114 protein-coding genes (2 of these 114 only partly in view) are annotated in these 108555 nt (G+C 69.8%); 57 read left to right on the top strand and 57 right to left on the bottom strand.

Going from position 1 to position 108555, the window contains the following annotated elements; translation table 11 throughout:
• The 3 genes in view from F0Q34_RS08180 to F0Q34_RS08170 are tightly spaced (at most 56 nt apart) and all read right to left on the bottom strand, a layout consistent with a single transcriptional unit that may run on beyond the window.
• Nucleotides 1–1507 carry the 5' portion of a N,N-dimethylformamidase beta subunit family domain-containing protein gene (locus F0Q34_RS08180; protein ID WP_149811663.1) on the bottom strand. 689 nt of this gene lie to the left of the window's left edge, so 1507 of the gene's 2196 nt are visible here — the first part of the coding sequence; the start codon lies at nucleotides 1505–1507; its stop codon lies beyond the left edge, outside the window.
• Between the two features lie 12 nt (nucleotides 1508–1519).
• Nucleotides 1520–3130: an ABC transporter substrate-binding protein gene (locus tag F0Q34_RS08175; protein WP_149811662.1), complete on the bottom strand. Its 1611-nt coding sequence runs from the start codon at nucleotides 3128–3130 to the stop codon at nucleotides 1520–1522.
• Nucleotides 3131–3186: 56 nt separating this feature from the next.
• Nucleotides 3187–4578 (bottom strand): aminotransferase, encoded by a 1392-nt coding sequence (locus tag F0Q34_RS08170; RefSeq protein WP_149811661.1) that lies wholly within the window; start codon nucleotides 4576–4578, stop codon nucleotides 3187–3189.
• Nucleotides 4579–5064: 486 nt separating this feature from the next.
• Here F0Q34_RS08170 and F0Q34_RS08165 point away from each other — a divergent pair, with 486 nt between their 5' ends.
• On the top strand, nucleotides 5065–5865 hold the full coding sequence (locus F0Q34_RS08165) for a YoaK family protein (RefSeq protein ID WP_241665388.1): 801 nt from the start codon (nucleotides 5065–5067) through the stop codon (nucleotides 5863–5865).
• Between the two features lie 141 nt (nucleotides 5866–6006).
• Here F0Q34_RS08165 and F0Q34_RS08160 read toward each other — a convergent pair whose 3' ends face one another.
• The gene (locus tag F0Q34_RS08160) at nucleotides 6007–6507 is read right to left on the bottom strand and encodes a metallophosphoesterase family protein (protein WP_149811660.1); all 501 of its coding nucleotides are present in this window, start codon (nucleotides 6505–6507) and stop codon (nucleotides 6007–6009) included.
• Nucleotides 6508–6671: 164 nt separating this feature from the next.
• Here F0Q34_RS08160 and F0Q34_RS08155 point away from each other — a divergent pair, with 164 nt between their 5' ends.
• The 11 genes from F0Q34_RS08155 (at nucleotide 6672) to F0Q34_RS08105 (ending at nucleotide 15746) form a co-directional block, all read left to right on the top strand.
• Nucleotides 6672–6869: a hypothetical protein gene (locus F0Q34_RS08155; protein WP_149811659.1), complete on the top strand. Its 198-nt coding sequence runs from the start codon at nucleotides 6672–6674 to the stop codon at nucleotides 6867–6869.
• 140 nt (nucleotides 6870–7009) lie between these two features.
• The gene (locus F0Q34_RS08150) at nucleotides 7010–7732 is read left to right on the top strand and encodes a sulfite exporter TauE/SafE family protein (RefSeq protein ID WP_149811658.1); all 723 of its coding nucleotides are present in this window, start codon (nucleotides 7010–7012) and stop codon (nucleotides 7730–7732) included.
• Between the two features lie 62 nt (nucleotides 7733–7794).
• The gene (ccoN, locus tag F0Q34_RS08145; protein ID WP_149811657.1) at nucleotides 7795–9270 is read left to right on the top strand and encodes a cytochrome-c oxidase, cbb3-type subunit I; all 1476 of its coding nucleotides are present in this window, start codon (nucleotides 7795–7797) and stop codon (nucleotides 9268–9270) included.
• 15 nt (nucleotides 9271–9285) lie between these two features.
• The gene (ccoO, locus tag F0Q34_RS08140; RefSeq protein ID WP_149811656.1) at nucleotides 9286–10026 is read left to right on the top strand and encodes a cytochrome-c oxidase, cbb3-type subunit II; all 741 of its coding nucleotides are present in this window, start codon (nucleotides 9286–9288) and stop codon (nucleotides 10024–10026) included.
• 5 nt (nucleotides 10027–10031) lie between these two features.
• Nucleotides 10032–10190 (top strand): cbb3-type cytochrome oxidase subunit 3, encoded by a 159-nt coding sequence (locus tag F0Q34_RS08135; RefSeq protein WP_149811655.1) that lies wholly within the window; start codon nucleotides 10032–10034, stop codon nucleotides 10188–10190.
• 10 nt (nucleotides 10191–10200) lie between these two features.
• Nucleotides 10201–11082 carry a cytochrome-c oxidase, cbb3-type subunit III gene (gene ccoP / locus F0Q34_RS08130; RefSeq protein WP_149811654.1) on the top strand — a complete coding sequence of 294 codons (882 nt, stop codon included), beginning with the start codon at nucleotides 10201–10203 and terminating at the stop codon, nucleotides 11080–11082.
• Between the two features lie 6 nt (nucleotides 11083–11088).
• Nucleotides 11089–12579, top strand: coding sequence for a cytochrome c oxidase accessory protein CcoG (ccoG, locus tag F0Q34_RS08125; protein ID WP_149811653.1), 1491 nt, complete (start codon nucleotides 11089–11091; stop codon nucleotides 12577–12579).
• Nucleotides 12576–13067 (top strand): FixH family protein, encoded by a 492-nt coding sequence (locus F0Q34_RS08120; RefSeq protein WP_149811652.1) that lies wholly within the window; start codon nucleotides 12576–12578, stop codon nucleotides 13065–13067. Before ccoG ends, F0Q34_RS08120 begins: the two co-directional genes overlap by 4 nt.
• Nucleotides 13064–15397: a heavy metal translocating P-type ATPase gene (locus F0Q34_RS08115; RefSeq protein WP_149811651.1), complete on the top strand. Its 2334-nt coding sequence runs from the start codon at nucleotides 13064–13066 to the stop codon at nucleotides 15395–15397. The genes F0Q34_RS08120 and F0Q34_RS08115 overlap by 4 nt, the downstream gene beginning before the upstream one ends.
• Nucleotides 15394–15555, top strand: a complete 162-nt coding sequence (ccoS, locus tag F0Q34_RS08110; RefSeq protein ID WP_149811650.1) for a cbb3-type cytochrome oxidase assembly protein CcoS — start codon at nucleotides 15394–15396, stop codon at nucleotides 15553–15555. Before F0Q34_RS08115 ends, ccoS begins: the two co-directional genes overlap by 4 nt.
• On the top strand, nucleotides 15552–15746 hold the full coding sequence (locus F0Q34_RS08105; RefSeq protein ID WP_149811649.1) for a hypothetical protein: 195 nt from the start codon (nucleotides 15552–15554) through the stop codon (nucleotides 15744–15746). The genes ccoS and F0Q34_RS08105 overlap by 4 nt, the downstream gene beginning before the upstream one ends.
• A gap of 395 nt (nucleotides 15747–16141) precedes the next feature.
• Here F0Q34_RS08105 and F0Q34_RS21760 read toward each other — a convergent pair whose 3' ends face one another.
• From F0Q34_RS21760 to F0Q34_RS08085, 5 genes are all read right to left on the bottom strand, one after another.
• Nucleotides 16142–16282 (bottom strand): hypothetical protein, encoded by a 141-nt coding sequence (locus tag F0Q34_RS21760; RefSeq protein WP_161600801.1) that lies wholly within the window; start codon nucleotides 16280–16282, stop codon nucleotides 16142–16144.
• Between the two features lie 317 nt (nucleotides 16283–16599).
• On the bottom strand, nucleotides 16600–17025 hold the full coding sequence (locus tag F0Q34_RS08100) for an SRPBCC family protein (RefSeq protein WP_149811648.1): 426 nt from the start codon (nucleotides 17023–17025) through the stop codon (nucleotides 16600–16602).
• Nucleotides 17026–17073: 48 nt separating this feature from the next.
• Nucleotides 17074–17616 (bottom strand): NUDIX domain-containing protein, encoded by a 543-nt coding sequence (locus F0Q34_RS08095; protein WP_149811647.1) that lies wholly within the window; start codon nucleotides 17614–17616, stop codon nucleotides 17074–17076.
• Nucleotides 17617–17689: 73 nt separating this feature from the next.
• Complete coding sequence (locus F0Q34_RS08090; protein WP_149811646.1) at nucleotides 17690–18211, bottom strand: hypothetical protein; 522 nt, start codon at nucleotides 18209–18211, stop codon at nucleotides 17690–17692.
• Between the two features lie 62 nt (nucleotides 18212–18273).
• The gene (locus tag F0Q34_RS08085) at nucleotides 18274–19716 is read right to left on the bottom strand and encodes a helix-turn-helix domain-containing protein (RefSeq protein WP_149811645.1); all 1443 of its coding nucleotides are present in this window, start codon (nucleotides 19714–19716) and stop codon (nucleotides 18274–18276) included.
• A 183-nt stretch (nucleotides 19717–19899) separates the two neighbouring features.
• Between F0Q34_RS08085 and prpC the strand changes: the two genes are divergently transcribed.
• The 5 genes from prpC (at nucleotide 19900) to F0Q34_RS08060 (ending at nucleotide 24557) form a co-directional block, all read left to right on the top strand.
• Entirely contained in the window at nucleotides 19900–21066 is a 1167-nt protein-coding gene (gene prpC, locus F0Q34_RS08080; RefSeq protein ID WP_149811644.1) for a bifunctional 2-methylcitrate synthase/citrate synthase, read from the top strand.
• A complete protein-coding gene (prpB, locus tag F0Q34_RS08075) occupies nucleotides 21066–21986 on the top strand; it encodes a methylisocitrate lyase (protein WP_149811643.1) in 921 nt (306 codons plus the stop codon). Before prpC ends, prpB begins: the two co-directional genes overlap by 1 nt.
• Nucleotides 21987–22041: 55 nt before the next feature.
• Nucleotides 22042–22353: a hypothetical protein gene (locus tag F0Q34_RS08070; protein WP_149811642.1), complete on the top strand. Its 312-nt coding sequence runs from the start codon at nucleotides 22042–22044 to the stop codon at nucleotides 22351–22353.
• A 15-nt stretch (nucleotides 22354–22368) separates the two neighbouring features.
• Nucleotides 22369–23085 (top strand): DedA family protein, encoded by a 717-nt coding sequence (locus F0Q34_RS08065; protein ID WP_241665387.1) that lies wholly within the window; start codon nucleotides 22369–22371, stop codon nucleotides 23083–23085.
• A 65-nt stretch (nucleotides 23086–23150) separates the two neighbouring features.
• Entirely contained in the window at nucleotides 23151–24557 is a 1407-nt protein-coding gene (locus tag F0Q34_RS08060; protein ID WP_149811641.1) for a hemolysin family protein, read from the top strand.
• A gap of 7 nt (nucleotides 24558–24564) precedes the next feature.
• On the opposite strand, the gene F0Q34_RS08055 is transcribed toward F0Q34_RS08060, so the two are convergent.
• From F0Q34_RS08055 to ltnD, 8 genes are all read right to left on the bottom strand, one after another.
• Complete coding sequence (locus tag F0Q34_RS08055) at nucleotides 24565–25797, bottom strand: Calx-beta domain-containing protein (RefSeq protein ID WP_149811640.1); 1233 nt, start codon at nucleotides 25795–25797, stop codon at nucleotides 24565–24567.
• 332 nt (nucleotides 25798–26129) lie between these two features.
• A complete protein-coding gene (otnC, locus tag F0Q34_RS08050) occupies nucleotides 26130–26762 on the bottom strand; it encodes a 3-oxo-tetronate 4-phosphate decarboxylase (protein WP_149811639.1) in 633 nt (210 codons plus the stop codon).
• 80 nt (nucleotides 26763–26842) lie between these two features.
• Nucleotides 26843–28246, bottom strand: coding sequence for a GntP family permease (locus tag F0Q34_RS08045; RefSeq protein ID WP_149811638.1), 1404 nt, complete (start codon nucleotides 28244–28246; stop codon nucleotides 26843–26845).
• A 57-nt stretch (nucleotides 28247–28303) separates the two neighbouring features.
• Nucleotides 28304–29260, bottom strand: coding sequence for a D-erythronate dehydrogenase (denD, locus tag F0Q34_RS08040; protein ID WP_149811637.1), 957 nt, complete (start codon nucleotides 29258–29260; stop codon nucleotides 28304–28306).
• Nucleotides 29257–30069, bottom strand: a complete 813-nt coding sequence (locus F0Q34_RS08035; protein ID WP_149811636.1) for a DeoR/GlpR family DNA-binding transcription regulator — start codon at nucleotides 30067–30069, stop codon at nucleotides 29257–29259. Before F0Q34_RS08035 ends, denD begins: the two co-directional genes overlap by 4 nt.
• A gap of 1 nt (nucleotide 30070) precedes the next feature.
• A complete protein-coding gene (gene otnI, locus F0Q34_RS08030; protein WP_149811635.1) occupies nucleotides 30071–30850 on the bottom strand; it encodes a 2-oxo-tetronate isomerase in 780 nt (259 codons plus the stop codon).
• 14 nt (nucleotides 30851–30864) lie between these two features.
• Complete coding sequence (otnK, locus tag F0Q34_RS08025) at nucleotides 30865–32121, bottom strand: 3-oxo-tetronate kinase (protein ID WP_149811634.1); 1257 nt, start codon at nucleotides 32119–32121, stop codon at nucleotides 30865–30867.
• 2 nt (nucleotides 32122–32123) lie between these two features.
• Nucleotides 32124–33035, bottom strand: coding sequence for an L-threonate dehydrogenase (ltnD, locus tag F0Q34_RS08020; protein ID WP_149811633.1), 912 nt, complete (start codon nucleotides 33033–33035; stop codon nucleotides 32124–32126).
• Nucleotides 33036–33350: 315 nt separating this feature from the next.
• Here ltnD and F0Q34_RS08015 point away from each other — a divergent pair, with 315 nt between their 5' ends.
• Nucleotides 33351–33554, top strand: coding sequence for a hypothetical protein (locus F0Q34_RS08015; RefSeq protein ID WP_149811632.1), 204 nt, complete (start codon nucleotides 33351–33353; stop codon nucleotides 33552–33554).
• Between the two features lie 21 nt (nucleotides 33555–33575).
• Here the strand turns inward: F0Q34_RS08015 and F0Q34_RS08010 are convergent, their stop codons facing one another.
• From F0Q34_RS08010 to F0Q34_RS08000, 3 genes are all read right to left on the bottom strand, one after another.
• Nucleotides 33576–34193 carry a trypsin-like serine peptidase gene (locus tag F0Q34_RS08010; RefSeq protein ID WP_161600800.1) on the bottom strand — a complete coding sequence of 206 codons (618 nt, stop codon included), beginning with the start codon at nucleotides 34191–34193 and terminating at the stop codon, nucleotides 33576–33578.
• A 331-nt stretch (nucleotides 34194–34524) separates the two neighbouring features.
• Nucleotides 34525–35052 carry a hypothetical protein gene (locus F0Q34_RS08005; protein WP_149811630.1) on the bottom strand — a complete coding sequence of 176 codons (528 nt, stop codon included), beginning with the start codon at nucleotides 35050–35052 and terminating at the stop codon, nucleotides 34525–34527.
• Nucleotides 35049–36788, bottom strand: coding sequence for a transglycosylase domain-containing protein (locus F0Q34_RS08000; protein ID WP_241665384.1), 1740 nt, complete (start codon nucleotides 36786–36788; stop codon nucleotides 35049–35051). The genes F0Q34_RS08005 and F0Q34_RS08000 overlap by 4 nt, the downstream gene beginning before the upstream one ends.
• A 476-nt stretch (nucleotides 36789–37264) precedes the next feature.
• Here F0Q34_RS08000 and F0Q34_RS07995 point away from each other — a divergent pair, with 476 nt between their 5' ends.
• On the top strand, nucleotides 37265–38995 hold the full coding sequence (locus tag F0Q34_RS07995) for a glycosyltransferase family 2 protein (RefSeq protein ID WP_161600799.1): 1731 nt from the start codon (nucleotides 37265–37267) through the stop codon (nucleotides 38993–38995).
• The gene (locus tag F0Q34_RS21755) at nucleotides 38992–39912 is read left to right on the top strand and encodes a glycosyltransferase (protein ID WP_161600798.1); all 921 of its coding nucleotides are present in this window, start codon (nucleotides 38992–38994) and stop codon (nucleotides 39910–39912) included. The genes F0Q34_RS07995 and F0Q34_RS21755 overlap by 4 nt, the downstream gene beginning before the upstream one ends.
• 4 nt (nucleotides 39913–39916) lie before the next feature.
• On the opposite strand, the gene rfbD is transcribed toward F0Q34_RS21755, so the two are convergent.
• From rfbD to F0Q34_RS07930, 12 genes are all read right to left on the bottom strand, one after another.
• Complete coding sequence (gene rfbD, locus F0Q34_RS07985) at nucleotides 39917–40807, bottom strand: dTDP-4-dehydrorhamnose reductase (protein ID WP_149811627.1); 891 nt, start codon at nucleotides 40805–40807, stop codon at nucleotides 39917–39919.
• Between the two features lie 12 nt (nucleotides 40808–40819).
• Nucleotides 40820–41689 (bottom strand): glucose-1-phosphate thymidylyltransferase RfbA, encoded by an 870-nt coding sequence (gene rfbA / locus F0Q34_RS07980; protein ID WP_149811626.1) that lies wholly within the window; start codon nucleotides 41687–41689, stop codon nucleotides 40820–40822.
• A 5-nt stretch (nucleotides 41690–41694) separates the two neighbouring features.
• Nucleotides 41695–42750 carry a dTDP-glucose 4,6-dehydratase gene (rfbB, locus tag F0Q34_RS07975; protein ID WP_149811810.1) on the bottom strand — a complete coding sequence of 352 codons (1056 nt, stop codon included), beginning with the start codon at nucleotides 42748–42750 and terminating at the stop codon, nucleotides 41695–41697.
• Nucleotides 42751–42810: 60 nt separating this feature from the next.
• Nucleotides 42811–43395, bottom strand: a complete 585-nt coding sequence (rfbC, locus tag F0Q34_RS07970; protein ID WP_149811625.1) for a dTDP-4-dehydrorhamnose 3,5-epimerase — start codon at nucleotides 43393–43395, stop codon at nucleotides 42811–42813.
• 45 nt (nucleotides 43396–43440) lie between these two features.
• A complete protein-coding gene (locus F0Q34_RS07965; RefSeq protein ID WP_149811624.1) occupies nucleotides 43441–44205 on the bottom strand; it encodes an ABC transporter ATP-binding protein in 765 nt (254 codons plus the stop codon).
• A 2-nt stretch (nucleotides 44206–44207) separates the two neighbouring features.
• Nucleotides 44208–45059, bottom strand: coding sequence for an ABC transporter permease (locus F0Q34_RS07960; RefSeq protein ID WP_149811623.1), 852 nt, complete (start codon nucleotides 45057–45059; stop codon nucleotides 44208–44210).
• Nucleotides 45060–45152: 93 nt separating this feature from the next.
• Complete coding sequence (locus F0Q34_RS07955; RefSeq protein ID WP_149811622.1) at nucleotides 45153–46262, bottom strand: glycosyltransferase family 4 protein; 1110 nt, start codon at nucleotides 46260–46262, stop codon at nucleotides 45153–45155.
• A 17-nt stretch (nucleotides 46263–46279) separates the two neighbouring features.
• Nucleotides 46280–47962: a heparinase II/III family protein gene (locus F0Q34_RS07950; protein ID WP_174242010.1), complete on the bottom strand. Its 1683-nt coding sequence runs from the start codon at nucleotides 47960–47962 to the stop codon at nucleotides 46280–46282.
• Nucleotides 47962–48624 carry a ribulose-phosphate 3-epimerase gene (gene rpe / locus F0Q34_RS07945; RefSeq protein WP_149811621.1) on the bottom strand — a complete coding sequence of 221 codons (663 nt, stop codon included), beginning with the start codon at nucleotides 48622–48624 and terminating at the stop codon, nucleotides 47962–47964. Before rpe ends, F0Q34_RS07950 begins: the two co-directional genes overlap by 1 nt.
• Before the next feature lie 83 nt (nucleotides 48625–48707).
• Nucleotides 48708–50018: an RsmB/NOP family class I SAM-dependent RNA methyltransferase gene (locus tag F0Q34_RS07940; protein ID WP_149811620.1), complete on the bottom strand. Its 1311-nt coding sequence runs from the start codon at nucleotides 50016–50018 to the stop codon at nucleotides 48708–48710.
• 100 nt (nucleotides 50019–50118) lie between these two features.
• The gene (locus tag F0Q34_RS07935) at nucleotides 50119–50643 is read right to left on the bottom strand and encodes a chromate transporter (RefSeq protein ID WP_149811619.1); all 525 of its coding nucleotides are present in this window, start codon (nucleotides 50641–50643) and stop codon (nucleotides 50119–50121) included.
• Nucleotides 50643–51215, bottom strand: coding sequence for a chromate transporter (locus F0Q34_RS07930; RefSeq protein ID WP_149811618.1), 573 nt, complete (start codon nucleotides 51213–51215; stop codon nucleotides 50643–50645). Before F0Q34_RS07930 ends, F0Q34_RS07935 begins: the two co-directional genes overlap by 1 nt.
• A gap of 72 nt (nucleotides 51216–51287) precedes the next feature.
• On the opposite strand from F0Q34_RS07930, the gene F0Q34_RS07925 reads away from it, so the two are divergent.
• From F0Q34_RS07925 to F0Q34_RS07915, 3 genes are all read left to right on the top strand, one after another.
• A complete protein-coding gene (locus tag F0Q34_RS07925) occupies nucleotides 51288–52973 on the top strand; it encodes an ArnT family glycosyltransferase (RefSeq protein WP_149811617.1) in 1686 nt (561 codons plus the stop codon).
• On the top strand, nucleotides 52970–53575 hold the full coding sequence (locus F0Q34_RS07920; protein ID WP_149811616.1) for a DedA family protein: 606 nt from the start codon (nucleotides 52970–52972) through the stop codon (nucleotides 53573–53575). Before F0Q34_RS07925 ends, F0Q34_RS07920 begins: the two co-directional genes overlap by 4 nt.
• Before the next feature lie 110 nt (nucleotides 53576–53685).
• Nucleotides 53686–54048 (top strand): hypothetical protein, encoded by a 363-nt coding sequence (locus F0Q34_RS07915; RefSeq protein ID WP_149811615.1) that lies wholly within the window; start codon nucleotides 53686–53688, stop codon nucleotides 54046–54048.
• Nucleotides 54049–54172: 124 nt separating this feature from the next.
• On the opposite strand, the gene F0Q34_RS07910 is transcribed toward F0Q34_RS07915, so the two are convergent.
• Both F0Q34_RS07910 and F0Q34_RS07905 read right to left on the bottom strand, forming a co-directional pair.
• Entirely contained in the window at nucleotides 54173–54334 is a 162-nt protein-coding gene (locus F0Q34_RS07910) for a DUF1328 domain-containing protein (RefSeq protein WP_149811614.1), read from the bottom strand.
• A gap of 271 nt (nucleotides 54335–54605) precedes the next feature.
• Nucleotides 54606–55331 carry a response regulator gene (locus tag F0Q34_RS07905; RefSeq protein ID WP_149811613.1) on the bottom strand — a complete coding sequence of 242 codons (726 nt, stop codon included), beginning with the start codon at nucleotides 55329–55331 and terminating at the stop codon, nucleotides 54606–54608.
• Nucleotides 55332–55384: 53 nt separating this feature from the next.
• Here F0Q34_RS07905 and F0Q34_RS07900 point away from each other — a divergent pair, with 53 nt between their 5' ends.
• The 7 genes from F0Q34_RS07900 to F0Q34_RS07870 all read left to right on the top strand — a co-directional run bounded on the left by F0Q34_RS07900 (nucleotide 55385) and on the right by F0Q34_RS07870 (nucleotide 59736).
• Nucleotides 55385–55882, top strand: a complete 498-nt coding sequence (locus F0Q34_RS07900; protein ID WP_174242009.1) for a sigma-70 family RNA polymerase sigma factor — start codon at nucleotides 55385–55387, stop codon at nucleotides 55880–55882.
• Between the two features lie 214 nt (nucleotides 55883–56096).
• A complete protein-coding gene (locus F0Q34_RS07895; protein ID WP_149811805.1) occupies nucleotides 56097–56744 on the top strand; it encodes a sigma-70 family RNA polymerase sigma factor in 648 nt (215 codons plus the stop codon).
• Complete coding sequence (locus tag F0Q34_RS07890; RefSeq protein WP_149811612.1) at nucleotides 56744–56962, top strand: NepR family anti-sigma factor; 219 nt, start codon at nucleotides 56744–56746, stop codon at nucleotides 56960–56962. The genes F0Q34_RS07895 and F0Q34_RS07890 overlap by 1 nt, the downstream gene beginning before the upstream one ends.
• Before the next feature lie 62 nt (nucleotides 56963–57024).
• A complete protein-coding gene (locus tag F0Q34_RS07885) occupies nucleotides 57025–58755 on the top strand; it encodes a sensor histidine kinase (protein ID WP_149811611.1) in 1731 nt (576 codons plus the stop codon).
• A gap of 65 nt (nucleotides 58756–58820) precedes the next feature.
• Nucleotides 58821–59012, top strand: a complete 192-nt coding sequence (locus tag F0Q34_RS07880) for a hypothetical protein (RefSeq protein ID WP_149811610.1) — start codon at nucleotides 58821–58823, stop codon at nucleotides 59010–59012.
• A gap of 45 nt (nucleotides 59013–59057) precedes the next feature.
• A complete protein-coding gene (locus F0Q34_RS07875; protein ID WP_149811609.1) occupies nucleotides 59058–59324 on the top strand; it encodes a DUF883 C-terminal domain-containing protein in 267 nt (88 codons plus the stop codon).
• A 7-nt stretch (nucleotides 59325–59331) separates the two neighbouring features.
• A complete protein-coding gene (locus F0Q34_RS07870) occupies nucleotides 59332–59736 on the top strand; it encodes a hypothetical protein (protein WP_149811608.1) in 405 nt (134 codons plus the stop codon).
• Nucleotides 59737–59752: 16 nt separating this feature from the next.
• Here the strand turns inward: F0Q34_RS07870 and F0Q34_RS07865 are convergent, their stop codons facing one another.
• Both F0Q34_RS07865 and F0Q34_RS07860 read right to left on the bottom strand, forming a co-directional pair.
• A complete protein-coding gene (locus F0Q34_RS07865; protein ID WP_206667971.1) occupies nucleotides 59753–60202 on the bottom strand; it encodes a MarR family winged helix-turn-helix transcriptional regulator in 450 nt (149 codons plus the stop codon).
• A 123-nt stretch (nucleotides 60203–60325) separates the two neighbouring features.
• A complete protein-coding gene (locus F0Q34_RS07860; RefSeq protein WP_149811607.1) occupies nucleotides 60326–60718 on the bottom strand; it encodes a hypothetical protein in 393 nt (130 codons plus the stop codon).
• 528 nt (nucleotides 60719–61246) lie between these two features.
• Between F0Q34_RS07860 and F0Q34_RS07855 the strand changes: the two genes are divergently transcribed.
• Together F0Q34_RS07855 and F0Q34_RS07850 are read left to right on the top strand one after the other, a co-directional pair.
• Complete coding sequence (locus F0Q34_RS07855) at nucleotides 61247–62944, top strand: MFS transporter (protein ID WP_149811606.1); 1698 nt, start codon at nucleotides 61247–61249, stop codon at nucleotides 62942–62944.
• Between the two features lie 128 nt (nucleotides 62945–63072).
• The gene (locus F0Q34_RS07850; protein ID WP_149811605.1) at nucleotides 63073–64956 is read left to right on the top strand and encodes an AMP-binding protein; all 1884 of its coding nucleotides are present in this window, start codon (nucleotides 63073–63075) and stop codon (nucleotides 64954–64956) included.
• 70 nt (nucleotides 64957–65026) lie between these two features.
• Here F0Q34_RS07850 and acs read toward each other — a convergent pair whose 3' ends face one another.
• A complete protein-coding gene (gene acs, locus F0Q34_RS07845; RefSeq protein ID WP_149811604.1) occupies nucleotides 65027–66961 on the bottom strand; it encodes an acetate--CoA ligase in 1935 nt (644 codons plus the stop codon).
• A 143-nt stretch (nucleotides 66962–67104) separates the two neighbouring features.
• Nucleotides 67105–67455, bottom strand: a complete 351-nt coding sequence (locus tag F0Q34_RS07840; RefSeq protein WP_149811603.1) for a Rieske (2Fe-2S) protein — start codon at nucleotides 67453–67455, stop codon at nucleotides 67105–67107.
• Nucleotides 67456–67655: 200 nt separating this feature from the next.
• On the opposite strand from F0Q34_RS07840, the gene F0Q34_RS07835 reads away from it, so the two are divergent.
• The gene (locus F0Q34_RS07835; RefSeq protein WP_149811602.1) at nucleotides 67656–68108 is read left to right on the top strand and encodes a hypothetical protein; all 453 of its coding nucleotides are present in this window, start codon (nucleotides 67656–67658) and stop codon (nucleotides 68106–68108) included.
• Nucleotides 68109–68124: 16 nt separating this feature from the next.
• Here F0Q34_RS07835 and F0Q34_RS07830 read toward each other — a convergent pair whose 3' ends face one another.
• Nucleotides 68125–68553, bottom strand: coding sequence for an EVE domain-containing protein (locus F0Q34_RS07830; RefSeq protein WP_149811601.1), 429 nt, complete (start codon nucleotides 68551–68553; stop codon nucleotides 68125–68127).
• Nucleotides 68553–68849: a YciI family protein gene (locus F0Q34_RS07825; RefSeq protein ID WP_149811600.1), complete on the bottom strand. Its 297-nt coding sequence runs from the start codon at nucleotides 68847–68849 to the stop codon at nucleotides 68553–68555. The genes F0Q34_RS07830 and F0Q34_RS07825 overlap by 1 nt, the downstream gene beginning before the upstream one ends.
• Before the next feature lie 116 nt (nucleotides 68850–68965).
• Here F0Q34_RS07825 and F0Q34_RS07820 point away from each other — a divergent pair, with 116 nt between their 5' ends.
• The 7 genes from F0Q34_RS07820 (at nucleotide 68966) to ccmI (ending at nucleotide 74315) form a co-directional block, all read left to right on the top strand.
• Complete coding sequence (locus F0Q34_RS07820; protein WP_149811599.1) at nucleotides 68966–69766, top strand: heme ABC transporter permease; 801 nt, start codon at nucleotides 68966–68968, stop codon at nucleotides 69764–69766.
• Nucleotides 69763–69909 (top strand): hypothetical protein, encoded by a 147-nt coding sequence (locus tag F0Q34_RS21750; protein WP_161600797.1) that lies wholly within the window; start codon nucleotides 69763–69765, stop codon nucleotides 69907–69909. Before F0Q34_RS07820 ends, F0Q34_RS21750 begins: the two co-directional genes overlap by 4 nt.
• A 2-nt stretch (nucleotides 69910–69911) precedes the next feature.
• Nucleotides 69912–70424, top strand: coding sequence for a cytochrome c maturation protein CcmE (gene ccmE, locus F0Q34_RS07815; RefSeq protein ID WP_149811802.1), 513 nt, complete (start codon nucleotides 69912–69914; stop codon nucleotides 70422–70424).
• Nucleotides 70425–70431: 7 nt separating this feature from the next.
• The gene (locus F0Q34_RS07810) at nucleotides 70432–72414 is read left to right on the top strand and encodes a heme lyase CcmF/NrfE family subunit (RefSeq protein WP_149811598.1); all 1983 of its coding nucleotides are present in this window, start codon (nucleotides 70432–70434) and stop codon (nucleotides 72412–72414) included.
• Nucleotides 72415–72505: 91 nt separating this feature from the next.
• A complete protein-coding gene (locus F0Q34_RS07805) occupies nucleotides 72506–73069 on the top strand; it encodes a DsbE family thiol:disulfide interchange protein (RefSeq protein ID WP_149811597.1) in 564 nt (187 codons plus the stop codon).
• The gene (locus F0Q34_RS07800; RefSeq protein ID WP_149811596.1) at nucleotides 73069–73524 is read left to right on the top strand and encodes a cytochrome c-type biogenesis protein; all 456 of its coding nucleotides are present in this window, start codon (nucleotides 73069–73071) and stop codon (nucleotides 73522–73524) included. The genes F0Q34_RS07805 and F0Q34_RS07800 overlap by 1 nt, the downstream gene beginning before the upstream one ends.
• A complete protein-coding gene (gene ccmI / locus F0Q34_RS07795) occupies nucleotides 73521–74315 on the top strand; it encodes a c-type cytochrome biogenesis protein CcmI (protein ID WP_149811595.1) in 795 nt (264 codons plus the stop codon). The genes F0Q34_RS07800 and ccmI overlap by 4 nt, the downstream gene beginning before the upstream one ends.
• Before the next feature lie 43 nt (nucleotides 74316–74358).
• Here ccmI and F0Q34_RS07790 read toward each other — a convergent pair whose 3' ends face one another.
• Nucleotides 74359–75540 carry a YeeE/YedE family protein gene (locus F0Q34_RS07790; RefSeq protein ID WP_241665382.1) on the bottom strand — a complete coding sequence of 394 codons (1182 nt, stop codon included), beginning with the start codon at nucleotides 75538–75540 and terminating at the stop codon, nucleotides 74359–74361.
• Nucleotides 75541–75813: 273 nt separating this feature from the next.
• Between F0Q34_RS07790 and F0Q34_RS07785 the strand changes: the two genes are divergently transcribed.
• Nucleotides 75814–76545 carry a DUF1194 domain-containing protein gene (locus F0Q34_RS07785; RefSeq protein WP_149811593.1) on the top strand — a complete coding sequence of 244 codons (732 nt, stop codon included), beginning with the start codon at nucleotides 75814–75816 and terminating at the stop codon, nucleotides 76543–76545.
• A gap of 6 nt (nucleotides 76546–76551) precedes the next feature.
• On the opposite strand, the gene F0Q34_RS07780 is transcribed toward F0Q34_RS07785, so the two are convergent.
• Entirely contained in the window at nucleotides 76552–76977 is a 426-nt protein-coding gene (locus tag F0Q34_RS07780) for a DUF3775 domain-containing protein (RefSeq protein ID WP_149811592.1), read from the bottom strand.
• A gap of 200 nt (nucleotides 76978–77177) precedes the next feature.
• Here F0Q34_RS07780 and F0Q34_RS07775 point away from each other — a divergent pair, with 200 nt between their 5' ends.
• From F0Q34_RS07775 to F0Q34_RS07755, 5 genes are all read left to right on the top strand, one after another.
• Nucleotides 77178–77498 carry a hypothetical protein gene (locus F0Q34_RS07775; protein WP_149811591.1) on the top strand — a complete coding sequence of 107 codons (321 nt, stop codon included), beginning with the start codon at nucleotides 77178–77180 and terminating at the stop codon, nucleotides 77496–77498.
• Between the two features lie 219 nt (nucleotides 77499–77717).
• Nucleotides 77718–79547, top strand: a complete 1830-nt coding sequence (typA, locus tag F0Q34_RS07770) for a translational GTPase TypA (RefSeq protein ID WP_149811590.1) — start codon at nucleotides 77718–77720, stop codon at nucleotides 79545–79547.
• A gap of 178 nt (nucleotides 79548–79725) precedes the next feature.
• Nucleotides 79726–80763, top strand: coding sequence for an AGE family epimerase/isomerase (locus F0Q34_RS07765; protein WP_241665381.1), 1038 nt, complete (start codon nucleotides 79726–79728; stop codon nucleotides 80761–80763).
• Entirely contained in the window at nucleotides 80754–82172 is a 1419-nt protein-coding gene (trkA, locus tag F0Q34_RS07760) for a Trk system potassium transporter TrkA (RefSeq protein ID WP_149811588.1), read from the top strand. Before F0Q34_RS07765 ends, trkA begins: the two co-directional genes overlap by 10 nt.
• Entirely contained in the window at nucleotides 82162–83700 is a 1539-nt protein-coding gene (locus tag F0Q34_RS07755; RefSeq protein WP_241665380.1) for a TrkH family potassium uptake protein, read from the top strand. Before trkA ends, F0Q34_RS07755 begins: the two co-directional genes overlap by 11 nt.
• A gap of 24 nt (nucleotides 83701–83724) precedes the next feature.
• Here F0Q34_RS07755 and F0Q34_RS07750 read toward each other — a convergent pair whose 3' ends face one another.
• Together F0Q34_RS07750 and F0Q34_RS21745 are read right to left on the bottom strand one after the other, a co-directional pair.
• Nucleotides 83725–83904: a hypothetical protein gene (locus tag F0Q34_RS07750; protein WP_149811587.1), complete on the bottom strand. Its 180-nt coding sequence runs from the start codon at nucleotides 83902–83904 to the stop codon at nucleotides 83725–83727.
• Nucleotides 83901–84071 (bottom strand): hypothetical protein, encoded by a 171-nt coding sequence (locus tag F0Q34_RS21745; RefSeq protein ID WP_161600796.1) that lies wholly within the window; start codon nucleotides 84069–84071, stop codon nucleotides 83901–83903. Before F0Q34_RS21745 ends, F0Q34_RS07750 begins: the two co-directional genes overlap by 4 nt.
• Before the next feature lie 214 nt (nucleotides 84072–84285).
• Between F0Q34_RS21745 and hrcA the strand changes: the two genes are divergently transcribed.
• Nucleotides 84286–85368 (top strand): heat-inducible transcriptional repressor HrcA, encoded by a 1083-nt coding sequence (gene hrcA / locus F0Q34_RS07745; protein WP_241665379.1) that lies wholly within the window; start codon nucleotides 84286–84288, stop codon nucleotides 85366–85368.
• A gap of 91 nt (nucleotides 85369–85459) precedes the next feature.
• Here the strand turns inward: hrcA and F0Q34_RS07740 are convergent, their stop codons facing one another.
• The 3 genes from F0Q34_RS07740 to F0Q34_RS07730 form a co-directional block, all read right to left on the bottom strand.
• Nucleotides 85460–86668: a glycosyltransferase gene (locus F0Q34_RS07740; RefSeq protein WP_161600795.1), complete on the bottom strand. Its 1209-nt coding sequence runs from the start codon at nucleotides 86666–86668 to the stop codon at nucleotides 85460–85462.
• A 378-nt stretch (nucleotides 86669–87046) separates the two neighbouring features.
• Nucleotides 87047–87646, bottom strand: a complete 600-nt coding sequence (locus F0Q34_RS07735) for a Maf family protein (RefSeq protein WP_149811585.1) — start codon at nucleotides 87644–87646, stop codon at nucleotides 87047–87049.
• Nucleotides 87643–88509: a pyruvate, water dikinase regulatory protein gene (locus F0Q34_RS07730; RefSeq protein WP_149811584.1), complete on the bottom strand. Its 867-nt coding sequence runs from the start codon at nucleotides 88507–88509 to the stop codon at nucleotides 87643–87645. Before F0Q34_RS07730 ends, F0Q34_RS07735 begins: the two co-directional genes overlap by 4 nt.
• Before the next feature lie 343 nt (nucleotides 88510–88852).
• On the opposite strand from F0Q34_RS07730, the gene hemE reads away from it, so the two are divergent.
• On the top strand, nucleotides 88853–89896 hold the full coding sequence (gene hemE / locus F0Q34_RS07725; RefSeq protein ID WP_149811583.1) for a uroporphyrinogen decarboxylase: 1044 nt from the start codon (nucleotides 88853–88855) through the stop codon (nucleotides 89894–89896).
• 64 nt (nucleotides 89897–89960) lie between these two features.
• Nucleotides 89961–91019: a catalase family protein gene (locus tag F0Q34_RS07720; RefSeq protein ID WP_174242007.1), complete on the top strand. Its 1059-nt coding sequence runs from the start codon at nucleotides 89961–89963 to the stop codon at nucleotides 91017–91019.
• Nucleotides 91020–91128: 109 nt separating this feature from the next.
• Here the strand turns inward: F0Q34_RS07720 and tsaE are convergent, their stop codons facing one another.
• From tsaE to F0Q34_RS07705, 4 genes are all read right to left on the bottom strand, one after another.
• Nucleotides 91129–91599 carry a tRNA (adenosine(37)-N6)-threonylcarbamoyltransferase complex ATPase subunit type 1 TsaE gene (gene tsaE / locus F0Q34_RS07715; RefSeq protein WP_149811581.1) on the bottom strand — a complete coding sequence of 157 codons (471 nt, stop codon included), beginning with the start codon at nucleotides 91597–91599 and terminating at the stop codon, nucleotides 91129–91131.
• A gap of 180 nt (nucleotides 91600–91779) precedes the next feature.
• A complete protein-coding gene (locus tag F0Q34_RS22495) occupies nucleotides 91780–91902 on the bottom strand; it encodes a hypothetical protein (protein ID WP_277755269.1) in 123 nt (40 codons plus the stop codon).
• Nucleotides 91903–91958: 56 nt separating this feature from the next.
• Nucleotides 91959–92966 carry a zinc-dependent alcohol dehydrogenase family protein gene (locus F0Q34_RS07710; protein WP_149811580.1) on the bottom strand — a complete coding sequence of 336 codons (1008 nt, stop codon included), beginning with the start codon at nucleotides 92964–92966 and terminating at the stop codon, nucleotides 91959–91961.
• A gap of 69 nt (nucleotides 92967–93035) precedes the next feature.
• A complete protein-coding gene (locus F0Q34_RS07705) occupies nucleotides 93036–94148 on the bottom strand; it encodes a M20 family metallopeptidase (protein WP_149811579.1) in 1113 nt (370 codons plus the stop codon).
• A 128-nt stretch (nucleotides 94149–94276) separates the two neighbouring features.
• On the opposite strand from F0Q34_RS07705, the gene F0Q34_RS07700 reads away from it, so the two are divergent.
• Both F0Q34_RS07700 and F0Q34_RS07695 read left to right on the top strand, forming a co-directional pair.
• Nucleotides 94277–95401, top strand: coding sequence for a threonine synthase (locus F0Q34_RS07700; RefSeq protein ID WP_149811578.1), 1125 nt, complete (start codon nucleotides 94277–94279; stop codon nucleotides 95399–95401).
• Nucleotides 95398–96906, top strand: a complete 1509-nt coding sequence (locus F0Q34_RS07695; RefSeq protein ID WP_149811577.1) for a M81 family metallopeptidase — start codon at nucleotides 95398–95400, stop codon at nucleotides 96904–96906. Before F0Q34_RS07700 ends, F0Q34_RS07695 begins: the two co-directional genes overlap by 4 nt.
• 37 nt (nucleotides 96907–96943) lie before the next feature.
• Here F0Q34_RS07695 and F0Q34_RS07690 read toward each other — a convergent pair whose 3' ends face one another.
• Complete coding sequence (locus tag F0Q34_RS07690; protein WP_206667969.1) at nucleotides 96944–98740, bottom strand: histidine kinase famiy protein; 1797 nt, start codon at nucleotides 98738–98740, stop codon at nucleotides 96944–96946.
• A gap of 291 nt (nucleotides 98741–99031) precedes the next feature.
• Between F0Q34_RS07690 and F0Q34_RS07685 the strand changes: the two genes are divergently transcribed.
• Nucleotides 99032–100018 (top strand): CobW family GTP-binding protein, encoded by a 987-nt coding sequence (locus tag F0Q34_RS07685; RefSeq protein ID WP_149811575.1) that lies wholly within the window; start codon nucleotides 99032–99034, stop codon nucleotides 100016–100018.
• Entirely contained in the window at nucleotides 100015–101046 is a 1032-nt protein-coding gene (locus F0Q34_RS07680; RefSeq protein WP_149811574.1) for a WD40 repeat domain-containing protein, read from the top strand. The genes F0Q34_RS07685 and F0Q34_RS07680 overlap by 4 nt, the downstream gene beginning before the upstream one ends.
• A gap of 44 nt (nucleotides 101047–101090) precedes the next feature.
• On the opposite strand, the gene F0Q34_RS07675 is transcribed toward F0Q34_RS07680, so the two are convergent.
• The 3 genes from F0Q34_RS07675 to rph form a co-directional block, all read right to left on the bottom strand.
• Nucleotides 101091–102419: an aspartate aminotransferase family protein gene (locus F0Q34_RS07675; RefSeq protein WP_149811573.1), complete on the bottom strand. Its 1329-nt coding sequence runs from the start codon at nucleotides 102417–102419 to the stop codon at nucleotides 101091–101093.
• A 151-nt stretch (nucleotides 102420–102570) separates the two neighbouring features.
• Entirely contained in the window at nucleotides 102571–103179 is a 609-nt protein-coding gene (locus F0Q34_RS07670; RefSeq protein ID WP_149811572.1) for a non-canonical purine NTP pyrophosphatase, read from the bottom strand.
• A gap of 14 nt (nucleotides 103180–103193) precedes the next feature.
• Entirely contained in the window at nucleotides 103194–103910 is a 717-nt protein-coding gene (gene rph, locus F0Q34_RS07665) for a ribonuclease PH (protein WP_149811571.1), read from the bottom strand.
• A 127-nt stretch (nucleotides 103911–104037) separates the two neighbouring features.
• On the opposite strand from rph, the gene F0Q34_RS07660 reads away from it, so the two are divergent.
• Nucleotides 104038–104298 carry a hypothetical protein gene (locus F0Q34_RS07660; RefSeq protein WP_206667968.1) on the top strand — a complete coding sequence of 87 codons (261 nt, stop codon included), beginning with the start codon at nucleotides 104038–104040 and terminating at the stop codon, nucleotides 104296–104298.
• A gap of 40 nt (nucleotides 104299–104338) precedes the next feature.
• Here the strand turns inward: F0Q34_RS07660 and F0Q34_RS07655 are convergent, their stop codons facing one another.
• A complete protein-coding gene (locus tag F0Q34_RS07655; protein ID WP_149811570.1) occupies nucleotides 104339–104809 on the bottom strand; it encodes a hypothetical protein in 471 nt (156 codons plus the stop codon).
• Nucleotides 104810–104882: 73 nt separating this feature from the next.
• A complete protein-coding gene (locus tag F0Q34_RS07650) occupies nucleotides 104883–105566 on the bottom strand; it encodes a bactofilin family protein (protein ID WP_174242006.1) in 684 nt (227 codons plus the stop codon).
• Nucleotides 105567–105825: 259 nt separating this feature from the next.
• Here F0Q34_RS07650 and F0Q34_RS07645 point away from each other — a divergent pair, with 259 nt between their 5' ends.
• The 3 genes from F0Q34_RS07645 to F0Q34_RS07635 all read left to right on the top strand — a co-directional run.
• Nucleotides 105826–106806: an adenosine kinase gene (locus tag F0Q34_RS07645; RefSeq protein WP_174242005.1), complete on the top strand. Its 981-nt coding sequence runs from the start codon at nucleotides 105826–105828 to the stop codon at nucleotides 106804–106806.
• Between the two features lie 31 nt (nucleotides 106807–106837).
• Nucleotides 106838–107749 carry an AEC family transporter gene (locus F0Q34_RS07640; RefSeq protein WP_149811568.1) on the top strand — a complete coding sequence of 304 codons (912 nt, stop codon included), beginning with the start codon at nucleotides 106838–106840 and terminating at the stop codon, nucleotides 107747–107749.
• An 85-nt stretch (nucleotides 107750–107834) separates the two neighbouring features.
• Nucleotides 107835–108555, top strand: partial view of a Bug family tripartite tricarboxylate transporter substrate binding protein gene (locus tag F0Q34_RS07635; RefSeq protein WP_149811567.1) — the 5' portion only. It continues 260 nt past the right edge of the window; only the first 721 of its 981 coding nucleotides appear in the window; its start codon is at nucleotides 107835–107837; its stop codon lies off the right edge, out of view.

Genomic DNA, 108555 nt, shown 5'->3' with positions numbered 1-108555 from the left:
CCTCGAGATAGGCTGCCAGCGCGTCCAGCGTTTCGACAGAATGATATTCGGGATGCTGGCCGGTCAGCACGGCATTGTAGCTGCGCAGCAGGTCCACGCCTTCCGCATGGACGTCGTGATCGGTGATGACCTCGAAATCGATGTTGTTGCGGGTCAGCAGGTCGGTGACGTAGCTGTCGGCGGCGATCCAGTAGAGGCCGGAGCCTCCCTCGCTGGGGTCCACGAGGTGGATCTGGTTCACCCGCTTGTCGATCAGCGGCCGGCGCATCGTCGACATGACGACGCCGCTGCCATCGGAATGCAGGTTGTAGGGGGAGACGCCATATTCGGGATGGCCATCCGGCGCCTGCGGCAGCGCGCCCCATTCCAGTGAGCGGGGCGTGATGAGGGCCTGGCGGCCGGCCTTCTGGAACTGGCCATAAACGGTGTAGCTGAAGGTCGGCGCCAGGAAGGCGATCTTGGCCTGGGAGCCCGGCACCCTGGCCCGGACGTGAAAGACGATGTTGTCGCGGTGAATCCTGCCGTCGCGCTCCAGCTCCAGGTGCAACGCGTGGACGCCGCTTTTCCAGTCATCGGGCACGGCGAAGCTGAGCGAGGGCGCCCAGCCGGCATCGCCGATATCGTCGTCATGGAAGTGGATGGCGCCGTATTGCGACGGGTCCTCGGTCCAGCGATGCACGTCGCCGCGCCAGTTGGAGCCGGTCATGGCGCGGGTCGGCAGGTTGACCAGCCTGCCATGCCGCGCCGCGGGGCCGGCATCCTCGATGCTGTCGGTCCGCATGGCGCGGGACAGGTCCCAATGGAACAGCGTTGCCGCATTGGCCAGCGCGGCCGGATCGTCCACCGCCAGGATCCGCGGGTTCTCGACCTTGCCGTTGAAGTGGCGGGCCATGCCGGTTTCGCCGCGCTCGGCCGCGATGGTGACGGCGCCGGGGCCGGATGGCACCATGCCGCAGGGCATGGCGAGGGCCGCAGCCTCCGCGCGGTCGAGCCGGGCGCGGTGCGGCCGCTGCGAAAGGTGCAGCCGCCCTTCCCGGTCCAGCACGCAGGCGACGTCGTGCCATGCCCGCTCGGTGAGCGGCACGGCGCTGCGCAGCAGGGTGTCGCCGGCCGGGCCGGACACCCGGGCCCAGGCCCCGTCCGCGCCGATGCCCAGCACCACCCGCCCCGCCGCGCCATGCCAGCACAGCACTGCCTGATCGCCGGCGGCGAGCCGTGTCGGCCACACCGTCGCGGCGAAGCCGAGGCCGCCGCCAGGCAGCGCGACATCCGGCACCTCTCCCCAGGAGCCCAGCTGGATGTTCTGCTGGATGCCCTCATGCTCGCCTTCCAGGGCCCAAGGCACGGGAACCTCGCGATAGCCGGGCCCCGCCGGGTTCGGATCGCCGCAGATGACGCGGGCGACGCGGGCGCGGTAGCGCCCGCCGCCCTGCACCGAGATCATGAAGCGGAGGGTTTCGCCGGGCTTCACGCTCCAGCGGTCGACATAGCCGGTGATCGGCAGCATTCCCGCAATCCTTCAGCCGCGCCGCACATTCCAGAACAGCGGCAGGCCCTTCAGCACGCCGGCCAGTTCCTTGCGATAGGCCGTCGGCTGGTAGAACAGGCCGAGCGGCACATAGGGCACGTCGATGAACGCCTGGCGCTGGGCCCGCACGCCGATCGCCTTCTGCGCGGCCGCGTCCGGCGCGGCGAACCATTCATCGCGCAGCGCCTCCAGCTCCGGGCTCGTGGACCAGCCGAAAGTCGCCTTCTCGCCGCTGCCGCGCAGGAAGTTGTGGGCCGATGGGTTGAGCTGCGTCACCCCGGCGGAATAGGTGCAGAAGGCGTTGTAGCCGCCCTTCTCCGGTGTTTCGCGATTGGCCATGCGGCGGAGCATGCTGCCCCAGTCCATCACCTGGTAATCGACCTTTATCCCGAGCCTGCGGAACAGATCGGCGATGACCTCGCTCATCGCGTTGATGACGGGAAAATCCGAGGGCGCCATCAGCAACACCGTCTCGCCCTTGTATCCGGCATCCTTCAGGGCCTTCTGCGACGCCTCGATGCTGCGCGAGCCGTCGAGCGCCGCAATGCCCTCGTCATTCGCCATGGCGCCGCCCGGCGCGAAGAAGCCGATGCGATCACGCCACATGCTGCGGTCCTCGCCGGCGACGGCCAGCATGACGTCGCTCTGGCGCACCGCGCCGAGGATGGCGCGGCGGATCGCCGGGTTGTTGAAGGGCGGAAGGGTGTGGTTGAAGCGCAGCACACCGATATTGCCATAAGGGTCGAGATTCTCGACCACCAGGTTGCGGTCCTGCCTCAAGGCCGGCAGCAGGTCGAAGATCGGCTGGTCCCACCAATCCACCTCCCCCTGGCGCAGCGCGCCGGCCACGGTCGCGGCATCGGGGATCACGCGCCATTCGACGCGGTCGAAATGCGCCACCTTGCCACCCGCGAGCAGACTGGGCGCCTCGCCCGGCCGCGGCACGTAGCCGGCGAATCTCTCGTAAACCAGCATCGAGCCCGGCACATGCTGGTCCGCGCGGAAGCGGAACGGGCCGCTTCCCACCAGCTCCTTCACCGGAACGGCGGGATCGGTGCCGGCGGCGAGGCGCTCGGGCATGATGAAGGCCACAATGGCGCCGACCTTGCCGAGCGCCTGCGGCAGCAAGGGGAAGGGCCGCTTCAGCCGCCAGCGAAGCGTGCGGTCATCCGGTGCCGTCAGCTCGTCCACCGCCGCCATCAGCGATGTGCCGAAAGCGTCGCGCGCCGCCCACCGCCTCAGGCTGGCCACCACGTCGCGGCCGCGCACCGGCTCGCCATCATGGAAGCGCAGCCCTTCCCGCAGCCTCATGGTCACCAGCCTGCCGTCATCCTCGACGCTGTGCCCTTCCACCATCTGGGGCTGTATGCGTCCTGCCTCATCCACGCCGTAAAGCGTGTCGAAGACAAGGAAACCGTGGTTGCGGTTGACCAGCCCGGTGGTGATGACCGGATCAAGAATGGCCGCATCCGCCTGCGGGACGAAGCGCAGGGCGCGGCTCCGGGCTTCCTGCGCGATGCCCAGACCGGGCGCGGCGAGCGGCGGCAGGGCCGCGCCGGCGCCCAGCGCCAGCGAGGTCCGGAACAGGTCACGTCGGAGCATCGGGGAACCTCCTGTGATGTGGGGTGTGCCGGCTTTCCCGTCTGGACTTCTTGTGTTTATCCGGCCGTGGTCTCCAGGGCCGCTTCGGCCTCGACCTTGCGCAGCGACAGATCGAACCGTTCCAGGAGTTCATCGACGCCGCCGGCATCGATGATCAATGGCGGGCAAAGCGCGATGGCGTCGCCCATCGGGCGGATGATCAGGCCGTTGTTCAGGGCCTCGGCATCGAAGCGCGCGCCGATGCGCCCGACCGGCTCGAAGCCGGCGCGCGTCGCCGGGTCGGCCACCAGCTCAACCGCGAACATCAGCCCGGCGCCGCGCACATCGCCAACGATGCGGGAGCGGCCGGCGATCGAGCGCAATCCTGCCCGCAGCCGCTCCCCCATGGCGCGGACATGCGGCACCACATCCATTTCCTCGTAGATGCGCAGCGTTTCCAGGGCGATTGCGGCGCCAACCGGATGGCCCGAATTGGTGAAGCCATGGCCGAAAATCTCGCCGTCCTTGTTCATCTCGGCCATCGCCTCCTGGATCGGCCTTCCCAGCAACACGGCGGAGATCGGGAAGTAGGAGGAGGAGATGCCCTTGGCCATCGCCATCATGTCGGGCGTCATGCCGACAGTCTGGCTGCCCCACATGTTGCCGGTGCGGCCGAAGCCGCAGACCACCTCATCGGCCAGGACCAGGATGCCATGCCGGCGCAGCACCGCCTCGATGGCGGGGAAATAGCCTTCAGGCGGCACGATCACGCCGCCGGCGGCATTGATCGGCTCGGCGATGAAGGCGGCGATGGTGTCCGGCCCTTCCTCCAGGATCATCGCCTCCAGCGCGGCGGCGAGGCGCGCCACGAAGCGCGGCATGTCCTCGCCCGGCAGCGGCCCGCGATAAGGGTCCGGGCAGAGGGTGTGCAGGAAGCCCGGGAGGGGCAGGCCGAATTCGCGGTGCATCCGCGGCAGTCCGCACATCGAGGCGGCCACAATGGTGGAGCCGTGGAAGCCGCGGTCGCGGGCGATGATCTTGCGCCGCCGCGTCTCACCCCGTGCCGCATGGTAGATCCAGGCCATCTTCACCATCGTCTCCGTCGCCTCGGAGCCGGAGGTGGCGAAATAAGCCTGCGCCTCCGGGATCGGCGACAGGGCCACCAGCTTCTCGGCCAGGTCGATCGTGACCGCCGGGGTCTTGTGGCTGAAGGTGTGGTAGAAGCCGAGGCGGTCATAGGCCTCGGCCGCGGCGCGTTTCAGCCGCGCCTCGGAAAAGCCGAGCGAGGTGCACCAGAGCCCCGCCATGGCCTCCAGATAGCGCTTGCCCTGGCTGTCGAAGACATGAATGCCCTCGCCCCGCGTCATCACCAGCGGCCCCCGCCGGGCATGGAGCCGGGGATTGGTTTGCGAGTGCAGGTGGAACAGCACGTCGCGCCGGTCGGCGGAATTGGGCGGAATGATGGACATGGGCGTTCCCTGCCTGGATGCGCCGGCAGGCGCCGCAGCCCGCCGGATTGGTCGGTCCAGTTTGGCTTGACCACCTTCAACGAGGCCGTCGGGCCTGTCAAACTCAAAGCATCGGCGCGCGGGCGCGGCCGGCATCCCGAGCCACGGAGCGGCGGGTCTGGCAAATCGGGAAGCCGCTTCCTAAGGTGATCCGCCCGGAACGGTGCGAGCGCCGGCAGGGCCGGGACAACAAGCCGGACGATGAACCATTGGGCCCATCAGGAAAGCGGCCTCGATCACGGATGCGGATGGACATCACGTGCTGCCCGACCTGACCGCCGGGAAGACCGGCAATTCTTCCGGACCTCCTCCTGCAGGGCCGGGGTTTTCCCGCCGGACGGTCCGGAACCGGTTGCGTCAGCGGCGGCTTCCCCGCGCCGCGGCGGCGGGAGGATGCATCCCGCTGCGGCGCCGGGGCCGCAACAACAACGCCGGAGCGCCGTGGAGGTGAAGCGGCAAGCCATGGCGGCGGCGCGCAGGCGGGCCCTGCTTCGCGCGATCCGGCCGGTCCGGCGCCTGGTTGCGGCCGGGCGCAGCGAAGCGACGGATCGGCAGCTTGCCCGCGCCCTGGCCTTTGTCGCGGGGGCGGTGAATGCCGGCGGGCTGCTGACCGTGGGGCAATACACCGCACACATGTCGGGCGTGATCTCGTCCCTGGCGGAACATGCGGTGCTGGGGGCCTGGGTCCTCGTGGGGGCGGGCGTCGCCGCCCTTTTTTCCTTCACCGCCGGCGCCGCGGCCTCCGCCATGTTGATCAACTGGGCGCGGCGGCACCGGGGCAGCTCGCAATACGCCCTGCCCCTGCTGCTTGAGGCCGCCCTGCTGGCGCTGTTCGGAACAGCGGGCCTCATGCTGGAAGGCGATCCCCGCTTCATGGCCGCCGCCGTGCCGCTGCTTTGCCTCATCATGGGCCTGCAGAACGCGACCATCACCAAGGTGTCCGGCGCCCGCATGCGCACGACGCACATGACCGGCGTCGTCACCGATATCGGCATCGAGCTGGGAAAGCTGACCTACCGGAACCGCGGAAGTGCCAAGGCCGGCTACAGGGTGATGGCGGACCGCGCCAAGCTCCGGCTGCTGGCCTCGCTGCTGGGCGTGTTCCTGTTGGGCGGCGTGGTGGGAGCGCTGGGCTTCACCGCCTTCGGCTTTGCCGCCGCCCTGCCCCTTGCCGCGCTGCTGGCCCTGCTCGGCAGCACGCCGGCCGTCGAGGCCGCGCTGGTCCGGAAGTTCCGGCCGCCATTCTAGAGCATTTTCTGTTCGCACTAGCTCACTTCAAATGCTCTGGCTCCTTGTTCTGTCGAGCATCTTCACCTGATCAGGCGACCCCGCCTGATCAGGATCTGCTCTGGCGGATCTTCCCCTCATGCCAGTTCGGGGCCCCGGCCGTCACCGCCTCCGCGAGGCCAGGATCTCCGCCAGCCGGACCGGGCAGAACTCCCAGACGTCCACGCCAACATCGAATTGCCGCGGCAGGGGCTTGAGCCTGCCATGGCTATGCCCGTGCAGGTTGATGGTCCCCCGTGCCATGTCACGCCAGCTGCGGAAGGCGTAATGACACAGCACCAGCCGGTGCTCCTCCACCGCGATCTCGGCGTAATGCTGCACGCTGGCCCAGCCAGGCAGGCCGGCGGTGGGCGCGCCGTCATTGTTGCCGACGACCAGATGCTTGCGCCCATGCAGGCGCCCCAGCAGCCCCGCCATGGCGGATTGCGGCTGGTGCAGGGCGAAATCGCCCAGGTGCCAGACCTCGTCCTCCGGCCCCACCGCCGCGTTCCAGCGCTGCTCCATGGCGGCGTCCATGGCGGCGACGGAGGCGAAGGGGCGACGGTACAGCCCCCGGGCTCCGCCATGTCCGAAATGGGTGTCGGCGGTGAAGAACACGGTCATGGCCCAGCCTAGTCCGGCAACGGGCAGGTTGACAGAACAGGCCCCACCGCCCATCCAGGGCGCAGACCAGCCGCCACTCCAGCCGCAACTCACGGAATTGTCGCGCGAAGCACGGTCCCGCTCCTGCTAAGCATCCGGCTCTACCGAGGACCGCCCGCCCCTCCATGATGATGTCCCGCTCCACGCCGCGCCTGGCGCATCTTGTCAAGATTGTCGCCCTCGGCGGCCTGTTCGTGCTGGCGCTCGGCGTCGCCTATAAAATCAAGCGCGTGTTCCGGATCGATGTCTTTCCCGAAATCGACATGGTGCCGGACGAGGAGCTGAAGGCGCTGGTGATGTGGTTCTTCCACCTGGTGTTCTGAGGCTGGCTGCGGGAACAGCAAGCGGCGGCTTGCCGATATCCTGAAAAACCGGCCATTCCGGGCATCATCGCCGCAGGCCCGTTCGGCCATGCTGATCTGGCGCAGGGCCGGGAGGTGGCGCCGGGTGTAAGGCGGGCGGGATGCTGGAAACCTGCCTCAACAGCTTTGCCCTGCTTGGCCAGGCCGGAATCCGGACCGTGCTGCTGGCCATGTTCGCTGCGGGCCTCGCCGGCGGCGTGACGCATTGCGCCGGGATGTGCGGACCCTTTGTGGTGGCGCAGATGGTGGATGGCGCTGGCGGCCCGGTGCTGCGGCGCCTCGGCCAAGGCCTGCTGCTGCCCTATCATGCCGGCCGCGCGCTCGGATACGCGCTGCTGGGCGCGGTGGCCGGCGCGGGGGCGGGCACGGCCACCACCCTGCTGGGGCCGGGGCTGCTGGCGGTGCCGCTTGGCCTCGCGGCGGCGCTGATGCTGGCCCAGGGGCTGCAACGCCTCGGCTGGGCCATGCCCTTCGCGGGGCCAAGGCTGCCATCGGTGCCTTTGGCCCTACCCCTGACCCGCTGGCTGCCAAAGGGCGGCACGCCGGCGCAGCGTTTCCTGATGGGCCTCCTGCTCGCCGCCCTGCCCTGCGGCCTGCTGCACGCGGCACTCGCCGGCGCGGCCGCCACCGGCGGCGCGGTGCCGGGTGCCAGCGCCATGCTCGCCTTTGTTCTCGGCACCATGCCGGGGCTGATGGCGGCCGGAATGCTGGGCCGCTTCCTGGTCCGCCGTGGTGGGCCCTGGCTTCGGCCGGCGGCGGCCGGCGTGTTCCTGCTGAACGCCGCCGTGCTGGCGGGACTGAGCGTGAGCGCCGCCCTTCCCTGATTCAAATCAGGGCGGCCGTGGCGGCCGGCTGGCATCCAGCGGGTTGAAGGAGACTCCGCGGCATGCCTGAAGGTTCAGCCACCATCCCGGCGCCCGTGCTCGAACGCCTGCATCTGAGCACCCAGCCCGACTATGTTGACGGTCCGGTCCGCGCCTTTGCGGTCGCAACCGTGTTCTGGGGGCTGGCGGGTTTCGCCGCTGGCCTTTTCATAGCCCTGCAGCTGGCCTTCCCGGCGCTGAACCTGGGGCTGGAATGGACCACCTTCGGGCGGCTGCGGCCGCTGCACACCTCGGCGGTCATCTTCGCCTTTGGCGGCAACGCGCTGCTCTTTTCCAGCCTCTACATCGTGCAACGCACCTGCCGCGCCCGGCTGTTCGGCGGCGAGGACGCGGGCTGGTTCCTGTTTGGCGGCTACAACCTGTTCATCGTGGTCGCCGCCACCGGCTACCTGCTCGGCATCACCCAGGGCAAGGAATACGCCGAGCCGGAATGGTATGCCGATCTCTGGTTGGCGGTGGTCTGGATCGCCTACCTCGTCGTCTTCGGCGGCACCATCCTGCGCCGGACGGAGCCGCATATCTACGTCGCCAACTGGTTCTTCCTCTCCTTCATCATCACCATCGCGATGCTGCACATCGGCAACAACGTCGTGCTGCCGGTGGGGCTGTCCTCACGCTCCTACACCTTCGCCGCGGGGGTGCAGGACGCGATGATCCAGTGGTGGTACGGCCACAACGCGGTGGGCTTCTTCCTGACCTCCGGCTTCCTCGGCATGATGTACTACTTCATCCCGAAGCAGGCGGACCGGCCGATCTATTCCTACCGCCTGTCCATCGTGCATTTCTGGTCGCTGACCTTCCTCTACATCTGGGCCGGGCCGCACCACCTGCACTACACCGCGCTGCCCGACTGGGCGCAGACGCTGGGCATGGTGTTCTCGATCATGCTGTGGATGCCCTCCTGGGGCGGCATGATCAACGGGCTGATGACGCTGTCCGGCGCCTGGGACAAGCTGCGCACCGATCCCGCGCTGCGCTTTTCCGTCGCCGCCGTCGGCTTCTACGGCATGGCCACCTTCGAGGGGCCGGTGATGTCGATCCGCGCGGTGAACGCGCTGTCGCACTACACCGACTGGACCATCGGCCATGTGCATTCCGGTGCCCTGGGCTGGAACGGCTTCATCATCTTCGGCGCCCTGTACTGGATCGTGCCGAAGCTGTGGAACAAGCCGGGCCTGTATTCCACCCGGCTGGTGTCCTGGCACTTCTGGCTCGCCTCCCTCGGCATCGTCCTCTACGCCGCCGCCATGTGGGTCGCCGGCATCATGCAGGGCCTGATGTGGCGCGCCTATGACAGCCTCGGCTTCCTGCAATACAGCTTCGTCGAAAGCGTCGCCGCGATGCACCCCTATTACGTGATCCGCGCGGGTGGCGGCGTGCTGTACCTCGCCGGCGCCGTGCTGATGGCGGTCAATCTGTGGCGCACCATCGCCGCCTCGGCAGCCAGCGCCGTACCCGCCACCCTGCGCGCCGCCTGACAGGAAACCCTGGCCATGGTCCCCTTCTTCCGCCGCTTCAGCCACGCGCTGATCGAACGCAACCTCCTGCTGCTGGGCGTGCTGACGCTGATCACCATCTCCATCGGCGGCCTGGTGCAGGTGGTGCCGCTGTTCACCGTGGAAAGCACCATCGAGCGCGTCCACGGCGTGCGCCCCTACACGCCGCTCGAGCTGATGGGCCGCGAGATCTATGTGCGCGAGGGCTGCTACCTGTGCCACAGCCAGATGGTGCGGCCCTTCCGTGACGAGGCCGAGCGTTACGGCCACTACTCGCTGGCCGCCGAGAGCATGTATGACCGCCCCTTCCAGTGGGGCAGCAAGCGCACGGGGCCGGATCTGGCGCGGGTCGGCGGCCGCTATTCGGATGACTGGCACGCCATGCACCTGCGCGACCCGCGCAGCCTGGTGCCGGAAAGCATCATGCCGAGCTACCCCTTCCTCGACCGCCCGCTTTCCGGCGTCAGCGTGACGGAGCGCATGAAGACCATGCGCGCGGTCGGCGTGCCCTACACGGATGAGCAGATCGCCCGCGCGGAGGCCGATCTCGCCGCCCAGGCCAACCCGAATGTCGATGGCAGCGGCCTGACCCAGCGCTATGCCCGCGCCCGGCAGGGCGTGTTCGACGGCGATGAGCGCCGCGTCACCGAGATGGACGCGCTGGTCGCCTATCTGCAGATGCTCGGCACGCTGGTGGACTTCACCGATGTGCAGCCCGACGCCGTGAAGCAGCGGTGAGCGCCATGACGATGCTTGATTTCCTCCATGACTGGCTGCCCTCCATCTGGGTGGCCTGGTTCTTCGCCGTGTTCCTGCTGATCCTGGTCCGCACGCTGCGCCCCTCGCGCCGCGCGGCGCTGGAGCGGCAGGCCATGATCCCGCTGCAAGACGATGCCGGCTGAGGACGCCATCATGAGCACGACGCACAAGCCGGGCGCCCATGGCGCGCAGAAGGATGGGGACAACACCACCGGCCATGAATGGGACGGCATCCGGGAGCTGAACACCCCGCTGCCGACCTGGTGGCTCTACGTGTTCTACGCCACCATCGCCTTCGCCCTGGTCTGGGTGCTGCTGTATCCGGCCTTTCCGGGCACCGGCTGGAACGGCCTGCTGGGCCGCACCGCCCGCACCGACATCGCCGAGCAGCTGGCGGCCGACCGCGCGCAAAACGAACCGGTGCTGGCCCGGCTGCGCGGAATGACGCCCGCCGCCATCATCGCCGATCCCGAACTGCGCGACTTCGCCCTGGCCGGTGGCCGCGTGGCCTTCGGCAACAATTGCGCCGGCTGCCACGGCGCCGGCGGCCAGGGCGCGCCGGGCTTCCCCTCCCTCGCCGACGATGAATGGCTGTGGGGCGGCAAGCTGGCCGACATCCAGCACAGCATCGAGCACGGCATCCGCGCGCCGGATGACGAGAACACGCGCATGAACCAGATGCCGCGCTTCCTGGCGGACGGCATGCTCACCCAGGCCCAGGTGAACGACGTGGCCGAGCATGTGCTGTCCCTTTCCGGCCGCGCCGGCAACGCCGTGGCGGCAGGGCGCGGCGCGGCGGTGTTCGCCGAGAACTGCGCCGCCTGCCATGGCGAGCAGGGCCAGGGCAACCAGGAGATGGGCGCGCCGGCACTGAACGACGCCATCTGGCTGTATGGCGGCGACAAGGCCGCCGTGGTGCGCAGCGTGTCCTTCTCCCGCGCCGGCGTGATGCCCGCCTGGGCCACGCGCCTCGATCCGGCCACCATCCGCATGCTGGTCGTCTACCTGCATGCGCTGGGCGGCACGCAGGAGTAACCCGCCATGGGCCAGCAGCAGCAGCACCACGCCGCGGAGGAGCCACCGGCGACCTTCTACGCGCCACGGGTCCGCGTCTATCCCCAGGCGGTGAAGGGCAAGGTGCGGCGGCTGCGCTGGGGCGTGCTGTGGCTGCTGCTCGGCCTCTACTACCTGGCGCCCTGGCTGCGCTGGGATCGTGGCCCCGGCCGGCCCGACCAGGCCTTCCTGGCCGACATGGAGCATGGCCGGCTGTTCTTCCTGGGCCTCGAGATCTGGCCGCAGGAGGTCTACTACGTCACCGGCCTGCTGGTGCTGGCCGCCATCGGCCTGTTCGCCGTGACCTGCCTCGCCGGCCGGCTCTGGTGCGGCTTCGCCTGCCCGCAAACCGTCTGGACCGACCTGTTCATGTGGGTCGAGCGCAGGATCGAGGGCGACCGCAATGCCCGCATGCGGCGGGACCGCAAGCCGCGCTGGAGCTGGGATGACCGCCTGCGCAAGGCCACCAAGCATGTTGCCTGGGTGCTGATCGCGCTGGCCACGGGCGGCGCCTGGGTGATGTACTTCACCGACGCGCCCACCCTGCTGCGCGATCTGGCGCGGGGAGAGGCGTCCTCCACCACGCTGTTCTTCATCGGGCTGTTCACCGCCACCACCTACCTCCTGGCCGGCTGGGCGCGGGAACAGGTCTGCACCTATATGTGCCCCTGGCCCCGCTTCCAGGCGGCCATGCTCGACGAGCAAAGCCTCGTTGTCTCGTACCGCGCCTGGCGCGGGGAGCCGCGCGGCAAGCCCCGCGACGCCGCCGCCGGCGATTGCGTCGATTGCGCCGCCTGCGTGCATGTCTGCCCGACCGGCGTGGACATCCGCGACGGCCAGCAGCTTGGCTGCATTTCCTGTGGCCTGTGCATCGATGCCTGCGACGCGGTGATGCAGCGGCTGGACCGCCCGCAGGGCCTGATCGCCTTCGACACGCTGGGCAACCTGGCACGGGCCGAGGCCGCCACCGCCGGGATGCCGCGCGGCGCGGCCTGCCGGGGCGCTGGCCTGGCGGTGCGCCAGGCGCCCAACCCGTTCCGGCCGCGCCTGCTGCTCTACGCCGCCGCGCTGCTGGTGGTGGGCGGCGCCATGCTGGGCGGGCTGCTGCTGCGCGAGCCGGTGGCGCTGGATATGTTGCGCGACCGGGCGCCGCTGTTCGTGCGCCTGTCCCATGGCGGCATCCGCAATGCCTACACGCTGAAGATCCGCGACCGCCGGCACGAGGCGGCGCAGCTCGCCATCGCCGCCGATGGGCTGCCGCCCGGCACGCAGCTTTCCGTGTCGGACGCCGAAACCGACGCCGCCGGCCGCCCGCTGGTCGCCACCCGCGCCGATGATGTCGCCACGCTGCGCCTGCTGGTCACGGCGCCGGCGCCGCTGCCAGCCGCCAGCACGCCGGTGGTGATCCGCCTGCTCGACCCGCGCAGCGGCGCCGAGGTGGCGCGGGCGGAAAATGTCTTTCTGGGACCGCAGCCATGAACGCCATCAGCCATCCCGCCCCGCCCCGGCCGCGCCGCAGCCGCTGGATCCCCTGGGTCTTCGTCGGCGGCATGCTGCTGGTAACGGCAGTGAACGGCGTGCTGATCTATGCCTCGGCCACCACCTTCACCGGCCTCACCACCGGCCAGTCCTTCGACAAGGGCCGCGCCTACAACCATGTGCTGGAGGAGGCGGCGCGGCAGAAGGCGCTGGGCTGGCAGGCCGGCATCACGGTCGCGCAGGGCGGGCTGCACCTCGCCGCCACCGGTCGGGACGGCGTGCCCCTGCCGGCCGGCGTCACCCTGTCCGGTGTGTTGCGCCGCCCGTTGACCGGGGAGGAGCGGATGCTGGACTTCGCCGCCCTCGGCGGCGGGCGCTGGCGCGCTTCCCTCGCGGACATGCAGGCGGGGCTCTGGGAAGCCCGCCTCACCCTGCGGGGCGCCAATGAGGCGCGGCTGATGCTGCGTGAACGGGTGGTGCTGCCATGACCACCCTCACCCTCGATCCCCCGGCCGTCACAGGCAGTTGCGACCATTGCGGCGCGGCATCCATCCCCGGCAGCCGCTTCTGCTGCACCGGCTGCGAGGGCGCGCATGCGCTGGTGCGCGGCCTCGGCCTTGATGCCTTCTATGCGCGGCGCGACACCGCCGATGGAACGCTGCGCCCGGCCGCGGCGGCGCCCGTCGCCTATGCGCCGCTGGCCCGGGCCCTGTCCGGCGGCCGGCACCGGCTGGAGCTGATGGTGGCCGGCCTCACCTGCGGCGCCTGCGTCTGGCTGGTGGAGCAGGCGCTGGCGGCCGAGCCGGATGTGCGCAGCGCCCGCGCCGCGCTGTCCACCCGCCGCCTCACCATCACCTGGGACGGTCCGGCCACGCGTGCCGATGCGCTGGCGGCGCTGGTGGCGCGCCTCGGCTTCCGCGTCGTTCCCTTCTCGCCCGCCTGCCTGCGCGCCGCCGAGGATGCGGAGGGCCGCGAGCTGGCCCGCGCCCTCGGCATCGCGGCGTTCGGCGCCATGAACGTGATGCTGGTATCGGTCGCCGTCTGGGTCGGCGTGGACATGGGCGAGGGAACGCGCGCCGCGCTGCACTGGCTGGCCGCGCTGATCGGCCTGCCCACCGTGCTGGTGGCCGGGCGGCCGCTGTACCGCCGCGCCTGGGAAGGGCTGCGCGCCGGCCGGATCAACATGGATTTCGCCGTGTCGCTGGGCGTCCTGGCCACCACAGCGATGAGCCTGTCGGAAACGCTGCGCAACGGCGAGTACACCTGGTTCGACGGCGCCACCGCCCTGCTGGCGCTGCTGCTGGCGGGCAGGCTGCTGGACCGTGGCGCCCGCCGACGCGCCCGCCAGGCCGCCGCCGAATTGCTGGCCCTGCAACAGGGCATGGTGACGCGGCTCACGCCGGGCGGGCGCGAAATGGTGGCGGTCGAAGCCGTGCGGCCGGGGGACCGCATCCTGGTCGCCGCCGGGGAAAGGCTGCGGCTGGATGGCTGGCTGGAGGAAGCCTCCGCCTCCCTCGACGCCAGCGCCGTCACCGGCGAAAGCCTGCCGCGCGCCTTCCAGTCGGGCGATGCGCTGCCCGCCGGCGCGGTGAACATGGGCGCGCCGCTGACGCTCCGCGTCACCCATGCGGTGCCCGATGGTTCCCTGGCCGGGCTGACGCGGGCATTGGAAGGCGCCGAGCAAGCCCGTGGCCGCTTCCGCTCCATCGCCGACAAGGCCGCCGCCTTCTATGTGCCGGTGGTGCATGCCGTTGCCGCCCTGACCTTTCTCGGCTGGTGGCTGGGGGTGGGGGTGTCCTGGCAGGCGGCGCTGGTGCCGGCGGTGGCGGCGCTGATCATCACCTGCCCCTGCGGCCTCGCCATCGCCGTGCCGGCGGTGCAGGTGGTGGCGGCGGGCGCGCTGTTCCGCCGTGGCGTGCTGGTGGCGACGCCGAATGCGCTGGAGCGCCTGTCCGGCGTGGATCATGTGGTGCTGGACAAGACCGGCACCGTGACCGAGGGCCGCCCCGCCCTGTTGCCGGGCGACTGGACGGAAGCCGACCTCGATGAAGCGGCCTGCCTCGCCGCCGCCAGCCGCCATCCGCTGTGCCGCGCGCTGGCTGCCGCCCGACCAGGGGCCGCCCCGGCGCGGGATGTTGTGGAATTTCCAGGGCGGGGCCTGGCCTGCGGAGCGGCGCGGCTGGGCAGCGCCACCTTTCTGGGCCTGCCGGCGGATGGAACCGGCCTGACCCTGTGGTGGCGCGCCGCGCCGGACCAGCCGGCCGTCGCCTTCCGCTTCGCGGATCGTCTGCGGCCGGACGCGGCGGTGGCGGTGGCATCGCTGCGGCAACTCGGCCTGACGGTGGAGCTGCTGTCCGGCGATGCCCATCCGGCGGTGGCGGCGGTGGCGGCGCAGCTTGGCATCGATGAATGGCGCGCCGGGGTGACGCCGGAGGGCAAGGCGGCGCGCCTAGCCGCGCTACGCCAGGCCGGCCGGCGGCCGCTGATGGTGGGGGATGGCATCAACGACATGGCGGCCCTGGCCATGGCCGCCGCCTCAGCCGTGCCGGAAGACGCCACGGACAGCGCCGCCTGCGCCGCCGATCTGGTGCTGCGCGGCGGCCCCGGTGCCTTGCCGGAGGCCGTCCGCATCGCGCGCCGTGCGCAGCGCGCGGCGCGGCAGAACATCGCCTTCAGCCTTTCCTACAACGTCGTGGCCGTGCCCACGGCCATTCTGGGCTTCTGCACCCCGCTGATCGCGGCGCTGGTGATGGCCAGTTCCTCGCTGATCGTGATCGGCAACGCGCTGCGCGTCGGTGGAAGGGGGCCGGCATCATGACCGTTCTGCTGTGGCTGGTGCCATTGGCGCTGCTGATCGGGCTGCTGGCCTTGGCCGGCTTCGCCTGGGCCCTGTCCTCGGGCCAGTACGAGGATCTTGATGGTGCGGCAAGCCGCATCCTGTTCGACGACACGCCTGCCAGGAGAGAACCACGATGATCCCCGAATTCCCCGTCAGCCGCGTGCTGTTCATGATCGTCTATGGGCTGCTGGCCCTGATCGGCCTGTATTGCGCCGGCCGGGGGCAGGATTTCGGCCTGTCGCTGTTTGGCACGCTGCTGGGACTGTTTGGCCTGGCGATGGCTTTCCTGCTGATCAAGCGCGGCTGGGACCAGGCGCGGCCGGAGTGACATCCCGTCTCCCCGGTCCACCGCGTGCGGAGGCCGGGGATGAAGCGGCCCTGGGGCCGCACTTCCTGCAAGCCGTAAATACCCGGTTTCGATTGTCGCATAATCGCAACCGATTCTTGCTGAAGAAACGGCTTCTTGTGGGATCCCGGCGAATATTCCGCCGGCTCATCGGGGCTTTTGCGCACTCATCCTGAACAGGCGGGTGGTCCCTTGATGTATTGCCATCGGAATATTGCGCCCATCCCGTGGCTGGACCACTTTTTCAACCCATAGATTATGTCTTAGACGTAACGATACACAGGCTTCCATGAACAAAACATGGAGCACTTTTAACTATCCATGCCGTCAGCTTCATCACGCCAGTTGCCCGGTTTGCCCGCGGTTCTTTTCCCATGTCAGCGGAAGGAAGGCGGCACCAGAGGCTGGCTTTCCGCTGCCAAGGGAGAACGCTGCGCGAGCAGGGACACGTGGCGCTCGAACACATGGATGGCGGCAAACAGCGCGGAAAGGCCGATGACGAACGATCCAATGCTCATCTCTGTAACTCCACCACTTTCCGCGTTCCCGGCGGTCCATAATCTGAACCGTTGTTCTTCTTTTTACACATTCCTCCCGGCCGCAAAACTGGCTCCTGCCATTCAACCAAAACGTGATCGAAACTTCCCGGCGCGAAGTATTTCTGGACCGAGTTGTTTGCTGAATGACTATTGGCGCTGCGAAGCTCGCGCTCAGAATCAAGTCAAATCTGGTGGAGAATGGGGCGTTCACCGGATTGTTTGGGCAAGAATCATCCTGGAGCGCCCAAGGTCAGGCGCCGCTGGCCATGATGGGACCGGTGAAACCCTGGAAAAAGTCAGACAGGTTCGCGGGGGGAACCACGACCCATGACGCGGGCCGACACATCCGGCATGTGCAGGTCGGGATCGCCGCCGCCCGCCCGCTCCAGATGTGATTTCAGGCTTTGCAAGGCAGCCTCCGCCGCGTAGCGGGCGGCATCTTCCGGGGTTTCGGCTTCCGTGGGGTCCACCATGGGCGCGGTGTCGCGCTGCAGCGTCAGGGTAAGCACCGTACCGCCGCCACCCGCCGCCACATGCCATTCGCCGGCCGGGTCGAACTGCCAGCGGATGCGCCCGGCCGAGCTGTCGGCCTCCAGCCCATCGGCCGGCAGATCGGTTTCCTCGCGCCGCAGCTGCGGCAGCCAATGGCGAAGCTGTTCGGGATCCGACAGATAGGCGAACACTTCTTCGGCGGGGCGCTCGATGCTGATGCTTTGCTGCATACGGAACGAACGTCCCGGCCCTTTCCCGGTTGCGGCACCCCGCCCGGGCTAAAGCAGCCCCTTCAGGCGAAGAAGGCCAAAGGCCGCGATGGACATGGCATCCTTCAGCCGGCCGTCGCGGATCATTCCTTCCACCTCGGCCAGAGCAAAGGCGCGGCAGATCAGGTCCTGCTCGCTGGCTTCGAGGCGCCGCGTGCCCGGGGAAAGTTCCGTGGCCAGGAAAACATGGCCACGCTGGTTGCAATAGCCGGCACCCTGGAAGATCTCGCCGGCATAGAACATGCGCCCGGCCACTAGGCCGGTCTCCTCCTCCAGCTCGGCGGCGGCGAGCACCTCGGGGGCGGTGCCGGGGCGGGTTTCCCACATTCCCATGGGCATTTCCCATTGGCGCAGCCGGACCGGGTAGCGGAACTGCTCCACCAGCGTGATGCGGCCCTCCTGGAACGGCACCACCACCACGAAGTCGGACCGCTCCACCACGCCATACAGCCCTTCCGAGCCATCGGGGCGGCGGATGATGTCCTCCCGCACGCGGGTCCAGGGATTCTCGTAGGCGATGCGGCTGGAAAGCGTGGTGATCTCGTCGCTCAAGGCGCGGTTCCTTCTGCGGCAGGCCGAGGGCGGGTGATAAGGCGCCCCCCGGGCTCCTGGCCAGGAGTTCGTTTCAGCGCCCGACCGTTGGCATCCGCGCGACACCTTCAGGCTGCGGCCGGGGCGCGGGCGCGGGCGGCTGCCAATAGGCGGAGGACAAAGCCCGGGTTTCGTCGCTCAACGGGATCATGCTGGCCTGGGGCCGGCGCATGCAGCCGCGGATGATCGGGGCGCAGACGCCATCCTCGCCGATCGGGCGGTCATTGTTGCCGCTGTAGAACAGGCTGGCGACCTTGTTGTCCTCGATGCGGAAATTGGCGTTGCAGCGTGAGCCGCTGCCGCCCACCGTGTAGCCGCCGCCGATCACCGGCAGGGTCACCTCGATGCCGCCGGCGGAATCATTGTTCACGGCATAGGTCAGGATCTGCGTGCGGTCGTCGATCCGGGCCGATCTGTCCGCGACGCCGGCGCAGCTTTGCAGATCGGCCAGCGTCATGCCCACCATGTTGATCTGCGCCTGATGCGCCATGCGGGAATCAGAATAGCCGCAACCCGACAGGGTCAGCAGGCCGGCAAGAATGATTGTTGGCTTCATGCGGTCTCCTTTGGCATGGGGTGAATGCCTCAACCCCTGCGTTGTTGCCGCGGGCATCCGCATCAAGTACCCGGCGAACCCGGCCGCGCGATGCGGTAAGGCAGCAGGCCCCGCTCGGCCGTGCCGACATCAAGGCGGTGGCCCGCCGGCGGCATGGCGCGGTGCCGGCAATCGGCCCGTTCGCAGGCCCGGCAGCCGGGGCCGATCGGCACCGGCGCCTGCCGGTCATCCAGCGCCAGCCCGGTCGCGTAAACCAGCTCCCCGGCATGGGCGATGTCGCAGCCCAGGCCCACCGCCCCTTCGCGCGGCAGGCTCAGATAGCCGCCACCCCCGCCCACCATGCGCGCCATGCAAAGATAGGTGGAGCCATCCGGCGTGCGCGCCAGCTGCACCAGGATGCGGCCCGGCTGGGCAAAGGCCTGGTGCACGTTCCACAGCGGGCAGGCACCGCCGAACAAGGCGAAATGGAAGCGCGTGGCGCTGGACCGCTTGGACACGTTGCCGGCCACGTCCACCTTCAGGAAATAGAAGGGCACGCCTTCCTCCCCCGGGCGCTGCAAGGTGCTGAGACGGTGGCAGACCTGCTCGAAGGAAGCGCCGAAGCGGCGCTGCATCCGCTCCACGTCATGCCGCAATTCGCGCGCCGCGGCGCGGAAGCGCCGGTAAGGCAGCATCAGCGCGCCGGCATAATAATTCGCCAGCCCGACCCGGGCGAGGGCGCGCGCATCGGCGCCGGAAAGCGGCGCGCCGGCCACCATGCGGTCGATCGCCCCTTCCTGCTCCAGCAGGCCGACCACATGGGCCATGTAGAAAAGGCGGCTTTCGGGCGCCACCTCCTCCGCCAGCAGCAGCCGCCCCGCAGCGCGGTCCAGGCGCCACAGCACGCCGCTATCGGGCCCCTCGCGCAGCGTTTCCGCCACGGCGATGCCGTGCCGGACCTGCAGGTGCCGCTCCAGATCGGTGCGCAGGGTCTGGGCGGAAAACCCGCCGCTTTCGAACAGGCGCTCCGCCGCCTCGTCCAGCGCCGGGAAGTGGTTGAGGCAGGACTGCACCCAGTCCTGAACCTCGTCATAGGGAAGGCGGGAAGCGGGGCCTGCCGGGCCGTCATCGGCCAGGCGGGCACGCAGGGCGCGATGCTCCTCCTCCAGGGCCCGATAGGCACGGTGCAGCGCCAGGAAGCGGGCCGCCACCCCCGGGGCGGCGCGCAGGGCGGCATGCGCCTCGGCCAGCTCCACCGGCTCGGCGCCGGGCACCGGATTGGCCAGGGCCTCGCGCAGGTCGCCCAGGCGGCGCAGCTCGTCGCTTTCCGCGAAATAATCCGGCGCCACGTCCAGCAGGGCGCAAAGGCGGTTCAGCACCTCGCGTGGCAAGGGGCGCTGGTCGCGCTCGATCTGGTTCAGGTAGGAGGGCGAAAGCCGCAGCATCACCGCCAGCCGCGCCTGTGTCATGCCGCGCGCCATGCGCAGGCGGCGCAGGCGCTCTCCGGCATAGATCTTGTTCTCCATGGCCGGCACAGCCCCGCCCCCTCGCAATCTTCGCTGGAAATGCTTGGTAGGGCGGCACGAATCAGCAGGAAAGCCCCTTCACCGGCGGCGGCATTTTCGCGATCTTCGCAACCATTGCGTGGCCGCCGAGTGGCGCCGCGCCCGGCCGGACCGGCCGCAACCAAGCAAACCATGGGAAACACGATGACCGACGCGACCGCCGCCGCTCCCAAGCCGAAGAAGTCCGTGGCCCTGTCCGGCGTGCCGGCCGGCAACACCGCGCTCTGCACCGTCGGCCGCACGGGCAATGACCTGCATTACCGTGGCTACGACATCCTGGAGATCGCCGGCGCCTGCGAGTTCGAGGAGATCGCCCACCTCCTGGTGCACGGCACCCTGCCGGACGAGGCGACGCTGCGCGGCTACAAGGCCAAGCTGCGCTCGCTGCGCGGCCTGCCGCAATCGGTCCGGCTGGCGCTGGAGGCGATCCCCGCCGCCGCCCATCCGATGGATGTGATGCGCAGCGGCGTCTCGGCGCTGGGCTGCGTGCTGCCGGAAAAGGACGACCACAGCCATGCCGGCGCGCGCGACATCGCCGACCGGCTGATGGCCTCGCTCGGCTCCATGCTGCTCTACTGGTACCATTTCAGCCACAATGGCCGGCGCATCGAGGTGGAAACCGACGATGACAGCATCGGCGGGCATTTCCTGCACCTGCTGCATGGCGCCGCGCCGCGTGAATCCTGGGTGCGGGCCATGCACACCTCCCTGAACCTTTATGCCGAGCACGAGTTCAACGCCTCCACCTTCACCTGCCGGGTGATCGCCGGCACGGGGGCGGACATCCACTCGGCCATCACCGGCGGCATCGGCGCGCTGCGCGGCCCGAAGCATGGCGGCGCCAACGAGGTCGCCTTCGACATCCAGAAGCGCTACGACACGCCGGATGAAGCCGAGGCCGATATCCGCCGCCGCGTCGAGGCCAAGGAAGTGGTGATCGGCTTCGGCCATCCGGTCTACACCGTGTCCGACCCCCGCAACGTCATCATCAAGCAGGTGGCGCGCGAGCTGTCCGACGAGGTCGGCTCCCGCAAGATGTTCGACATCGCCGACCGGATCGAGGCGGTGATGGCCGACACCAAGCGGATGTTCGCCAATCTCGACTGGTTCAGCGCCGTGTCCTACCACATGATGGGCGTGCCGACGGCGATGTTCACGCCGCTCTTCGTGATCGCCCGCACGGCAGGCTGGAGCGCGCACATCATCGAGCAGCGGATCGACGGCAAGATCATCCGCCCCACCGCCAACTACACCGGGCCGGAGAACCGCCGCTTCGTCCCCATCGCGCAGCGCACCGCAAAGGATCACTGATGCCCTATGTAATCGCCGACGACCTGCCGGACGCCCCCGCCGGCCAGCGCTTCCGCGCCCTGCTGGAGCGGCCGCAGATCCTGCGCATGCCGGGCGCCCATCTCGGCATCGCGGCCCTGCTGGCGAAGAAGGCGGGGTTCGAGGCGCTGTACATGTCCGGCGCCGCCATGTCCGCCACCATGGGCCTGCCGGACCTCGGGATGATCACGGTGGATGACGTCGCCTGGCACATCCGCCAGGTGGTGCGCGCCGCCGGGCTGCCGGTGCTGGTGGATGGCGACACCGGCTATGGCGAGGCGCTGAACGTCATGCACATGGTGCGCGCCTTCGAGGAGGCGGGCGCCGGCGCCGTGCATCTCGAGGACCAGCTCCTGCCTAAGAAGTGCGGCCACCTGAACGACAAGAAGCTGGCCGATGCGCGCGACATGGCCGCCAAGGTCGCGGCCGCCCGCAAGGCGCGGCGCAACCTGGTGATCATCGCCCGCACCGACGCCGCCGCCAGCGAGGGCATCGACGGCGCGGTGGCGCGCGCCAAGCTCTACCTGGAGGCCGGCGCCGACGCGATCTTCCCCGAGGCGCTGACCAATGCCGAGATGTTCCGCGAGTTCTCCGCCCGCATGCCGGGCGTCAAGCTGCTCGCCAACATGACGGAATTCGGCCGCACGCCCTTCTTCACGGACCAGGAGTTCGAGGCGATGGGCTATTCCATGGTGATCTGGCCGGTCAGCCAGCTCCGCGTCGCCGCGAAATCCATGGAGGAGCTTTACGCCGCCATCAACCGCGACGGCGGCACGCACAAGATGGTGGACCGCATGCAGACACGGGCCGAGCTGTACCAGACCATCGACTACGCCGCCTATGAGGCGCTGGATTCGACCCTGATCCGGACCGTGGTGCCGGAAGGCATGCCGGGCCGCTGAAGCTTGCATCCCCGGCGGGGTGGCCCGATGACAGGCGGCCCCGCCGGAGATCCGCTTGCTGAAACGCCTGATCCTGCTGGCCGGCCTGTTCCTGGCCGCGCCGGTTCATGCCATTCCCGCCATCCCCTTCCCCATGGCAGCCGTGGGTGCCGTTCCCGCCGCTGCCCCACCCCTGGCCGCGCCCTTGGCCCCACCGGCCCACGAAGCATGCCGGCAGGGCCGGGACACCGCCGCCCTGGGCTGGCGCCTGATCGATTACGGGATCGCCACCCTGAAATACGGCGTCGGGCTGGTGCTGATCCTGCTCGGCGCCATGCTGGTCGGCATCGGCGCGGTGGTTTCCCTGGTGGAAGCCCTGTTCTGCTGACGCGGCAGCGCGAACGTGACCGCCCCCGCCCCCGCTTTCGCCCTGGCGCCGGGAATGGCCCCTGAACTAGTTTGCGCCATGCTGGAAGATTGGGTTCTCGCCTTCGACACCTGGGTCCGTGCGAATGCCGCCTGGGCGGCGCCGGTCACCTTCGCCATCGCCTTCCTGGAGTCCTTCCCGGTGGTCAGCATCGTGGTGCCGTCCACGGCGCTGCTGCTGGGCATCGGGGCGCTGATCGGCACCGACATGCTGGCGCCGGGGCCGGTGCTGCTGGCCTGCATCGCCGGGGGCATCCTGGGGGACGCCGCCGGATACTGGCTGGCGCGCGCCATCGGGCCTTACGCGGTGCGCCGGCGCCTGCCGAACTCCTGCCGCCGGGCCTATGCCTGGTCGGTGGTGGTGTTCCGCCGCTGGGGCTGGTGGGCGGTGTTCATCGGCCGCTTCCTGGGCCCGATGCGCGCCGTGACCCCGCTGGCGGCCGGTGTCACCGGCATGCGCAACAAAGCCTTCCAGAGCGCCAACGTGCTGTCCGCGGTGATCTGGGCGCCGCTCATGCTCATGCCGGGCAGCATCGGCGGATGGCTGGCAAAGCAGCTGGGCCAGGACCCGGACCCGGTGGCCATCGGCGCAACGCTCGGTGCGGCGGTTCTGCTGTATCTGGGATGGCAGAAGCTGCAGCCGCGCCTTGTGTCGCTGGTGAAAGCGCGCCTCGCCGCCAGCCTCCGCGGCTAGGCTGACGCCGCCGCCTTTTCCAGGGCGGCGCACAGGGTTCTTGCCGCCGGCCGGCCAGGCGGGGCATGCACGGGGCAGCGGCATCATCCCCTGCCACCGCCAATGGGAGCCCCGTCTTGGATATCGTCATCGGCCTTGGCCTGATCCTGCTTCTGGTCGCGGTCAGCATCATCATCTCGCTGTCCGAGATCGCGTTCGCCGCCGCCCGCGCGACGCGGCTGCGCGTTCTGGCACAATCCGGTGAAACCCGCGCCGCGCGTTTCCTGGCCTTGCGGGCGGAGCCGGGCCGCGTGGTCACGGCCTTGCAGATCGCCGTCAACGCGGTGGGCATCCTGGCGGGCGTGGTCGGCGAGGGCGCGCTGACACCCGGCCTGTCGCGCCTGCTGCTGGCTTCCGGCGCCGGGGCCTGGGCGGAAGGCCTGGCCTCCGTCATCTCCTTCGTGGTGATCACCTCCCTGTTCGTGTTGTTCTCGGATCTGGTGCCGAAGCGCGTGGCGATGATGCAGCCGGAGCGGGTGGCGGTGGCCGTGGGCTGGTTCCCCGCCGCCGCGCTGACGCTGCTGCGACCGCTGGTCTGGGTTTTCTCCGGCCTGGCGGACGGGCTGATGCGCCTGCTCGGCCTGCCGACCTCCGCCCAGGCGGAGGAGGTCACGCCGGAGGAGTTGCGCGCCACCCTGGCCGCCAGCGCCGAATCCGGCACGCTGGACGCCAGCGAGCACCGGCTGATCGAGAATGTGCTGGCGATGCGCGAGCGCACCGTCACCTCCGCCATGACGCCGCGCGACGAGATCGTGTATCTCGACCTCCGGGAATCGCCGGAGGAATGGCGCGACAAGGTGCGGCGCCAGCCTTATTCGCGCTACCCGGTCTGCGATGGCGGGCTGGACCATGTGGTCGGCTATACCCGCGCGGAGGACGTGCTGGTGGAAGTGCTGCAGGCCGGCCCCGGCGCGCTGAAGCCGGATGCGCTGAAGCCAGGAACGCCCGACACCGCCGCCCGCATGCGGCGCGACGCCCCTTCCGTGCCGGAAACGCTGGATCTGTGGGAGGTGCTGGCGCAGTTCGAGGCGCAGGGCGCCGGCTTCGCGCTCGTGGTCAGCGAATATGCCGTGGTGGTCGGGCTGGTCACCTACAAGGATGTGCTGGCGGCCCTGGTGGGCGGCCTTGCCGACCCCTTCGAGGAACGGGTCATCGTCCGGCGTGACGCGGATTCCTGGCTGGTGGACGGCATCGCGCCCATGCCCGACGTGGCCATGGCGCTCGGCACCGAGGCGCTGCCGACCGACGGCCCATATCACACGGCGGGCGGCTTCGTGATGCACCGCCTGCGCCGGGTGCCGCGCAAGGCGGACCGGGTGGAGGCCGCCGGCTATGTGTTCGAGGTGGTCGATGTGGAAGGCTTCCGCGTGAACCAGTTGCTGGTCACGCGGAAGCCGGCGGTGCTTCCGGTCATGCCGGAAGCCAAGGGCTGAGCCGCGCCTAACCCAGAAGGTAGTCCGCGTCGCGCGTCTCGGGCACGTAGAAGCCTGCGCCCTCGTAGCGATAGGAGGGGATGTTCGCGATCACCACATCCCGCTCCGACAGGCCGGCCGTATAGAAATGCGTGCCCGAATTGGTGTTGTAGAAGCGGTACATCTCCGTCAGCCCGGCATTGTTCTGGTTGCTGGCGTACAGTCCGATCCCCTCATAGGTGTAGCTCGGGATATTCGCGATGACGCTGTCCCGCTCGGCCGCGCTGATGGTGAAGAAATGGGTTCCCGTGGCGGTGTTGTAGAAGCGATAAACGGCATCGGCACCCTCGGCCGTGCCGGGAACGCTCTGGAACCCGACCCCCTCATAGGTGAGGCCGGGAACGTTGGCGATGACATTGTCGCGCTCCGCGACGCTGGTGGTGTAGAAATGCGTGCCCGCGCCGGCATTGTAGAAACGGAAGGTATCGACGGTCGTGCTGGGCGGAGGCGGGGAAACGTTTGGATCGTCATTCAGGATGGCGACGGTCGCGTCATAATTCGTGATGGGCGTGTATTGCGGCGTCGGCCAGGACTGGCTCTCACTGGTGCTGGTGGAGTTGCTGATGAACGCGCGCAACACCTCAGAACCCTCGATGGCGTTGTCATCGACGATCGGCAATTCGATGGTCTTGACGGTCTCGCCTGGAGCGAACCGCACCAGGGCCGGGGTAAGCGCCGCATAGGGGCCGCTGAAATCCGCGCTGGAGGCAGGTGTCGGGGCGACGCCCTCGAACCGGACCTCGACATCGGTCGTCATGCTGAGATCGACACCCTGGCGCATGATATCGAAGCGGAAAACAGCATCCGCCGCCCCTTCGACGATCGTGTTCTCGCGTGCCGTGATGCTGACGGAGGGCAGGTTGTCATTGTCCTGGATCCGCCCGTAAAGATACCAGGTATTCAGTGTGGCGTTGTTGAGCGGCGTCATCGACAGCTCGAAGTAATCATCGAGTTCGAAGATCTGGTCATCGGTCAGCTGGAATTGCACGAACTGTTCGGCGGCGCCGCCCGCCGTGAAATTCACCGTCTGTGGCACCGTTGAGACAAAAGAACCGGCATAGAAGCTGGACGGCGCGATCTGCACACTTTCGCTCAGGGCCGGGTCGCTGCTGACCACGCGGATCTGGATGATCCCGCCTTCCGGGACGACGTAGCTGCCGTTGAAGTCTTGCGGCAGGTTCAGGCTCAGTGTCAGGGCCATGTTGGTCCACCTCGGTCCGAATTGGTGCGGGCACCGGCCTGCTGCCTCACGGGCACTGCATACCGCTCCAGGAAAGGCTAAGCTTGCCTATTATTCCGAATCCGAAAAGGATACATTTCGGGAACCTGCGCGACTATTCTGTTTTCTGATACCGCACCCAACAATCATCGGTAGAGCAGAAAGGCGAGAAAGCCCTCATTTGTGGAGTTGACGCTGTTCCGGCCGCACAGCGATGCATTGGCGGGGCAGCCTGCGATTCGGCAGCAGCCGTCGTGGCGGAGCGGCCAAAAGCCCGCTTCACCGCCATCAAGATGAAGGATGGCCGAGGCCAGTTACCCGAAGGTCGAGAGCAGGTCATCCACCTGCGCCGGCGTCAGTTCGCGGGCGTTCTGGCCGCGCAGCATCAGGGCCAGCTTCGCGGATTCCTCCAACTCCTCCGCCGCATACACGGCATCGATCAGCGACTTGCCGGACACCACCGGGCCATGATTGGCCAGCAGCACGGCCCGCGCTCCCTTGGCGGCCTGATGGATGTCGTTCTCCATGGCGGCGTCGCCCGGCCGGTAATACGGAATGATCGGCAGGGTGCGTCCGACGCGCATGACGAAATAGGGCGTCAGCGGCGGGATCGGCATGGCGTCGCCCGGCGCGGCCAGGCAGCCGATCGCGGTGGCGCAGGTGGAATGCAGGTGCACCACCGCGCCGGCTTCCGGCCGCGCGGTCAGCACGGCGCGGTGCATGAACACTTCCTTGGACGGCTTGTCGCCGCCGACATGGTTCCAGCCGGCATCCAGCTTGCTGATGCGGTCCGCCTTCAGCCGCCCCAGGGAGGAGTTGGTCGGCGTCATCAGGTAGCCATCCGGCAGCCGGACGCTGATGTTGCCGGCGCTGCCAACGGAATAGCCGCGCGCGAACAGGCTGGCGCCCAGTTCGCAGAGGAGGTCGCGCAGTTCGGACTCGGTCATCGTGCGGTTCCATGCAGGGTTAGGCGTTGCGACAGCACCGGAGCAGCAGGCCGGGGCGCGGCCAGGCGCCCCGGTTCCCGTCAGCCGAAGAACATGTTCAGCACCAGCAGCGTCACCAGGGAGGTGCCCCAGCCGATGGTGCTGGGGATCGACCAGGTCAGCATCTGGTGCTTGGCGCTCTTCACCCCCAGGATGCGGTTGATCACCCAGAAGTAGCTGTCATTGAAATAGCCGAACACCATGGAGCCGATGCAGGCCGCCTGCGCCGCGAACACCAGGTTCACATCCGGGATCTGCGCCAGGATGGGCGCCGAGATCGAGGCGCCGGTGATCATTGCCACCGTGCCGCTGCCCTGGATCAGCCGCACTAGGCTGGCGATGACAAACGGGATCAACACCGCCGGCAGCGGCAGCGTCGCCACCCATTCGCCGATATAGGTGCCGACGCCGCTGTCGCGCAGCACCGCGCCCAGCGCGCCACCCGCGCCGGTCACCAGCATGATGATGCCGGCACCCTCAATGCCCTTCTCCAGCTCGCTCACCGTGTCCTGCCGCGACAGGTTGCCGGCCAGGCCCCAGACGGCCAGGATGACGCCAAGGCCGACGGCGATCACCGGATTGCCGATGAAGGCGCTGGCCTGCACCCACAACGCTTCCTTCAGGGTGGCGTCGCCGCTGGCGGTCACCACGCCGGACACCACCGTGTTGATGAAGATCAGCACGATGGGCACGACGATCGGCATCATGGAAATGCCGAGGGAGGGCAGGTCCCGCTCCCGAGCGCTGGCTTCCTCCTTGAACTGCTGGAAGGCGCCGGAGATCGACTCGCCGGTATCGACCTCGATCATCCGCTCGATCCTGGGGCCCATAGCGCGGGCATAGAGGATGATGGTGAAGGTTGCCGGCAGCGTCAGCACAACGCCCCAGAAGATCATCAGGCCGATATCGATGTTGAAGATGCCGGCGGCGCCCAGCGGCCCCGGCGTCGGCGGCACGGCATGGTGGGTCAGCATCAGGCCGCCCGCCAGGGCGATGCCCAGCGTCAGCACCGACCGGCCGGCATTGCGCGCCAGCGCCCGGACCAGCGGGTTGAGGATCACGAAGGCGCTGTCGCAGAAGATCGGGATGGAAACGATGTAGCCGGTGGCCATCATCGCCCATTCCTCCTTCTTCTCGCCCAGCCAGCGGACAAAGGTGATCGCCAGCTTCTCGGCCGCGCCCGAGACTTCCAGGATCCGCCCCATCATCACGCCGAAGCCGATCACCAGGCCGATGGTGGACAAGGTGGAGCCGAAGCCGTTGGAGATCGACCGCACCACCGCATCCGGCGCCATGCCCGCCGACAGGCCGGCGATGGAAGCGGCGATGACCAGTGCCACGACGGCATGGATCTTGGTGCGCAGGACCAGGAAGATCAGCAGGCAAATCCCGAGGACGAGGCCGATAATGGCCCCCGGCCCCACCGCGGATGCGGCAGCGTTCATTGTAGTCTCCAGCTTTGATCAGAAGGCCGCCTGGCACTGCGCCAGGCGGCAGGTGCTTCAGCGGACGAATTCGTCCTTGTACTGGCGCACCACGGAGTCGAAATCGCCGTCACGGGTGAAGCCGAGCGCCAGCGGGCGGCTGACGTCGAAATTCCCGGGCCAGGAGCAGACAATGTCGATGATGCGCTGCTCGGCCTGCTGGCTGACCAGGGCGCGGGGCGCGGCGCCGCCGACCCGCTCCAGGCTGTCCAGCATCTCTCCCACCGTGACGCAGATGCCCGGCAGGTTCAGCACGCGGTTGATGCCCAGCGCCTGCCCTTCCACCGTCAGGGCATGAACGAGGTTGGCCACCACCGCATCGGGGGAGGACAGCCACATCTTCGTCTCAAGCGGCACCGGGCAGTTCGACGCCTCCCCGTTCAGCGGCTCGCGGATGATGCCGCTGGCGAAGGAGGAGGCGGCCGAGTTGGGCTTGCCCGGCCGCACCACGATGGTGGGCAGGCGGCAGACGCGGCCGTCGATGAAGCCCTTGCGCGAGTAGTCGCACACCAGCAGCTCGCCGATCGCCTTCTGCGCGCCGTAGGAGGATTGCGGCAGCAGCGCCAGGTTCTCCGGCACCACCTCCGGCATCTCGCCGCCGAACACCGCCAGGGAGGAGGCGAAGATGAAGCGCGGCGCCTTGCCGGTGGCGCGCGCCGCTTCCAGCAGGGCGCGCGTGCCGTCGATGTTGACGCGCATGCCGATATCGAACTCGGCTTCCGACTGGCCGCTCAACACCGCCGCCATGTGGTAGATGGCGCCGGTGTCCGGACCGACGATCCCCCGCGCGAAGGCGGGATCGGCGATGTCGCCGGTGACGGAGCGGATGCGGGCATCCTCAACCGGGCAAGCCGCCAGATCCACCGACACGATGCCGTCGAATTCAGGCACGCCCTTCCGGCCGCGCTGGGCCAGCAGGGCGCGGATCAGGCGGCTGCCGAGGAAGCCGGCGCCGCCGGTGACAATGATCTTCATGCTGGGGTGCTCTCCCGGTTCGGTTCGGCCTGCGGCGTGGCTTCGGGTGGCGCCGCGATGTGCAGCGCGATGCCGCGCTGGCGGATGGCGGCGCGCACCGTGTCCGGCAGGCCGGGATCGGTGACGATGGCGGACAGCGCTTCCAGCGGCACGGCATTGAAGGTGCCAATGCGGCCATACTTGCTGCTGTCCGTGACAAGAATGCTGCGCGACGCGCTCTGCGCGATGGCGCGCTTCACCGCCACCTTGTTCTCCGACGGCGTCGAAACGCCGCGCATGCCGAAGGAGGAGGTGGAGATGAAGGCGATGTCGAAGTTGAAGCGGCGGATGGCGTCGGCCGCCGGCTCGCCGACGCAGGACTGGTTCTCGCGCTCCACCTGGCCGCCCGTGTGATACAGGCGGCAGCGGGATTCACGGGACAGCAGCGCCGCGATGACGAAGTCATTGGTGACCACCGCAATGTCCCCGCGCCCGGCGATCAGCCGCGCGATCTCCAGCGTCGTGGTGCCGGCATCGAGATAGATCACGGCGCCCGGCTCGATCATCGCCGCCGCCAGCCGGCCGATGGCCGCCTTCTCGGCATGCGCCAGCACCGCCTTGGCAAGATGCGAGGGCTCGTTGACGATCTTCTCCGGCAGCCGGATGCCGCCGGCGACCGACATCACGCGACCCTGGCGTTCCAGCAGCTGGATGTCGCGTCGCACGGTCATGTGCGACACGCCCAGCAGCTCAACCAGTTCGTTGATGCTCAGCACCCCCCGGCCGGTCAGCCGGGAGACAATCAGGTTTTGCCTTTCGGCAGGAATCATCTCAGCGCGCGCGGTAGGGCGCGAACCAGCCGAGGCCGGCGGCGGTTTCGCCACGCGGGTTGTATTCGCAGCCGATCCAGCCCTGGTAGCCGGACTTGTCCAGCACGGCGAACAGGTGCGGGTAGTTCAGCTCGCCTTCATCGGGCTCGTGCCGGTCGGGCACGGAGGCGATCTGCACATGCGCGAACTTGCCAGCCATCTTCTCGATCAGCTTGGTCAGGTCGCCATCCATGATCTGCGCGTGGTAGAGGTCGAACTGCACCGAAACATTCGGGCGATCAACCTGCTTCACCAGCTCCACCGCCTCCAGCTGGTGCGCGATGAAGTAGCCTGGCATGTTGCGGCTGTTGATCGGCTCCACCAGCAGGGTGATGCCGTCCTTGGCCAGCTCGTCCGCGGCGTAGCGGAAATTCTCCACGAAGGTCTTCTTGCAGGCTTCGCGGTCCATCCCCGTGACGATGCCGGACATGCCGTGCAGCGTCTTGCAGCCCAGCGCCTTGGCGTAGCGGAGGGCGATCGCGACATTATCGCGGAATTCCTGCTCCCGCCCCGGAATGGCGGCCATGCCGCGCTCGCCATTGACCCAGTCGCCCGGCGGCATGTTGAACAGCGCCTGGGTCAGGTTGTGCTTCTTCAGCTCGGCGGCGATCGCCTCCGGCGGATGCTCATAGGGGAACAGGAACTCGACGCCCTGGAACCCGGCCTCGGCGGCCTTGCCGAAGCGCTCCAGGAACGGCACCTCGGTGAACATCATCGACAGGTTGGCGGCAAAACGCGGCATTCCCGGTGTCTCCCTTATGCGGCTGCGGATTGCGCGTCGAAGAAGAAGCGCTCCTGGCCGAAATTGCCCGATTTGAGGGCGAGCGAAAGGTTCTTGCCCACCGCGCGCACCCAGGGCACGCCCGGCGCGATCTGCGGCCCGATGGCGAACCCCTTGATGCCGAGCGACTGTGTGACGATGCCGGAGGTTTCGCCGCCCGCCACGATGAACTGCTCGAAGCCGGCGGCTTCCAGCCGCTTCGCCAGGGCGCCGAAGATGCGTTCCACCGCCTCGCTGGATTCGGCGGCGCCGAAGCGCTGCTGCACTTCCTTCAGTTTTTCCGGCAGCATGGTGGCGAAGACCAGCGGCGCCAGCCCGTCGCGCGGCTGCGCCTCGACCCAGGCGGCCAGCTCGGCGGCGTAGCCGTCATCCTCCAGGCAGCGCGCCACGTCGATGGCGAGGGATGGCGCCGCCTCACGGTAAGCGGCCACCTGCGCGTTGGTCATCTGCGAGCAGGAGCCGGACAGCACCACGGCGCGGCCCTTCACCGGCTTGCCGCCTTCCGCCGCCTGCGCCGCATCGCCGCGCAGCTCGGTCCAGGCGCGCGCCATGCCATCCGCCAGGCCGGAGCCGCCGGTGACCAGCCTCATGTCGGCCACCGCCTCGCCCATGGTGACAAGATGCGCGTCGTTCAGCGCATCGAGCACGGCGTAGCGCACGCCACTGGCCTTCAGCGCCGCCAGCGCGTCCCGCACCGCCCGCGCGCCCTGGTCCATGACCGTGCTGGGCACGTTGCCGGCCTTGCCGCGCGACTGCGCCTCCATCACCCGCATGATGTTGCTGTCGGTCATCGGCGTCACCGGATGGTGGCGCATGCCGGATTCGTGCAACGGCACGCCGTTCACGAACAGGTAGCCGTTGTAGATGGTGCGGCCATTCACCGGCAGCACCGGGCAGATCACGGTGAAATCCTCGCCCAGCGCATCCAGCAGCGCATCGGTCACTGGGCCGATATTGCCCTTGGGCGTGCTGTCGAAGGTGGAGCAGTATTTGAAGAAGAATTGCGGGCAGCCGCGCGCCTGCAGCCAGCGCAGCGCGGCGAGGCTTTCGTCGATCGCCTGCTGCGGTGGGCAGGAGCGGGTCTTCAGGCTGATCACCACGGCATCGGCATCAACCTGCAGGGAATCATCCGGCACGCCATTGAGCTGCACAGTGCGCAGCCCATTGGCCACCAGGAACCCCGCGATGTCGGTGGAGCCGGTGAAATCGTCACCGATGACGCCCAGGCGCATGCTCACTTCTCCTTTACGCCGGGCAATTGGATGCCGGCGAACGTCTTGATCACCGCCGCGTCATCCTCCTTGCCGTAGCCGGCGTTGGAGGCGTTGGCGAACATGGTGTAGGCGGTGCTGGCCAGTGGCAGCGGAAAGCCCAGCGAAAGCGCCGTTTCCGTCACCAGCCGCAGATCCTTGACGAAGATGTCCACGGCGGATTTCGGCGTGTAGTCGCCATCCACCACATGCTTCATGCGGTTCTCGAACATCCAGCTGTTGCCGGCGGCATTGGTCACCACCTCATACATGGTGTCGAGCGGGATGCCGGCGCGGGCGGCCAGCGCCATCGCCTCGGCGCCGGCGGCGATGTGCACCCCGGCCAGGAGCTGATGGATGATCTTCACCGTGGCGCCGAGGCCGATCTCCTCGCCGATCTCGTAAACCTTGCCGGCCACGGCATCGAGCACCGGGCGCAGCTTGTCGAAGGCTTCGCGTGATCCGGCGGCCATCACCGTCATCTCGCCCGCGGCTGCCTTGGCGGCGCCGCCGGAAACCGGCGCGTCCAGCATCAACAGGCCGTGCTCGGCCAGGCCCACGGCGATTTCCTTGGCATCGGCCGCGGAGATGGTGGCGGATACCATCACCGCCGTGCCAGGGCGCAGCCTCGCGGCCAGCGCGTCCTCGCCGAACAGCACGGCCTTGCACTGGGCGGCGTTCACCACCAGCAGCAGCACCGCGTCGAGCCTGTCGGCGAAGCCGCGCGCATCGGCATCCACCGCCACCGCGCCGGCGCCGGCTAGGGCTTCGCGGGCGACGGGGTTCAGGTCGCTGCCAAAGGTCTGCAATCCGGCCGCGATGCAGGACCTGGCCGCGCCCATGCCCATGGAACCGAGGCCAACCACACACACGTGATAAGAATTGCTGCGCGCCACGGCGGAGATCCTTGTGAATTCATGTGCAAGTTTGCGCTGCGCAAGGCTTCTACGCCTGCGAGCCTGCCCTGGTAAGAGGAAAGTTTACACAAAATTTCACACTTCCCTGTCATTGGCGGCGCAGGGACGCGAATGGGCCTCCTTCCATGCCTGCCCTCATCGCGGCAGCACCGGCGAACCGGCGCGGGCCTCCGCGCCCGGCAGGGTGGATGCCCGCGTAAACCTGCATCCCGCTTTCGGCACTTGCCCGCCGACCGTCTTCATCCCAGCTTCTTCACACGGCCCGCAAGACGGCCGGAATGGAGGAGAAGAACCATGACACCGGACGACAACCTTCGCGTCCTGCGACAGCAGGCGCGGGCTGCCCGCCGCGGACATATCGCGGACACTCTGGGCCAGGTTCCGACCGCCCCGGCGAAGGACCGCCTTCCGCGCCTGCAGCGCATGCTGGCCAATCTGGATGAAGCGCTGCACCTGCCCGAGCCTTCCCGCAAGGCGGAAACACCAGCACAGGCGTGATGGCCGGCCGGCGGCCCGCTTTCAGGGAAGGCTGGCCGTCGGCACCGCCAGCCCGGCCGAGATGCCGGCATAGCTGGCAACGTTGATGCCGAGAATGGCCCAGCGGCCCGCTTCGCCTTCCACCAGAAGGGGAGCGCCGCTGGCCCCCCGCGTACCGGCGCAGCCATGCCGCAACAGCCTTGCGCCATCCTCGGCGCGAACCACGCCAAGCAGGGCGCAATCCGGATCCGCCAGCAGAACCTCGGCCCTGTCCTGCTGATAGCCGCCCAGCATCAGCCGGGCGCCGCGCGCCGGCATGTGGCGCATCATCGTCAGCCAGCCTTCAGGGCCAGTGGCCAGGGGCTGCGCCAGTTCCAGCAGCGCCCAATCCGCCGTTGGCGGTCCCTTCCGAACCGGATCGAAGCCCGGCGCAACGCGCAGGCTCCTGGCGCGGGCGGCAGCCCGCCAGTGGCCGCGCTGATAGCCCAGCAGCATATGGATGGAACCCGGCCGCACCAGCTTCCCGCTGTTCGGCGCCACCAGGCAATGCGCCGCGGTCAGCACCAGGTCGGGGCCGATCAGGGCACCGGTGCAGCGGGCGCCAAGCTCCGTTTGCACCCGGCCGAGGGCTCGCCAGGGCACCGCGGCGGGGTCCACCACGCGCCGTGGGTCCTCGCTTCCGACACCTGGCCGCAAGGGTGGCTCGGCCCGCAACGGGGCCGATGCTGCTGCGGCGCAAAACAACAGCGTGAACCAAGCCGATGTCACCTTGCGGCATCCAGTTAACGCGGCGTTAAACTTGCTGCCGAACACTCCGGTCATTCCGTTCTCGCCCGGGACCTGTCCGATGCCGTCGCGCCCCAATGATAGCCCCCTCCACCTGCTCCGCCTGCGCCTGGGAAGGGCCTTGCGGACCCTGTCGCGGTGGCTCCGCCGTGACGGCTACCGGCCGGAGCGGCGCTACATGCGCGGGCGCGTCTGAAGCAAACGGTCACGCCATCTCCACGCGTGTTTCGGCCGCGTCGCGCCGGACTTCCAGCCCGGCGGCCCGCAGCGCCGCCTCGGTGGCGTCATCGGCCGGCCAGTTCACGGTGATGGCGCGCCCATCCAGCACCAGCAGCGGCGTGCCAGGCGGCATGTCGCGCGCCGGCATCACCAGGTCCAGCAGGGCCAGATCCACTTCGGGGCGCGCGGGGCGCACCGGCGCGGTGGCGCGGATCTCGACCTTCAGCGGCTTCTTCACCGCCAGCGCCAGCACCGGCCGCACCGCCTCCAGGAAGCGGCCGGAATCGATCTCGCCCTGTTCATGCGGGCGACCGAGGCGGAAATAGCTTCGCAGCAGCGCCTCCATCTCCTTCATGCCCTGCAGGGCGCGTGCCATGCGCAGCGCCGACTTGTCCTCGGGCGGCAGCGTGCCGGCGATGCTGTCCAGGTTCACCTGCAGCACCATGAAAAAATTGTTCAGCGCATGCTGCATGGGCCGGGCAAGGCCCGCCATCCGGTCCGGAGCATCGGTCAAGGCGGCATCTCCTGCAGCACATCGTGGAACAGGCGCGCCGGCAGGCTGCCGCCGCTGACCTTGTTCATGGGGCTACCATCGTCATTGCCCAGCCAGACGCCAATGACCAGGGGGACCCCGCCGCTGGCGGCGAATCCCACGAACCAGGCATCCCGGAAATCCTGCGTCGTGCCGGTCTTGCCAGCGACGGCGCGGCCGGGCAGGGCGGCGGCACGGCCGGTGCCTTCGCGCACCACGGCCGCCAGCATGCGGCGCATCGCCGCCGCCTGGGCGGGCCGCAGCGCGCGCTGCGGCGCGGTGCGCGGCACCGCCAGCAGCCGCTCGGCCGATTTGGCGCGCTGCACGCCATAGGGTGTGATGCGGAAGCCGCCATTGGCGAAGGCGGCATAGGCGGCGGTGAGGTCCAGAAGGGTCACCTCCGCCGTGCCCAGCGCCAGGGACGGATGTTCGGGAAGGCGCCCCTGGATCCCGAGCCGCCTTGCCATCCCCGCCACTTCGCCGGCCCCGCCACCCTGTTGCAGCAGCCGCACCGCCGCGGTGTTGACGCTGTGCGCCAGCGCGTCCTCCAGGGTGATCATTCCGCGGGGACGCCAGGCGCCATTGCCGGGCGACCAGCGCCCCAGCGTCAGCGGCGCGTCCGAAACGCCGTCTTCCGGGCCGAGGCCCCGCTCCATCGCCGCAAGCCATACAAAAGGCTTGAAAACCGAGCCCGGCTGCCGCCGCGCCGCCGTGGCTCGGTTGAACGGACTGGCGCGATAGGAACGGCCGCCGGCCATGGCGCGCACCGCGCCATCGCGCGCATCCAGCGCCACCACGGCCCCCTGCCCCGCCTCGGCGGCGCGGCCAGGGCCGGCCAGCAGCGCCTCCAGCCGCCGCTCCACCACGGCCTGCAGCCGCAGGTCCAGCGTGGTGCGCAGCACGAGGTCGCCGCTGCCGGGATAATCCTCGGCCAGGTCGGCCTGCACCCAGTCGGAGAACCAGCCGGCATCGCCCGAGGGGCGCGGCGGCAGCACCATCCTTTCCGCTTCCAGCGCCTGCTGCCGGGCGGTGATCAGATCTTCCTCCCGCATCGCCGCCAGCACGTCGGCTCCGCGGCGGATGGCGGCATCCGGGTTACTGCGCGGGTTGAGGCGGGATGGCGCCTTGGGCAGGCCGGCCAGGATCGCTGCCTGCCACAAGGTCACGCGGCGCGCCGGCACGCCGAAATAAAGGCGCGCGGCGGCATCCACACCATAGGCGCCGCTGCCGAGATAAACCCGGTTCAGGTAGATCTCCAGCAACTGGTCCTTGGTGAAGCGGCGCTCCAGCCACAAGGTCAGCATGGCTTCCTGCGCCTTGCGCCGGAACGAGCGGGCGGGGGTCAGGAACAGGTTCTTTGCTAATTGCTGTGTTAGGGTGGAGCCACCCTGCACCACGCGCCCGGCGCGCAGATTGGCCAGCGCCGCCCGGCCGAGCCCCACCGGATCCAGGCCGAAATGCGAGCGGAAGCGGCGATCCTCCACCGCCATCAGCGCGGCGGGCAGATAGGCCGGCAATTCGGCCAGCCTTACCGCCTCGCCATAAAGGTCTCCGCTGGTGGCCATCAGCCGGCCATCCCGCGCTTCCAGCGTCACGGAAGGGCGGCGGGTCGTGGCCAGCGCCTGTTCCGGACGCGGCAGGTCCCAGGCGAACCACAACAGCAGCAGCGCCATGGCCAGGCTGCCCCAGATGCCGCCGAGCAGCAGGAGCCGCAGCACACGCCCCAGCCCCAGGCCCCGCGGCCGCGCCGAACCGCTCGTTTGCATCACCTGGGCGACGGGACTGGACCTTCTGCCGGCATCCGGATCGAAATGGATGGGCTGTCGGCGCCCCATCATTCGGCGCGCAGGCGACTGGCCCGGTCGTCCAGAGGTGTTCATCGCCGCCGCGCTTTGCAAGCCGCGGCGCTTCCGCTCCGCTGCCCTAAAGCTGCCATGACCGCGCGGGACAACTATCGGCACTGGCCGCGGAGTTGTAAGAGATGCCAGGCATGGCGGCGGCCCCTGGCGTGCACGGTTGACCCCCTGGCGGTGCGTGGCCGGACAGGCGCCGCTTCCTCGTCCGCAGGCCGGAGGGGCATCGGAAGCAGGGTTCCTCCGCGCATGGCATGAGGGCCGCGTGTTCCATCCCGGCCTGGCACCACACGGCCCGCTCCTGCCCCGGGGAGCGGCAAGACCCTCGCAGGGAATCCTTGTTGCAGCCTTTCCTGAACACCGCGCGGCACTGGCTGCGCCGCCATCCCGGACTTCACAGGAGCCTGCGCCAGGGAATGCTCCAGTTGCAGCGCCACGCCCCCTGGACGGAACGCCTGCTGGACACACTGCGCCCGGGGGGCGTCACCATTCCTGCGGCCGAATATCAGCGCTGGATCGATCAGGTGGAAGGCCCGGCCGATGCCATGCGGCAGCGCCTTCAGGCGGCGGTGCGGCACATGCGCAACCCGCCGCTGATCTCCGTGGTGATGCCGGCCTACAACACCCCCGAACGCTTTCTGCGCGAAGCCATCGCCTCGCTGCAGGCGCAGATCTACCCGCATTGGGAATTGTGCGTGGCCGACGATGCTTCGCCGGAGCCGCAGGTGTCGCATGTGCTGCGGGAAATGGCGGCGGCGGATCCCCGCATCCGCTTCGTCCGCCGCCCGGCCAATGGCCATATCAGCGCCGCCAGCAACACGGCGCTGGACCTGGCACGGGGCGAGTTCGTCGCGCTCATGGACCATGACGACCTGCTGCCGCCGCATGCCCTGGCCGCCGTGGCCCACCATGTCCAGGCCGCCCCGGAACTGCAGGTGCTGTTTTCCGACGAGGACAAGGTGGATGACCGGGGCCGGCGGTCCGAACCCCATTTCAAGCCGGGCTGGAATGCCGAATTGCTGCTGAGCCAGAACCTGGTCAGCCATCTCGGCGTGTACCGGCGGGCCTTGCTGCGGCGCATCGGCGGCTTCCGGGAAGGCTTCGAGGGCAGCCAGGACTGGGATATGGCGCTGCGGGCCACCGCCGGGTTGCGGCCGGAGCAGGTGCGCCACATTCCGCTGGTGCTGTATCATTGGCGGCAGGGCACCGGCGCGGCCTCCTTTTCCGAATCGGCATTGGAGCGCTGCGCCGCCGCCGGCCGCCGCGCCGTGTCGGAGCACCTGGCCCGCCGTGGCGAAACAGGCGCCCGCCCGCTGCCGCAGCCGGACCTGCCGGGATGGTCGCGCATCGTCCACCCCCTGCCGGCCCGCCCGTTCCGGCTGAGCGTGGTGCTGACGGCTCCTTCCCCCTTGCCCGAAAAACTGCGGGAAATCCTGCGCCTGCCTGGCAGCGACGGGACCGAGATCCTTTCCGCCGGCCCGGAGGGCCCGCTCGGCGCCGCGAGGCAGGCCAGCGGCGAAATGCTGTTGTTCCTTGATCCGGCACTGCGGCCCGATCACCCGGAATGGCTGGCCGAATTGCTGGCCCAGGCCTGGCGGCCAGGCGTCGGCGCCGCCGGCCCGCTGGTGATGGATGCGCGGAACAGGGCGATGGAGGCGGGCCTGGTGGTGGAAGGCGAACGGGCCTGGCCGGTGCCCTACCTGGCCGGGCTGCGCTACCCGGCCCAGGGCTATCATGGCCAGTTGCGGCTGCCACGGCAGGTTTCGGCGGTTGGCGCGGGATGCCTGGCCGTGCGGCGCGCTGCCTTCGAGGCGCTGTCCCTGCCGGCGGAGGCGGATCAATGGCACCTGGCCTTGTGCGAAGGATTGCGCCAATCGGGGCAGCGCATCGTCTGGACCCCGCTGGCGCGGCTTCGCCATTCCGGCCGGATGCCGGAGCTCTGCGCGGGGCCGGCCTCGCCGCGCGACCCTTATTTCAATCCCAACCTGTCCGCCGCCCGGCCGGGGCTGCATCTGGCCGAGGGGCCCGGCCAGCTGGCGGCGCTGATCGAGGCCATGCAGGCCGCGCGATGACCGACATCGTTGTTCTGCTTTCCACCTATCAGGGGGCTGGCTTCCTGCCCGACCAGCTGCGCAGCCTGGCGGCCCAGCAAGGCCTTGCCGCGCCATTCCTGTTCTGGCGCGACGATGGCTCCACGGATGGAACCCAGGCGCTGCTGCGTGGCTTCGACTGGCCGGGCGGGATTGTGCGGGAAGCGTCGATGCTGCCCGGGCGGCTGGGCGCCATGCGTTCCTTCCTGGCCTTGCTGGCGGCGGCGCCGGAGGCATCCTTCACCGCCTTCTGCGACCAGGACGATGTGTGGCTGCCGGGAAAGCTGGCGCGCGGCATGGCGCGGCTTTCGGAACTGCCTGCGGGACGCCCGGCGCTGTATTGCGCCCGGCAGCGCCTGGTGGACGAGGCATTGCGGCCGCAGGGCCTGTCGCCGCTGCCTGCCCGCCGCCTGGGCTTCGGCAATGCCCTTGTGCAGAACGTCGCCACGGGCTGCACCGTGGTGCTGAACGCGGCGGCCCGCCGGCTGGTGGCGGCGGCGGGGCCGGCACCGGAAGGCAGCATGCATGACTGGTGGTGCTACCTCCTGGTCACCGGCGCCGGCGGCACCGCGCTGTTCGACCCGGAGCCGCAGATCCTGTACCGCCAGCATGGCCGCAACGTCGTCGGCGCCGCCCCCAGCACGGCGCGGCGGGGGCTGGCCGCCGCGCGGCGCGGACCGAAAGCCTTTCTGCGGCTGCTGGGCGCGCATCTGGACGCGCTGGACCGGGCCGCCTCCCTGCTGGTGCCGGAAGCGGCCGCGCGGGTGGCCATCCTGCGGGCGGCGCGTTCGGGCGGGCCGCTGCGGCGCTGGCGGGCGCTGCGGGCGGCCGGCGCCTACCGTCAAACCCTCCAGGAGGATCTGGTGCTTCGCGCCTGGATGCTGCTGGACCGCTTCTGAGGCCTCAGCGCGGCGGCCCGGTCAGCGTGTCCAGGCTGTTCGACAGGGATTGCCGCCAATCCGCCGGCCGGATGCCGTGGACCTGCTGGATCTTGTGGCAATCAAGCCGGCTGTTGGCGGGGCGCCGCGCCTTGGTCGGGTAATCCGCCGTGCCGATCGCCGCCAGCTCCGGCACCTTGTGCCCGCGGTTCTCCGCCTGGCGGAAGATCTCGGCCGCGAAGCCATGCCAGGTGGTGTAGGGCGCTCCGCTCAGATGGAACAGGCCGAAGCGCGGATCGCCGGCCGGGGCCGCGGCGAGGGCCGGCAGCATGCGGGCGATGGCCTCAGCGATGTCGGCGGTGAAGGTGGGCGCGCCATGCTGGTCGGCCACCACGGACAGCTTCGGCCGCTCAGCGCCCAGGCGCAGCATGGTCTTCAGGAAGTTGTTGCCATGCACGCCGCAGACCCAGGCGGTGCGCAGCACGACAGAGCGCGGATGGGCGCGCAGCACCGCCTCCTCCCCCGCCAGCTTGGACGCGCCGTAAACGCCGGTCGGGCCAGTCGCGTCCTCCTCGGTGTAGGGCGCGTCCTTGTTGCCGTCGAACACATAGTCGGTGGAAACATGCACCAGCGGGATGCCAAGGCGCGCGGCCTCGGCCGCCAGCGCTCCGGCGCCGGCCGCGTTCACCGCGAAGGCCGCGTCACGCTCATCCTCGGCACGGTCCACGGCGGTGTAGGCGGCGGCGTTGACGATGGCCTCCGGCGCCACCTGCTCCACCGCCCGGCGCACCGTGTCCGGCGCGGCGAGGTCCAGCTCTGGCTGGCCCAGCGCCGTCACCTCATGCCCGTCGCGCGGCAGGCGGTCGGCCAGTTCGCGGGCGAGCTGGCCCGAGCGGCCGGCGATCAGGATGCGCATGGATGGCTCCCCTCAGCTTTGCGCGGCCAGGCGCAGCAGGTGCTGGCCATAGGCGGTCTTGGCGAAAAGCTGCCCGCGGGCACGCAGCTGGTCGACGTCGATGAAACCGTTGAGAAAGGCGATCTCCTCCAGCGAAGCGATCGGCAGGCCCTGGCGCTGCTGGATGGTGCGGACGAACTCGCCGGCATCGAGCAGCGAATCATGCGTCCCCGTGTCGAGCCAGGCATAGCCCCGCCCCATCCGCTCCACCTGCAGCTGGCCCAGCTCCAGGTAGTGCAGGTTGACGTCGGTGATCTCCAGCTCGCCCCGCGGCGAGGGCTTGATCCCCGCGGCGACATCCAGCACCGAATTGTCGTAGAAGTAGAGCCCCGTCACCGCCCAGTGCGAACGCGGCTGGGCCGGCTTCTCGACGATGGACAGCGCCTTGCCGCTGTCGTCGAATTCCACCACGCCATAGCGCTCGGGGTCCTCGACGTAATAGGCGAAGACGGTGGCGCCGTTCTTCCGCTCGGCGGCGGCCCGCACCATGTCGGAAAGATGGGCGCCGTAGAAGATGTTGTCGCCCAGCACCAGCGCCACGGAATCATCGCCCACGAAGTCGCGGCCGATGACGAAGGCCTGGGCCAGCCCTTCCGGCTTCGGCTGCTCGGCATAGGAGAAGGTCACGCCGAACTGACTGCCATCGCCCAGCAGCCGCTTGTACATGTCGAGGAATTCGGGCGAGGAGATCACCAGGATCTCGCGGATGCCGGCCAGCATCAGCACCGAGATCGGGTAATAGACCATCGGCTTGTCATAGACCGGCAGCAACTGCTTGTTGACCGCCAGGGTGGCCGGGTGCAGCCGCGTGCCGGAGCCGCCGGCGAGGACGATGCCCTTCATCGCGTTCAGCCCTTCAGGCCGAGGCGCTGCCCGCCATAGGCGCGCTGCTGGATCGGCCGCCACCAGCTCTCGTTCTCCAGATACCAGGTCACGGTCTTCTCCAGCCCGGATTCAAAGGTTTCGCGCGGTTCCCAGCCCAGCTCGCGCTTCAGCTTGGAGGCGTCGATGGCGTAGCGCAGGTCATGGCCGGGGCGGTCGGTGACGAAGCTGATCTGCCCGGCATAGGATTTTCCGTCCGCGCGCGGGCGCAGGCGGTCGAGGGTGGCGCAGATGCGCCGCACCACCTCGATGTTCTGCCGTTCGGCATTGCCGCCCACATTGTAGGTCTGGCCTGGCACGCCGCGCTCGAACACTGTTTGCAGGGCGCGGGCATGGTCCTCGACGAACAGCCAGTCGCGCACATTCTCGCCCTTGCCGTAGACCGGCAGCGGCGCGCCTTCCAGCGCCTTCAGCGTCACCAGCGGGATCAGCTTCTCGGGGAAGTGGAACGGCCCGTAATTGTTGGAACAGTTGGTGATCAGCGTCGGCAGGCCATAGGTGTGGTGCCAGGCGCTGACCAGATGGTCCGACCCCGCCTTGCTGGCCGAATAAGGCGAGCGCGGGTCATAGGGCGTTTCCTCAGTGAACAGCCCCTCGGCGCCGAGCGAGCCATACACCTCGTCGGTGGAAACGTGGTGGAAGCGGAAACCGGCGCGGCGCGGCTCCGGCAGGGCGCGCCAATGGGCCAGCGCCGCCTGCAACAGGGTGAAGGTGCCGACGATGTTGGTCTGGATGAACTCGCCCGGCCCGTCGATCGAGCGGTCCACATGGCTTTCCGCCGCCAGATGCACCACCACATCGGGATCGAAGCGCCCGAACACCGCGCCCACCGCCGCCGCATCGGCGATATCCGCCTGCACGAACTCGTAATTCGGCCGGTTGGCGATGGAATCGAGCGAGGACAGCGTCCCCGCATAGGTCAGCTTGTCGAGGTTCAGCACGCGGTGCTTTCCCTGCGCCACCAGCTGACGAACCAGGGCGGAACCGATGAAGCCGGCGCCGCCGGTGACCAGGACGTTCAGCGAAGGGCTTTCCAAGGAAAACGATCCTCTGGGGCAGAGAAGAAGGGGAATGGCAGAATGTCAGGGAACCAGCGGCTCGCCCAGCGGCAGCAGCGGGTGCCCATCATAGGCGAAGGGGCTGTCGAACTCGCGCAAGAGCGGCGCGACCTTGTCCTTGCCGGACAGAATGGGGCCACCTGCCGGCAGGGGCCATTCAACGCCGATATCCGGATCGTCCCAGCGGATGCCGCCATCGCATTCCGCGGAATAAGGGGCGGAGGTCTTGTAGGTGACCTCGCAATCCGGCTCCAGCGTGACAAATCCATGGGCGAAGCCGACCGGCACCAGGATCTGCGTGCCCTCGGCCGCGGTCAGGGTCGCGCCCACCCAGCGCCCATAGGTGGGCGAGCCCTTCCGCACATCCACCGCCACGTCGAAGATGCTGCCGCGCACGCAGCGCACCAGCTTGTCCTGGGCGAAGGGCGGGCGCTGGAAATGCAGGCCGCGCAGCGTGCCGGGCGTCGCCGACATGGAATGGTTGTCCTGCACGAAGTCGAGCGTGATGCCGACCGCCTCGAAGCGGGCGCGGCTCCAGCTTTCGGTGAACCAGCCGCGGTCATCGCCGAAGCGCCGGGGGCGGATCAGTTGCACAGGGTTCCGGCTCATCGCGTCCTCGCTTTCACTTCCGTGCCATTCCGCCCGGCCGATGCCTCAGGCACCGTGCGCCGCCACCTTGGCCGGGGCGGCCTCGGGGCCGAGCAATTCCTCGACCCGGCCATCCGCGACCACGCGCCCGGCCTCCAGCCGCATGGCGCGGGTGCACCAGCGGCGGACGATGCCCATCTCATGCGTGGCCAGCACCAGCACGTCGGCGCCTTCCACCAGCCGGCCCAGGCGTTGCTCGGCCTTGGCCATGAAGTCGGCATCGCCGGCCAGGAACCATTCATCCATCAGCAACACCTGCGGCTTGATCGCCGTTGCCATGGCGAAGGACAGCCGCACCGTCATGCCGGAGGAATAATTGCGCACCGGCACGTCGAGGAACTCGCCCAGATCGGAGAAGTCGGCGACCTCATCGGCGAGGATCTGGCTCTCGCGCTCGCCCAGCCCGCGGTAAAGGCCGCGCAGCACGATGTTCTCCCGGCCGGTCGCCTCCATGTCGAGGCCGGCGCCGGGATCGATCATCTGGCCGATCACCCCCGCCACTTCCAGCTCGCCCGCCACCGGCTCGTAGATGCCGGCCAGGGTGCGCAGCAGGGTGGTCTTGCCGGCACCGTTATGGCCGATCAGCGCCACACGCTCGCCCCGGCTGATGGTGAAGTTGAGGTCGCGGAGCGCAGACACGACGATGCGGTTCGCGTCATCCGCGCGCAGCCGCAGCGGCGACGAGGCGAGCAGCCGCTTCTTCAGCGAGCGTGCGCCCATGTGGTAAAGCGGGAACTCGATCGAGACGCCGCGCGCGATGATGTGGGCCATGGTTACACCCAGAACGCGACACGGCCGCGGAAGCGCACAAAGAAAACAAAGCCGACGGTGCAATGGACAATGGTGTAGCCCAGCGCCGCCAGCCAGACGGCCAGGCTGCCGCCCCCCTCGATCAGCGGCCCGCGGATTGTTTCCAGCAGCGTGTAGAGAGGGTTCAACAGCAGCAGCCAATGGTATTCGGCGCTGAGCAGATGCGGCTTCCAGATCACCGGCGTCATGAAGAAGGCGATCTGCATCACACTGCCGACGATGGGGGCGATGTCGCGGAAGCGGGCGCACACCATGCCAAGCAGCAGGGATGCCGCCAGCGCGTTCACGGCCAGGATCAGCAGGCCCGGCAGGATCAGCAGGGCCGACCAGTCCGGATACACGCCGAAGATCATCAGCACGATGACGATCAACGGAAGGTTGTGCGCCGTCACCAGTGCATTGCGGATCACGCAACGCAGCGCATGCACGGTGAAGGGCAGCGGCATCTGCCGCACAATGGTTTCGGCGCTGGTGAGGCTGACGCAGGCCTCGGTCACCATCTGCGCCAGCATGTTCCACAGGATCAGGCTGACCGCGAGCCAGGGCAGGTACTCGGACAGCGACATCTGGAACAGGGTGGAATACAGGAAGCCGAGGCTGAACAGCATCACCGCTGTTGACAGCGTCAGCCAGAACGGCCCCAGCACGGAGCCACGATACCGGTTGCGCAGGTCAAGCCAGGCCAGGGTTCGGGCCAGGCGGAACTGCGCGAAACCCTGATGAAGGTCGCGCAGCGCACGGCTCAGGCGCTCGGGCTCGGCGGCGTTGAACCGCACGGAAACCGGCGTGGTGGCTGGGGTGACATGGGCGTCCATGGGCCGTTCCTATAGACGCAAAGCCCAGATGGGCCAACGGGCCAACTATGACGGGCCATCCATGATGGCCCATCCGCAGCGGATGGGCCGTGGCTACAGCCCCATCAGGTCCAGGGTGCGGCCCACCACGTCCCGCTCGTCGAAGCGCTGCAACGCCAGCTCGCGCCCGGCGGCGCCCATGCGGGCCCGCAGGGCCGGATCGCCGGCGAGGCGGGACAGGGCGGCCGCCAGCGGCGGAATCTCGGCCGGTGGCACCAGCAGGCCGGTTTCGCCATCCCGCACCTGCTCGCGCGGGCCCCGGATGTCGGTGGCCACCACCGGCAGCCCGGTCATCATGGCCTCGATCACGGACATGGGCAGGCCCTCGAAATGGCTGGGCAGGCAGAACACGTCGGCCGCCGCCAGCACCCGCCCGACATCCTCGCGGTAGCCGAGGCGCTTCAGCCGGCGGCCCAGCGCCTCCTCCGCCCGGGCGAAATCCTCCGCCATGTCGGGGCCATGGTCGGTGGCCAGGCGCTCGCCCACCACCCAGAGCGTGGCATCGGGCACCGCTTCCATGGCCCGCAGCAATTCCACATGCCCCTTGTGCCGCACGAGGCGCGAGATGATCACGACGACGCATTCGCCATCCGCGGCGCCCAGCTCGGCCCGCAGCGCGGCGCGCGCCGCCGCATCGGGGCGGAACCGCCGGGGATCGCGGCCATTGCGGATACCGACCGCATGCGGCGCGATGCCGAGGCGGCGGGCATCTGCGGCCTCCTCCTCCGACACGGTCATGAAAACATCCGTGAGGCGGCCGCCCAGCCGCTCCAGCCAAAGCGATAGGGTGCGCCGCCACCAGGGGCCCGGCTGGTTGAACAGAAAGCCATGCCCCGTATAGGCGATGCGCTTCACCCCGGCGCGCTTCGCCGCCAGCCGCGCCAGCAGGCCGGAGATCGGCATGTGCGCATGGACCAGGTCGAAGCGTTCCTCGCGGAACAACCGCAGCAGCGCGCAATAGGCTCGCCACTGCGCCAGCGGGTTCAGCGAGCGCGCCATGGGAACCGGCACGATGCGGAAGCCTTCCTGGCGCGGCAGGTCGAGCAGCTTCCCCTCGGCGCAGATGCCCACCACCTCATGGCCCCGCGCCCGCGCTTCCCGCATCACCGGCAGCACGAAATGCCGCAAGGAGAAGTCGACGTTGCAGACTTCGGCGACCTTCAAGGCGGCGGGAGCCGGCGTTATTCCGCCGGCCCGTCGGAGGGCGCGGCCGTGGGCCCCCTGGCGCCGGAGGCGGCGGGCTGCGGCACGCTGACGCGGCTCAGCGCCCACTGCACGGAAGCGGTGCCGGCCCCGGCCGTCAGCACGATCTGCGAGGAGCGGCGCGGCTCGCCGGCCATGAACACGCTGTCTTCCAGCGCCAGCGCCACGTCGCGGCAGCGGAAGCGCCAGGAAGCGCCGGAAGGCAGGCGCAGCAGAACGGCGCTTTCGGCTTCCTGCAGGCTGGCCACCACGCCGGGATGGAGGTGGAAGCGCAGGGTGAAGCCCGGCAGGTTCTCGCCTTCCACCGCATCCTCCCCGCGCAGGTCGTCGCCGGATTCGGACAGGTAAAGGCGGCGGCGATGGAGGGCGCCGAAGCCGCGGCGATAGCCATCATGGCTGGCATCCAGCCATTGCGCGCCATTGGCTTCCTGGCGCTCGGCCTCCACCGCCTCCGGGCGGCGGCCAAGGCCGTCCTCGCGCAGCTCGCTGCTGTTGGTGTCGGCCAGGACCAGGGTGGAATGCGCGGCGCTGGCACGCAGCGCATCGCGCCACGGGCCGGCATCGGCGGTGGCGGCGCCGCAATTGGTGATCAGCCGGTCGCGGCCCACCGACATCTCGAAGGACAGGGTGCCGGCATGGTGGAAGCGGTCGGCGCCACGCGGCAGGCCGGCGGGGCCGGCGGCCACGCGCGCGCCCGGCGGCGGGCCGCAATCGGCGATCACCAGGGTGCGGCCGGCCTGCAGGCGCTGGAAGCCGGCTTCGGCCAGGATCAGCGGGGCGCGGCCGCGCGCCTGGCCCTGGGTCAGCACCAGATCCACCAGCGAGGCGCCAAAATCGCGCGTGCCGTTGAACAGGGCCAGCCCGCCATCCCCATGGCGGAACAGCCGCAGGGCGGGGGCCGCGCGATCCAGCGCCAGGCCCAGATGCGGCGGCGCCTCCAGCCCGGCGCCGTGCAGCAGGTTGCGGATCTCGATCAGATCCTGCACCGCCAGAAGCAGCTGCGCCGGGGAACGCTCCACATGCGCGCCATCGGGCAGGATCTGCCGCTCGATCTCCTGCGGCAGCACGCGCAGGCAGCGGGCGATCCAGCTTTCCTCGTTCAGCGCCACCGCCGCGGCAAGGCCGCCCTTCAGCGCCACCAGCGCGCCGCGGTGCCGCCCCTCGGCCGGCAGCGCGGCGACCAGGCCGCGCGCATCCTGCGCCAGGCGCACCATCAGGGCTCGACGAAAGCCGTCCTCCGCCGTGGCGGCCAGGAAATCCCAATGGCCGAGCCAGGCGGACAGCCGGGCGCCCGCCACATCCGGCACGGCGGCGATGCCCTCGCCGCCACCATGGGCCAGCCAGTCGGCGGCGAGGTCGCGGGCCCGCAGCCGGGCGCCATCGGTGCCAAGGGCCCGCAGGTCCCGCAGCCAGGCGAAGCCATGCACGGCGGCGCGCCAGACAACCGAGCCGCTGCCCTCGCCCCAGCCCTGGCCACCCTCGGCGGCGATCAGCAGCGGGCGGACGGTGCCGGCCACCTCGCATTCGCCGCGCAGCACCCGGTGGCCGCGCGCGGCATCGCCCGGCCAAAGGTCGCGAAAGGCGCGGCTGGGGGCGTCGGGCACCTTCACAGGCTTCAGCCCCGCCACCATGCGCCGGGCGCCGCGCAGCCAGTCCGCCATCAGGCGCGGCCCATCCGCAACGCGGCGATGGCCGCCGCGTAGTCCGGCGCGCCGAACACGGCGGTGCCGGCCACCAGCACATCCGCCCCCGCCTCCAGGCAGAGCGGCGCGGTTTCCGCCGTGACCCCGCCATCCACCTGCAAGGCGATCTCCCGGCCCGAGGCGTCGATCATGCGCCGCAGCGCCCGCATCTTCGGCAACTGGCTGTGGATGAATTTCTGGCCGCCAAAGCCGGGATTGACCGTCATCACCAGGATCAGGTCCACCAGGTCCAGCACCGGCTCCACCACCGAAGCAGGCGTGGCCGGGTTCAGCACCACGCCCGGGGAGCAGCCCAGCGCCCGGATGTTCTGCAGGGAGCGATGGAGGTGCGGCCCCGCCTCGGGGTGCAGGCTGATGCGCTGCGCGCCCGCATCGGCGAAGGCCGGAAGCAGGCCATCCACCGGCGCGATCATCAGATGCACGTCGAAGGGCATGCGCGTGTGCGGGCGCAGCGCCTTCACCACGGCCGGGCCGTAGCTGATGTTGGGCACGAAATGCCCGTCCATGATGTCGAGATGCAGCCAGTCGGCACCGGCGGCCTCGACAGCGGCGATTTCTTCTCCCAGCCGCGCGAAATCAGCGGCCAGCAGGGACGGGGCGATTTTGACGGGGCGTGACACGCGGCAAGTTATGCCTGCGCCTCCCGGTGGGGACAAGGCGCCAGGAGAGGGAAGCGCCGCATGTTTGTTCAACCCTGGAGCATTCAGCCCGGCTTGCGGAAGCGGGCGATGAAGAAGCCGTCCAGGCCGCCCTGCTCCGCCCACAGGTCGGGCCGGGTGCGCACCCAGCCTTCCGGCGTCAGGGCCGCCTCCAGCCCCGGCAGCTCGCCGGGCTGGACCGGTTCGGGCAGCAGGCCGTTGCTGAAGGCGGCGCGGGCCTGCGCCTCGCCTTCCTCCGGCTGCAGGGAGCAGGTGGCGAAGACCAGCCGGCCGCCCGGCCGCAGCAGCTTCGCCGCCGCCGCGATCAGCGGCCCCTGCAGCGCGGCCAGGCTGGGCACGTCGCCGGGACGCTTCAGATGCGGCACGTCCGGGTGCCGGCGGATGGTGCCGGTCGCGGAGCAGGGCGCGTCCAGCAGCACGGCGTCAAAGGCCACGCCCGGGTCCCAGGCGGCGGCATCGGCCTGGACGATCTCGGCCGCGAGGCGCAGCCGGGCCAGGTTCTCGCGCAGGCGGCCGATGCGGTGCGCGTCCCGCTCCACCGCGACCACCTCGGCCCCCATGGCGGCGAGCTGCGCCGTCTTGCCCCCCGGCGCCGCGCAAAGATCGGCGACGCGGCTTCCCGGCGCCGCGCCCAGCAGGCGGGCCGGAAGGGCGGCGGCGGCGTCCTGGGCCCAGGCATGGCCCTCGGCGAAAGCCGGGATCTCGGTGATGCGGGTGCCGGCGGGGAAGCGGGCCGTGCCGGTGGGCAGCATCAGCGCCCCTTCCGGCGGCGCCGTGCCCGGGCGCAACGACAGGTCGAGCGGCGCCGGCATCCGGTGCGCGCGGGCGATCGCCCGCACCGCCGGGCCATAGGCGGCGTGCCAGGCCGTCCAAAGCCAGCCGGGCGTGTCCAGCCGCTCGCCATCAAGATCCTCCAGCGCCGCGGCGCCCTCGGCGGCGACGCGGCGCAGCACGGCGTTCACCAGCCCGGCGAAGGGGCGCGGCACCAGATCGACGCAACTCGCCACCGCGGCATGGGGCGGGGTGTCCAGCAGCAGCAGCTCGGCGGCACCGATGCGCAGGGCGCTGCGCACCTCGGGCGGCGGCTCGCGGCGCAGCAGCGGCTCCAGCACGGCGTCGATGCTGCCCAGGCGGCGCAGCACGGCGGCGGCGATGCGATGGGCGGCGGCACGGTCGCGCGCCTCGGCGGCAGGCAGGGCGTCCAGCGCCTCCTCGAGCGACCGGTGGCGCTCCAGCACCGCGCTGACCAGGGCCAGCGCCGCGCTGCGCGTCGGGTTGCGCGGGCGGCCAGGGGCGGAGCGCCTGGCGGGACGGGCGGAACGGGGGCCGGGCGGACGGGAACGGGGCGGGGTCATCAGCAGGGGCTATGGGCCGGAAGGGCCGGTTCTGTCGAGTTGTTCCGCGCGGAAGGCAGGCTGTGCCGGGCGCATGGCGCGCGGCGCCGCGCCGCGCCGCTCATCCGAAGACCATCCAGAAGACCAGCGCCCCGGCCGGCAGCAGCACGAAGGGGCTGGCGCGGGTGGTCATCAGCAGCAGGGTGGAGATGGCGGCAACCGCCCAGGCGAGCCATCCGCCCTCGGCGACGCTGAGCAGGGTGGCGCCAGCGGCCAGGATCATGCCCGCCGCCACCGGCGCCAGGCCGCGTTCCACCGCCTTCTGCCAGGCCGCGCCGCGGGTGCGCCGCCACAGCCCCGCCAGCCCCCAGACCAGGATGGAGGACGGGGTGAAGATGGCGAAGGCCGCCACCAGCGCGCCCCACACGCCCATCGCGTCAAAGGCCACCATGGGGGACAGCAGCGCCCCCGGCCCCGGCGTCAGGCGGGAAATCGCGAACAATTCCAGAAAGCGCGCATCGCTCATCCAGCCCTGCACATCGACCGCCTGGCGGTGGATGTCGGACACGATGCTCTGCCCGCCCCCCACCGTCAGGAAGGACAAGGGCAGAAACACCAGCAGGATGCGCCAGAAAGGATGTTCCATCAGTCGCCCTTCCGCGACATGGCCCAGGCGGCATGGGCGATCCCGACCGGCGCCATCACCACCACCACCCAGATCAATGGCAGCCGCAGCGCGAACAAGGCCAGAAAGGTGGCGGCGAAGATCGCGGTCGGCGCCACGCCACGCTTCGCCACCCGCCAGGCGGCGCGCAGCCCCATCTGGATGGACAGGCCCAGCGCCGCCGCCGCCACGCCGGCCAGCATCCAGTGCGCCGCCTCGCCGCGCACCGCCTCCCCCGCCAGGGCGACCACGGCCACGGCCAGGATCAGCGCCGGCACCACCATGCCCAGCGCCCCGGCCAGCGCCCCGGCGCCGCCCTGCAGCCGGTAGCCGATCCAGATCGACAGGTTCACCACATTCACGCCGGGCAGCGCCTGGCAAAGCGACAGGCCATCGAGGAACTCCCCCTCGGTCAGCCAGCGGCGGTTGTGGACGAATTCCCGCATCATCCAGCCGGACAGGCCGCCGCCGAAGCTGGTCAGCCCGACCTTGCTGAAGGCCAGAAAGATCTGCGTCAGGGAAGGCGGTGGCGCTTCCGTCAACTCCGATGTCATCGCGCCCCTCCGTCGCCACATGCCGTTTGACGCTATACACCGCGCGGCGAAAGGCTCTACAGCCCGGGCACCATGGCGTTTTCCCCGCGCGACTTCCTCGACCGGCTGCCGGAGATGCGGTGGCCGCGTCTCGGCCTGTCCCTGCTCTGCCTGCTGCTGTGGCTGCCGGGCTTCTTCACCCTGCCGCCCGGCGACCGCGACGAAAGCCGCTTCGCCCAGGCCAGCCGGCAGATGCTGGACAGCGGCGACTACATCCGCATCCGCTTCGGCGAGGAGGAGCGCAACAAGAAGCCGGTTGGCATCCACTGGGCGCAGGCCGCGTCGGTGAAGGCGGCGGAAGGCCTCGGGATCGGCCATCGCGGGCAGATCTGGCCCTACCGGGTGCCATCCCTGCTGGGCGCGTGGCTGGCGGTGATGGCGACCTATCACTGGGGCCGCGCGCTGGTCGGGCGGCGCGCCGCCTTTCTGGCCGCCGCCATGCTGGCTTCCTCCCTGGTGCTGGTGGTGGAAACGCATATCGCGAAAACGGATGCCGCCCTGCTGGCCACGGTGGCGGCGGCGATGGGGCTGCTGGGACGCGCCTATGTGACGCCATCGGGCTTCATGGCGCGGCAGGCGGCGGCGCTTTGGACCATTCTTGGCGTGTCGATCCTGCTGAAGGGGCCGATCGGGCCGCTGGTGGCGCTGCTGGCGGGGGTGACGCTGGTGGCGGCGGATTGGCGGTCGGAGCGCGGCCGGGCCTGGCTGCGGGCGCTGCGCCCGGCCTGGGGCGTGCCGCTGATGCTGGCCATGGCGGCGCCCTGGCTGGTCGCCATCGGCATCGCCACCGAGGGCCGCTTCTTCGCCGAGGCGGTGGGCGGCGACATGCTGGGCAAGGTGTCCTCCGGCGAGGAAGCGCATGGCGGCCCACCCGGCTACTACGTCCTGACCTTTCTGCTGACCGCCTTTCCGGCCGCCTTTCTGGTGCTGCGCGCCCTGCCGGCCGCTTGGCGCGACCGCATGAACCCGGCGACGCGCTTCCTGCTGGCCTGGATCGCGCCCTCCTGGCTGATGTTCGAGGCGGTGGCGACCAAATTGCCGCACTACACCCTGCCGGTGTTTCCCGCCCTGCTGCTGCTGACGGCCGGCTGGGCGATGGACCCGCTGCGGCGGCCGGCGCCGCGCTGGCTGTCTTCCCTGGGCTTCGGGCTGTTCGCCCTGGTGGTGCTGGCGCTGGGCATCGCCGCCCCGCTGCTGCCCTGGATCGCCGATGGCCGCGTCGCGCCGCTCGCCCTGGCGGCCTTGCCGGCGGCCCTGCTGCTGATCTGGGGCGTGTGGCGGGCCCTCCGCTGGGGCCCGGCGCAGGCCGCGCTGGCCGGCGCGATCCTCGCCGTGCCGCTCTACGCCACCATCCTCGGCGGCACGCTGCCGCGGCTGGAAGCGCCCTGGATCGGCCCGCGCATCGCCGCCGCCCTGGCACTCGGCGCGCCGTCGGGCGAGGTGCAGGGCGCGTTCGGCATTGTCGGCTATCACGAGCCTTCGCTGGTGTTCGCCACCGGCACGGACACCCGGCTGCTGCGCGACGGGGCAGCGGCCGCCGCCTTTCTGTCCGCCGCGCCGGGCCGCAGCGTGGCGATCGGCGACCGCGACCTCGCCGCCTTCCAGGCCGCCGCCGGGCGGCAGGGGCTGGCGCTGCGCGAATTCGCCGTGGTGGAGGGCTACAACTACACGCGCGGCCGGCGGTTGAAGCTGCATCTGTTTCAGGGAGCGGCTGGATGATCGAGTGGATCACGCGGATGGTGGGGGAAGCCGGGCCGGTCGGCGTGTTCTTCCTGATGTTCCTGGAAAACCTGTTTCCGCCCATTCCTTCCGAGCTGATCATGCCGCTGGCCGGCTTCGCCGCCGCGGAAGGGCAGATGGGGCTGGTCACCGCCATCCTGGCGGGCACCGCCGGCTCCGTGGTCGGCAACGGCGTCTGGTACGAGATCGCCCGCGCCATCGGCAGCCGGCGCATCCGCCCGCTGGTGGCGCGCTATGGCCGCTGGTTCGGGGTGTCCGCCGAGGACATGGACAAGGCGGAGGCGACGCTGCGCCGGCACGGCCCCGTGGCGCTGTTCTTTGGCCGGATGCTGCCGGCCATCCGCACCCTGATCTCCATCCCGGCCGGGCTCGCGCATATCGGCCGGGCGGTGTTCTACCTGTGGACCGTGGTGGGCAGCCTGCTCTGGGTGACGCTGCTGGCCGGCGCCGGCTACCTGCTGCGGGACCAGTACCGCAAGGTCGAGGCCTTCATCGAGCCGATCAGCTACGTCGTCGTGGCTGGCGTCGTGGGCGCTTATCTGTGGCACCTTTGGCGGACCCGGCGCGCGGCCCGCGGCTGAAGCGGAAGCAAAGCAACCTGTTGGGAAAAGCCGCGTTGGACCGCTGGACGGTCGCCGCAGGCGATCCCATCCCGACCAGACACGTTCTCGGAAAAGGAGCTTTCCCCGTCATGCGTCACCGCGAGATCCTGTCGGCCATCGCCGTTTCGGCCACCCTCCTCGGCCTGGCTGCCTGCGACTCCGCCCGCTCGGTGGACTCCAACACGGCTGGCACCCGCGCCTATGACCGCGCCACCGGCACCAACACATCGGGTGCCTATCCGGCGCAGTCGGACGGCACCCGCGCCAATCCCGCCGGCACGGAGGCGACCCGGGCGCTGGACCGCGCCGCCGGCACCAACACCTCGGGCGCCTATCCGTCCCAGCGCGACGGCACCGCCGCCAACCCCCCGGGCACCGCCGCCACCCGGGCCTATGACCGCGCCACCGGCTCCAACGCTTCCGGCGCCTATCCGCAGAACCAGGCACGCTGAGGACGTGGCGCCGCCGGCATCCAGGGCATCCCTGGATGCCGCCACGGCGCCGGGAATGCGAAAGGGGCGGGAGGCCCGCGGCCTCCCGCCCCTTTTCTTATGCCCCTGCTTGCCCGATGAAAGTTCAGGCCCAGCCGCGTCCGGCGATCAGCGAGATCAGGAACAGCACCAGGAAGATGACGAAAAGGATCTTGGCGATGCCGCTGGCCGCTGAGGCGACCCCGGAAAAACCAAGCACACCGGCTACCAGCGCGACGACCAGAAAGATCAGGGTCCAGTACAGCATGACGGCGCATCCTTGCGAGCGGTCTAGGAGGGCGCCGGAACCCCTGGGGCGCCGGCGGGTGAACCGGCGGGGCTCAGGGGCGGCTGCCTTGTCCGGCCCGGCGAAGGATGCGGCGGCTGGTGGCACGGCACAGCCGCCCAACCGGCGCCAAACGGGGCGTTCCGGCCATCGGCTTCCCTTGCAAGCAGCCTTCTCCCTCGATCGGGCCGGCCGGAAAGCCCGGCGCCGGCGGTGCCCATGCAACGCAGCGCTTGAGCCTGCGGTTGCAGCCTCAGCCGATCGGCACGGTGGAGGAAACGGCCTGGTAGGTGGCGATGGCCAGCGCCAGCGGCTCGAACGGCTTCGAGATGACGAAGGCCGGCTCCACCTGCTCCGCCGTCAGCAGCCGCTCCGGATAGGCGGTGACAAAGATCACAGGCACCTTCAGCCGTTCCTGGATGCGGTTCACCGCATTGATGCCATCGCCGCCGGCGCCCAGGTTCACGTCGGCCAGGATCAGGCTCGGGTTGCGGTCCTGCGCCAGCCGCACCGCCTGCGCCTCCGTGGCGGCGACGCCCACCACGCGGTGGCCGCAATCCTCCACCAGCTGGCGCACATCCATGGCGATGATCGGCTCGTCCTCGATCACCAGGACATCGGCGGCCGTGGCGCTGCGCAGCGCATCCCGCGCCTCGTGCAGCTCGGTTTCCGCCACGTCGAGCGGCACCCCCACCACCTGGGCAGCGTCGTTGACAGACAGTTCCTCCAGCGCCGTCAGCAGAAGCAGCTGGCGGTGGCGCGGCGACAGGTTCGCGCCAGCCGGCGGCACGGCGGGCGGCGGGGCCAGGCGGGTGACGCCGGCATACAACGCCAGCCGTGGCGCCAGGGATGGCAGCCCGGCCCGCAGCGCGTCGGCCACCAGGCCATCGCCGGCCTGTTGGCTGCCGGTCAGGGCACGGGCGTAGCGGCGGGCGGGCGGCAGGCTGCGCAACAATTCGGCCTGGGTAACGGCGTTCATAGGGTGGCCCTCGTTTCGGTCCTTTTGTTCAGCAAGACCGCGATCGCATGGTGATGGCAAATCAAACAGACCCGATCCGCGCCGGGCTGGCCAGCCTCCTGCCGGACCTGCGCGCCTTTGCCCGCTTTCTGGCCCGCGACGCGGCACTGGCTGACGACCTGGTGCAGGAAGCCATTCTGCGCGCCCTGCGCGCGGAATCCCAGTGGGACCCGGAAACCAGTTTGCGGGCCTGGATGTTTAGGATTTTGCGCAACGTGTTCCTGGAACAGCTGCGCCGGCGCGGCACGGAGCGGCGGGCGCTGGAGCGGATGCCCGATCCGGACCGCCCGGCCCCTGCCGTGCAGGAAGCCAGGCATGCGGTGACAGACCTGGCGCGCGCCATGGACACGCTGCCCCTGGTGCAGCGGGAGGCCCTGATCCTGGTGGGAGCTCATGGCCTCTCACATGAGGAGGCGGCGGCGGTCTGCAATGTGCCGGTGGGCACAATGAAGGCACGGGTGGCACGGGCGCGTGGGGCTCTGGCACGGCAGATGCCGGAAGATGCGCACTGATGGGCAAGCCCCAGGCGACGCGCCGGCATATGGTCCGGGAAGAAGATGTGCGTTGTTGTTCCGTGCATGAACTCGATCCATCGCGCAGAACATGGCGACGCGCCGGAGGTTGCAGAACTTCAGCGCATGGCTGCATGTCGATTTTCGCATATCGGAAATGCAACCGCTTTTCCGGCCCATGCATTGGTCGGGCATGCAAAGCGAGCACATCACCATGAACAGCACGACAACCGCCCCGAACGCTGACGTGGCTGACGCGTCCCTCCCGAGCTTCCATGATCAGCTTGTCGCATTGCTGCCGCGCCTTCGCGTTCAGGCGGTTTCCATGACCCGCAACCGCGCCGACGCGGATGACCTTGTTCAGGCCGCGGTCAGCAACGCCCTCGCCGCGCAACACAGCTTCACGCCCGGCACCAATTTCGGCGCCTGGATGTTCCGCATCCTCCGCAACCGCTTCCTGTCTGACATCCGCCGCCGCCGCGACACCTGCGACATGGACAATGCGCCGGCCGAGGCCCTGGCCCGGCCCGCCGCGCAGGAAGACAGCCTGGCGCTCCGCGAACTCCGCCGCCGCCTGACCGACCTGCCCGCCGATCACCGCACCGCGCTTCTGCTGGTGACGGTTCAGGGCATGTCCTACGAGGAAGCCGCGGAGGTGATGGGCTGCGCCGTCGGCACCGCCAAGTGCCGCGTGTTCCGCGCCCGCCGTCAGCTCGAAGCCTGGCTGATGGGCGACGAACCCGCTTCCCGCCGCAACGCCGCCAAGGCAAAGGCCAAGGCTGGCCTTGCCACCCGCCGCAGTGGTACGCATTCCACTGGTCGCAACATAGCCGAGACGCGGGCCATGCACCCGGAAAGCTGATGGACGAGCACGAGGATAAGCGCATGTTGGCGGATCCGGCCGTGGAGGCCAGCCGACCGAGGGCGGGCCGCTCGCGCAAGCGAGTGCCCGATGCGGCTTTCGACAAGTGGCTCCAGCGCGGCTTGCATGCCATGTATGACGATGTCGCGAAAGAGCCCATTCCAGAGGAACTGCTCCGGCTGATCGAACAGAACCGAACCGAGGGCCCGAAGCAGTGACATCCCCGGCGCGGCCCGAGAGGCCGACGCTGGGGTCCATGCTTCGCGGCGTTCGGGGCCGCATGCTGCTTCTCCTGCTGGTTGCCAGCGTTCCCGTGGTGGGGATCGCCGGGGCCAATGCCGTGCTGAGCTATGAAGCCGAGCTGGCCGCAGGCCGCAGGACGGCCGCCATCCTCAGCGACGTTTCGGCGGCGCGGCATGGCACCACCATTGAAACCTTGCGCCAGACCCTGACCGGCCTCGGCCGGTCGGAAATGCTGCTGGACGGCACGCCTGCCCGCTGCGAGGCGCTGCTGCGCAGCGTGGTGGTGCTTTATCCCGAGCGTTACCGGGATTTCTGGGTGCTGGACCGTGAAGGCCGCGTGCGCTGCGGCGCCCGCCTTTCCGGCCCCCTGGACCACGATCCGGCGCCGCCCGGCTATGGCCGCGGCGAATCCCTGGCGCATGAGCCTTATTTCCAGACCGCCCTCCACGAGCGCAAATTCACCCTGACGCCGTTCCGGCGCGGCGCCAGCACGCCGCCCGTGGTGATCGGCGCCGTGCCGATCCTACAGGGCGAGGAGGTGGCCGGCGTGGTCGCTGGCAGCCTGTTGCTGGATGCCTTTGTCCGCCGGGAGGCCGCCGTGGCGCAGGAACGCGCGCAGCGCGTCTGGCTGCTGGACCGCGACGCGGTGGCCCTGCCCCTCACCCCGGCCGGCGCCATTGAGCTGCCCCCGCCGGAGATCCTGCGCAACATCGCCCAGCCGGACAGCCCCCGCTCGCTGGAGGCGCGGGCCCAGAACGGGGCGCAATACGCTTATGGCAATTCCGAGCTGGCGCCGGGGCTGAGGCTGCTGGTGGGCCTGCCCACCGGCGACATCCGCAGCGCCGCCAACACGGTGCTGCTGCGCCGCGCCCTGGAACTGGCCGCCTTTCTGCTGGCCTGCCTGGTGGTGATCGTGGTGGGGGCTGATCTGGCCATCGCGCGGCCCTTGCGCATCCTGGCGGCGCGGGTGCGGCAATGGCGCCCCGGCGCGCCCTTCGGCGCCCGCCCCCTCCGCGGCGAGCCGGACGAGGTGCGCGCCCTCGAACAGGCGGTCACCGAGGCCGCCGCGGCGATCGGCGCGCGGGAAGCCGAGTTGCGGGCCACCCTGCGGCAACGTGACCTGCTGATGGCCGAGATCCATCACCGGGTGAAGAACAACCTGCAGATCGTCGCCTCGCTGCTCAACCTTCAGGCCGGCCGCCTGCGCGATCCGGCCGCCCGCGCCGAGTTCGCCACCGCCCGCGACCGCGTGCAGGCGCTGGCGACGCTGCACCGCCACCTCTACACCAACCAGACCTTCGAGGTGATCGCGCTGCGCCCCTTCCTGGAGGAGCTGGGCCAGCAGCTTTTCGCGGCACTCGGCGAGCGCCCCGGCCAGCGCATCCGCCTGGTGGTGGAAGCCGACGAGCTGGAGATCGTCACCGACCAGGCCGTTTCCCTGGCGCTGCTGATCACCGAAACCGTGACCAACGCGATCAAGCACGGCTTCCCCGATGCGCGCAGCGGCACGGTCACCATCTCGGTCCATGCCGCGCCCGGTGCCGAGGAAGGCGAGGAAGTGACGCTCACCGTGCGCGATGACGGGCTCGGGCTGAGGCTGGATGACGAGGAAGCCGGGCAGGGCATCGGCCTGACGCTGATCCGCGGCTTCGCCCAGCATCTGGGCGGCGAGATGGAGATCCATCGCGACAGCGGCACGGAGATGGTGGTGCGCTTTCCGCTGCGGCGGCGGGAAGCCGACCCGGCCCTGCTCGCGGCCGAAGCTTGAGCACGGGGCGAAACCCCCAGCTTGGCTTTGCGTTGAAAAGGCGAGACACAGGGAGTGCCTATCCGATGCGCAAATTCATCCCCGCCCTTTTGCCGGTCCTGCTGATGGCCGCCCCGCTGGCTGCCTGCAACGAGGGTCCGGCGGAGCGCGCGGGCGAGAAGCTCGACAATGCCGGCGCCGCCATCCGGGATACGGTTGACCCGCCGCGCGGCCCGGTGGAGCGTGCCGGACGCAGCATCGATCGCGCGCTGGATTGACATCCCGCCACCTGACACCGCTACCTTGAGGCAAGGAGATCCCGCATGAGCCGCTATTCTTCCGTGGACCTGTCGGCAGTCGAGGATCGCATCGCCGATCTGCGCCGCAAGGTCGAGTCGCTGATGAGCGAGCAGGTCAGCCCGGCGGTGTCGCGTGCTTCCGGCCGCGCGCAAAGCCTGGCCCACCAGGCGGGCGACCTGACGCGCCGCGAGGCCGAGCAGGTGTTCGGCGTGGTGCGGGAACGTCCGGTGGCCACCATCGCCGTGGCGATCGGCGTCGGCTTCCTGATCGCCAAGCTTCTGCGCCGCTGAGCCGCGGATGCGTGCGTTCCGCCTGACGGCCGCCTCGCTGGAGGCGGAGCGTGTTCTGCTCACCCTGCAGGCGCAGCGCACGGCCCGCCGCGCCATCTTCGGCGTGGTGGCCGGCATCCTGGCCTGCGCCGCCCTGGCCATGCTGCATGTGCTGGCATGGGTCTGGCTGGAAAGCTGGACGCCCTTGCAGCGCGCCGGCGCGTTGCTGGGCGCCGATGTGGCGCTGGCGGCGATCTTTGGCGCCCTGGCCGCATACAGCCGGCCCGGCCCGCAGGAGATCGAGGCCAGGGTGCTGCGCGACACCGCCTTTGCGCAGGCAAAGGCCAGCTTCAGCCTGCTTCCCCTGATCGGAACAATGGCTGCCTCCCCGCTGGTGGCAGCCGTCGTCGGGCTGCTGCGCGGCCGGCGCTGAGACCGCCGCCGCGGCCTCAGTCCAGCAGGCGGCGCAGCAAGTTGATCAGGGTGTTCCGCTGCGCCTCGGTCAGGGGCTTCAGCAGGAGTTCATTGGCGCGGCGACCCTGCCGCACCGCTTCGGCGAGGATCGCCTCCCCTTCCGGCGCGAGGGACAGCACCACCGTGCGGCGGTCCAGCGGATCGCGCGCCGTTTTCAGCAACCCCCGGTCCCGCAGCCGCGCCACGACGCCCTGAGTGGTGGCGGGATCCAGGGCCACGGCCCGTCCCAGCGCGTTCTGCGTTGCCTGCCCCAACTCCGCCAGCTTGAGCAGGGTGGCGAACTGGGTGGAGGTCAGGCCGCCAACCGCCCCGCGATCCTGGAACAACGCCGCATGACGCTGATGCGCGCGCCGCAGCAGATGGCCGACCGATTCATCCAGGCTGTAGCCGATGGGGCGGGGGCCCGGGGCGTCCTCGTCCCGCACGGCATCGGCAAGCAGGGTCAGGTCACGAACGGGGATGGCTCAGCCCTCGGTTGCGGTGATGAAAGGCGATCCACCTTCCCCTCCGCTTTCCGGCACGTCAACCATCTTCGCCGCACTGCAACATCACTCCGCGATGAGTTGAATCGCAAAGCCCAGCAAGGTGATCAGGCCAAGTCCTGCCGCCACCAGGGCGGTGCGGTCGGCATGCCACATCAGCCGCTCCGCCAGGATGGCGGCGAGCTGCCGGCGGCCTTCCAGGCTGCGCAGATGGCGCATGCCCTGTCCCGCCATGGCGTTCAGGCGGCGCCAGACCAGGCTTTGCCGCGGGTCCTGGTAGGGCGCGCGCAACGCGGCGCCCCAAAGTCCGAGCCAGACCGCGGCCGTCATCAGCGCGCCACTTTGCAGCGCCAGCAGCGGCCGCGCGGCCAGGCCCGCCATCACCAGGGCGATGGCCAGGGCGATGGCGCCGAGAACACGGCGGATGGAGTGGTCAGCCAGAGTGCGGAGCGTGTCCATGAGGCCCCCTTCACCTCCCATGCTGACGCCGGCCGCGCGAAGATGCCAGTCGCTTTTCATACCCGCCGGGCGCCGGTTCCAGTTTTTGCGCCGGACCGGCGGCGTGCCGCCCGGCCTTTGCTTCAGGGAACGGCCAGGGCGGCGCGGCGTTGCAGCCAGCCTTTCCCCGGTGCGGCAGCATGCCGGCGGCCACCTGGTTCCATGTGCCCGGCGGCATTCGCCAACCGGCGCTCCCGCCCGGAAAAATGCCCGCCCGGGAATGGCGGCGGAGCCTAGAACCCCCTGAAATCTGTTGCGCTTCGCCAGCGAAACCGGATCAATTAATGGCAACCTTCCGCAGGCGCAAAGTGCCGCCGGAGGAAAGGTCTGACGCCTTTCTGCCGGTGCCGGCCGAGGGCAGCACCAACAAGGCCGCGTGGCCAAGCACGCGGTAGCGCAACAAGAAACACCGGGACCACCATCCCGGCGGGCAGGAAAACTTCACCCATGGGCGCAACGCACCCCAGAACCGATTTGGACAGCCGTCCAATGTCGCGCGAGGAACGAAAGGTCATTCTGGCCTCCTCGCTCGGAACCGTGTTCGAATGGTATGATTTCTATCTCTATGGTTCGCTGGCCGCCTTCATCGCCGCCAAGTTCTTCACCGTTCCCGGCGCCGACGGGCAGCCGATCTTCGACGAAACCACCCGCAACCTTTTCGCCCTGCTGGCCTTCGCCGCCGGCTTCCTGGTGCGGCCCTTCGGCGCGCTGGTGTTCGGCCGGCTGGGTGACCTGGTGGGCCGCAAATACACCTTCCTGATCACCATCGTGATCATGGGCGCCTCCACCTTCATCGTCGGCATCCTGCCCACGGCGGAGCAGATCGGCATCGCCGCGCCCATCATCCTGATCGTGCTGCGCTGCCTCCAGGGCCTGGCGCTGGGCGGCGAGTATGGCGGTGCCGCCACCTATGTGGCCGAGCACTCCCCGCATGGCCGCCGCGGCTTCTACACCTCCTTCATCCAGATCACCGCCACGGGCGGCCTGTTTCTGTCGCTGATCGTGATCCTGAGCACCCAGGCGCTGACCGGCGCTGAAGGCTTCCGCGAATGGGGCTGGCGCGTGCCCTTCCTGGTGTCGATCTTCCTGCTGGCGATCTCGGTCTGGATCCGCACCCAGATGGAGGAAAGCCCGGCCTTCAAGAAGATGAAGGCGGAAGGCACCCACTCCAAGGCACCGCTGACCGAGGCCTTCGGCCAGTGGAAGAATGCCAAGGTGGCGCTGCTGGCGCTGTTTGGCCTGGTCGCCGGCCAGGCGGTGGTCTGGTACACGGGCCAGTTCTACGCGCTGTTCTTCCTGGGCTCGGTGCTGAAGGTGGACCCCTACACCACCAACATCCTGATCGCCTGGGCGCTGCTGCTCGGCTCGGGCGGCTTCGTGTTCTTTGGCTGGCTGTCGGACAAGGTCGGCCGCAAGCCGATCATCCTGGGCGGCTGCCTGCTCGCGGCGCTGACCTATTTCCCGCTGTTCAAGCTGATGAGCGCGGAGGCCAACCCCGCCCTCCATGCCGCGCACCAGAATATCTCCGTCGTGGTGCGGGCCGATCCCGACAATTGTTCCTTCCAGTTCAACCCAACCGGCACGGCGCGCTTCACCAATTCCTGCGACATCGCCAAATCCGCGCTGGCGCGGCTGTCGGTGAACTACCATGTCGAGGATGCGCCGGCCGGCACCGCCGCCACGGTGCAGGTGGCGAATTCCACCATCTCCAGCACCGACGCGAACTTCGCCCAGGCACTCAGCGCGGCCATCACCGCGGCGGGCTACCCGGCGGCCTCCAACCCCACCGTGGTCAAGCTGGCGCATCCCTTCGACATCTTCCGCGAGCAATCGGGCGTGCTGGTGCTGATCCTGGCGGTGCTGGTGATCTACGTCACCATGGTCTACGGCCCGATCGCGGCGGCGCTGGTGGAGTTGTTCCCCACGCGCATCCGCTACACCTCCATGTCGCTGCCCTATCACATCGGCAATGGCTGGTTCGGCGGGCTTCTGCCGGCGACCTCCTTCGCCATGATCGCGCAAACGGGGGACGTGTATTACGGCCTCTGGTATCCGGTGGTGATCGCCCTGGTCACCGTGGTGATCGGCCTGTTCTTCGTGCCCGAAACCAAGGATCGCGACATCTTCGCGGAGGACATGGCGGAGAAGCCGTCCCGCAAGCCCGACCCCCTGCGCGCGCAGGTCTGACGGCATGAAGCGCCGCCGTCCCCTGCCGGGGCGGCGGCACCAGGCCGGAAGGGCGCGGGCCTTTCCGGCTTTACCATCCTCCGGTGATGGCCCAGAACAATTCAAACAGAACAGCGGGAGGGTTCAGCATGCCGGACGGCTACGACGCCACCATGGCCTCCTGGCGGCGGGACCCCGAGGCCTATTGGCGCCTCGCGGCGCAGGACATCGCCTGGTCGGCACCGCCGCAACGGATCTTCGATGCGGCGCAGGGGCCTTATGGCCGCTGGTTCCCCGATGCGCGGCTGAACATGTGCCACAACGCCGTGGACCGCCACGTCGCCGCCGGCCGCGGCGCCCAGGCGGCCCTGATCTGGGACAGCCCGATCTCCGGCGGCCAGCGCCGCATCACCTATGCCGAATTGCAGGATGCCACGGCGCGGCTGGCCGGCGCACTGGCGGCGCGCGGCGTCGGCGCGGGCGACCGCGTCATCATCTACATGCCCATGGTGCCCGAGGCGGTGATGGCCATGCTGGCCTGCGCGCGGCTCGGCGCCGTGCATTCCGTGGTGTTCGGCGGCTTCGCCGCGGCGGAGCTTTCCGCGCGCATCGCCGATGCCGAGCCAAAGGCGGTGATCGCCGCCTCCTGCGGGCTGGAGCCGGGCCGGATCGTCAAATACAAACCGCTGCTGGACGCGGCGATCGCCCTGTCGCCGCACAAGCCGGACTGCTGCCTGATCCTGCAGCGCGACGCCTGGCGCTGCGAGCTGGAGCCCGGCCGCGACGAGGACCTGCTGGATGCCATGGCCGCCGCCGAGCCGCATCCCTGCGTGGACCGCGCGGCGACCGATCCGCTCTACATCCTCTACACCAGCGGCACCACAGGGAAGCCGAAGGGCGTGCTGCGCGACACCGGCGGCTACGCGGTCGCGCTGCATCATTCCATGTCGCTGCTCTACGGGCTGCGGGCTGGGGACGTGTCCTGGACCGCCAGCGACGTGGGCTGGGTGGTGGGGCATTCCTACATCGCCTATGGCCCGCTGCTCGCCGGCTGCACCAGCGTTGTTTATGAAGGCAAGCCGGTCGGCACGCCGGATGCCGGCGCCTTCTGGCGCGTCTGCGCCGAGCACGGGGTGAAGGTGCTGTTCACCGCCCCCACCGCGCTGCGCGCCATCAAGAAGGAAGACCCTGAAGGCCAGCAGCTTCGCCGCCATGACCTGTCGAAGCTGGAGGCGCTGTTCCTGGCGGGCGAGCGCTGCGACCCCGACACGGCGGTCTGGGCCACGCGCCTGCTGGACCGCCCGGTGATCGACCATTGGTGGCAGACCGAGACAGGCTGGTGCATCACCGGCAATTTCCGCGGCGCCGGCCTATTCCCGGCCCGCCCCGGCTCCGGCGGCAAGCCCGCCCCCGGCTATGACGTGCAGGCGCTGGGCGATGCGGGCCAGCCGGTGCCGGCCGGGCAGAGCGGCAGCCTAGCCATCCGGCTGCCGCTGCCGCCGGGCTGCGCGCCGACACTGTTCCGCGCCGATGACCGCTTCCGCGACGCCTACCTCGCCGCCTTTCCCGGCTGGTACAACACCGGCGATGCCGGCATCATCGATGCGGAAGGCTATGCCTGGGTGATGTCGCGCACCGACGACATCATCAACGTCGCCGGCCACCGTTTGTCCACCGGGCAGATGGAGGAAGTGCTCGCCAGCCACCGGGATGTCGCGGAATGCGCCGTGGTGGGGGTGAAGGACGCGCTGAAGGGGCAGGTGCCCCTCGGCCTCGTGGTGCTGAAATCCGGCGCCGGGCGTGACGAGGCGGCGCTGGAGGCCGAGCTGGTGGCGCTGGTGCGCGAGCGCATCGGCCCCGTGGCCGCCTTCAAGGCGGCCCGGGTCGTGCCGCGCCTGCCCAAGACACGCTCGGGCAAGATCCTCCGCGCCACGCTGCGCAAGCTGGCGGATGGGGAGCAGCCCGTGGTGCCGCCTACCATCGATGACCCGATGATCCTGGATGAAATCGGCGCCGTCCTCGGCATCCGCTGAGGGCCGTTCATCCCGATCCGGCCCGGCGGCCGGGGGAGCCGATCCGCTCCCCCGGCCGTTCGGCGCGCGATCAGCCGGCGCGGTTGCTGATCAGGTCCTCCACCACCGTGGGATCGGCGAGCGTCGAGGTATCGCCCAGGCTGTCCGTTTCATTGGCGGCGATCTTGCGCAGGATGCGGCGCATGATCTTGCCCGAGCGGGTCTTGGGCAGGCTGGGCGCCCATTGGATGGCGTCCGGCGAGGCGATCGGGCCGATCTCCCGCCGCACCCAGGCCACCAGCTCCTTCTTCAGCGCGTCGGACGGCTCCTCGCCGGATTTCAGCGTGACGTAGCAATAAATGCCCTGGCCCTTCAGCTCATGCGGCATGCCGACCACCGCCGCTTCCGCCACCTTGGGATGGGCCACCAGCGCGCTCTCGATCTCGGCCGTGCCCATGCGGTGGCCGGACACGTTCAGCACGTCATCGACGCGCCCGGTGATCCAGTAATAGCCATCGGCATCCCGCCGCGCCCCGTCGCCGGAGAAATACTTGCCGGGGAAGGTGGAGAAGTAGGTCTGGATGAAGCGCTCATGGTCCTTGTAGACGGTGCGCATCTGGCCCGGCCAGGAATCCAGGATCACCAGGTTCCCCTCGGTCGCGCCTTCCAGCAACTTGCCGTCGCCATCCACCAGCGCCGGCTGCACGCCCGGCAGCGGCAGCGTCGCCGAGCCGGGCTTGAGGTCCACGGCGCCCGGCAGGGGGGAGATCAGGATGCCGCCCGTCTCGGTCTGCCACCAAGTGTCCACGATCGGGCAGCGCTCATCGCCCACGACGCGGTAATACCAGAGCCAGGCCTCGGGGTTGATCGGCTCGCCCACCGAGCCCAGCACCCGCAGCGACTGGCGCGACCATTTCCTCACCGGCGCATCGCCTTCGCGCATCAGGGCGCGGATGGCGGTGGGGGCGGTGTAGAAGATGTTGACCTTGTGCTTGTCCACCACCTGCCAGAAGCGGCCGACATCGGGATAGTTCGGCACGCCCTCGAACATCAGCGTGGTCGCGCCATTCGCCAGCGGGCCATAGACGATGTAGCTGTGGCCGGTGACCCAGCCGACATCGGCGGTGCACCAGTAGATCTCGCCCGGGCGGTAGTCGAACACCAGCTCATGGGTGAAGGACGCCCAGACCATGTAGCCGCCGGTGGTGTGCAGCACGCCCTTCGGCTTGCCGGTGGAGCCGGAGGTGTAGAGGATGAACAGCGGGTCCTCCGCGTTCATCGGCTCGGGCGCGCAATCGGTGGCCGCGGCCTCCGACAGGGTGTGCCACCAATGGTCGCGCCCTTCCTGCATCGGCACGTCGCCGCCGGTGTTCCTCACCACGATGACGTTCTTCACCGAGGGGCAGGATTTCAGCGCCTCATCGGCATTGGTCTTCAACGGCACGGTGCGGCCGCCGCGGCGGCCCTGGTCGGCGGTGATCAGCACCGTGCTGTCGCAATCCTGGATGCGGCTGGCCAGGCTGTCGGGGGAGAAGCCGCCGAACACGATGGAATGCACCGCGCCGATGCGGGCGCAGGCCAGCATCGCCACCGCCGCCTCGACGATCATCGGCAGGTACAGGGTGACGCGGTCCCCCTTCTTCACGCCGAGCGAGCGCAGCGCGTTGGCCATGCGGCAGACGCGCTGGTGCAGCTCACGATAGGTGACCTTGCTGTCGCTGTTCGGGTCGTCGCCTTCCCAGATGATCGCCACCTGGTCGCCGCGCTCGGCGAGGTGCTTGTCCAGGCAGGAAACGGAGGCGTTCAGCACGCCATCCTCGAACCACTTGATCGAGACGTCGCCCTCGAAGGAGGCGTTCTTGATTCTGGTGGGCGTCGTCATCCAGGCGATGCGGCCGGCTTCCTCGCGCCAGAAGCCGTCCGGGTCGCGGGCGGCACGCTCGGCCATCTCGGCCCGGCGGGCGGCATCGAAACGGCTCCCCGCCGCCAGATCGGGCTTTACGGGAATCACGGTGTTGTCGGTCATTCGAACTCCTCCCGAAGTGGCGGGCAGGGCAAGGTGGCCACTGCATCTGTTTGGCGGCATTGGGCCCGCGCCCAATGGCCGCCGTCAAGCGTCAGCATGGTGCCGGCGCGGCGGCGTCCGGCGCGGTGCGGCATGGCGTCCGGTCAAGCACCGGCATCGGCCGGAATGCGGATCATGCCTTCCGGATCGACCCGCGCCGGCACCGCCTCAAGGCTGTCGCCCAGGCAGGGGCCGGACAGGCAATAGCCATCCTCGATGCGGAAGCTGGCGCCATGGACGGCGCACAGGATGTGGCGCCCGGCGCCATCGAGGAAGCGATCGGGCATCATCTCCAGGGGCACGCCGATATGCGGGCAGGAATTGACGTAAACAAACACCGCCGCGCCGCGCCGCACCGCCAGCAACCCCATGAAGCCGCCCGGCAATCCCGGAAAGCCGCGCGCCTTGCCATCGGGGATGTCATGCAGGTGGCAAAGGATGCGCTCATCGGCCATGCCCGGCCTTACACCCACAGCAAGCCGCGGGGGAGGGGGGAGACCGGAGGATCGCTGCGGCCCCTGCTTCCGGCGCCCCCTCCGTCCCCAGGGCGCGGCCCGCGCCATTGGCGGCCTTCCCGCCTCGTCGCGATGCGCCTGCCTTTATCCGGCGTTCATCATTGTGGCGCAGATTGCGGTGGTGCTGGAGGAGTGCGGCGATGCGGTGCGAATGGATGGGGTGGCGAAGCCTTCTGGCCGCGATGCTGGCCCTGCTCCCCCTGGCGGCGGAGGCGCAATACCTGTCGCCGCGCCCTGCTCCACCGCATGGCAGCCTGTTGCCCGACGGCCTCACCGAGCGCCGCGGCGGCACGCTGCGTCATTACGATGGCTGGGGGACCTATGAGGGCCGGTCGGAACGCTCGGCGGGTGGCGGGGTGGTGCGCCATTACGACGCCGATGGCCGCTATCTGGGCCGGGATGAAGTGAACCGGGATTTCCGCCGCCGCCCGCCCGGCGCCGGCGCCTGGGGCTCCGGTGGGCAGGATGGGCAAAGCGGCCCCGGCGTGCAGCTCTACCTCGATCCGGGCCTGATGCAGCCGCCGCCGGAGATGCGGCCGGAATTCCCGCCCAGCCGCGGCACGCCCTGGTTCAACGACCGCAACCGGCGCTGAGGGTGGCGGGGCGGGATCAGCCGCCCCAGCCCCCCATGGCGCAGAGCACCGCCCAATGCTCTGGGCTGATCGGCATCACCGACAACCGCGATTGCCGCACCAGCGCGATGCCATCCAGCCTGGGCTCGGCCTTGATGGCCGCCAGCGTCACCGGATTCGGCATCGGCCCCACGGCCCGCATGTCGGTGCAAACCCAGCGCGGGAGCTTGCCTTCCGGCACAACCTCGGTGGGATCGGGATAGGCTTCGCGCGCCACCTCGACAACGCCGACGATCTCCTTCCCCACATTGGAATGGTAGAAGAACGCCAGATCGCCCCGACGCATCGCCTTGAGATGCGCCGCGGCCTGGGCGTTGCGCACGCCGGTCCAGGGCTCTACGCCGTTCGCCACCTGCTGTTGCCAGGAAAAGGCGTCCGGCTCGCTCTTGACCAGCCAGCAGGGCATCAGCCGGCGACGCGGGCGCCGCCCGCGAAAACCTGGCGGAAGGGGCGGATGGTGACGCGCGCGAACAGCCCGGCCAGGGCATAAGGATCGCTGGCGGCCAGGGCCTCGGCCGCCGCCTGATCGGCCACGTCGACCAGCAGCAGGCTGCCGCAGGGCTTGCCCTCGGCATCCAGCACCGGCCCGCCCTGGACGATGCTCGCCGCATGGCCATCGAGATATTCCAAGTGCTTCGGCCGCGTCGCCATCCGCAGTTCGAGGGCGTTCGGCTTGTCTTCGCATTGGATGGCGAACAGCATGCGGCGCTTCCTTTCCGGCCGGTTCCGCCACGCCGAAGCCGGCGCGACTGTGGCATGACGTAACCGGGCGTGGCAGGCGCTTCAATCCTGGCGCGACAGGCCTTAGGTTGCGCGGCGTGAGCACCCCTGCCCCTTCCTCGCCGCGCCCGCTTGCCGCAACAGCCCCACGCGGCGGCGGCGGCCTGCACCGTTTCGCCAATCCCGGCCGCTTCCTGCGGCTGACCGACCGGCTGCTGCCCTGGCTGTGGGCGCTGGCCGTGGCGGTGACGGGCGCCGGCGCCGCCTGGGCGCTGTTCTTCTCCCCGCCCGACTGGCAGCAGGGAGAGACGGTGCGAATCATGTATGTGCATGTGCCGATGGCCTGGCTGGCCATGGGCGGCTATGCCGGGCTGGCCGTGGCCTCGCTGATGTCGCTGATCTGGCGCCACCCGCTGGCCGATGTCGCGGCGCGCGAGCTGTCGCCGGTGGGCGCCATGGTCACCGCTCTCTGCCTCGCCACCGGCAGCCTGTGGGGGCGGCCGATGTGGGGCACCTGGTGGGCCTGGGACGCGCGGATGACCTCCGTGCTGGTGCTGTTCTTCCTGTGGGTCGGCCATGCCGCCCTGGTCCGCGCCTTTGACGAGGAGGAGCGCGGCGCCCGCGCCGGCGCCATCCTGGCGCTGATCGGCGCCATCAACCTGCCGGTCATCAAATGGTCAGTGGACTGGTTCAACACGCTGCACCAGTCGGCGTCCGTGACACGGATCAGTGCGCCGGGCATGCATGTCGATATGCTGTATCCGCTGCTTGTCTGCGCGCTTGGCTTCACGCTGCTTTTTGCCGCGCTGGTGCTGGCGCGGGTGCGGGCGGCGGTGATGGAGAAGCGGTTGCGGCAGATGCAGCTGGCCCAGGCACGCCGGCAGGAGGGCGCGGCATGACCCAGCATTGGTGGCATGTGGCGATCTCCTGGGCCCTGGCGGCGGCAGGGTTCGGGATCATGGCATGGCTGGCGGCGAGCCGGCACGCGGCGGCGAAGCGGCGGCTGGCGTTGTTCGGGCCGCGCGAAAGGAGGCAGGGTTGAAGCTGTCGCGCAAGAAGCGCCGCCTGTGGATCGTGGTGCTGGCCGGGCTCGGCCTCGGCACCGCCACCGCGCTGACGCTGACCGCCTTCCAGGACAACCTGGTCTTCTTCCTGGCCCCGAGCGAGATCGCCGCCAGGAATCCCGGTCCAGAGCGCGCCTTCCGCCTCGGCGGGCTGGTCGAGGCCGGATCCCTGGTGAAGAACACCACGCCGGATGGCCGCCCGGAAGCGCGCTTCCGCGTCACCGACGGCCCGGCCACCGTGCCTGTCACCTATGTCGGCGTGCTGCCCGACCTGTTCCGCGAAGGGCAGGGCGTGGTGACGCTGGGCAAGCTCAGCCCGGATGGCGAGTTCCGCGCTTCCGAGGTGCTGGCCCGCCATGACGAGACCTATATGCCGCCCGAGGTCGCCGACGCGCTGAAGCGCACCGGCCACTGGGACCCGAAGGAAGGCGCGCCGCCCCCGGCCGCATCCTGGAACACCATGCAGCCGGCGCCCGTCCGGCAGGGCAGCTAGAACACAGATGATCGCCGAACTCGGCCATTTCGCCCTGGCGCTGGCGCTGGCCCTGGCGCTGGCGCAGACCGTGGTGCCGCTCTGGGGCGCGGCGCGGCATGATGCGCGGCTGATGGCCGCGGCGGGGCCGCTGGCCTTCGGCCACCTGCTGGCCTGCGCCGCCGGCTTCGCCGCCCTGCTGGTGGCCTTCGCGGTGAACGACACCAGCGTGGTCAACGTGGTGCAGAACAGCCATTCGGCCAAGCCCATGCTCTACAAGCTGGCTGGCGCCTGGGGCAACCATGAGGGTTCCATGGTGCTGTGGGTGCTGATCCTGGCCTTGTGCGGCGGTGCCGTGGCCGGCTTCGGGCGCGATCTGCCGACCACGCTCAAGGCGCGGGTTCTGGGCGTGCTGGGGCTGGTGGCGGTGGGCTTCATGGCCTTCATCCTGGCCACCTCCAACCCGTTCGGCCGGGTCTGGCCGCCGGCCCCGGACGGCCAGGGGCTGAACCCGGTGCTGCAGGACCCCGGCCTCGCCTTTCACCCACCCCTGCTTTACCTTGGCTATGTCGGCTTCGCCGTCACCTTCGCCTTCGCGGTCGCCGCGCTGCTGGAAGGCCGGGTGGACGCTGCCTGGGGCCGCTGGGTCCGCCCCTGGGCGCTCGCCGCCTGGAGCTTCCTGACGCTCGGCATCGCGCTCGGTTCCTGGTGGGCCTATTACGAGCTGGGCTGGGGCGGCTACTGGTTCTGGGACCCGGTCGAGAACGCTTCCCTCCTTCCCTGGCTGGCCGGCACCGCGCTGCTGCATTCCGCCGTGGTGGTGGAAAAGCGGGAAGCGCTGAAGGTCTGGACCGTGCTGCTGGCGCTGCTGGCCTTCGGCTTCTCGCTGCTCGGCACCTTCCTGGTGCGCTCGGGCGTGCTGAACTCGGTGCATGCCTTCGCCAACGACCCCGAGCGCGGCGTGTTCATCCTGGCCCTGCTGTTGTTCTATATCGGCGGCGCCTTCGCGCTGTTCGCCTGGCGGGGCCCGGCCATGGCGCCGACCGGCATGTTCGCGCCGCTGTCGCGCGAGGGCGGGCTGGTGCTGAACAACCTGCTACTCTGCTCGGCGGCGGCGGTGGTGCTGGCCGGCACGCTGTGGCCGATGTTCGCCGACCTGCTGTTCGGGCAGAAGATCTCGGTGGGCCCGCCCTTCTTCAACACCGCGATCCTTCCGCTGACGGTGCCCCTGGTTCTCGCCATGGCCGCCGGGCCGTTGCTGCCCTGGAAGCGCGCGAAGCTGTGGCCGGTGCTGCAAAGGCTGTGGTGGGCAGCACTGGGCGCCGCCGCGGCGCTGCTGCTGTGCCTGGCCTTTGCCGGCTGGCGGGTCGGCCCGGCGCTCGGCTTCGGGGCGGCGCTGTGGCTGATCCTGGGCGCGGCGGCCGACATCGCCGACCGCATCGCCCTGTTCCGCCACCCCCGTTTCCTCCATCTGGGCGCCGCCTGGAGCCGCGCGAAGGGCCTGCCGCGCGCCGCCTGGGGCGCGGCGATGGCGCATGCGGGGCTTGGCGTCACCCTGCTGGGCGTAGCCGGGATGGGGCTGGCCACGGACAACCTTTCCGCCCTCCGCCCCGGACAGAGCGTCACGCTGGGCGGCTATGAATGGCGGCTGGACAAGGTGGAGGACGCGATCGGCCCCAACTGGTCCGCACGCCGCGCCACCGTGACGGTGTCGCGCAACGGCGCCACCGTGACCGTGCTGCATCCCGAGCGCCGCTTCTTTCCCGTGGGGCGCACCACCACCACCGAGGCCGCCATCGAGACCGGCCTGTCCGGCGACCTTTATGCCGTGATGGGGGAGGAGCAGGATGGCGCCACCGTGCTGCGCCTGCACCACAACCTGCTGGCCCCCTGGATCTGGCTGGGCGCCGTGCTCATGGCGCTGGGCGGCGCGATCTCGCTGACGGACCGGCGCATCCGGGTGGCGGCGCCGGCCACCAAGCGCGCGACGGCGATGGCGGCGAAGGCATGAACGGCCGGCGCGCCAATGGGGGGAAGCGGCGCTTCCCGCCCGCCCGCCCACGGCGGCATGTCCGCGGAACGGCTTTCTGGGGAGTTCAAGCATGTCCCTGACCTCGCGCCGCGCCCTGATGCTGGCGCCGCTCGGCCTGGCGGTCGCGGGCGGGGCGGGCTTCTACGGCATGCTGCGCGGCATGGGCACCGGCAGCTACGACCCGCGCGGCGTGCCGTCCGTGCTGATCGGCCGCGCGCCGCCCGATTTCACCCTGCCGCCGCTGGCCGGCAGCGGAAAGCCCGCCTTTGCCGCCGCCGAGCTGCGCGACCTGCCATCGCCGGTGCTGGTGAATTACTGGGCCTCCTGGTGCGTGCCCTGCATCATCGAGCACCCCCAGCTGATGCGCCTGTCGCGGGAGGGCGTGCCGGTCTGGGGCATCAACTACAAGGACAAGCCACAGGATGCCGGCGCCTTCCTCACCCGGCATGGCGATCCCTTCGCGCGGCTGGCGGCCGATGAATCAGGCCGCGTCGCCATCGACTGGGGCGTCTATGGCGTGCCGGAAACCTATTTCATCGATCGCCAGGGCATCATCCGCTGGCGCTGGGCCGGGCCGGTGACGCCGGAGGTGCTGGACGGGGACATCCGCCCCCTGCTGCGGCGCTACGCCTGATGAAGAAGCTGATCCTGGCCCTGCTGCTGCTCGCGGGACCGGCCTTCGCCGTGGGCCTGCCCTCCGACATGCTGCCCGACCCGGCGCAGGAGCAGCGGGCGCGATCCATCGGGCGCGAACTGCGCTGCATGGTCTGCCAGAACGAATCCATCGAGGAAAGTCAGGCCAGCCTAGCGCGCGACCTGCGGCTGATCGTGCGGGAGCGCGTCGCGGCCGGCGACAGCGACCAGGCCGTGATCCGCTACATCCATGACCGTTACGGCGATTTCGTGCTGCTGCGGCCGCCCTTCAACCTTGCCACCCTGGCGCTCTGGGGCATGCCGGTGCTGGCACTGGGAGCCGGGCTGATGGGCATCCTGCTGCTGCGCCGCCGCGCCGCCACCGCCGAGCCGGCACCGCTGAGCCCGGAGGAGCAGGCCCGCCTCGCCGCGCTGGAGAAAGACCCGACCGCATGATCTGGGCCCTGTTCCTGGGACTGGCGGCGCTTGCCCTGGCGCCGCTCGGCTTCGCCTTGTTCCGCCCCGTGCGCACCACCGGGCGCCGGGAAGCCGATCTCGCTTTGTACCGCGCCCAGCTCGCCGAGCTGGACCGCGACCGCGCCGCCGGGCGGCTGGAGGAGGCCGCCCACCGCGCCGCCACGCTGGAGGTGCAGCGGCGGCTGCTGACCGCGCCGGACAGCGCGGCGCCGGCCCACGCCAGCCGTGGCGCGGCGGCCCTGGCCGCCTTCCTCTTCCTGATCCCCGCGGGAAGCTTCGGGCTGTATCTGTGGCGCGGCCATCCCGACATCCCGGCCGCGCCCTTCCAGGAGCGACAGGAAGCGGCTGCCCGCGACGACGTCCTGCTGACCCAGCTGCGCGCCCGGCTGGAACAAACGCCCCCCAACACCGAGGCCGCGAGGCAGGGATGGATCCTGCTCGGCAATGCCGAACGCGGGCGCGGGCGCACAGAGGCGGCGGTGGAAGCGTGGAACCGGGCCCTTGCCAGCCGCTTCGATCCGGTGCTGGCGGCGGAGCTGGCACAGCTTCATCTGGAAACAGAAAATGCCGACGCCGCCTCCGCCCTGCTGGTGCGCGCCCTGGCGGAGGCCCCGGGCGAGCCGCGCCTGCGCTACCTGGCCGGGCTGGCCGAGGCCCAGGCGGGCCGCAACGCCAATGCCCGCAGCACCTGGCGCGCCCTGCTGGCGGATGCGCCGGCCGATGCGCCCTGGCGGGAACTGGTGGAACGGCGGCTGCAGGACCTGCCATAGGAACGGCGCGGGGAGCCGGAATGCTCCGCCGCGCCGGGCCGCCTCAGCAGCCCGTCTGGCGCGGCACCCGCTCCACTTCCAGGCCAAAGAAGGGACGCGCGAAGGTACCAAGCACGTTGCCGAAGAAGGCCGCCACCATCCACACCCAGCCATGCAGGCTGCCGGAGGCGATGCCGGAGAAGTAGGCGCCGATGTTGCAGCCATAGGCCAGCCGCGCGCCATAGCCGAGCAGCACGCCGCCCAGCACCGCCGCCACCGCCGAACGCAGCGGCACGCGGAATTTCGGCGCGTAGCGGCCGGCCAGGGCCGCCGCCAGCAGCGCACCCACGATGATGCCGATATCCATCACCGAGGTGATGTCGTTCAGCACGCTGCCATGCAGGGCCGCCTGTTGCGGCGCGCTGGACCAGAAGGGCCAGTTCGCCGCGTCGAAGCCAAGGGCCATGGCCATCTTGGAGCCCCACAGCGCGAAGGCCGAGGTGATGCCCCAGGGCCGCCCGGCCAGGGCCAAGGTGGCGAAGTTCAGCAACGCCAGCGCCACTGCCCCGGCCAGGATCGGCCAAGGGCCCTGCAACAGCCGCCCCATGCCCCGCCTTGCCGGGTGCGGCGCCGTGACCAGCCGGCCATGCCGGCGGCGTTCCAGCAGCACGGTCAGCCCGGCAATGGCGGCGAAGGCGGCGAGGTTCGCCATCAGCGCCGGCACCACGCCCCAGCTTTGCACCACGGAGATCGGCGGCAGGTGCGGCAACGCCGCCCACCAGTGCAGATGCGCCGCGCCCAGCGTGGAGCCAAGAATGAAGGCCCCCAGCGTCAGCACCATGCGCACCGAGCCGCCACCCGCCGTGTAGAGCGTACCGGACGCGCAACCACCCCCCATCTGCATGCCGAGGCCGAAGATGAAGGCGCCAAAGATCATGCCCACGCCGACCGGCGAAACAAAGCCCTGCACCGGCTGGCCCCACAGGCTGCCGGCGGACAGCACGGGGAAGAACAGCAGCACGGCAATGGCCAGCATCACCATCTGCGCCCGCAGCCCCTCACCCCGGCGGTCGGCGATGAACACCCGCCAGGCCGAGGTGAAGCCAAAGGCGGCATGGTAGAGCACCAGGCCAAGCGCGCCGCCAAGCAGATAAAGTGCCGCCTGGCGCCCATCCACGGCCTGGCCGAGCCAAACCATGCCGCCGAGTAGCAGCAGCAGCGCGCCCGCGACAACCGTGTTCTGCATGGAAGGCGGGCGTGGTCCTGCTGGCGCTCCAGCTAGGGTGGAAGCGGACATCGACTCGTCTCCCGGCAATCGCATGAAGTATTCTGCGTCGTGAAATAGAAGCGCATCAGGCGCATTTCACCATCACGACCCCAGCGCTTCTTGCAATCCTCCTGCGTTTTTCGCGGTTAAGTCCAAGCTCGCACGGTGAAACACGGAGGTGTGCGCAGAAAACAATGACACCCGCGTGACGTGATTTGCTTTCCTGCCTTCTGACAAGGCGGGAGGCGGATGATGCTGAGGCGTTCCTTGCTGGCCGCGGGCGGCGTTCTGGCCGGAGCCACCCTGGTCCCGCCACGCCCCCGCGCGGAGGAGCCGGTGGATGTGCTGCTGGTCCTGGCGGTGGACGTTTCCCGTTCGGTCGACGAGGACGAGGCCAAGCTGCAGCGTGAAGGCTACCGCACCGCCATGACCGATCCCCGCATCGTGGAAGCGGTGCAGGGCGGCATGATCGGCGCCATCGCCGTCACCTACATGGAATGGGCGGGCGCCGAATATCAGAGGCAGGTGTTGCCCTGGATGCGGCTCACGGGGGGCCGGGATGCCGATCGCTGGGCCAGCGCGCTGGCCGAGGCGCCGCGCGCCTCGCTTTCCTGGACCTCCATTTCCGGTGCCCTCGCCTTTGGAACCGAGTTGCTGGATCAGGCGCCCTTCGAGGCGGCACGGCGGGTGATCGACGTGTCCGGCGACGGGGTCAACAATTCTGGCCCGCCGGCGGAACAGGCGCGGGACGCGGCGGTAGCCAAGGGCATCGTCATCAACGGCCTGCCGATCATGAACGACCGGCCGAGCTTCAACCGCCGCCACAGCCTGCCGCTGGATCAATATTATGCTGATTCAGTGATCGGCGGCCCCGGCGCGTTCCTGGTCGCGGCGGATGATTTCGACAGCTTCGGCGCGGCGATCCGCCGCAAGCTGATCCGGGAGATCGCCGGCCGTTCAGGCCCGCGCATGGAGCGGGCCTGAAGCGGCTCAGCGTTCCACGTCCTCCACGGCGATGCCAAAGGCCGCCAGGCCTTCCGCCAGCAGGTCGCCGGCCATGTCCATGCCGAGGAGGTAGGCGGATGTATCGCCCGCGCTGCTGCGTTCCTTGGCGAGGCGGAGCGCTTCTCCCCATTCCTCCGGCTCGTAATCGCCGCGGCCGATCCAGGCCAGCGCCACCAGCGCGGCCTGCTCGTCCTCGTTCAGTTCCTCGATAAAGGCGGCCAGGGTTTCCTCGCTGAAATCCTCCTCATCGCCCTCGTTGTCGGGGTCCTCGTCGTCGGTATCGACTTCGTCGCTGTCTTCGCCTTCCTGTATGGCGCGAATGTGGTCCACCACCGTGGCGACGGTTTCCAGGCTGATGCCCAGATCCACCTCACCATCGTCGTCGTCGCCGCCTGTGGAGGTATCGCTCATCGGGTGTCTCCTCTCGGGAATCGGCCGTCTCCGCTCGCGAAGCGACAAACCCCCTGCTTGGTTGCGGAAAAACTTTGTGTTTCAGCCTGGTTCAGACGCCGGCAACGAACCGTCCCCGAAATCATTGTTTCAACATGCGCCCGACCTCGTTGCTGACCCCCCTGGCAGCGGTTGTCCTAGGAGCACTCACGCAGGCTTCGATGGCCCCCGCCTCGCCCGTCACCGCCGCCGCTCCCCCCGCGGCTGCCATGTTCCGCCCGGTCGCCCTTCAGGGCATGGCCGAGAATCCCGGCTGCGCGCAAACCGCGCCGCTGTTCCGCTCCATGATGCCGAGCCGCGTCGCCTGGCGGCCGGCCGGCCAGAACAACGCCACGGACACGCCGGAGGAGGAGTTGGCCTCCGAGGATCTGGCGGCCGAGCCTGAGCCCGCCATGCACCAGGCCCTGCATCTTTGCGCGGTGGAGCGCTTCAACCCCCGCCGGCCGTTCAGCGGCGCCTCCAAGGCGGTCTGGCACCTTTAGCGCCGCCATGCCGCGATGGCCTGGTTGTGCCTCCGCTCGGGGCTGCCCTGCAGACTCCACTGAGAATGCCTGATCGGAAAAGCTCGCTTTTTTCGATTAGGCATCTTATCTGTGCGCCGCAACAAGCCGCCAGGCCCGCCTGCCCGCCCCCGCGCTGTTCCAGGTCGCGGGGCTTCGGGTCGTGTGCGCAGGCGGCGCAGCCTTGGGACTGCCCCCTGTATGGAATTGCGCAACGTCGCTATCATCGCCCATGTCGATCACGGGAAGACTACTCTCGTCGACAACCTGCTGAAGCAGGCCGGGGCCTTCCGCGCCAACCAGAACGTGGCTGAGCGCGCAATGGACCGGAACGACCTGGAGCGTGAGCGCGGCATCACCATTCTCGCCAAGTCCACCGCCGTCGAGTGGAAAGGCGTCAAGATCAACATCGTCGACACGCCGGGCCACGCCGATTTCGGTGGCGAGGTGGAGCGCATCCTGTCCATGGTGGATGGCGCCATCGTGCTCTGCGACGCGGCCGAAGGCCCGCTGCCGCAGACCAAGTTCGTGCTGACCAAGGCGCTGGCCCGTGGCCTGAAGCCGATCGTGGTCATCAACAAGGTCGACCGCCAGGACGCCCGCGCCGACGAGGTGCTGAACGAGGTGTTCGACCTGTTCGCGGCGCTCGGCGCCTCGGACGAGCAGCTCGACTTCCACACCATGTTCGCTTCCGGCCGCCAGGGCTGGGCCGACCTGACGATGGACGGTCCGCGCAAGGACCTGTCGCCGATGTTCGACCTGATCCTGAGCCATGTGCCGGCGCCGACCGTGAACCGGGAAGCCCCCTTCGCCATGAACGCGACCATCCTGGAGGCCGACAGCTTCCTGGGCCGCATCCTGACCGGGCGCATCGAGCAGGGCACGGCGAAGGTGAACATGCCGGTGCGCGTGCTGCGCCAGGACGGCACGGTGGTCGAGACCGGCCGCCTGACCAAGCTGATGACCTTCTCGGGCCTCGACCGCGTGCCGGTCGATGAGGTGCAGGCGGGCGACATCTGCGCCATCGCCGGCCTGTCGGACGCCACCATCCCGGACACCATTGCTTCCCCCGAGGTGGCGGAGCCGCTGCCGGCGATCCCCATCGACCCGCCGACGCTCACCATGACCTTCCGCATCAATGACGGCCCGCTAGGCGGCCGCGAGGGCAAGAAGGTCACCTCCCGCCAGATCCGCGACCGCCTTTACAAGGAAACGGAAGGCAACGTCGCCATCCGCGTGAAGGACTCGGAGGAAGCTGACAGCTTCGAGGTCGCCGGCCGTGGCGAGCTTCAGCTCGGCGTGCTGATCGAGACCATGCGCCGCGAGGGCTTCGAGCTGACCATCGGCCGCCCGCGCGTGCTGACGCAGGTCAACCCGGAAACGGGCGAGCGCGAGGAGCCGTTCGAGGAAGCCGTCATCGATGTCGATGAGGAATTCTCAGGCGTGGTCGTCGAGAAGATGTCCCTGCGCAAGGGCATGATGCAGGACATGCGCCCTTCCGGCGGCGGCAAGGTGCGCCTGACCTTCCACATCCCCTCGCGTGGGCTGATCGGATATCATGGCGAGTTCCTGACCGACACGCGCGGCACCGGCATGATGAACCGCCTGTTCCTGGGCTACCAGCCCTGGGCCGGGCCGATCGAGGGCCGGGTGAAGGGCAGCCTGATCTCCAACTCCGATGGCGAGGCGGTGCAGTATGCGCTGTTCTCCCTGCAGGAGCGCGGCACGCTGTTCGTCGATCCGGGCGCCAAGGTTTATACCGGCCTGATCCTGGGTGAGCATTCGCGCGAGAACGACCTCGACGTGAATCCCATCAAGGAAAAGAAGCTGACCAATGTCCGTGCCTCCGGCAAGGACGAGGCCCTGCTGCTGACGCCGCCGCGGCGGATGAGCCTGGAACAGGCCATCGCCTATATCGAGGATGACGAGCTGGTGGAGGTGACGCCGAGCGCGATCCGCCTGCGCAAGCGCTACCTTGATCCGCATGAGCGGAAGAAGCATGCCCGCCGCGCCGAGAGCGAGGCGGCCTGATCCGCGGAAGGGGCGCCTCGGCGCCCCTTTTTCGTTGCGCGGGCCCGTCGCCCCTGCCGCTTCCCGTGGCGGCATCGCGGCCCGAACCCTCTTGCCGATCGGCGGCCCGCCATCGTAACGCCCGGATGTGATGCATGATCTCTGGTCCTGGCTGACGGGTGCGGCATGGCCGCTTTGGTTGTCCCACGGCGTCGACTGGCGGGCGGGCGCCTTCCATGAAAGCCTGGACCTGGAGGGCCGCCACTGCTCGGCGGAGTTCCGCCGCCTCCGCGTCGTGGCACGGCAGGTCTACAGCTTCAGCCTGGCGCAGCGGCAGGGCATTTCCCGCGCCGATGAGGCGGTGGAGCTTGGGCTGCGCTTCCTGCGCGACCACGCGGCGCGGCCGGATGGCGGCTATGCCTGGCGCTTCGGCCTGGACAACCGGGTGATCGATGACCGCCGCGACCTGTATGACCATGCCTTCGTGCTGCTGGCGCTTTCCACCGCCGCCACGGTGCAGCCGCGGGCGGAACTGCGCGAAGCCGCCCTGGCGCTGGACGACTTCATCGAGCACCACCTGACCCATGCCGAGGGCGGCTATCTCGAAGGCTTGCCGCCCCACCTGCCGCGCCGGCAGAATCCGCACATGCACCTGCTGGAAGCGCGCCTTGCCGCCGCCGCCAGCTTCGGCGACGAACGGTTCCTCGACGCCGCGGCCCGCCTTGTCGCGCTGTTCCGCGCCCGCTTCTTCCAGGCCGGCAGCGGCACCCTGGCGGAATTCTTTTCCGACGACCTGCATCCGCTGGAGGAACCGCATCCGGCCGAGCCGGGCCATGCCTGCGAATGGATCTGGCTGCTCGATCTGCATGCCCGGCTGGCCGGCGCGCATGCCGCGCCAGAGGAAGCGGCGGCGCTGCAGGATTTCGTGGATGCGCATGGGCGCGCGAACGGAACCGGCGCACTGTTCGACGTGGTCGGCAGCGATGGCGTGGTGTGGGGGCGGGGCGCCCGCCTTTGGCCGCAGGCGGAGCGGCTGAAATCCGCCGCGCTGCGCCTGGACACGGCGCCGGACGACCTGGCCGAGGCAGCGCGGGTGCTCCGCGGCTATCTGCGGCCCGACGGGCTGTGGCACGAGCGGCGCCTGCCGGATGGCCGCCTCAGCACTGAGCCCGCCCCGGCCAGCAGCCTTTACCATCTGAGCTGCGCCATCACCGAGGTGCGCGACCGGTGCGGGTGATCGTTTGCGGCGCCGGGCAGGTCGGCACCACCATTGCCCGCCATCTGGCGCGGGAAGGCAACGACGTCACCGTTATCGACCTCGACCCCCTGCAGGCCCGCCGCGCCGATGAAAGCTACGATGTGCGCGGCATGGTCGGCCATGCCTCCCATCCCGAGGTGCTGCGCGAGGCGGGCGCCGAGGATGCCGACCTGCTGGTGGCCGTCACCCGGTCGGACGAGGTCAACATGGTGGCCTGCCAGCTTGGCCATTCCTTGTTCGGGGTGAAGCGGCGCATCGCCCGGCTGCGCCACCACGGCTATCTGGAGCCGATCTGGCAGGGCCTCTACGCGCCCGACCAGATGCCGATCGACGTCATCATCTCGCCCGAGCGGGAAGTGGCGCGCGGCATCGCCCGCCGCCTGCACGCCCCCGGCGCCTTCGACATGGTGCCGCTGGCCGAGGGGCGGGTGCAGCTGCTCGGGCTGGAGGTGGAGGAAGGCGCGCCCGTCGCCGGCCAATCGGTCAAGGCGCTGCGGGAAGCGGCGGCGCGCAGCGGCTTCGTGGTGGTGGCCCTGCTGCGGGAAGGCCAGGCCTCGGTGCCGGCCGGGACCGATCGGCTGCGCCCCGGCGACGATGTGTATATGATCGCGCAGCCGGCGCTGATGCACCAGGTGATGGCCGCCTTCGGCCATCGCGACGTGGCGGCGCGGCGCCTGCTGATCGTCGGCGGTGGCAATGTGGGGGTCCACCTGGCGCGCCGGCTGGCCGGCGAATCCCTGGTGTCCCTGAAGCTGATCGAGCACGATCCGCAACGCGCCGAGGCCATCGCCCGCGAACTCGGCCCCAAGGTGGTGGTGCTGCAAGGCGACGCGCTGGAGCGCGACCTGCTGGAGGAAGCCAATGTCGGCGCGGTGGACACGCTGGTCGCCGTCACCAATGACGACGAAACCAACATCTTCGTGTCCGTGCTGGCCAAGCGGGCGGGCTGCCGCCGGGCGGTGACGCTGGTGAACAAGGCTTCCTACGAATCGGTCCTGGATGTGATGGGCATCGACGTGGCGGTCAGCCCCAGCGCCATCACCATTTCCTCCATCCTGCGCCATGTGCGGCGCGGCGCGGTGGCCCAGGTGCACCGGCTGCGCGGCGATTTCGGCGAGGTGCTGGAAGCGGAGGCGCTCGCCGGCTCCCCCCTGGTCGCGGCACCGCTGGGCAAGGCCGGCCTGCCGCGCGGCATGCTGGTGGGCGCCGTGCTGCGCAGGGGCGAAGCCATCATCCCAGATGCCGCGACGCAGGTGATGGCGGGCGACAACATCATCGCGGTGGTGGCGCATGACGCCCTGCGCGAGGCCGAGGCGGTGCTCAGCGTGCCTGGCCAGGAGCAGCCGCAGCCGCCATCCCAGGGGCCGATCGCCGCCGATGACCCTTGAGGCCGCCCCCCCCCGACCCAGGCGGAGCGCCCGGGGCCCCGGCCCGGCCGCCGCGCCCGGCGCCTGGTCGCCGCCGGCGATGCAGCCGGTGCTGCACCTGGCGAGCTTCATGCTGCTGGCCCTGGCCGGCTTCATGCTGCTGCCGGCGGTGGTGGATGGCGCCTATGGCAATCCCGACTGGAAGCCGTTCTTCTTCGCCAGCCTCGGCATCGGGGCCTTCGCGGCGCTGCTGGTGCGCGCCACGCGCTGCGACCTTTCCTGCGGCCTGACGCTGCGCCAAGCCTTTGTGCTGACGCCGCTGAGCTGGGCGCTGACATCGGCTTGCGCCGCGCTTCCGTTCTTTCTGTCCGCGCAGCCGGGCCTCAGCGGCCATGTCACCCACAGCTATTTCGAGGCGGTTTCGGGGCTGACCACCACAGGCGCCACCGTGCTGTCCGGGCTGGACAAGGCGCCGCCCGGCATCCTGCTGTGGCGGTCCCTGCTGCAATGGCTGGGCGGCATCGGCATCATCGCCACGGTGGTCGCCATCCTGCCGGCGCTGGGCGTGGGCGGGATGCAGCTGTTCCGGACCGAAAGCTCCGACCGGTCGGAAAAGGTGCTGCCGCGCGCGCGGCAGATCGCCAAGGCCATCGCCCTGGTCTATGCGGCGCTGACGCTGGCCTGCGGCATGGCTTACTGGCTGGCGGGCATGGCGCCGTTCGAGGCGGTGACGCATGCGCTGAGCACCATCTCCACCGCCGGCTTCTCCACCGCCGATACCTCCCTGGCGCGCTGGCAGATCCCCGCCATCCACTGGATAGCGACGCTTGGCATGGTGGCCGGCGCGCTGCCCTTCGTCCTGTATGTGCGGGCGTTGCGCGGCGACTGGGCGATCTGGCGGGATGCGCAGGTGCGAAGCTTCCTGGGGCTGATCCTGGTGGTCTCGGCCCTTCTGGCGCTGTGGCTCTGGGCACGCGGCATCTATGGGCCGGAGGCGGCGATCCGCCATGCCATGCTGAACGTGGTGTCGGTGGTCACCACCACCGGCTTCGCTTCCTCCGACTATACCACCTGGGGCAATGCGGCGACCGGGCTGTTCTATGGGCTGATGTTCATCGGCGGCTGCACCGGCTCGACCTCGGGCGGCATGAAGATCTTCCGCTTCGAGGTCGTGGCGGTGATGCTGCGGGCGCATTTCCTGCGCCTGCTTTACCCGCGCGGCGTGTTTCCACGCGCCTATGGCGGCAAGCTGCTGCCCGATGACGTGGTCGGCTCGGTGGTGGTGTTCTTTGCGCTGTATTTCATCTGCTATGGCGCGCTGACCATCGCGCTGATGTTGTTCGAGCTGGATTTCCTGACCAGCGCCAGCGCCGCGGTGGCCATGCTGTCCAATGTCGGCCCGGGCCTTGGCACGGAGATCGGGCCTTCCGGCAACTACGCCGCGATTCCCATCGGCGCCAAATGGCTGCTGTGCTTCGCCATGCTGCTGGGCCGGCTGGAATTGTTCACCGTGCTGATCCTGTTCATGCCGCGCTTCTGGCGCGGCTGAGGCCCGCTGCCACGCCACGGCCTGTCAATGCGTGAGCAGCACCGAACCGCCCCAGGACAGGCCGATCAGCGCCACCACCACCAGCCCAGCCGCCAGCCCAGGGAAGCGGGAAGCCCGGCTCAGCAGCAGCGCCACCAGCGAGGCGGCGGGTGCGAACACCAGCAGCACCAGCAGGAAACCGGCGAGCACCGGGTTGGGCGTCACGCCGTTTCCTCATCCTCCGGCGGCGCCTGGGGAGCGGGCGGCGCTTCCGCCATCTCGGCCTGATCGGGAGGGGATGGCGCCTCGGCCTCCCGCGGCAGGGCGGGCATGGTGGCCAGCCAGGTCATCAGGGCCAGCGGCCAGAGCCGGGAACCGGTTGAATCCGTCATGGTGGCCTCCTTGCCGATCAGCCCCGCCCCAATCGGCGGGCTGGCATGCCCGGCTTGTCTCAACGGCCTGGCATCCCAATAAGCACAGGATGCTACGGCTTCATGGCCAGGATGTGTCGGCGCGTGACATGATGCGGCCCAAGCATCGCCTGAGCCATCAAGCCTGGGTGAGCGGCGGCCCATCCTGCCGGGCCCTGACAAGGAGATGAACCGCGTGCCGAGAGCCCCCAGCCCCCTGTTCACCGGACAACGCACGGAGATCCCGCGCCTGGCCGGCCTGAATACCCGGGCGGCGGCAATCCTGCGCGAGGTGGTGGAGCTTTACGTCGAAACCGGGGAGCCGGTGGGCTCCCGCACGCTTTCCCGCCGCCTGCCGCTGGCGCTGTCGCCGGCCACCATCCGGAACGCCATGGCCGATCTGGAGGAAGCCGGGCTGCTTTACGCCCCGCACACCTCGGCCGGCCGGCTGCCCACGGAACAGGGCCTGCGCCTGTTCGTGGACGGCCTGCTGGAGTTCGGCGACCTGTCCGAGGAGGACCGCGAAAGCATCGCCATACGCTGCGCCGCCGCCGGCCGGTCGATGGAGGAAACGCTGTCCGAGGCGGGGCAGATGCTTTCGGGCCTGGCCGGCGCCGCCGGCCTGGTGGTGGCGCCGAAGACCGAGGCGCCGGTGAAGCACATCGAGTTCGTGGCGCTGTCCCCCGGCCGGGCCCTGGTGGTGCTGGTGAACGCGCATGGCCAGGTGGAGAACCGCGTCATCGAAGTGCCGGCCGGGCTGCCGCCCTCGGCCTTCACCCAGGCGTCCAACTACCTCAACGCCCGCCTGTCCGGCCGCACCCTGGAGGAAACTCGGGGAACCGTCGCGGAGGAGATCCAGGCGAACCGCTCGGCGCTGGATGCGCTGACGCAGCAGATGGTGGAAAGCGGGCTGGCGACCTGGGCCGGCGGCGGCGGCGGCTCGCTGATCCTGCGCGGCCAGTCGAAGTTGCTGGAGAACATCGACCAGATCGCGCGCCTGCAGGAAATCCAAGCCCTGTTCGAGCGGCTGGAAGCGCAGGAAACCATGCTGCGCCTGCTGGAACTGGCGCAGCGCGGCCAGGGCGTTCAGATCTTCATCGGCGCCGAGTCGGGGCTGTTCAACAGCGCCGGCCTGTCCATGGTGGTCTCACCCTTCCGCGACAAGAAGGAGCAGATCGTCGGCGCGCTGGGCGTGATCGGCCCGACGCGGATCAATTACGGCCGGGTGATTCCCGTGGTGGACTACACGGCGCGGGTGATCGGGCAGATGCTGGGCTGAGGAAGCCGCCGGGCGGGAGGCATGCCCGCCTTTCGCCCGGCCAATCGCTGCCCCGGGGATGGCGCCATTTCCGGCGCGCATCCTTGTTCCATCAGGCGGATGCGGCCTTGCCCCGATGCGTTGCCTGCCACTGCAGGAGCGCTTCCCGGTAGGTCGCGAGGGTCGCTTCCGCGATGTCGTCCCAGCCCTGGACCGAGACCGCCCCCGAAGGCCTTGGCCGGAACCGCACGCATTCCCGCAGTGCCTCGGTCAGCGCCGGAACATCCTCCGCCGCCACCAGACGGCCCGATTCGCCGTCGCTGATCGTTTCGGCGAAGGCGCCAAGGCGGGAAGCAATCATCCAGCGCCCCAGCCCCTGCACCAGGAAAAGCACGCCGCTCGCCTCGATCTCGCGATAAGGGAAAACGAAGCCGCCGGCCTCGGTGAAAAGGTCGCGCATCGTTTCCTCGCCAAGATGGCCGAGCCGCCATTCGATCGTGCCGCCCAGGCCGGTTGCGGCGACCCGGGCCTGGAGCGGGGCGATGTCCATCATCGGCTCGCCGGCGACGATCACCTTCAGCGCCTTGCGTTCCTCGCGGCTCAGCGCGGCCAATGCCTCGATCAGCACGTCGATGCCCTTGTAGTGGCGGATTTTGCCAAAGGCGACGAGGGTCATCGGCCCCGTCTCGGGCGGCGGCGGGACATCCTCGAACCCGCCAAGCGGCCCGTGCGGGATGCAGCGGATCCGGGCACGGTCGAGCCCGCTGGCGACGAGGTGCTCCAGCCCGGTCCAGGTATGGACGATGAGGCGGTCGGCAAGGCCAAGGGCGGCGGTGAAGCCGTGCAGCTGCAGCTTCGAGGTGGGCGTGCCGTTGAAGGGTTTTGTGTCGTGCACGGTCACCACAACCGGACCCCTCCTACGGCACAAGCGCAGCGCGACGGAATCCGCGAGCGGAAAGGGCAGCCACTGGAAATGCGCGATGGCTCCCTTGGGCAGCGCGCTCAGCGCGAAGCTCGTGGCGTCAAGGCAATGTTCCAGGGCCTTCAGCGCCATTCCGGGCTTGCCGATCCGGCGGGAAAGCGTGTCCGAGCGGCGGTAGAAGCGCGGTTCAAAGGGAATCCGGGGCCGGGTCTCACCTTTTCGCGGCGGTCGGCCCACCAGCTTCACCTCCGCGCCCGCCTCCTCAAGGGCGCCCACCAGCGCTTCGCAATAGGGAACGGTGAACAGGGAGGGATCGACAACGCGGACGCAGAGCGGATCAATCTTCCCCTTTGTCCCTGAGGTGTTCGCAGCCAGGGACGGCAAGGGACCATAAAGCAAGACTGCTTCCTTTTCGGGACTGTTCCAATATTTATTACGTTCTCTCATATTTTGTTGCAACGCTGTTTCACGTCGCGAAACAGTGAAGCCGGTCCGGCATGGGGCATGCGGCTGGAACGGCTTGGTGTCTGGCAAAAACGGTTCGCGAACCGCGAAGAAAGCCTCGGCGATCGTTCCTCCAGGATCATGCCATCAGGGCATGGCGCGGCATCCCGGCCTGGAGGCGGGACGGGCGGCGATCAGCCGGAAAGGCACCGGCCGCGACAGCGCGGCGGAACAGGGTGGCGGATCGTGGAATGCGGGCCCTGGCGGCGCGTGATCAGGGGCGCGCTGGGATTGGTGGAATATTCCCTGCCGGATGTTCCGGCGGTGCGGCCCTCAGGCCGCGATCGCCCCATGCTGGCGCAGGAAGCCCAGAAGCGGCATCAGCGGCAGGCCGAGAATGGCGCTGTGCTCGCCCTGGATATCGCGGAACAGCTGAACCCCAAGCCCTTCCAGCCGGTAGGCACCGACCGAGCTGCACACCGCCGCCCCTTCCGCCGCCAGATAGTGGTCGAGAAAGGCGTCGGAAAAGTCGCGCATGACGAGCTTCGGCGTCGCCACATGGTGCCAAACGCGCTGGCCGCCGCGCCAGGCCACCAGGGCGGTGAACAGGATGTGGGCCTTGCCGCGCAGCACCAGAAGCTGGTCGCGCGCCGCGGCGGGGGTTTCCGGCTTGTCGAACCATTGGCCATCGCAGACCAGAAGCTGGTCGGCGCCGATCACCAGCGCTTCCGGCTCGCGCCGGGCGATGCGCATCGCCTTGGCCTCGGCCAGCAGGAGGGCGGCATCGGCGGGGGAAAGGCCCTCGGCCTGGGCGGATTGCTTCAGCGCCGCCTCGTCCACCGCCGCCGGCAGCGCCTCGAAGGTCAGGCCGGCCGAGCGCAGCAGCGTGGCCCGCGTGGCGGAGGAGGAGGCGAGAAGCAGCCGGATGCTCATGCCCCGATCATCCCAGGCTTCGGTCCCTGCTGGGCCCTGCGTGCGTGCCAGGCCTCCATCAATTGCAGCACCGTGGCGGCGGTTTCCTCGATGGAGCGGCGGGTGACGTCGATCACCGGCCAGCCATGGCTGGTGCAAAGGCGGCGGGCCGCCTGGATCTCGGCCTTCACCGCCTCGAAATCCACGTAGTCATTGGTGTCCTGGCGGACGCCGCCGGCACCGATGATCTTCAGCCGGTGCCGGCGGATGTCGATCAGCGCCGTGGTGTCGATGGTCAGGCCGATCACCGGGCAGGGCGGGTTCTCCAGCTCCCGCGGCAAGGGGGAGGTCGGCACGATGGGCACATTGGCGGCCTTGATGCCGCGATTGGCCAGGTAGAAGCAGGTGGGCGTCTTGGAGGAGCGGGACACGCCCACCAGCACGCAATCCGCCTCCTCGATCCCCGCCACCCCCTGGCCATCGTCATGCGCCAGCACGTAGTGCATGGCGTCGATGCGGCGGAAGTAATCGGCGTCCAGCACATACTGGGCGGCCCGCTTCTCCTTGGCTTCCTGGCCGAGCTGGGCCTGCAGCAGGTTCATCACCGGGTCCAGCACCGACAGGCAGGGCACGCCGATCTGCTGGCAGACCTCCTCCAGCGCGTGGCGGAGGGAACGGTCCACCAGGGTGAACATCACCGGCCCGGGTTCCGCCTTGATGCCTTCCAGCACCTGCTCGAGCTGCAGGTGGGAGCGGACAAGGGACCAGCGATGATGCACCACATGCGGGTCGGAGAATCGCGCCAGCGTGGCACGGGCGATGGAGTTCAGCGTTTCTCCCGTGCTGTCGGAAACCAGGTGCAGGTTGAACATTCGGTGCGGCATCTGTGCTGGGGGTTCTGCTGTTCGGCCCGGAAGCGGCGTTTCCGGCAGTGGAGGATAACGGGGATTGGGGTGGACAATGGGGAAAACATCCGCCCTTGGTAAGCCCACCCGGGAAAGACGGGGATGAAGGGCACGGAATCAAAGGCCTGGGTATGATTCTTCAGATCAGGCGGCGCGAGTCCGGGAAAATCGCCAAAAATCCGCTGCACAGCACGATTCTTATCCGAGTCGGGGCTGTGGAAAACTTTGTGGATGGCGAGTCCGTCCACTGCGTCCACGTTTTCCACAGGCCAATAGACTCCCCCATCTTTCTTAAAGACTCTTTTTCAGAGAGAGAGGGTCCATGGAACACGCCCAAAAGCCCCTGCTCCGTGCCCTTTCCGGCGAAGCGCTCTGGCCGCCACCCTTCTGGCTGATGCGCCAGGCAGGGCGGTACCTGCCGGAATACCGGGAACTTCGCGCCCAGGCGGGTGACTTCATCAGCCTTTGCACCACGCCCGAACTGGCGGCCGAGGTGACTCTGCAGCCGATCCGCCGCTACGGCATGGATGGCGCCATCCTGTTCAGCGACATCCTGATGCTGCCCTGGGCGCTGGGCCAGGAGCTGCGCTACGCCGAGGGTGAGGGGCCGTTGCTGGCGCCGATCCGCGACGCCGCGGGGCTGTCCGCGCTGCGGCCGGACATGGTGCGGCCCAACATCGCCCCGATCCTGGAAACCGTGGCGCGCGTCCGCGCCGGACTGGCGGCCGAGGCGCCGCGAACCACCCTGATCGGCTTCGCCGGCAGCCCCTTCACGGTCGCCTGCTACATGGTCGATGGCAAAGGGGGAAAGGACTTCGCCGAAACGCGCCGCCTCGCCTATGTCGATCCCTTGCTGTTCGGCAAGCTGATCCGGCTGCTGGTGGACAGCACCGTGGAATACCTCCTCGCCCAGGCCGAGGCGGGGGCCGAGGCGCTGATGCTGTTCGACAGCTGGGCGGGCCTGCTGTCCCCGGCCCAGTTCCGGCGCTGGTCGATCGAGCCGGCGGCGGCCATCGTGCGCGGCATCCGCAAGGCGCGGCCGGACATCCCGCTGATCGGCTTTCCCCGCCTAGCCGGTCCGTTGATCGTGGAATACGCCGATCGGGCGGGCGTCGGCACGGTGGCCATGGACACGGGCATGGACCCGCGCTGGGCGGCCGCGCAGGTGGCCCCGGGGGTCACCCTGCAGGGCAACCTGGACCCGCAGGCGGTGGTGGCCGGCGGGGCGGCGATGGAGGCGGAGGCGCGCTCCATCCTGGCCGCGATGCGCGGGCGGCCCTTTGTGTTCAACCTGGGCCACGGCATCGTGCCGCCGACGCCGCCCGAGCATGTGGCGGCGCTGGCGCGGGTCATCCGCACCGGCTGACCAGGGCAACACCGGCGGTGGAGGGGTGTTTCATGGAGGCCCCCCATCCCGGAGAACCTTGGCCATGCCCGTCCGCTACGATCCCCGCCTGGAAAGCCCTGCCCCGGACGAGGCGGAAACGCTGGCCAGGCTGAACACCGCCCTGCGCCAGATCAGCGAAACCACCTTCAAGGATTACGGTCATGCCGTGCGCTCGGTGCATGCCAAGAGCCACGGCCTGCTGAGGGGCGAATTGCGCGTTTCCGGAAGCCTGCCGCCTGAACTGGCCCAGGGCCTGTTCAGCAAGGCCGGGACGCATCCAGTGGTGCTGCGCTTCTCCACCAATCCTGGCGACGTGCTGGATGACAGCATCACCGTGCCGCGCGGCGTCGCCATCAAGGTGCTGGAGGTGGAGGGGGACCGCCTGCCCGGCTCGGAAGCCGAGCGCAGCCAGGATTTCGTGATGGTCAACGCCCCCGCCTTCGCGGTGCCGGACCCCAAGGCCTTTATTGGCGGCCTGAAGTTGCTCGCCAAGACCACAGACACCCCGCAGGGTCTGAAGAAGGTTGCCTCCGCCGTGCTGCGCGGCGCCGAGAAGGTGGTGGAGGCGGTGGGTGGCGAAAGCGCCGCGCTGAAGGCGATGGGTGGCCATCCCTCCACCCACATCCTGGGCGAGACCTTCTGGACCCAGGTGCCGCTCCGCTTCGGCGATCATGTGGCCAAGCTGTCCCTGGTGCCGGTTTCACCTGCGCTCATCGCGCTGAAGGACCAAGCGGTGGACACCCATGGCCGCCCCGACGCCCTGCGCGAGGCGATGAACGCCCATTTCGCCAGCCGGGGCGGAGAATGGGAACTGCGCGCCCAGTTGCTGACCAACACCAAGACCATGCCGGTGGAGGACGCCTCCATCCCCTGGCCGGAGGAGGAAAGCCCCTACCGCACCGTGGCACGGCTCGTGGTGGCGCCGCAGACCGCCTGGGACGAGGCCAGGGCGCTTGAGATCGATGACGGCATGTCCTTCAGCCCGTGGCACGGGATCGAGGCTCACCGGCCACTGGGAGGCATCATGCGGGCACGCCGGGAAACCTATGCCGCCTCGGCCCGGTTCCGGGCCAGCCGCAATGGCTGCCCCGTGAGGGGTTGAGACGGGTCATAGCGCCGTGGCGGAAAGGGCATTGGCGCGCTAGAGCGATTCACCAAGGCTCCGGGCCATGGCCGGCAGCCATGCGGCGTCCGGCCGGGCCGGGATGCCGCTAGGCCCGCGAAGACGGTCCGGCCAGGCTCCGCCGCCGCGCCTCGTCCCATCCGGACAGCGCGGCGCGGCGCAGCTCGCCCTGCGGCATCAGGCGCAGGCGCAGCGCGCCCTCTGGCTCCAGCCAGCCCAGGCGGTCGGGCCATTCCACCAGCACGATGCCGTCGCGCGCTTCCTCCCAGCCCAACTCCTCCAGCTCGTCCGGGCCGGAAAGCCGGTACAGGTCGAAATGAAAGGCCGGACCCAGCGGCAGGTCGTAGCCCTGCACCAGGGTGAAGGAGGGCGAGGGCACTTCCAGCGCCGGGTCGCCGCTGGCGGCGCGCAGAAAGGCGCGGCAGAAGGCCGATTTGCCGGCCCCAAGCGGCCCTTCCAGCAGAAGGGCATCACCCTGCCGCGCGAGGCGCGCGGCGCGGGCGGCCAGCGCCTCCGTCGCGGCAAGGTCGGGGAGGTCGAGGAACAGGGTGTCGGCCATGATGCGGGGGCATTCTATGCCCTGTCCGCCGGTTGCCGGCCAGCCCAGGGTGCATCGTTACACGAAGCCGCCGGATTTCGGGTGGCGGGGCGCCGGCTGCAGGATCATGCCGGGCGGGACAGAAACCGGCTATGCGGAAACGGGCGGGCACCGCCTGGCCGGGGCGCCTGCCCGCAGCGGCTATTGGTAGCCGCCGGTCTTTTCGCGCTCCTTCGCCGCGTCCTCCTGCGCCTTTTCATCCACGGGCTGCTTGCCGGGCTGGTTTTTGTCCGGCTGGGTGTCCTGGGGCTTTTCCTCGGGCATCGCGGTTCTCCTTCTGCCGTCGGAAGGAGAACGGCCGGGCGGCGCCCCGGTTCCAATCAGAACTCCAGGACGATCTTGCCGAAATGCGCCCCGGCTTCCTGGTGGCGGAAGGCATCGGCGATCCGCTCCAGCGGATAGGAGCGGTCGATCATCGGCCGCATGTCGCTGGCGTCGATGGCGCGGATCATATCGCGCTGGTGGCGGTGGCTGCCGACGATCAGGCCCTGCAACCGCTGCTGCCGCGCCATCAGCAGCGCCGTCGGCACCTCCCCCGAGCGGCCGGTCAGCACGCCGATCAGGGCGATGTGGCCGCCGATCCGCGCGGCGCGGATGGATTGGTCCAGCGTGCCGGGGCCGCCCACCTCCACCACATGGTCGGCGCCGCGGCCACCGGTCCAATCCTTCACCGCGCGGCCCCAATCCGGCGTCGATCTGTAGTTGATGGTGTGGGCGGCACCGAGGGCGCGCATCCGCTCCAGCTTGGCGTCGGAGGAGGAGGTGGCGACCACGGTCGCCCCCATCATGCGGGCGAATTGCAGCGCGAATACCGACACGCCGCCCGTGCCCAGCACCAGCACCACATCGCCCGCCTGCAACCCGCCATCCACCACCAGGGCGCGCCAGGCGGTCAGGCCGGCGGTGGTCAGCGTCGCCGCCTCGGCATGGGACCAGTGCCTCGGCACCGGCGTGAACCAGGAGGCAGGACGGATCACCGCCTCCCGCGCATAGCCATCGACGCCATCGCCGGGGACGGTCTTGAAATCGCCCACCTCGGCGGGGCCGTCCTGCCAGTGGGGAAAGAAGCCGGACACCACGCGGTCGCCTGGCGCGAAGTCCGAGACGCCCTCGCCCACCGCTTCCACGATCCCGGCGCCGTCGGACATGGGGATGCGGCCATCCTCGGTCGGGATGGCGCCCTTGGCGACGGCGTAGTCGTGGTAGTTCAGCGAGCTGGCATGCAGCCGGACGCGGATCTCCCCGGCGCCGGGATCGCCGCAATCGGGCAGCTCCACCATCTCCAGATGATCGAGACCGCCGGGGGCGCGCAGCTTGATGGCTTTCATGCGCTGGTCCTTCTCCGTCATGTCGGTGTCAGGCTGGGAAGCGCGCCGACGGGGGATCGGGTTGCGCGGTCAGGCCGCCTGCATCAGCCCGCGGAACAGGGCCACCCCCTCCGCCAGATCGGCCACGGCCACGCTTTCGCGCGGGCTGTGCGCCGTGGCGATGGAACCCGGTCCCAGGATCAGGCAGGGGGCGAGCGCCTGCAACTCGCTGGCATCGGTGCCGAAGGGCCGGGTTTCGGCGGCATGGCCGGTCGCCGCCTCGGCGGCGCGCACCACGGGATGGTCCCGCGGCATTTCCGGCGGCGGGCCCTGGCGTGCCACCGTCAGTGCCAGCCCGGCGCGCTCCGCCGCCGCCTGCACGGCCTCCACCACCGGGGTCGGGTCGATGCTGCGGCTGTAGCGGAACTTGATGCGCGCCGTGGCCTTCGGCACCGTCACGTTGACCGCCGCCCCGTGATTGTCGAGTAGCAGGTTGAAGTCGCTGAACACCGGGTCGTAGGCGGCGTCATGCAGCGCCGGGTCCTCGCGCAGCCGCCCGGCCAGGGCCTTCATCTCCAGCAGAAAGGGAACCAGCGCCCAGTTGGCGTTGCGCCCGGTGCCCAGGGAGGAATGCGCCTGCACCCCTTCGGCCACCGCGATGAAGTCGATGTTGGCGCGGTGGCCGCGCACCGGCACCAGCCCGGTTGGCTCCGCCACGATGATGGCGCGGGGCGCGGCACGGCGGGCCAGGGCGGAGCCTTCGGCGATCAGCTTCGCGCCCTGCTTGGTGGTTTCCTCATCCGTGGTGATCAGCAGCGTCGCCGGAACGTCGCCGGGCAGACCCCGGGCCGCGACGATGCAGGCGGCGAGCTGCCCCTTCATGTCAGTGGCGCCGAGACCGTGCAGCACGCCCCCGGCATCGATCCGGCCGGAGAAGGGATCGTCCGTCCAGCCGGTGTCCGGCACGGTGTCCATGTGGCCGGACAGCGCCACGCCACCCCGGGAACCCCCCAACGGGCCGCGATGTGCCACGATCACCTGCTTCGCCACGCCGGCGGGATCGGTGTAGTCCAGCCGCTCGACCTCGAACCCGCCCAGCTCGGCGGCGATCCGGTCGGCAACCGCGCGATTGGAAACAAAGGACCGGCTGTCCAGGCGGACCAGCTCGGCGGCGAGTCGGGCAACGTCATCGGTGTCGGGCATGGAGCGAATCTATCCCGCAGCGCGAGCGCGGCAGCAAGGTGGCCCAGCGGGCTTCGCCGATGCTTGCCCCAGCGGTGCTTGCTCCAGCGGCGCTTGCCCTGGCGGCGCGGCCGGGCCACGGTTCGGCCATGCAAGAGCCCGCCTATCTCGACCCCCGCAGCGGGGCCACCTTTCCCCTGGATGAGCCGCGCTGGTGCGGGCCGGAAGGCCAGCCCCTGCTGCTGACCGACCTGCCGGGCCTTGGGCGCGGCCAGATCGATCGCGCCAAGGGCAGCCTGTGGCGCTATGCCGCCGCCCTGCCCTTCCGGCCGGAAGCGCCGATCACCCTGGGCGAGGGCTGCACGCCGCTGCTGCCGGGTGAATGGAACGGCGCGCCGCTGCGCTTCAAATGCGAATGGTTCATGCCCAGCGGCTCCTTCAAGGACCGTGGCGCCTCGGTGATGCTGTCGCTGCTGCGGGCGCAGGGCGTCCGCCATGTGCTGGAGGATTCCTCGGGCAATGGCGGCGCGGCCATCGCCACCTATGCGGCGGCCGGCGGGATGCGGGCCAGGATCCTGGTGCCGGATTCCACCAGCCCGGCCAAGACGGTGCAGTCCCGCGCCCTGGGCGCCGAGATCGAGCTGGTGCCCGGCAGCCGGCAGGATTGCGCCGATGCCGCCCTGGCCCAGGCGCGGGACATCTTCTACGCCAGCCACAACTGGCATCCGTTCTTCCTGCACGGCACCAAGACGCTGGCCTATGAGCTGTGGGAGGATCTGGGCTTCCGCGCGCCGGACAACGTCATCATCCCCTGCGGCGCCGGCTCCAACGTGCTGGGCTGCGCCCTCGGCTTCGGAGAGTTGCTGCGCGCGGGAGAGATCGACCGGCTGCCGCGCCTGTTCGCGGCGCAGCCGGCGCATTGCGGCCCGATTGCCCGCGCCTTCCTTGGCCTGCCGGAGGCCGCGCCGCGCCCCACCATCGCCGAAGGCACCGCCATCGCCCAGCCGATCCGCCTGCCCGAGAACCTGGCCGCCCTTCGCGACAGCGGCGGCGGCGCCGTGCTGCTGGAGGAGGAGGAGATCATCGAGGCGACGCGCGGCCTGGCCCGGCGCGGCCTTTACGTGGAGCCGACCTGCGCCCAGGCCGCCGCGGCCTTTGGCCGTCTGCTGGAGGCCGGCACCATCGGCCGCGGCGAAACCACGGTGGTGGTGCTGACCGGCAGCGGCCTCAAGGCCACCCGGCGCCATGCCGAACTGCTGGGGCTGAGCCTGTGACGGGGGGGCCGCGCGTCGCGCTGCTGGGCTTCTCCATCGAATGCAACCGCTTCGCCCCGCCCGCCACGGCGGCCGATTTCCGGGCCCGCTGCTGGCTGGAGGGCGATGCCATCCTGGCCGATGCGCGCGGCGCCGCGTCCCGCACCCTGGGCGAGATGCCGGGCTTCGTGCAGGCCATGGACGCGGCCGGCCCCTGGCAGCCGCGCCCGATCCTGCTGGCCTGCGCCGAGCCGAGCGGCCCGGTCGAGGATGCGGATTTCGCCGCCATGATGGCGCGATGGCGGCAAGGGCTGGAGGCGCTGCGCGGCGCGGTGGAGGGTGTTTACTGCACCCTGCACGGCGCCGGCCTGACCACCCTGCGGGACGACCCCGAGGGTGAGCTGCAATCCCTGGTGCGGGAGGTGCTGGGCGATGTGCCCTTCGCCTGCTCCTACGACCTGCACGCCAATGTTTCGGACGCCATGGTGGCGGGCTGCGATGCCTTTGTGGGCTACCGCACCAACCCGCATGTGGACATGCGCGAGCGTGGCGCCGAATGCGCCGGGCTGCTGCGCCGGCTGATGCAGGGGGAGCGCTTCCACCGCGCCTTCCGCCGCCTGCCCATCGTGCCGCCGACGGTCAGCCTGCTGACGGCCAAGGGCCCTTATGCCGAGGTGATCGAGTTCGGGCAGGAGCGCATGAGGCTGCTGGGGCCGCGAAAGGTGGCGAATGTGTCGGTGATGGGCGGCTTCGCCTATGGCGACACGCCGTTCAACGGCCTCGCCATCATCGTCACCGGCCCCGATCGCGATGCGTGCGAGCATCTGGCGGAGGAACTGGCGCATGACGCCTGGGGCAAACGTGCCCGCTTCGTGGCCAGGCTCACGCCACTGGCCGAGGCGGTGCAGCGCGCCCTGACCACGGAAGTGCCGCTCTGCTTCGCCGATGTGGCCGATAATCCGGGCGGCGGGGGCGGCGGCAACACCATGCACATCCTGGCCGCCTTTCATGAGGCCGGCGTGGATGGCGCGCTGTTCGGCCTGGTCCACGACCCCGCTTTGGCGCAGGAAGCGCATGCGCTGGGCACCGGTGCCCGCTTCACCGCCCGCTTCAACCGCGCCCCCCGCGACAGCTTCGCGCATCCCTTCCAGGCGGAAGCCGAGGTGCTGGCACTGTCGGATGGCCGTGTCACCGGGCGGCGGGGCACCTATGCCCGCTCGGTGGTGGAACTGGGCCCAACGGCAGCGCTGCGCCTGGGCGGCATCACCGTCGTGGTGGTCAGCCGCCGCACGCAATGCGCCGATCCCGCCTTTCTGGAACATCTGGGCCTCGACATTGCCGCCGCGCGTTGCGTGGTGGTGAAGTCGCGCGGCCATTTCCGCGCCGGCTTCGACGAGTTCTTCAGCCCTGGGCGGATCATCGAGGTGGACGCACCCGGCCTGACCTCGCCGGATCTCGGCCGCTTCGAATGGCGGAGGCTGCCGCGCCCGGTGCTGCCGCTCGATGCCGGGGCGTGCTGGCCGTGATCCCGGCATCCGGCTGCGCGGTGGCCGGAGCGGCGTCTCAGCCCTGGTGTTCGGGGCCGGTCGGCGGCCGGGTTCCCGCGGCGCGCGGCCCGCGGACCTGACCGCGGCCATCCAGCGCCGCGCGGACCCGGTCCGCCAGTTCCGAGCGGCGATACGGCTTGCCCAGCACATCCATGCTGGGCGAACGCGGCACCTGCATCGTCAGGTCCTCGTTGTAGCCGGTGGTGAGCAGGATCGCCGCGCCTGGCGCCCGCTCGCGGAAGCTTTCCGCCAGAACCAGGCCGTTCATGCTGCCCGGCATCAGGATGTCCGAGAACAGCAGGTCGATCTGGCCGGCGCCCAGGCGGTCCAGGATCGCCAGCGCCTCGTCGGCGTTGCGGGCCGGCAGGACGCGGTAGCCCAGATCCTCCAGATGCTCGCATGCCAGGGCCAACACATCCTCCCCATCCTCGACCACCAGCACCGTTTCCGAGGCGCCGCGGCGCTCGATGCCCGGCGGCAGGGCGATGGGGGCGGCGGGTGGCGGGGCCGCCACTTCCGCCGCCGCGGGGAACAGCATGCGGATGGTGGTGCCCTGGTCAGGCTCGCTCTGGATCTCGAGCCTGCCCAGGGATTGCTGCACGAAGCCCTGAGCCATGGCGAGGCCCAGCCCGGTGCCCTTGCCGGTGTCCTTGGTGGTGAAGAACGGCTCGGTGGCGCGCTCCAGCACATGCGGCGGCATGCCGCAGCCGGTATCGGTCACCGACAGCACCACATAGGGGCCGCCGGGCAGACCGTTGTCGGGCAGCGTCTCGACGGCGGTGCTGATGGTCACGGTGCCGCCCTGCGGCATGGCATCGCGGGCATTGATGACCACGTTCAGCAGCGCCATCTCCAGATGCGTCGGGTCGAGCTGCGCCGGCGGCAGCCGCCGCCTCAGGTTGAAGCGCAGCTCCGTCTGGCTGCCGGCCGAGCTTTCCAGCATGTCGCCGAACTCGTTGATCAGCCGGTTCAGGTCGGAAGGGCGCGGGTCCAGCCGGGTCTTGCGGGCAAAGGCCAGGAGCTGCCTGGTCAGCTTCGCGCCGCGATCGGCCGCCTCGCTGGCGCGCGCCAGGTAGCGCAGGGATTGCGGGTCCTGAATCCGGCGCCCCAGCAGCTCCAGGCTGCCGGAGATGGATTGCAGCAGGTTGTTGAAATCATGCGCCAGCCCGGCCGTCAGCTGGCCGATCGATTCCATCTTCTGCGCCTGCCGGAGCGACTGCTCTGAAGCCCGGCGCCGCGACACGTCGAGCTGCGAAGCGAAGAAGTAGATCAGCCGCCCGTCGCTGTCATAGACCGGGGCGATATACACCGCGTTCCAGAACGGCGTGCCGTCGCGCTTGTAGTTCAGGATCTCGACCGAGACCGGCTGCTCGGCGGCAATGGCCTCCCGCATTGCCGTGACCTGGTCCCGATCAGTCTGGCCGCCCTGCAGGAAGCGGCAGTTGCGGCCGACGATCTCGTCCTGGCGGTAGCCGGTCAGGTCCTCGAAGGCGCGGTTGGCGAACACCACCGGGTTGTCATGCCGGTTCGGGTCCGTGAGGATCATCGGCATGCGGGTCATCTCGACGGCGGCGAAGAACACGCTGCCGCGGTTGCCGAGCCCCGGCTCGGTGATCGTCGCCTCCTGCCAGTGGCGGACGCCGGGCCCTCCGGTGGGCGAGTGGGCGGCCGATTGCGCGTCGGTCGCGACGTCGCCCCCGGCGGGGATGCCCCGGCTCCATTGCCGGCCCTCGCCCTGCACATCCTGATCCCTAGTGTCATTCTCCTCGGGGTGGCTTCGCCGCTGGCCTGCCTCGTCTTCGTTCACGCTCACGCTCATCCTCGATCTGCCAGGCCAACGTTGCCCACGGCATGCAACGCACCGCACCGCCTGTGGTTGGATGGTGGAAGCATCACTCCCCCGCAACCACTCGCGTGCCCTTCCAGATTCGGACATGGTTCCATGCCCTGCGTTGCCAACTACCTTCCAGGGCCCACTATGCCTTGGGCAAGTCCGCCCGCAACAGGACAGGGCGGGGCCGCCCCCGTGACCTTGGCCGCCATGCGTATCATATAACGTCACGACCAACCCGCCCGGCCCCGAATCCCCGCAGGAGGAACCCGCATGAGCGAGACCAGCGACACCACTGTCCCCGTGACCGTCCTCACCGGCTATCTCGGCGCCGGCAAGACCACCCTTCTGAACCGCATCCTCAGCGAGAATCACGGCAAGAAATTCGCGGTGGTGATCAACGAGTTCGGTGAGCTCGGCGTGGACAACGACCTCGTCATCGACGCCGACGAGGAAGTGTTCGAGATGAACAATGGCTGCATCTGCTGCACCGTGCGCGGCGACCTGGTGCGCATCCTGGGCGCGCTGATGAAGCGGCGCGGCAAGTTCGACGGCATCATCGTCGAAACCACCGGCCTGGCCAATCCCGCTCCCGTGGCGCAGACCTTCTTCATGGACGAGGACGTCAAGCGCGCCACCCGGCTCGACGCCATCGTCACCGTGGTGGATGCCAAGAACCTGATCGCCCGGCTGGAGGACAGCCATGAGGCGGAGGAGCAGATCGCCTTCGCCGACGTGATCGTGCTGAACAAGATGGACCTGGTGAGCGAACAGGAGGCCGCCGAGGTCGAGCGCCGCATCAAGGCGATCAACCCCTATGCCGAGATCCGCCGCGCCACCAAGTCGGACGTGCCGGTGGAGGCGGTGATCGGCCGCGATGCCTTCAAGCTGGAGCGCATCCTGGAGCGCGAGCCGGATTTCCTCGAATCCGACGAGCACGAGCACAACGAGGACGTGCTGAGCATGAGCTTCGAGGTGGACCAGCCGATCGACCCGGAGAAGTTCAATGCCTGGATCGGCGGGCTGCTGCAGGCCAAGGGGCCGGACCTGCTGCGCACCAAGGGCATCCTGGCCTATCAGGGCGACGACCGGCGCTTCGCCTTCCAGGCCGTGCACATGATCGCCGATGGCGATTTCATCGGCCCGTGGAAGGAGGGTGACCCGCGCAAGTCGAAGATCGTCTTCATCGGCCGCAACCTGAACCGCCCGCAGCTGCGCCGCGGCTTCGAGAGCTGCGTTGCTTCCCAGGGTGCGGCATGAGCGAGACGGCGAACGACGCTGATTTCCTGCTGTCCAGCCGCGGACGGTCGGAAGATCTGGGGGCCTGGGTGATCGGTGCCGCCTTTGGCCGGGACGGGCGTGGCTGCGCCTTCTCGCTGGGCGACGGCACGCTGCGGCTGGCCAGCGCCGAGGGCGAGTGGCGCAGGCTGGAGGCGCATGACGGCGCGGCCCTGTCCCTGGTGGCGGATTCGGAAAGCGGCTTCCTGTCGGGCGGCGATGACGGCAAGCTGCTGCGCGTCTCGGCCGAGGGCGAGATCGCCGAAATCGCCGATTTCGGCATGATGAAGTGGGTGGAGCACCTGGCCGCCCATCCTTCCGGCTTGCGCGCCGCCTCGGTCGGCAAGACGGTGCACCTGTTCGGCAAGGACGGGGCGAAGCTGAAGGCGTTGCAGCATCCTTCGACGGTGGGCGGCGTCGCCTTCGACGCCAAGGGCAAGCGGGTCGCCGCCGGGCACTACAACGGCGCCAGCCTGTGGTTCGTCAACAGCAAGGACGACAAGCCGCGCGTGCTGCCCTGGAAGGGCAGCCACCAATCGGTGGCGTTCAGCCCCGATGGCACGCATGTGGTCACCAGCATGCAGGAGAACGCGCTGCATGGCTGGCGGCTGACCGACCAGCAGGACATGCGCATGTCCGGCTATCCCACCAAGATCCGGTCGTTCTCCTTCACCGCCAAGGGGCGCTGGCTGGCGACGGCGGGGGCGGATTGCATCGTGCTGTGGCCGTTCTTCGCCGGCGGGCCGATGGGCAAGCCGCCGGTGGAGCTGGCAGGCGGCGACAGCGTCGTCTGCACCATGGTCGCCTGCCACCCGCAGCATGAGGTGGTGGCGGCCGGCTTCCAGGACGGGCTGGTGCTGATGGCGGAGATCGGCTCGGGCAAGATCGTGCCCGTGGCGGCGCCGGGGCGGGGCGCGGTGTCGGCGCTGGCCTGGAACCCGGCGGGAACCCAACTGGCTTTCGGCACCGAAACCGGCTTCGCGGGTGTCGTGGACCTGTCGAAGCGGTAGATGGCGCGGGGGAGAAGGTATCCTCCCCCGCCCCCATGCGCCCGTCAGGCGGCGGCCTTGATGGCGCCGGACAGCGTTTCGAAGATCCGGTCCACATGCTGCTTTTCCGCGATCAGCGGCGGGGACAGCGCGATGATGTCGCCGGTGGTGCGGATCAGCACGCCGTCATCGAAGCATTTGCGGAACACGTCCACCGCGCGGGCCGCCGGCTTGCCCGGCCGCGACGACAGTTCGATGCCGCAAACCAGCCCGATCGAGCGGATGTCCACGACATTGGGCAGGCCGCGCAGCGAATGCGCCGCTTCCTCGAAATACGGCTCCATGGCGCGGGCGCGGCCGGGCAGGTCTTCCGCCTTGTGCAGCGCCAGCGTGGCGATGGAGGCGGCGGCGGCCAGCGGGTGCCCGGAATAGGTGTAGCCGTGGAACAGCTCGATGCCATCGGGCGAGCCGTTGACAATGGCGTCGTAGATGCCGTCGCTGGTCGCCACGGCGCCCATCGGCACGGCGGCGTTGGTCAGGCCCTTGGCCATGGTCAGGATGTCGGGGGTGACGCCTAGCCGCTCGGCGCCGAAATTCGTGCCGAGGCGGCCGAAGCCGGTGATCACCTCGTCAAAGATCAGCAGGATGCCGTGCTTGTCGCAGATCTCGCGCAGGCGCTTCAGATAGCCCACGGGCGGCACCAGCACGCCGGTCGAGCCCGCCATTGGCTCCACCATCACGGCCGCGATGGTGTCGGCGCCGTGCAGCGCCACGAGATCTTCCAGCCTGTCGGCCAGCTCCGCGCCATGCTCGGGCAGGCCCTTGGTGAAGGCGTTGCGCCCGATGTCATGGGTGTGGGGCAGGTGGTCCACATAAGGCAGCATGGCGCCGAACTGCTTGCGGTTGCCGCCAATGCCGCCCACCGACATGCCGCCGAAGCCGACGCCGTGATAGCCGCGCTCCCGCCCGATCAGCCGCACGCGCTGCGACTGGCCGCGCGCCTTGTGATAGGCCAGCGCGATCTTCAGCGCGGTGTCGGCGCTTTCCGAGCCGGAATTGGTGTAGAAGACGCGGTCCAGCCCCTGCGGCAGGATTTCGGCCAGGCGCGCCGCCGCCTCGAAGGCGATGGGATGGCCGAGCTGGAAGGTCGGCGCGAAATCCATCACCGCGGCCTGCTTCTGGATCGCCTCGGTGATCTCGCGCCGGCCATGGCCGGCATTGCAGCACCACAGGCCTGCGGTGCCGTCCAGCACCTCCTGCCCGTCCGCGGTCCAGTAGAGCATGCCCTCGGCACGGGCCAGCAGCCTGGGGTGGGACTTGAAGTAGCGGTTGTCGGTAAAGGGCATCCAGAACGCGTCGAGGTCGTTCGGACGCGGCACGTTGATCTGGTTCATGGCCATCCTGCGCAGCTGCGGCGAAGGAGTGGAAGGCTAGAACCGTTGCGCGCGCTTGAACAGCGGCAGCGGGCGCGGCCGGCGGCATCTCCTGCCGGCGCGGCGGCCCGAAGCGGCAGGTGATGCCGGCCGCGCCGGATGCCGTGATCCGTCAGCCCTTCAGGCAGCCCTCGGCCAGCAGGCGGAAGGCGGCGGCGCGGTGGCTGATGGCGTGCTTGGCTTCGCCGCCCATCTCCGCGAAGGTCTTGTGGTGGCCGTCAGGCTGGAACATCGGGTCATAGCCGAAGCCGGCCTCGCCCCGCGGCGGCCAGACCCACTGGCCGGTTGCGCGCCCCTCGAAGCCCTCGGTGTGGCCATCGGGCCAGGCCAGCACCAGGGCGCAGGTGAACCAGGCGGTGCGGTCGGGGTGTGGCGCCGCCAGCGCCTCGACCCTGGCCATGGCGGCGGCGTAGTCGCGCCGGCCATCCGGCTGTTCCGCCCAGTCGGCGGTGCGCACCCCGGGATCGCCGTTCAGCGAGGCGACCGAGAAGCCGCTGTCATCGGCCAGCGCCACCATGCCAGAGGCGCGGGCCGCGGCCAGCGCCTTGAGCGTGGCGTTGCCGATGAAGCTGTTCTCGGTTTCCTCCGGCACCGGCAGGTTCAGCGCACGGGCGCTGACCACCTCGATGCCGTGCTCGGCCAGCAGGGCGGCGTTTTCCCTCACCTTGCCCTCGTTGTGGCTGGCCATGACGATGCGGCGTTCGGTGAGTTGTCGGCGCATGGCGGGTCCTCCCTTCAGCGGTGGATCGCCTTGCGCTGGGCGGCGAACAACTGTTCCGTGCCCTGCCGCGCCAGGGCCAGGAGGCGCAGGAACTGCTCGTCGGAGAAGGGCGCGCCTTCCGCCGTGCCCTGCACCTCGATGATGCCGCCCTTGCCCGCCAGCACGAAATTGGCGTCCGCCCCCGCCGCGCTGTCCTCGGCGTAGTCGAGGTCGAGCACCGGCTCGCCCTTCCAGATGCCGCAGGAAATGGCGGCCACCTGGTCCTGCAGCGGGTTGCGGCGGATGGTGTTCTTCAGCACGCAATGCTCGAAGGCCTGGTGCAGCGCCACCCAGGCGCCGGTGATGGCGGCGCAGCGCGTGCCGCCATCGGCGGTGATCACGTCGCAATCCAGGGTGATCGCCATCTCGCCCATCGCCTTGCGGTCCACCACGGCGCGCAGCGCCCGGCCGATCAGGCGCTGGATCTCCTGGGTGCGGCCCGATTGCTTGCCGCGCGCCGCCTCGCGCTCGCCACGGCTGTGGGTGGCGCGCGGCAGCATGCCGTATTCGGCCGTCACCCAGCCTTCCCCCTTGTTGCGCAGGAAGGGCGGCACGCGCGGCTCGACGCTGGCGGTGCACAACACTTCCGTCACGCCCATGCGGATGCGGCAGGAACCCTCGGCATGGCGGGCCACGCCGGGTTCCAGGACAATGCTGCGAAGGGCGTCGGCGGCGCGGCCGGAAGGGCGCATGGCGGTGGTTCTTTCGTGCGGTGGCGGCGCCGGAATGGGGTGCGGGGCGCCGTGCTGTCAAATGCCGCGGCTGGAACCCCGCCCCCCATGGCGGTGTTTGCCTTGCATGATGTCAGGAGATTTCCCGATGGACCAACCCTCCACGACGCTGCAGCCCGCTTCCCGCAACTGGCCTTCCACGGCGCAGTCCGGCGAGCTGGGCCCGGCGGAACGGGCCGGCTATGTGGTGGCCGGCCTGGTGCTGGCGGCGGCGGCGGCGCGGCCGCGCCCGAACCCGGTGCTGACGGCCCTCGCCCTGGGTGCCGGCGCCTATCTCGCCTGGCGCGGCGCGCAGGGGAACTGCCCGGCCAAGGCGGCGCTGGTGCGGCAGGGCCTGCTGCGCGCCTGACTGCGCGCCCAACTGCGCGCGCCGTTCAGCCGAAACCGGTTCAGCCCAGGCCGGGCCGGGCCGCGGCCAGCCCTGGCGCGGTTGCTGCGCCGCGTTGCAGCTCCTGCAGGCAGCTTGCCTCGGTCTGCCGGTCTGTGCCGGAGGAGCGGGCGGCGGCGTAGCTGACGCGCAGCGGGCTGTTCGGCACGTCGTCACGGTCGAACACCACGTCCAGATGGCAGAACGAGGCCTGATAAAGCCAGATCTGCGCATTGCCTTCCTTGCGGCGAAGGACTGGCTCGCCCAGCCAGCGCCGCAGCGTGTCGGGCGACTGGCCCACCAGGCGGGACACGGCGCCAGGGGTCGATTGCAGGGGCGGCGTGGCCGGGGCGGAGACCGGCTGCATGCCGGCCAGGCTGGTGCGGTAGCTGGCCAGCACCTGCTCCAGCACCGCCTGCGGATCAACCTGCTGCTGTTGCGCGCAGGCGCCCAGAAGCAGCGAAAAGGCCAGGATCAGGGCACGCGGCGGCATCTGCGGACCAGAACAGGAGAGGCGGGGGCGCGGGCCGGCATGGCCCGCGCCGTTCGGCACCAGGGATGCCGGCTCAGTCCTCGTCGATATTGGCCGGCGCCGGGAGGTAGCTGGGCGGCGCGCTGGCTTCGGTCAGCATCTCCATGCGGCCGGAAAGCTGGCCGCCTTCCTCCACCTGCAGCCGGCGGGAGCGGGCGACGCCCAGCACCCGGCCGGTGGCACGGATGACGAGGTTGCCGCGGGCCGTCAGCGTGCCATCGAAGGTGCCGATGATCTCGGCATCCTCCACCTCGACCTCGCCGCGGAACACGCCGGTCTGGCTGATGAACAGCTCCGTCGCGTGCATCATCTGGCTCTCGATGGTGCCCTCGACCACCAGCCGCTCGGCATCGGTCACGGTGCCCTGCAGGCTGATGCCCTTGCCCACCACCATGGTGCGGCGGTCGCTGACCGCCGGCGTGGGCAGGCTCGGGGCCGCGTGCTGCGCCTGCCCGTAGCCCTGGCCCTGCGCCTGGCCATGATGGCCGCCCGCATTCACCGGCGGCCGCGGCGGCAGGCCGACGCCGATCGGCGGCTGGCTGGGCTTGGGCGGCAGATTCATGGCAGGCTCCTGGCTGGGCGCGGGGCGGAAGGGCGGCACGGCGAGGTCCGGATCGCGCGCCACGGGAACGGTGGTCGGGGGCGCGAAGCTTTCATCGGCATCCGTGCCGGGCGCTTGGGGCGTGGGCTCTTCGCGGCGGCGGCGGAAGACGGACATCGGCTCACCCTTCATCGGCACGGCGGTTGAGGGAGGGGCATGCGCGGGAGCGGCGCAAGCCGTGCTGCGAGGCGAATGGGCTATCACGAGCCACCCCGCCACGACAACGGGGCATGCGGGGAAAGCTGCGATCCCAGTGCGTTCCACGGCATTTCTGGCGTGCCGCCGGATCGCGCCCTTTGCCATGCCCCGCCCGGCTGCTATCGCAGGGCCGTTCCGGCGGCGCTCCGGAACCACACGGCAAAGGTTCCGGCATTCCATGGCTGCTCCCACCCTCGACATCCTCGGCATCGGCAACGCCATTCTCGACGTGCAGGCGCGGGCGGATGACGGCTTCCTGGCGGCCCAAGGCATGCAGCGCGGCGCCATGACGCTGATCGACGCCGAGCGGGCGGAGGCGATCTACGCGGCGATGGGGCCGGGGGTGGAAAGCAGCGGCGGCTCGGCGGGCAACACCTGCGCCGTGGCGGCCGCCATGGGCGCGCGCGCCGGCTTCCTCGGCAAGGTGGCGGAGGACGCGCTGGGCGAGGTCTTCGCGCATGACATCCGCGCCGCCGGCGTCGCCTTCCCCACCGCGCCGCTGAAGGGGGGCGCCCCCACGGCGCGCTGCCTGATCCTTGTCACGCCGGACGGGCAGCGCACCATGAACACCTATCTCGGCGCCTGCGTCGCCTTTGGCGAGGCCGATGTGGACGAGGCGATGGTGGCATCGGCCGCCGTCACCTACATGGAAGGCTATCTGTTCGACCCGCCGGAAGCGCAGGCCGCCTTCCGCCGCGCCGCCGCCATCGCGCACCGGAACGGCCGGCAGGTTTCCATGACCCTGTCCGACCCGTTCTGCGTCGGCCGCCACCGCGCGGCCTTCCGCGCCTTTGTCGCCGGCCAGACCGACATCCTGTTCGCCAACGAGGCCGAGATCATGAGCCTTTACGAGACGGATAGCTTCGAGGCGGCGATGGAGGCGGTGCGCGGGGAGGTGAAGCTCGCCGCCCTGACGCGCTCGGAAAAGGGCAGCGTCATCGTGTCCGGCGACAACACGCACGAGATCGCCGCCGCGCCGGCCGAGGTGGTGGACACCACCGGCGCCGGCGACGCCTATGCCGCCGGCTTCCTGGCGGCGCTGACCCAGGGCCATGCCCTGCCGGAATGCGGCCGCTGGGGCTCGGTCGCCGCGGCCGAGTGCATCGGGCATTTCGGCGCGCGCCCGCAGGCCGATCTGAAGGCGCTGCTGGCCCGCTGATCCCGCGGGGCTGATCGTTGGGGTTGGTGCCATGGCCGCCTGGGTGGATGCGTTTTCCGCGATCTTCGGCCTGATCGGCCTGGGCTGGCTGCTGCGCCAGCGCATGCTGCCCGATCCCGCGCCCTGGGCGGCGATGGAGAAGCTGGTCTTCACTGTGCTGCTGCCGGCGCTGCTGGTGTCCTCCATCAGCGCGGTGAATGTGCGGGCCCTGCCGCTCGGCACCCTGGCCGGCACCATCTGGGCGACGCTGCTGGCCGGCACGCTGCTGTCGGTGGCGCTGGCGCGGCTGCTCCGGCATGGCCACGCCACCATGACCTCCGTGCTGCAAGGCGGCATCCGCTACAACACGCTGATCGCCTTCGCCATCGTGGGCGCGGCGCAGGGCCAGGCGGGCCTCGCGCTGGGCGGCATCGCCACCGGGCTGATCGTGCCCTGCGTGCAGACCATCATCACCGTGGCCTTCGCCATGGGGGGCGAACGCCGGCCGCATCCCCTGCGCGTGCTGCGCCAGGTCCTGACCAACCCGTTGATACTGGCCTGCCTGGCCGGGCTGGGCTTGTCCCTGCTGGGCGGGTTGCCACCGGGGCTGAACGGGCTGCTGCGGGCGCTGGCCCAGGGTTCACTGGCGGTGGGGCTGTTGTGTGTCGGCGCGGCGCTGACGCCGCAGGCGCTGGCGTCGCAGCCGGCAACGCAGTTTCTGACGGCCGTGCTCAAGCTGCTTGTCATGCCGGCCCTGGCGACCGTCCTGGCGCTGGCGACCGGCCTCGACCCCCTGCCCGCGGCCGTCGCCATCCTGTTCATCGCCCAGCCGACGGCGCCCACGGCCTATGTCCAGGCCCGGCTGATGGGGGGCGACGCACCGATCATGGCGGCGATGATCACCACGCAGCACCTCGCCGCCATGGCCACCCTGCCCTTCTGGGTCTGGCTGCTGGCACGCTGAGGCGCCGCGGCGCATGATGCGCCGCATTCCGGCCCCTTGGGCGATCTCTGGCGAAGCCCCGGCGGCGGGCGGAAGAAGGACGGACATGCTGGCACGACGCGGACTGGTTCTCGGGGCGGCTTCCGGCGCGGCATGGGCCCACGGCGCCCGACGGCGCGCGCAGGCGCAGGCGATCTGGCCGGACCGCCCGCTGCGCTGGGTGGTGGGCTATCCGGCTGGTGGCCCTTCCGACACCTTCGCGCGGCTGATCGCCGGCCATCTCGGCCCGCGCCTGGGCCAGAACATGGTGGTGGACAACCGTCCCGGCGGCGGCGCCGTGCTGGCCAGCGAGACCGTCTGCCGCAGCCCGGCCGATGGCTACACCCTGCTCCATTCAGACAATGGCAATTTGGTCTACAATCCTGCGCTTTACGCCAGGCTACCCTATGACCCGGATCGCGACCTAACCGGCGCCGGCTTCATCGGCCGCTTTCCGCTGTTCCTGGTGGTGCGGCCGGAGGGGGTGCAGGACTTCAAGGCCTTTGTGGCCCTGTCGCGCCGGAAGGCGCCGAGTTACGGCAGCCCCGCCGTCGCCTCGCCGCACCATCTGGCAATGGAGATGCTGAAGCGCCGCGTCGGCTTCGAGGCCATCCACATCCCCTATCGCGGCGGCCCGGCGGCGATGCAGGACCTGATGGCCGGCCTGCTGGACAGCGTGCTGATCGACTGCGCCACCGGCATCCCCTTTATCCGGGACGGCAAGGTGCGTGCCCTGCTCGTGTTGTCGGAGCAACGCTCGCTGCAGGCGCCGGGCGTGCCGACGGCGC

The sequence above is a fragment of the Teichococcus oryzae genome, from assembly GCF_008386565.1.
GTDB lineage: Bacteria > Pseudomonadota > Alphaproteobacteria > Acetobacterales > Acetobacteraceae > Pseudoroseomonas > Pseudoroseomonas oryzae.
The sequence above is the reverse complement of the archived record's forward strand: the minus strand, read 5'-3'. Positions and strand labels throughout refer to the sequence as shown.

What these genes read in the sequence shown, in the direction of transcription:
- F0Q34_RS08175 (WP_149811662.1), bottom strand. Translation starts at nt 3,130, where the DNA reads ATGCTCCGACGTGACCTGTTCCGGACCTCGCTGGCGCTGGGCGCCGGC.
- F0Q34_RS08170 (WP_149811661.1), bottom strand. Translation starts at nt 4,578, where the DNA reads ATGTCCATCATTCCGCCCAATTCCGCCGACCGGCGCGACGTGCTGTTC.
- F0Q34_RS08160 (WP_149811660.1), bottom strand. Translation starts at nt 6,507, where the DNA reads ATGACCGTGTTCTTCACCGCCGACACCCATTTCGGACATGGCGGAGCC.
- F0Q34_RS08155 (WP_149811659.1), top strand. Translation starts at nt 6,672, where the DNA reads ATGATGATGTCCCGCTCCACGCCGCGCCTGGCGCATCTTGTCAAGATT.
- F0Q34_RS08150 (WP_149811658.1), top strand. Translation starts at nt 7,010, where the DNA reads ATGCTGGAAACCTGCCTCAACAGCTTTGCCCTGCTTGGCCAGGCCGGA.
- ccoN (WP_149811657.1), top strand. Translation starts at nt 7,795, where the DNA reads ATGCCTGAAGGTTCAGCCACCATCCCGGCGCCCGTGCTCGAACGCCTG.
- ccoO (WP_149811656.1), top strand. Translation starts at nt 9,286, where the DNA reads ATGGTCCCCTTCTTCCGCCGCTTCAGCCACGCGCTGATCGAACGCAAC.
- F0Q34_RS08135 (WP_149811655.1), top strand. Translation starts at nt 10,032, where the DNA reads ATGACGATGCTTGATTTCCTCCATGACTGGCTGCCCTCCATCTGGGTG.
- ccoP (WP_149811654.1), top strand. Translation starts at nt 10,201, where the DNA reads ATGAGCACGACGCACAAGCCGGGCGCCCATGGCGCGCAGAAGGATGGG.
- ccoG (WP_149811653.1), top strand. Translation starts at nt 11,089, where the DNA reads ATGGGCCAGCAGCAGCAGCACCACGCCGCGGAGGAGCCACCGGCGACC.
- F0Q34_RS08120 (WP_149811652.1), top strand. Translation starts at nt 12,576, where the DNA reads ATGAACGCCATCAGCCATCCCGCCCCGCCCCGGCCGCGCCGCAGCCGC.
- F0Q34_RS08115 (WP_149811651.1), top strand. Translation starts at nt 13,064, where the DNA reads ATGACCACCCTCACCCTCGATCCCCCGGCCGTCACAGGCAGTTGCGAC.
- ccoS (WP_149811650.1), top strand. Translation starts at nt 15,394, where the DNA reads ATGACCGTTCTGCTGTGGCTGGTGCCATTGGCGCTGCTGATCGGGCTG.
- F0Q34_RS08105 (WP_149811649.1), top strand. Translation starts at nt 15,552, where the DNA reads ATGATCCCCGAATTCCCCGTCAGCCGCGTGCTGTTCATGATCGTCTAT.
- F0Q34_RS21760 (WP_161600801.1), bottom strand. Translation starts at nt 16,282, where the DNA reads ATGAGCATTGGATCGTTCGTCATCGGCCTTTCCGCGCTGTTTGCCGCC.
- F0Q34_RS08100 (WP_149811648.1), bottom strand. Translation starts at nt 17,025, where the DNA reads ATGCAGCAAAGCATCAGCATCGAGCGCCCCGCCGAAGAAGTGTTCGCC.
- F0Q34_RS08090 (WP_149811646.1), bottom strand. Translation starts at nt 18,211, where the DNA reads ATGAAGCCAACAATCATTCTTGCCGGCCTGCTGACCCTGTCGGGTTGC.
- F0Q34_RS08085 (WP_149811645.1), bottom strand. Translation starts at nt 19,716, where the DNA reads ATGGAGAACAAGATCTATGCCGGAGAGCGCCTGCGCCGCCTGCGCATG.
- prpC (WP_149811644.1), top strand. Translation starts at nt 19,900, where the DNA reads ATGACCGACGCGACCGCCGCCGCTCCCAAGCCGAAGAAGTCCGTGGCC.
- prpB (WP_149811643.1), top strand. Translation starts at nt 21,066, where the DNA reads ATGCCCTATGTAATCGCCGACGACCTGCCGGACGCCCCCGCCGGCCAG.
- F0Q34_RS08060 (WP_149811641.1), top strand. Translation starts at nt 23,151, where the DNA reads ATGCACGGGGCAGCGGCATCATCCCCTGCCACCGCCAATGGGAGCCCC.
- F0Q34_RS08055 (WP_149811640.1), bottom strand. Translation starts at nt 25,797, where the DNA reads ATGGCCCTGACACTGAGCCTGAACCTGCCGCAAGACTTCAACGGCAGC.
- otnC (WP_149811639.1), bottom strand. Translation starts at nt 26,762, where the DNA reads ATGACCGAGTCCGAACTGCGCGACCTCCTCTGCGAACTGGGCGCCAGC.
- F0Q34_RS08045 (WP_149811638.1), bottom strand. Translation starts at nt 28,246, where the DNA reads ATGAACGCTGCCGCATCCGCGGTGGGGCCGGGGGCCATTATCGGCCTC.
- denD (WP_149811637.1), bottom strand. Translation starts at nt 29,260, where the DNA reads ATGAAGATCATTGTCACCGGCGGCGCCGGCTTCCTCGGCAGCCGCCTG.
- F0Q34_RS08035 (WP_149811636.1), bottom strand. Translation starts at nt 30,069, where the DNA reads ATGATTCCTGCCGAAAGGCAAAACCTGATTGTCTCCCGGCTGACCGGC.
- otnI (WP_149811635.1), bottom strand. Translation starts at nt 30,850, where the DNA reads ATGCCGCGTTTTGCCGCCAACCTGTCGATGATGTTCACCGAGGTGCCG.
- otnK (WP_149811634.1), bottom strand. Translation starts at nt 32,121, where the DNA reads ATGCGCCTGGGCGTCATCGGTGACGATTTCACCGGCTCCACCGACATC.
- F0Q34_RS08015 (WP_149811632.1), top strand. Translation starts at nt 33,351, where the DNA reads ATGACACCGGACGACAACCTTCGCGTCCTGCGACAGCAGGCGCGGGCT.
- F0Q34_RS21755 (WP_161600798.1), top strand. Translation starts at nt 38,992, where the DNA reads ATGACCGACATCGTTGTTCTGCTTTCCACCTATCAGGGGGCTGGCTTC.
- rfbD (WP_149811627.1), bottom strand. Translation starts at nt 40,807, where the DNA reads ATGCGCATCCTGATCGCCGGCCGCTCGGGCCAGCTCGCCCGCGAACTG.
- rfbA (WP_149811626.1), bottom strand. Translation starts at nt 41,689, where the DNA reads ATGAAGGGCATCGTCCTCGCCGGCGGCTCCGGCACGCGGCTGCACCCG.
- rfbC (WP_149811625.1), bottom strand. Translation starts at nt 43,395, where the DNA reads ATGAGCCGGAACCCTGTGCAACTGATCCGCCCCCGGCGCTTCGGCGAT.
- F0Q34_RS07965 (WP_149811624.1), bottom strand. Translation starts at nt 44,205, where the DNA reads ATGGCCCACATCATCGCGCGCGGCGTCTCGATCGAGTTCCCGCTTTAC.
- F0Q34_RS07960 (WP_149811623.1), bottom strand. Translation starts at nt 45,059, where the DNA reads ATGGACGCCCATGTCACCCCAGCCACCACGCCGGTTTCCGTGCGGTTC.
- F0Q34_RS07950 (WP_174242010.1), bottom strand. Translation starts at nt 47,962, where the DNA reads ATGGCGGACTGGCTGCGCGGCGCCCGGCGCATGGTGGCGGGGCTGAAG.
- F0Q34_RS07940 (WP_149811620.1), bottom strand. Translation starts at nt 50,018, where the DNA reads ATGACCCCGCCCCGTTCCCGTCCGCCCGGCCCCCGTTCCGCCCGTCCC.
- F0Q34_RS07935 (WP_149811619.1), bottom strand. Translation starts at nt 50,643, where the DNA reads ATGGAACATCCTTTCTGGCGCATCCTGCTGGTGTTTCTGCCCTTGTCC.
- F0Q34_RS07930 (WP_149811618.1), bottom strand. Translation starts at nt 51,215, where the DNA reads ATGACATCGGAGTTGACGGAAGCGCCACCGCCTTCCCTGACGCAGATC.
- F0Q34_RS07925 (WP_149811617.1), top strand. Translation starts at nt 51,288, where the DNA reads ATGGCGTTTTCCCCGCGCGACTTCCTCGACCGGCTGCCGGAGATGCGG.
- F0Q34_RS07920 (WP_149811616.1), top strand. Translation starts at nt 52,970, where the DNA reads ATGATCGAGTGGATCACGCGGATGGTGGGGGAAGCCGGGCCGGTCGGC.
- F0Q34_RS07915 (WP_149811615.1), top strand. Translation starts at nt 53,686, where the DNA reads ATGCGTCACCGCGAGATCCTGTCGGCCATCGCCGTTTCGGCCACCCTC.
- F0Q34_RS07910 (WP_149811614.1), bottom strand. Translation starts at nt 54,334, where the DNA reads ATGCTGTACTGGACCCTGATCTTTCTGGTCGTCGCGCTGGTAGCCGGT.
- F0Q34_RS07905 (WP_149811613.1), bottom strand. Translation starts at nt 55,331, where the DNA reads ATGAACGCCGTTACCCAGGCCGAATTGTTGCGCAGCCTGCCGCCCGCC.
- F0Q34_RS07900 (WP_174242009.1), top strand. Translation starts at nt 55,385, where the DNA reads ATGGCAAATCAAACAGACCCGATCCGCGCCGGGCTGGCCAGCCTCCTG.
- F0Q34_RS07895 (WP_149811805.1), top strand. Translation starts at nt 56,097, where the DNA reads ATGAACAGCACGACAACCGCCCCGAACGCTGACGTGGCTGACGCGTCC.
- F0Q34_RS07890 (WP_149811612.1), top strand. Translation starts at nt 56,744, where the DNA reads ATGGACGAGCACGAGGATAAGCGCATGTTGGCGGATCCGGCCGTGGAG.
- F0Q34_RS07885 (WP_149811611.1), top strand. Translation starts at nt 57,025, where the DNA reads ATGCTGCTTCTCCTGCTGGTTGCCAGCGTTCCCGTGGTGGGGATCGCC.
- F0Q34_RS07880 (WP_149811610.1), top strand. Translation starts at nt 58,821, where the DNA reads ATGCGCAAATTCATCCCCGCCCTTTTGCCGGTCCTGCTGATGGCCGCC.
- F0Q34_RS07875 (WP_149811609.1), top strand. Translation starts at nt 59,058, where the DNA reads ATGAGCCGCTATTCTTCCGTGGACCTGTCGGCAGTCGAGGATCGCATC.
- F0Q34_RS07870 (WP_149811608.1), top strand. Translation starts at nt 59,332, where the DNA reads ATGCGTGCGTTCCGCCTGACGGCCGCCTCGCTGGAGGCGGAGCGTGTT.
- F0Q34_RS07860 (WP_149811607.1), bottom strand. Translation starts at nt 60,718, where the DNA reads ATGGACACGCTCCGCACTCTGGCTGACCACTCCATCCGCCGTGTTCTC.
- F0Q34_RS07855 (WP_149811606.1), top strand. Translation starts at nt 61,247, where the DNA reads ATGTCGCGCGAGGAACGAAAGGTCATTCTGGCCTCCTCGCTCGGAACC.
- F0Q34_RS07850 (WP_149811605.1), top strand. Translation starts at nt 63,073, where the DNA reads ATGCCGGACGGCTACGACGCCACCATGGCCTCCTGGCGGCGGGACCCC.
- acs (WP_149811604.1), bottom strand. Translation starts at nt 66,961, where the DNA reads ATGACCGACAACACCGTGATTCCCGTAAAGCCCGATCTGGCGGCGGGG.
- F0Q34_RS07840 (WP_149811603.1), bottom strand. Translation starts at nt 67,455, where the DNA reads ATGGCCGATGAGCGCATCCTTTGCCACCTGCATGACATCCCCGATGGC.
- F0Q34_RS07835 (WP_149811602.1), top strand. Translation starts at nt 67,656, where the DNA reads ATGCGGTGCGAATGGATGGGGTGGCGAAGCCTTCTGGCCGCGATGCTG.
- F0Q34_RS07830 (WP_149811601.1), bottom strand. Translation starts at nt 68,553, where the DNA reads ATGCCCTGCTGGCTGGTCAAGAGCGAGCCGGACGCCTTTTCCTGGCAA.
- F0Q34_RS07825 (WP_149811600.1), bottom strand. Translation starts at nt 68,849, where the DNA reads ATGCTGTTCGCCATCCAATGCGAAGACAAGCCGAACGCCCTCGAACTG.
- F0Q34_RS21750 (WP_161600797.1), top strand. Translation starts at nt 69,763, where the DNA reads ATGACCCAGCATTGGTGGCATGTGGCGATCTCCTGGGCCCTGGCGGCG.
- F0Q34_RS07810 (WP_149811598.1), top strand. Translation starts at nt 70,432, where the DNA reads ATGATCGCCGAACTCGGCCATTTCGCCCTGGCGCTGGCGCTGGCCCTG.
- F0Q34_RS07805 (WP_149811597.1), top strand. Translation starts at nt 72,506, where the DNA reads ATGTCCCTGACCTCGCGCCGCGCCCTGATGCTGGCGCCGCTCGGCCTG.
- F0Q34_RS07800 (WP_149811596.1), top strand. Translation starts at nt 73,069, where the DNA reads ATGAAGAAGCTGATCCTGGCCCTGCTGCTGCTCGCGGGACCGGCCTTC.
- ccmI (WP_149811595.1), top strand. Translation starts at nt 73,521, where the DNA reads ATGATCTGGGCCCTGTTCCTGGGACTGGCGGCGCTTGCCCTGGCGCCG.
- F0Q34_RS07790 (WP_241665382.1), bottom strand. Translation starts at nt 75,540, where the DNA reads ATGCAGAACACGGTTGTCGCGGGCGCGCTGCTGCTGCTACTCGGCGGC.
- F0Q34_RS07785 (WP_149811593.1), top strand. Translation starts at nt 75,814, where the DNA reads ATGCTGAGGCGTTCCTTGCTGGCCGCGGGCGGCGTTCTGGCCGGAGCC.
- F0Q34_RS07780 (WP_149811592.1), bottom strand. Translation starts at nt 76,977, where the DNA reads ATGAGCGATACCTCCACAGGCGGCGACGACGACGATGGTGAGGTGGAT.
- F0Q34_RS07775 (WP_149811591.1), top strand. Translation starts at nt 77,178, where the DNA reads ATGGCCCCCGCCTCGCCCGTCACCGCCGCCGCTCCCCCCGCGGCTGCC.
- typA (WP_149811590.1), top strand. Translation starts at nt 77,718, where the DNA reads ATGGAATTGCGCAACGTCGCTATCATCGCCCATGTCGATCACGGGAAG.
- F0Q34_RS07755 (WP_241665380.1), top strand. Translation starts at nt 82,162, where the DNA reads ATGACCCTTGAGGCCGCCCCCCCCCGACCCAGGCGGAGCGCCCGGGGC.
- F0Q34_RS21745 (WP_161600796.1), bottom strand. Translation starts at nt 84,071, where the DNA reads ATGACGGATTCAACCGGTTCCCGGCTCTGGCCGCTGGCCCTGATGACC.
- F0Q34_RS07735 (WP_149811585.1), bottom strand. Translation starts at nt 87,646, where the DNA reads ATGAGCATCCGGCTGCTTCTCGCCTCCTCCTCCGCCACGCGGGCCACG.
- F0Q34_RS07730 (WP_149811584.1), bottom strand. Translation starts at nt 88,509, where the DNA reads ATGCCGCACCGAATGTTCAACCTGCACCTGGTTTCCGACAGCACGGGA.
- hemE (WP_149811583.1), top strand. Translation starts at nt 88,853, where the DNA reads ATGGAACACGCCCAAAAGCCCCTGCTCCGTGCCCTTTCCGGCGAAGCG.
- F0Q34_RS07720 (WP_174242007.1), top strand. Translation starts at nt 89,961, where the DNA reads ATGCCCGTCCGCTACGATCCCCGCCTGGAAAGCCCTGCCCCGGACGAG.
- tsaE (WP_149811581.1), bottom strand. Translation starts at nt 91,599, where the DNA reads ATGGCCGACACCCTGTTCCTCGACCTCCCCGACCTTGCCGCGACGGAG.
- F0Q34_RS22495 (WP_277755269.1), bottom strand. Translation starts at nt 91,902, where the DNA reads ATGCCCGAGGAAAAGCCCCAGGACACCCAGCCGGACAAAAACCAGCCC.
- F0Q34_RS07710 (WP_149811580.1), bottom strand. Translation starts at nt 92,966, where the DNA reads ATGAAAGCCATCAAGCTGCGCGCCCCCGGCGGTCTCGATCATCTGGAG.
- F0Q34_RS07705 (WP_149811579.1), bottom strand. Translation starts at nt 94,148, where the DNA reads ATGCCCGACACCGATGACGTTGCCCGACTCGCCGCCGAGCTGGTCCGC.
- F0Q34_RS07700 (WP_149811578.1), top strand. Translation starts at nt 94,277, where the DNA reads ATGCAAGAGCCCGCCTATCTCGACCCCCGCAGCGGGGCCACCTTTCCC.
- F0Q34_RS07685 (WP_149811575.1), top strand. Translation starts at nt 99,032, where the DNA reads ATGAGCGAGACCAGCGACACCACTGTCCCCGTGACCGTCCTCACCGGC.
- F0Q34_RS07680 (WP_149811574.1), top strand. Translation starts at nt 100,015, where the DNA reads ATGAGCGAGACGGCGAACGACGCTGATTTCCTGCTGTCCAGCCGCGGA.
- F0Q34_RS07675 (WP_149811573.1), bottom strand. Translation starts at nt 102,419, where the DNA reads ATGAACCAGATCAACGTGCCGCGTCCGAACGACCTCGACGCGTTCTGG.
- F0Q34_RS07670 (WP_149811572.1), bottom strand. Translation starts at nt 103,179, where the DNA reads ATGCGCCGACAACTCACCGAACGCCGCATCGTCATGGCCAGCCACAAC.
- rph (WP_149811571.1), bottom strand. Translation starts at nt 103,910, where the DNA reads ATGCGCCCTTCCGGCCGCGCCGCCGACGCCCTTCGCAGCATTGTCCTG.
- F0Q34_RS07660 (WP_206667968.1), top strand. Translation starts at nt 104,038, where the DNA reads ATGGACCAACCCTCCACGACGCTGCAGCCCGCTTCCCGCAACTGGCCT.
- F0Q34_RS07655 (WP_149811570.1), bottom strand. Translation starts at nt 104,809, where the DNA reads ATGCCGCCGCGTGCCCTGATCCTGGCCTTTTCGCTGCTTCTGGGCGCC.
- F0Q34_RS07650 (WP_174242006.1), bottom strand. Translation starts at nt 105,566, where the DNA reads ATGTCCGTCTTCCGCCGCCGCCGCGAAGAGCCCACGCCCCAAGCGCCC.
- F0Q34_RS07645 (WP_174242005.1), top strand. Translation starts at nt 105,826, where the DNA reads ATGGCTGCTCCCACCCTCGACATCCTCGGCATCGGCAACGCCATTCTC.
- F0Q34_RS07640 (WP_149811568.1), top strand. Translation starts at nt 106,838, where the DNA reads ATGGCCGCCTGGGTGGATGCGTTTTCCGCGATCTTCGGCCTGATCGGC.